General features: G+C 36.3%; 110 protein-coding genes and 1 pseudogene (1 of these 111 cut by a window edge). 85 read left to right on the plus strand and 26 right to left on the minus strand.

Features of this window, described 5'->3' with window-relative positions; translation table 11 throughout:
• The 10 genes from C8269_RS09965 to fni form a co-directional block, all read left to right on the plus strand.
• A protein-coding gene (locus C8269_RS09965; protein ID WP_106461595.1) for a metal ABC transporter solute-binding protein, Zn/Mn family crosses the window boundary here: on the plus strand, nt 1-199 show its 3' end. Its footprint begins 776 nt before the window's first position; the window shows 199 of its 975 coding nt (coding positions 777-975); the start codon falls outside the window, past its left edge; its stop codon occupies nt 197-199.
• On the plus strand, nt 196-903 hold the full coding sequence (locus C8269_RS09970) for a metal ABC transporter ATP-binding protein (protein ID WP_106461596.1): 708 nt from the start codon (nt 196-198) through the stop codon (nt 901-903). The genes C8269_RS09965 and C8269_RS09970 overlap by 4 nt, the downstream gene beginning before the upstream one ends.
• A 1-nt stretch (nt 904) precedes the next feature.
• Nucleotides 905-1,747: a metal ABC transporter permease gene (locus C8269_RS09975; RefSeq protein ID WP_106461598.1), complete on the plus strand. Its 843-nt coding sequence runs from the start codon at nt 905-907 to the stop codon at nt 1,745-1,747.
• The gene (locus tag C8269_RS09980; protein ID WP_106461600.1) at nt 1,747-2,655 is read left to right on the plus strand and encodes a metal ABC transporter permease; all 909 of its coding nucleotides are present in this window, start codon (nt 1,747-1,749) and stop codon (nt 2,653-2,655) included. The genes C8269_RS09975 and C8269_RS09980 overlap by 1 nt, the downstream gene beginning before the upstream one ends.
• On the plus strand, nt 2,588-3,250 hold the full coding sequence (locus tag C8269_RS09985; RefSeq protein ID WP_106461602.1) for a metal-dependent transcriptional regulator: 663 nt from the start codon (nt 2,588-2,590) through the stop codon (nt 3,248-3,250). The genes C8269_RS09980 and C8269_RS09985 overlap by 68 nt, the downstream gene beginning before the upstream one ends.
• Nucleotides 3,237-4,163: a TIGR01212 family radical SAM protein gene (locus C8269_RS09990; RefSeq protein WP_106461604.1), complete on the plus strand. Its 927-nt coding sequence runs from the start codon at nt 3,237-3,239 to the stop codon at nt 4,161-4,163. The genes C8269_RS09985 and C8269_RS09990 overlap by 14 nt, the downstream gene beginning before the upstream one ends.
• Nucleotides 4,148-4,753 carry an isochorismatase family protein gene (locus C8269_RS09995; RefSeq protein ID WP_106461605.1) on the plus strand — a complete coding sequence of 202 codons (606 nt, stop codon included), beginning with the start codon at nt 4,148-4,150 and terminating at the stop codon, nt 4,751-4,753. Before C8269_RS09990 ends, C8269_RS09995 begins: the two co-directional genes overlap by 16 nt.
• A gap of 6 nt (nt 4,754-4,759) precedes the next feature.
• Nucleotides 4,760-5,101, plus strand: coding sequence for a zinc ribbon domain-containing protein YjdM (locus tag C8269_RS10000; protein WP_106461606.1), 342 nt, complete (start codon nt 4,760-4,762; stop codon nt 5,099-5,101).
• Nucleotides 5,102-5,211: 110 nt separating this feature from the next.
• The gene (locus C8269_RS10005) at nt 5,212-6,537 is read left to right on the plus strand and encodes an LCP family protein (protein WP_106461608.1); all 1,326 of its coding nucleotides are present in this window, start codon (nt 5,212-5,214) and stop codon (nt 6,535-6,537) included.
• A gap of 2 nt (nt 6,538-6,539) precedes the next feature.
• Nucleotides 6,540-7,553, plus strand: a complete 1,014-nt coding sequence (fni, locus tag C8269_RS10010) for a type 2 isopentenyl-diphosphate Delta-isomerase (protein ID WP_106461610.1) — start codon at nt 6,540-6,542, stop codon at nt 7,551-7,553.
• Nucleotides 7,554-7,608: 55 nt separating this feature from the next.
• Here the strand turns inward: fni and C8269_RS10015 are convergent, their stop codons facing one another.
• A complete protein-coding gene (locus C8269_RS10015) occupies nt 7,609-9,603 on the minus strand; it encodes a DUF2971 domain-containing protein (protein ID WP_106461611.1) in 1,995 nt (664 codons plus the stop codon).
• A 47-nt stretch (nt 9,604-9,650) separates the two neighbouring features.
• Entirely contained in the window at nt 9,651-10,502 is an 852-nt protein-coding gene (locus tag C8269_RS10020) for a hypothetical protein (RefSeq protein WP_106461613.1), read from the minus strand.
• Between the two features lie 112 nt (nt 10,503-10,614).
• Between C8269_RS10020 and ilvA the strand changes: the two genes are divergently transcribed.
• The 16 genes from ilvA (at nt 10,615) to C8269_RS10100 (ending at nt 28,938) form a co-directional block, all read left to right on the plus strand.
• Complete coding sequence (ilvA, locus tag C8269_RS10025; protein WP_106461615.1) at nt 10,615-11,799, plus strand: threonine ammonia-lyase; 1,185 nt, start codon at nt 10,615-10,617, stop codon at nt 11,797-11,799.
• Complete coding sequence (locus C8269_RS10030; RefSeq protein WP_325034696.1) at nt 11,796-13,226, plus strand: UDP-N-acetylmuramoyl-L-alanyl-D-glutamate--2,6-diaminopimelate ligase; 1,431 nt, start codon at nt 11,796-11,798, stop codon at nt 13,224-13,226. The genes ilvA and C8269_RS10030 overlap by 4 nt, the downstream gene beginning before the upstream one ends.
• Nucleotides 13,223-14,416, plus strand: coding sequence for an aminoacetone oxidase family FAD-binding enzyme (locus tag C8269_RS10035; RefSeq protein WP_106461617.1), 1,194 nt, complete (start codon nt 13,223-13,225; stop codon nt 14,414-14,416). The genes C8269_RS10030 and C8269_RS10035 overlap by 4 nt, the downstream gene beginning before the upstream one ends.
• A gap of 24 nt (nt 14,417-14,440) precedes the next feature.
• Complete coding sequence (locus C8269_RS10040) at nt 14,441-15,733, plus strand: NAD(P)H-dependent oxidoreductase (protein WP_106461619.1); 1,293 nt, start codon at nt 14,441-14,443, stop codon at nt 15,731-15,733.
• Between the two features lie 116 nt (nt 15,734-15,849).
• A complete protein-coding gene (locus C8269_RS10045) occupies nt 15,850-16,788 on the plus strand; it encodes an ABC transporter ATP-binding protein (RefSeq protein ID WP_106461621.1) in 939 nt (312 codons plus the stop codon).
• Between the two features lies 1 nt (nt 16,789).
• Nucleotides 16,790-17,887 carry an ABC transporter permease gene (locus C8269_RS10050; RefSeq protein ID WP_106461622.1) on the plus strand — a complete coding sequence of 366 codons (1,098 nt, stop codon included), beginning with the start codon at nt 16,790-16,792 and terminating at the stop codon, nt 17,885-17,887.
• Nucleotides 17,874-18,992 (plus strand): ABC transporter permease, encoded by a 1,119-nt coding sequence (locus tag C8269_RS10055; RefSeq protein WP_106461624.1) that lies wholly within the window; start codon nt 17,874-17,876, stop codon nt 18,990-18,992. Before C8269_RS10050 ends, C8269_RS10055 begins: the two co-directional genes overlap by 14 nt.
• Before the next feature lie 113 nt (nt 18,993-19,105).
• The gene (gene cdaA / locus C8269_RS10060; RefSeq protein ID WP_106461626.1) at nt 19,106-19,900 is read left to right on the plus strand and encodes a diadenylate cyclase CdaA; all 795 of its coding nucleotides are present in this window, start codon (nt 19,106-19,108) and stop codon (nt 19,898-19,900) included.
• Complete coding sequence (locus C8269_RS10065; protein ID WP_106461628.1) at nt 19,893-20,864, plus strand: CdaR family protein; 972 nt, start codon at nt 19,893-19,895, stop codon at nt 20,862-20,864. Before cdaA ends, C8269_RS10065 begins: the two co-directional genes overlap by 8 nt.
• On the plus strand, nt 20,857-22,164 hold the full coding sequence (locus C8269_RS10070; RefSeq protein WP_106461630.1) for a CCA tRNA nucleotidyltransferase: 1,308 nt from the start codon (nt 20,857-20,859) through the stop codon (nt 22,162-22,164). Before C8269_RS10065 ends, C8269_RS10070 begins: the two co-directional genes overlap by 8 nt.
• Nucleotides 22,165-22,231: 67 nt before the next feature.
• Nucleotides 22,232-23,569 carry a trigger factor gene (tig, locus tag C8269_RS10075; RefSeq protein WP_106461631.1) on the plus strand — a complete coding sequence of 446 codons (1,338 nt, stop codon included), beginning with the start codon at nt 22,232-22,234 and terminating at the stop codon, nt 23,567-23,569.
• A 51-nt stretch (nt 23,570-23,620) separates the two neighbouring features.
• On the plus strand, nt 23,621-24,217 hold the full coding sequence (gene clpP / locus C8269_RS10080) for an ATP-dependent Clp endopeptidase proteolytic subunit ClpP (RefSeq protein ID WP_106461633.1): 597 nt from the start codon (nt 23,621-23,623) through the stop codon (nt 24,215-24,217).
• A gap of 1 nt (nt 24,218) precedes the next feature.
• On the plus strand, nt 24,219-25,433 hold the full coding sequence (gene clpX / locus C8269_RS10085; protein WP_106461635.1) for an ATP-dependent Clp protease ATP-binding subunit ClpX: 1,215 nt from the start codon (nt 24,219-24,221) through the stop codon (nt 25,431-25,433).
• Between the two features lie 53 nt (nt 25,434-25,486).
• The gene (lon, locus tag C8269_RS10090) at nt 25,487-27,817 is read left to right on the plus strand and encodes an endopeptidase La (RefSeq protein ID WP_106461637.1); all 2,331 of its coding nucleotides are present in this window, start codon (nt 25,487-25,489) and stop codon (nt 27,815-27,817) included.
• Nucleotides 27,814-28,401 carry a ribosome biogenesis GTP-binding protein YihA/YsxC gene (gene yihA, locus C8269_RS10095; RefSeq protein ID WP_106461639.1) on the plus strand — a complete coding sequence of 196 codons (588 nt, stop codon included), beginning with the start codon at nt 27,814-27,816 and terminating at the stop codon, nt 28,399-28,401. The genes lon and yihA overlap by 4 nt, the downstream gene beginning before the upstream one ends.
• Nucleotides 28,402-28,563: 162 nt before the next feature.
• Complete coding sequence (locus tag C8269_RS10100) at nt 28,564-28,938, plus strand: hypothetical protein (RefSeq protein ID WP_158698410.1); 375 nt, start codon at nt 28,564-28,566, stop codon at nt 28,936-28,938.
• Between the two features lie 39 nt (nt 28,939-28,977).
• On the opposite strand, the gene C8269_RS10105 is transcribed toward C8269_RS10100, so the two are convergent.
• Together C8269_RS10105 and C8269_RS10110 are read right to left on the minus strand one after the other, a co-directional pair.
• A complete protein-coding gene (locus C8269_RS10105; protein WP_106461642.1) occupies nt 28,978-29,964 on the minus strand; it encodes a hypothetical protein in 987 nt (328 codons plus the stop codon).
• Complete coding sequence (locus tag C8269_RS10110; protein WP_106461644.1) at nt 29,948-30,472, minus strand: sigma-70 family RNA polymerase sigma factor; 525 nt, start codon at nt 30,470-30,472, stop codon at nt 29,948-29,950. The genes C8269_RS10105 and C8269_RS10110 overlap by 17 nt, the downstream gene beginning before the upstream one ends.
• Before the next feature lie 229 nt (nt 30,473-30,701).
• Between C8269_RS10110 and C8269_RS10115 the strand changes: the two genes are divergently transcribed.
• Both C8269_RS10115 and C8269_RS10120 read left to right on the plus strand, forming a co-directional pair.
• Complete coding sequence (locus C8269_RS10115; RefSeq protein WP_106461646.1) at nt 30,702-32,492, plus strand: flavocytochrome c; 1,791 nt, start codon at nt 30,702-30,704, stop codon at nt 32,490-32,492.
• Nucleotides 32,493-32,633: 141 nt separating this feature from the next.
• On the plus strand, nt 32,634-33,665 hold the full coding sequence (locus C8269_RS10120) for an enoyl-CoA hydratase/isomerase family protein (protein WP_106461647.1): 1,032 nt from the start codon (nt 32,634-32,636) through the stop codon (nt 33,663-33,665).
• Between the two features lie 46 nt (nt 33,666-33,711).
• Here the strand turns inward: C8269_RS10120 and C8269_RS10125 are convergent, their stop codons facing one another.
• Nucleotides 33,712-34,065 (minus strand): class II SORL domain-containing protein, encoded by a 354-nt coding sequence (locus C8269_RS10125; RefSeq protein ID WP_106461649.1) that lies wholly within the window; start codon nt 34,063-34,065, stop codon nt 33,712-33,714.
• 197 nt (nt 34,066-34,262) lie between these two features.
• Between C8269_RS10125 and C8269_RS10130 the strand changes: the two genes are divergently transcribed.
• The 12 genes from C8269_RS10130 to C8269_RS10190 all read left to right on the plus strand — a co-directional run bounded on the left by C8269_RS10130 (nt 34,263) and on the right by C8269_RS10190 (nt 43,972).
• A complete protein-coding gene (locus C8269_RS10130) occupies nt 34,263-34,691 on the plus strand; it encodes a hypothetical protein (RefSeq protein WP_106461651.1) in 429 nt (142 codons plus the stop codon).
• Nucleotides 34,692-34,701: 10 nt separating this feature from the next.
• Nucleotides 34,702-35,223 (plus strand): cysteine hydrolase family protein, encoded by a 522-nt coding sequence (locus C8269_RS10135; RefSeq protein WP_106461653.1) that lies wholly within the window; start codon nt 34,702-34,704, stop codon nt 35,221-35,223.
• A gap of 136 nt (nt 35,224-35,359) precedes the next feature.
• The gene (locus tag C8269_RS10140) at nt 35,360-36,784 is read left to right on the plus strand and encodes a 6-phospho-beta-glucosidase (RefSeq protein ID WP_325034697.1); all 1,425 of its coding nucleotides are present in this window, start codon (nt 35,360-35,362) and stop codon (nt 36,782-36,784) included.
• Complete coding sequence (locus tag C8269_RS10145; RefSeq protein ID WP_106461657.1) at nt 36,784-37,668, plus strand: ROK family protein; 885 nt, start codon at nt 36,784-36,786, stop codon at nt 37,666-37,668. The genes C8269_RS10140 and C8269_RS10145 overlap by 1 nt, the downstream gene beginning before the upstream one ends.
• A 368-nt stretch (nt 37,669-38,036) precedes the next feature.
• A complete protein-coding gene (locus C8269_RS11030) occupies nt 38,037-38,183 on the plus strand; it encodes a type I restriction-modification system subunit M N-terminal domain-containing protein (RefSeq protein WP_267895204.1) in 147 nt (48 codons plus the stop codon).
• 757 nt (nt 38,184-38,940) lie between these two features.
• Nucleotides 38,941-39,768, plus strand: coding sequence for a class I SAM-dependent methyltransferase (locus tag C8269_RS10155; RefSeq protein WP_106461658.1), 828 nt, complete (start codon nt 38,941-38,943; stop codon nt 39,766-39,768).
• Nucleotides 39,769-39,819: 51 nt separating this feature from the next.
• Nucleotides 39,820-40,446 (plus strand): L-2-amino-thiazoline-4-carboxylic acid hydrolase, encoded by a 627-nt coding sequence (locus tag C8269_RS10160; protein ID WP_106461660.1) that lies wholly within the window; start codon nt 39,820-39,822, stop codon nt 40,444-40,446.
• A 278-nt stretch (nt 40,447-40,724) separates the two neighbouring features.
• Nucleotides 40,725-41,228, plus strand: a complete 504-nt coding sequence (locus C8269_RS10170) for a hypothetical protein (protein ID WP_106461662.1) — start codon at nt 40,725-40,727, stop codon at nt 41,226-41,228.
• A gap of 35 nt (nt 41,229-41,263) precedes the next feature.
• On the plus strand, nt 41,264-41,704 hold the full coding sequence (locus C8269_RS10175; RefSeq protein ID WP_106461664.1) for a GNAT family N-acetyltransferase: 441 nt from the start codon (nt 41,264-41,266) through the stop codon (nt 41,702-41,704).
• 21 nt (nt 41,705-41,725) lie between these two features.
• A complete protein-coding gene (locus C8269_RS10180) occupies nt 41,726-42,202 on the plus strand; it encodes a hypothetical protein (protein ID WP_106461665.1) in 477 nt (158 codons plus the stop codon).
• An 8-nt stretch (nt 42,203-42,210) separates the two neighbouring features.
• Nucleotides 42,211-42,924 (plus strand): copper homeostasis protein CutC, encoded by a 714-nt coding sequence (locus C8269_RS10185; protein ID WP_106461667.1) that lies wholly within the window; start codon nt 42,211-42,213, stop codon nt 42,922-42,924.
• 103 nt (nt 42,925-43,027) lie between these two features.
• On the plus strand, nt 43,028-43,972 hold the full coding sequence (locus C8269_RS10190; RefSeq protein WP_106461823.1) for an L-lactate dehydrogenase: 945 nt from the start codon (nt 43,028-43,030) through the stop codon (nt 43,970-43,972).
• A 765-nt stretch (nt 43,973-44,737) separates the two neighbouring features.
• Here the strand turns inward: C8269_RS10190 and C8269_RS10195 are convergent.
• A complete protein-coding gene (locus C8269_RS10195; protein ID WP_106460365.1) occupies nt 44,738-45,907 on the minus strand; it encodes an IS110 family transposase in 1,170 nt (389 codons plus the stop codon).
• A 286-nt stretch (nt 45,908-46,193) separates the two neighbouring features.
• On the opposite strand from C8269_RS10195, the gene C8269_RS10200 reads away from it, so the two are divergent.
• Nucleotides 46,194-48,266, plus strand: a complete 2,073-nt coding sequence (locus tag C8269_RS10200; protein WP_106461668.1) for an efflux RND transporter permease subunit — start codon at nt 46,194-46,196, stop codon at nt 48,264-48,266.
• A complete protein-coding gene (locus C8269_RS10205) occupies nt 48,259-50,556 on the plus strand; it encodes a hypothetical protein (protein ID WP_106461670.1) in 2,298 nt (765 codons plus the stop codon). Before C8269_RS10200 ends, C8269_RS10205 begins: the two co-directional genes overlap by 8 nt.
• A gap of 664 nt (nt 50,557-51,220) precedes the next feature.
• Here C8269_RS10205 and C8269_RS10210 read toward each other — a convergent pair.
• A complete protein-coding gene (locus C8269_RS10210) occupies nt 51,221-51,796 on the minus strand; it encodes a xanthine phosphoribosyltransferase (protein ID WP_106461672.1) in 576 nt (191 codons plus the stop codon).
• Between the two features lie 153 nt (nt 51,797-51,949).
• On the opposite strand from C8269_RS10210, the gene C8269_RS10215 reads away from it, so the two are divergent.
• Genes C8269_RS10215 through C8269_RS10225 form a run of 3 tightly spaced genes read left to right on the plus strand, consistent with a single transcriptional unit; the run spans nt 51,950 to nt 55,381 of the window.
• Nucleotides 51,950-52,624 (plus strand): DeoR/GlpR family DNA-binding transcription regulator, encoded by a 675-nt coding sequence (locus C8269_RS10215; RefSeq protein WP_234025881.1) that lies wholly within the window; start codon nt 51,950-51,952, stop codon nt 52,622-52,624.
• Nucleotides 52,621-53,526 (plus strand): 1-phosphofructokinase, encoded by a 906-nt coding sequence (pfkB, locus tag C8269_RS10220; protein ID WP_106461675.1) that lies wholly within the window; start codon nt 52,621-52,623, stop codon nt 53,524-53,526. Before C8269_RS10215 ends, pfkB begins: the two co-directional genes overlap by 4 nt.
• A complete protein-coding gene (locus C8269_RS10225) occupies nt 53,516-55,381 on the plus strand; it encodes a PTS fructose transporter subunit IIABC (RefSeq protein ID WP_106461677.1) in 1,866 nt (621 codons plus the stop codon). The genes pfkB and C8269_RS10225 overlap by 11 nt, the downstream gene beginning before the upstream one ends.
• A 107-nt stretch (nt 55,382-55,488) precedes the next feature.
• Here C8269_RS10225 and C8269_RS10230 read toward each other — a convergent pair whose 3' ends face one another.
• A complete protein-coding gene (locus tag C8269_RS10230) occupies nt 55,489-57,639 on the minus strand; it encodes an ABC transporter substrate-binding protein (RefSeq protein ID WP_106461679.1) in 2,151 nt (716 codons plus the stop codon).
• A gap of 614 nt (nt 57,640-58,253) precedes the next feature.
• Between C8269_RS10230 and C8269_RS10235 the strand changes: the two genes are divergently transcribed.
• A complete protein-coding gene (locus C8269_RS10235) occupies nt 58,254-59,540 on the plus strand; it encodes a dicarboxylate/amino acid:cation symporter (protein WP_106461681.1) in 1,287 nt (428 codons plus the stop codon).
• Between the two features lie 55 nt (nt 59,541-59,595).
• Here the strand turns inward: C8269_RS10235 and C8269_RS10240 are convergent.
• From C8269_RS10240 to C8269_RS10250, 3 genes and pseudogenes are all read right to left on the minus strand, one after another.
• Nucleotides 59,596-60,465 (minus strand): annotated as a pseudogene (locus C8269_RS10240) (IS3 family transposase); the annotation flags it as partial.
• Nucleotides 60,453-60,992 (minus strand): helix-turn-helix domain-containing protein, encoded by a 540-nt coding sequence (locus C8269_RS10245; RefSeq protein WP_106461684.1) that lies wholly within the window; start codon nt 60,990-60,992, stop codon nt 60,453-60,455. The gene C8269_RS10245 and the pseudogene C8269_RS10240, both read right to left, overlap by 13 nt.
• 196 nt (nt 60,993-61,188) lie before the next feature.
• On the minus strand, nt 61,189-61,488 hold the full coding sequence (locus C8269_RS10250) for a transposase (protein WP_234025882.1): 300 nt from the start codon (nt 61,486-61,488) through the stop codon (nt 61,189-61,191).
• Nucleotides 61,489-61,829: 341 nt separating this feature from the next.
• Between C8269_RS10250 and C8269_RS10255 the strand changes: the two genes are divergently transcribed.
• From C8269_RS10255 to C8269_RS10305, 11 genes are all read left to right on the plus strand, one after another.
• The gene (locus tag C8269_RS10255) at nt 61,830-63,749 is read left to right on the plus strand and encodes a BglG family transcription antiterminator (RefSeq protein WP_106461686.1); all 1,920 of its coding nucleotides are present in this window, start codon (nt 61,830-61,832) and stop codon (nt 63,747-63,749) included.
• A complete protein-coding gene (locus tag C8269_RS10260) occupies nt 63,746-64,189 on the plus strand; it encodes a PTS sugar transporter subunit IIA (protein WP_106461688.1) in 444 nt (147 codons plus the stop codon). Before C8269_RS10255 ends, C8269_RS10260 begins: the two co-directional genes overlap by 4 nt.
• On the plus strand, nt 64,186-64,503 hold the full coding sequence (locus C8269_RS10265; RefSeq protein ID WP_106461690.1) for a PTS fructose transporter subunit IIB: 318 nt from the start codon (nt 64,186-64,188) through the stop codon (nt 64,501-64,503). Before C8269_RS10260 ends, C8269_RS10265 begins: the two co-directional genes overlap by 4 nt.
• 10 nt (nt 64,504-64,513) lie before the next feature.
• Nucleotides 64,514-65,551 (plus strand): PTS fructose transporter subunit IIC, encoded by a 1,038-nt coding sequence (locus tag C8269_RS10270; protein ID WP_106461692.1) that lies wholly within the window; start codon nt 64,514-64,516, stop codon nt 65,549-65,551.
• A 43-nt stretch (nt 65,552-65,594) separates the two neighbouring features.
• On the plus strand, nt 65,595-66,866 hold the full coding sequence (locus tag C8269_RS10275) for a class II D-tagatose-bisphosphate aldolase non-catalytic subunit (protein ID WP_106461694.1): 1,272 nt from the start codon (nt 65,595-65,597) through the stop codon (nt 66,864-66,866).
• Nucleotides 66,850-67,518, plus strand: a complete 669-nt coding sequence (locus tag C8269_RS10280) for an HAD family hydrolase (RefSeq protein WP_106461695.1) — start codon at nt 66,850-66,852, stop codon at nt 67,516-67,518. The genes C8269_RS10275 and C8269_RS10280 overlap by 17 nt, the downstream gene beginning before the upstream one ends.
• 2 nt (nt 67,519-67,520) lie before the next feature.
• Nucleotides 67,521-68,174, plus strand: a complete 654-nt coding sequence (gene fsa / locus C8269_RS10285) for a fructose-6-phosphate aldolase (protein ID WP_106461697.1) — start codon at nt 67,521-67,523, stop codon at nt 68,172-68,174.
• Nucleotides 68,175-68,182: 8 nt separating this feature from the next.
• Nucleotides 68,183-70,174, plus strand: a complete 1,992-nt coding sequence (tkt, locus tag C8269_RS10290) for a transketolase (RefSeq protein ID WP_106461699.1) — start codon at nt 68,183-68,185, stop codon at nt 70,172-70,174.
• Between the two features lie 122 nt (nt 70,175-70,296).
• Nucleotides 70,297-71,985 (plus strand): glycoside hydrolase family 13 protein, encoded by a 1,689-nt coding sequence (locus tag C8269_RS10295; RefSeq protein ID WP_106461700.1) that lies wholly within the window; start codon nt 70,297-70,299, stop codon nt 71,983-71,985.
• A 105-nt stretch (nt 71,986-72,090) separates the two neighbouring features.
• Nucleotides 72,091-72,924, plus strand: a complete 834-nt coding sequence (locus C8269_RS10300) for a formate/nitrite transporter family protein (protein ID WP_106461702.1) — start codon at nt 72,091-72,093, stop codon at nt 72,922-72,924.
• Nucleotide 72,925: 1 nt separating this feature from the next.
• Nucleotides 72,926-74,182, plus strand: a complete 1,257-nt coding sequence (locus C8269_RS10305) for an amidohydrolase (RefSeq protein WP_106461704.1) — start codon at nt 72,926-72,928, stop codon at nt 74,180-74,182.
• A 1,031-nt stretch (nt 74,183-75,213) separates the two neighbouring features.
• Here the strand turns inward: C8269_RS10305 and C8269_RS10310 are convergent.
• Nucleotides 75,214-76,398, minus strand: coding sequence for an MFS transporter (locus C8269_RS10310; protein WP_234025883.1), 1,185 nt, complete (start codon nt 76,396-76,398; stop codon nt 75,214-75,216).
• A gap of 75 nt (nt 76,399-76,473) precedes the next feature.
• Here C8269_RS10310 and C8269_RS10315 point away from each other — a divergent pair, with 75 nt between their 5' ends.
• Nucleotides 76,474-77,748, plus strand: a complete 1,275-nt coding sequence (locus C8269_RS10315) for a M18 family aminopeptidase (RefSeq protein WP_442778143.1) — start codon at nt 76,474-76,476, stop codon at nt 77,746-77,748.
• Nucleotides 77,749-78,045, plus strand: a complete 297-nt coding sequence (locus tag C8269_RS10320; protein WP_106461708.1) for an MTH1187 family thiamine-binding protein — start codon at nt 77,749-77,751, stop codon at nt 78,043-78,045.
• A gap of 234 nt (nt 78,046-78,279) precedes the next feature.
• Here the strand turns inward: C8269_RS10320 and C8269_RS10325 are convergent, their stop codons facing one another.
• The 3 genes from C8269_RS10325 to C8269_RS10340 form a co-directional block, all read right to left on the minus strand.
• On the minus strand, nt 78,280-79,539 hold the full coding sequence (locus C8269_RS10325) for an amidohydrolase family protein (RefSeq protein WP_106461710.1): 1,260 nt from the start codon (nt 79,537-79,539) through the stop codon (nt 78,280-78,282).
• A gap of 30 nt (nt 79,540-79,569) precedes the next feature.
• The gene (locus C8269_RS10330) at nt 79,570-80,730 is read right to left on the minus strand and encodes an MFS transporter (protein ID WP_106461711.1); all 1,161 of its coding nucleotides are present in this window, start codon (nt 80,728-80,730) and stop codon (nt 79,570-79,572) included.
• Between the two features lie 572 nt (nt 80,731-81,302).
• Entirely contained in the window at nt 81,303-82,496 is a 1,194-nt protein-coding gene (locus C8269_RS10340) for a M20 metallopeptidase family protein (protein WP_106461713.1), read from the minus strand.
• A gap of 218 nt (nt 82,497-82,714) precedes the next feature.
• Here C8269_RS10340 and C8269_RS10345 point away from each other — a divergent pair, with 218 nt between their 5' ends.
• The 5 genes from C8269_RS10345 to C8269_RS10365 are packed head-to-tail and all read left to right on the plus strand — an operon-like array spanning nt 82,715 to nt 87,743.
• Entirely contained in the window at nt 82,715-84,241 is a 1,527-nt protein-coding gene (locus C8269_RS10345; protein ID WP_106461715.1) for an ABC transporter substrate-binding protein, read from the plus strand.
• Nucleotides 84,241-85,188: an ABC transporter permease gene (locus tag C8269_RS10350; RefSeq protein ID WP_106461717.1), complete on the plus strand. Its 948-nt coding sequence runs from the start codon at nt 84,241-84,243 to the stop codon at nt 85,186-85,188. The genes C8269_RS10345 and C8269_RS10350 overlap by 1 nt, the downstream gene beginning before the upstream one ends.
• The gene (locus tag C8269_RS10355) at nt 85,185-86,003 is read left to right on the plus strand and encodes an ABC transporter permease (RefSeq protein ID WP_106461718.1); all 819 of its coding nucleotides are present in this window, start codon (nt 85,185-85,187) and stop codon (nt 86,001-86,003) included. Before C8269_RS10350 ends, C8269_RS10355 begins: the two co-directional genes overlap by 4 nt.
• Nucleotides 86,000-86,974, plus strand: coding sequence for an ABC transporter ATP-binding protein (locus C8269_RS10360; protein ID WP_106461720.1), 975 nt, complete (start codon nt 86,000-86,002; stop codon nt 86,972-86,974). The genes C8269_RS10355 and C8269_RS10360 overlap by 4 nt, the downstream gene beginning before the upstream one ends.
• Nucleotides 86,967-87,743: an ABC transporter ATP-binding protein gene (locus tag C8269_RS10365; protein WP_106461722.1), complete on the plus strand. Its 777-nt coding sequence runs from the start codon at nt 86,967-86,969 to the stop codon at nt 87,741-87,743. Before C8269_RS10360 ends, C8269_RS10365 begins: the two co-directional genes overlap by 8 nt.
• 60 nt (nt 87,744-87,803) lie before the next feature.
• Here C8269_RS10365 and C8269_RS10370 read toward each other — a convergent pair whose 3' ends face one another.
• Nucleotides 87,804-88,316, minus strand: coding sequence for a tryptophan transporter (locus C8269_RS10370; protein ID WP_106461724.1), 513 nt, complete (start codon nt 88,314-88,316; stop codon nt 87,804-87,806).
• 324 nt (nt 88,317-88,640) lie between these two features.
• Entirely contained in the window at nt 88,641-89,945 is a 1,305-nt protein-coding gene (locus C8269_RS10375) for an NCS2 family permease (protein ID WP_106461726.1), read from the minus strand.
• Nucleotides 89,946-90,098: 153 nt separating this feature from the next.
• On the opposite strand from C8269_RS10375, the gene C8269_RS10380 reads away from it, so the two are divergent.
• The 3 genes from C8269_RS10380 to C8269_RS10390 are packed head-to-tail and all read left to right on the plus strand — an operon-like array spanning nt 90,099 to nt 93,563.
• Nucleotides 90,099-91,346, plus strand: coding sequence for a hemolysin family protein (locus tag C8269_RS10380; RefSeq protein ID WP_106461728.1), 1,248 nt, complete (start codon nt 90,099-90,101; stop codon nt 91,344-91,346).
• 10 nt (nt 91,347-91,356) lie between these two features.
• Nucleotides 91,357-93,003 carry a putative manganese-dependent inorganic diphosphatase gene (locus tag C8269_RS10385; RefSeq protein WP_106461729.1) on the plus strand — a complete coding sequence of 549 codons (1,647 nt, stop codon included), beginning with the start codon at nt 91,357-91,359 and terminating at the stop codon, nt 93,001-93,003.
• A gap of 44 nt (nt 93,004-93,047) precedes the next feature.
• Nucleotides 93,048-93,563: an NUDIX hydrolase gene (locus C8269_RS10390; RefSeq protein ID WP_106461731.1), complete on the plus strand. Its 516-nt coding sequence runs from the start codon at nt 93,048-93,050 to the stop codon at nt 93,561-93,563.
• Nucleotides 93,564-93,590: 27 nt separating this feature from the next.
• Here C8269_RS10390 and C8269_RS10395 read toward each other — a convergent pair whose 3' ends face one another.
• On the minus strand, nt 93,591-93,809 hold the full coding sequence (locus C8269_RS10395) for a DUF1858 domain-containing protein (protein WP_106461732.1): 219 nt from the start codon (nt 93,807-93,809) through the stop codon (nt 93,591-93,593).
• A gap of 80 nt (nt 93,810-93,889) precedes the next feature.
• Between C8269_RS10395 and C8269_RS10400 the strand changes: the two genes are divergently transcribed.
• The 5 genes from C8269_RS10400 (at nt 93,890) to C8269_RS10420 (ending at nt 98,539) form a co-directional block, all read left to right on the plus strand.
• Nucleotides 93,890-94,222, plus strand: a complete 333-nt coding sequence (locus C8269_RS10400; RefSeq protein WP_106461734.1) for a hypothetical protein — start codon at nt 93,890-93,892, stop codon at nt 94,220-94,222.
• Nucleotides 94,209-94,859: a PAQR family membrane homeostasis protein TrhA gene (gene trhA, locus C8269_RS10405; RefSeq protein WP_106461736.1), complete on the plus strand. Its 651-nt coding sequence runs from the start codon at nt 94,209-94,211 to the stop codon at nt 94,857-94,859. The genes C8269_RS10400 and trhA overlap by 14 nt, the downstream gene beginning before the upstream one ends.
• Nucleotides 94,860-94,947: 88 nt before the next feature.
• Nucleotides 94,948-96,795 (plus strand): molecular chaperone HtpG, encoded by a 1,848-nt coding sequence (gene htpG, locus C8269_RS10410; RefSeq protein ID WP_106461738.1) that lies wholly within the window; start codon nt 94,948-94,950, stop codon nt 96,793-96,795.
• Between the two features lie 156 nt (nt 96,796-96,951).
• The gene (locus C8269_RS10415; RefSeq protein WP_106461739.1) at nt 96,952-97,563 is read left to right on the plus strand and encodes a DUF6088 family protein; all 612 of its coding nucleotides are present in this window, start codon (nt 96,952-96,954) and stop codon (nt 97,561-97,563) included.
• Nucleotides 97,556-98,539, plus strand: a complete 984-nt coding sequence (locus C8269_RS10420) for a nucleotidyl transferase AbiEii/AbiGii toxin family protein (RefSeq protein ID WP_106461741.1) — start codon at nt 97,556-97,558, stop codon at nt 98,537-98,539. The genes C8269_RS10415 and C8269_RS10420 overlap by 8 nt, the downstream gene beginning before the upstream one ends.
• A 212-nt stretch (nt 98,540-98,751) precedes the next feature.
• Here C8269_RS10420 and C8269_RS10425 read toward each other — a convergent pair whose 3' ends face one another.
• Both C8269_RS10425 and C8269_RS10430 read right to left on the minus strand, forming a co-directional pair.
• A complete protein-coding gene (locus tag C8269_RS10425) occupies nt 98,752-99,675 on the minus strand; it encodes an IS3 family transposase (protein ID WP_106461742.1) in 924 nt (307 codons plus the stop codon).
• Nucleotides 99,609-100,148, minus strand: a complete 540-nt coding sequence (locus tag C8269_RS10430) for a helix-turn-helix domain-containing protein (RefSeq protein ID WP_106460744.1) — start codon at nt 100,146-100,148, stop codon at nt 99,609-99,611. Before C8269_RS10430 ends, C8269_RS10425 begins: the two co-directional genes overlap by 67 nt.
• A gap of 154 nt (nt 100,149-100,302) precedes the next feature.
• Between C8269_RS10430 and C8269_RS10435 the strand changes: the two genes are divergently transcribed.
• The 7 genes from C8269_RS10435 to C8269_RS10465 all read left to right on the plus strand — a co-directional run bounded on the left by C8269_RS10435 (nt 100,303) and on the right by C8269_RS10465 (nt 106,430).
• Nucleotides 100,303-100,677, plus strand: a complete 375-nt coding sequence (locus C8269_RS10435; RefSeq protein ID WP_106461744.1) for a hypothetical protein — start codon at nt 100,303-100,305, stop codon at nt 100,675-100,677.
• A 69-nt stretch (nt 100,678-100,746) separates the two neighbouring features.
• Entirely contained in the window at nt 100,747-101,289 is a 543-nt protein-coding gene (locus C8269_RS10440; RefSeq protein ID WP_106461745.1) for a hypothetical protein, read from the plus strand.
• Nucleotides 101,290-101,432: 143 nt separating this feature from the next.
• A complete protein-coding gene (locus C8269_RS10445; RefSeq protein ID WP_106461747.1) occupies nt 101,433-102,815 on the plus strand; it encodes an aminopeptidase in 1,383 nt (460 codons plus the stop codon).
• Between the two features lie 147 nt (nt 102,816-102,962).
• Nucleotides 102,963-103,202 carry a Veg family protein gene (locus tag C8269_RS10450; protein ID WP_106461749.1) on the plus strand — a complete coding sequence of 80 codons (240 nt, stop codon included), beginning with the start codon at nt 102,963-102,965 and terminating at the stop codon, nt 103,200-103,202.
• Between the two features lie 64 nt (nt 103,203-103,266).
• A complete protein-coding gene (locus tag C8269_RS10455) occupies nt 103,267-104,106 on the plus strand; it encodes a PHP domain-containing protein (protein ID WP_106461751.1) in 840 nt (279 codons plus the stop codon).
• Nucleotides 104,084-105,046, plus strand: coding sequence for a D-2-hydroxyacid dehydrogenase (locus tag C8269_RS10460; protein WP_106461753.1), 963 nt, complete (start codon nt 104,084-104,086; stop codon nt 105,044-105,046). Before C8269_RS10455 ends, C8269_RS10460 begins: the two co-directional genes overlap by 23 nt.
• 10 nt (nt 105,047-105,056) lie before the next feature.
• Nucleotides 105,057-106,430, plus strand: a complete 1,374-nt coding sequence (locus tag C8269_RS10465; protein WP_106461755.1) for an alanine/glycine:cation symporter family protein — start codon at nt 105,057-105,059, stop codon at nt 106,428-106,430.
• 44 nt (nt 106,431-106,474) lie between these two features.
• Here the strand turns inward: C8269_RS10465 and gloA are convergent, their stop codons facing one another.
• Nucleotides 106,475-106,855, minus strand: coding sequence for a lactoylglutathione lyase (gloA, locus tag C8269_RS10470; protein WP_106461757.1), 381 nt, complete (start codon nt 106,853-106,855; stop codon nt 106,475-106,477).
• 147 nt (nt 106,856-107,002) lie between these two features.
• Between gloA and C8269_RS10475 the strand changes: the two genes are divergently transcribed.
• The 6 genes from C8269_RS10475 to C8269_RS10500 all read left to right on the plus strand — a co-directional run bounded on the left by C8269_RS10475 (nt 107,003) and on the right by C8269_RS10500 (nt 112,908).
• Nucleotides 107,003-107,287 carry a DUF2089 family protein gene (locus C8269_RS10475; RefSeq protein ID WP_234025884.1) on the plus strand — a complete coding sequence of 95 codons (285 nt, stop codon included), beginning with the start codon at nt 107,003-107,005 and terminating at the stop codon, nt 107,285-107,287.
• Nucleotides 107,288-107,292: 5 nt separating this feature from the next.
• The gene (locus C8269_RS10480; RefSeq protein WP_158698411.1) at nt 107,293-107,619 is read left to right on the plus strand and encodes a hypothetical protein; all 327 of its coding nucleotides are present in this window, start codon (nt 107,293-107,295) and stop codon (nt 107,617-107,619) included.
• 150 nt (nt 107,620-107,769) lie between these two features.
• The gene (locus tag C8269_RS10485; RefSeq protein WP_106461763.1) at nt 107,770-109,182 is read left to right on the plus strand and encodes a PTS mannitol transporter subunit IICB; all 1,413 of its coding nucleotides are present in this window, start codon (nt 107,770-107,772) and stop codon (nt 109,180-109,182) included.
• A gap of 22 nt (nt 109,183-109,204) precedes the next feature.
• The gene (locus C8269_RS10490; RefSeq protein WP_106461765.1) at nt 109,205-111,337 is read left to right on the plus strand and encodes a BglG family transcription antiterminator; all 2,133 of its coding nucleotides are present in this window, start codon (nt 109,205-109,207) and stop codon (nt 111,335-111,337) included.
• A 1-nt stretch (nt 111,338) separates the two neighbouring features.
• On the plus strand, nt 111,339-111,761 hold the full coding sequence (locus C8269_RS10495) for a PTS sugar transporter subunit IIA (protein ID WP_106461767.1): 423 nt from the start codon (nt 111,339-111,341) through the stop codon (nt 111,759-111,761).
• Between the two features lies 1 nt (nt 111,762).
• The gene (locus C8269_RS10500) at nt 111,763-112,908 is read left to right on the plus strand and encodes a mannitol-1-phosphate 5-dehydrogenase (protein ID WP_106461769.1); all 1,146 of its coding nucleotides are present in this window, start codon (nt 111,763-111,765) and stop codon (nt 112,906-112,908) included.
• A gap of 80 nt (nt 112,909-112,988) precedes the next feature.
• Here C8269_RS10500 and C8269_RS10505 read toward each other — a convergent pair whose 3' ends face one another.
• From C8269_RS10505 to C8269_RS10525, 5 genes are read right to left on the minus strand one after another with little or no spacing between them, the layout of a single operon-like run.
• Nucleotides 112,989-113,498 carry a GNAT family N-acetyltransferase gene (locus C8269_RS10505; RefSeq protein ID WP_106461771.1) on the minus strand — a complete coding sequence of 170 codons (510 nt, stop codon included), beginning with the start codon at nt 113,496-113,498 and terminating at the stop codon, nt 112,989-112,991.
• Between the two features lie 46 nt (nt 113,499-113,544).
• Nucleotides 113,545-113,859, minus strand: coding sequence for a type II toxin-antitoxin system RelE/ParE family toxin (locus tag C8269_RS10510; protein WP_106461773.1), 315 nt, complete (start codon nt 113,857-113,859; stop codon nt 113,545-113,547).
• A complete protein-coding gene (locus C8269_RS10515; protein ID WP_106461775.1) occupies nt 113,840-114,112 on the minus strand; it encodes a type II toxin-antitoxin system Phd/YefM family antitoxin in 273 nt (90 codons plus the stop codon). The genes C8269_RS10510 and C8269_RS10515 overlap by 20 nt, the downstream gene beginning before the upstream one ends.
• Before the next feature lie 35 nt (nt 114,113-114,147).
• Entirely contained in the window at nt 114,148-114,306 is a 159-nt protein-coding gene (locus C8269_RS11035) for a hypothetical protein (protein ID WP_234025885.1), read from the minus strand.
• Entirely contained in the window at nt 114,303-115,106 is an 804-nt protein-coding gene (locus C8269_RS10525; protein ID WP_234025886.1) for a class I SAM-dependent methyltransferase, read from the minus strand. The genes C8269_RS11035 and C8269_RS10525 overlap by 4 nt, the downstream gene beginning before the upstream one ends.
• Nucleotides 115,107-115,343 lie beyond the last annotated feature (237 nt).

Genomic DNA, 115,343 nt, shown 5'->3' on the forward strand with positions numbered 1-115,343 from the left:
TGCAGAATCAACAACAAATCCAGAAAGAATGGAAAAATTAAGAGATGTTGTAAAATCTAAAGGTTTTGAAACAGAGGTAGTATCAGGCGAGGGTCAAGAGCTATATTCAGACTCCCTATCCAAAGAAGGCGGGGAAGCTGACACCTTTATAAAAATGTACAAACACAATGTAGACTTAATAGTAGGTAAGCTTAAATGAGACCTGCAATTGAAGTAAAGAACCTTTCCGTCTCTTACGAAAAAAACCAGGTACTTTCTAAGATAGACCTCACTATCCCCCTAAATTCAAGAACAGCCATAGTAGGAGCAAATGGAGCAGGCAAGTCCACCCTACTTAAGGCTGTTCTTGGCCTAATTAAAAAAGACTCGGGCGAGGTCAAGATTTTAGGCAAAGACCTTAAGGATGCCAAGCTTGACCTAGCCTATGTTCCCCAAAAAGATTCGGTCAATTGGAACTTCCCTATAAGGGTCTATGATGTTGTAAAGATGGGAAGATTTCCTTATTTGGGTTCCTTTAAGAAATTAAGAGCTATAGATAAGGAGAAAATCGACCATGCCATGGAAGAAATGGGCATAGCTGACTTAAAGGACAGACAAATATCAAAACTTTCGGGTGGTCAAAAGCAGAGGGTCTTTCTAGCAAGGGCCCTTGCCCAAGATGTGGACCTCTACATCCTTGATGAGCCCCTCACAGGAGTTGATATCAAGACAGAAGAGATAATAGCCAAGGAATTTAAAAACCTCCAGGCCAAGGGCAAGACAATTATATCAGTTCACCACAATATCTATAGTCTAAATAGGTATTTTGACCACCTTCTAGTTTTAAATGGAGGAGTCCAATATTCAGGTCCTCTTAATGTGGATGGCATTGATAGTCAGATAGATAAGGGATTTAGGGGCTAATATGGATGTATTATTTTCATACTCATTTAAAATCATAGCCATAGGGACAATTCTCCTTGCAAGTCTTGCAAGCCTTGTGGGAATTATCAATGTCTACAAGGACCAATCCCTAATCGGCGATGCCATGGGCCATTCGACCTATGCAGGCCTAGTTTTAGCCTTTATCCTAACAGGTATGAAGTCTAGTTGGGTCCTATTGATTGGGGCCTGCCTATCTGCGGCTCTTTCCTATTTTTTGATAGAATATTCAAGCAAGAATACAAAGATTGGCCCAGATGCAAATATGGCCATATACTTGTCGGGATTTTTTGGCCTAGGACTTGTTTTAAAGTCTTATATTCAGGGCAATCCAGCCTTTGCATCATCCAGGCAAGCAGGCCTAGATAATTACATCTTCGGCCAAGCTGCCTATCTTTTGGAAGATGACATCTGGCTAATAGGAGGAGTTCTTCTTATTGCCCTGATAATTTTTGCCTTAAATTACAGGCATATCAAGGCCTATCTCTTTGATCCGGAATTTGCTTATATGGTAAATATAAATACAAAAATCCTGGATAGCTTGGTATTATTTATCACAATCCTAACCATAGGTGTGGGCATAAAGGCAGTTGGGGTTATTCTCATTGCATCCTTTATGGTTCTACCGACACTCGCAGCTAGTAAGCTTTCACACTCCTTTGGCAGGGTTTTGGCCATATCTATTGTAATTTCAGCCCTTTCAGCCTTTATAGGTTCTTATATTTCAACAATCTATAGCGGGTTTTCGACAGGGCCTACCATAATAATTATCCAGGCAAGCTTTGCCATCCTTGCCCAAATCATAAAAATTCTAAGGAGGAAGTAATGACAGATGCACTCATAGTTTTAATACTCACATCCATATCATGTTCTCTGCTTGGAATATTTTTGGTTTTAAGAAAGCTATCTATGATGACAGATGCCATAAGCCACTCAGTCCTACTCGGCATAGTTTTGGCCTTTTTCCTAGTTAGGGATTTGGATAGCCCACTTCTAATATTAGGGGCAAGCCTTATGGGCCTAGTGACTGTGTTTTTGATAGAATCTATTGGCAAGCTCAAACTTGCCAAGCTAGATGATGCCACAGCCATAGTCTATCCCCTTCTATTTTCAATAGCGGTCATCCTGATTAGTAAATTTTTTAGAAATGTCCACCTAGATACAGATATTGTCATGATGGGCGAGGTGATTTTCTCATCAATGATAAGGACGGAAATTTTTGGTATAGAGATGTCAAAATCAATCCTTGAAGCGGCCTTAAGCCTAGTATGCGTTATAGCTTTCATCGGCATATTTTATAGGAAATTAAAGATAGGAAGTTTTGATGAAGAATTTGCATCCCTTGTTGGAATTTCAACAGGTCTTATCTTTTATAGTCTGATGACAATTACATCCTTTGTGGCAGTTACATCCTTTAACAATGTCGGGGCAATAATTGTAATTTCATTTTTCATAGGGCCGGCTGCAATTGCTCTTTTATTTGCAAGAAGTCTTAGGGAAGCTTTCTTGTTAGCGACTCTTGCTTCAATTATAAATCCAAGCATAGGTTTTTATCTTGCCATTAATTTTAATGTATCCATAACAGGTATGATTGCAACAATCAATATGGCAAGCTATTTAGCTTTAATCATCATAAAGAAGTATATTTTAGATAGGAGTAGAAATTATGGAAAAAATCAATCCTCAAAGAGAGGACTATCTAACAATAATATACAAATTGATGCAGGAAAATGATAAAATCACCAACAAGGATATTTCCCAAGCTCTTGACATAAGCCCACCATCAGTCACAGAGATGCTTAAGAAACTCAAGGCTGAGGGCCTTATAAAGGATGATAAGACAAATTTTTTGACAGATAAGGGAGTAAGCCTAGCAAGGCTTCTAATATCTAAGCACAGACTTTGGGAATATTTTCTCCAGGAGACCTTGGATTATTCATGGAAAGACGTCCACGAAATAGCAAATAAGCTCCAATCAGCCACACCCGATGACCTTTTAGATAAGCTAAATGACTTTTTAGGCCACCCTAAATATTGCCCCCACGGATCGGTTATCTATATAAATAACGAAGGCACGGGTCGTGACCTAGTGAGGATGAGCGAGTCTAAGTCAGGAGCGACCTACACCATAAGAAGGATAAGGGATGAGCGTAGTCTTTTAAATTATGCAGAGTCCATGGGGATCGATATAGGTGATAGGGTAAAAATTGTAAAATTTGACCCCTTTGATATGACTGCAATCATCGAAAAAGATGGCATAGAAAAGAGGATTTCGCCAAAGGCCTGCGTAGATATATATTTGCTAGAGGAAGATGATGGAGATAAATAAAAAACGCTTCAGGGATTTTGATTCCTATATGAAGCTTAAATTTAATAAAAAGATTATAAAGCTCCCACTTGACGGGGGCTTTACTTGTCCAAATAGGGATGGGAGTCTATCAAATGCTGGCTGTATATTTTGCTCAGAATCTGGGTCAGGAGAGCGGACCTATGGAAAAAAATCCCTACATGATCAAATAGTCTACCAGAAAGCTCGCTTGTCAAAGCCAGGCAGGGATGAGGCTTATCTTGCTTATTTTCAAAATTTTACAAACACCTACGGGCCCATTGACAAATTAAGAAAAATCTACTATGGTGTACTTGAAGAAGAAAATATTATAGGTCTTGCCATTGCAACCAGGGCGGATTGTTTAAATGACGAGGTTCTTGACCTTTTGGAAGAGTTATCCAAGAAGACCTTTCTCATAGTAGAGCTAGGCATGCAAAGTGTAAATGATAGGACCCTTAAGCTTATAAATAGGGGCTATGATCATGGTGATTTTGACTCTGGAATTCGTAAATTACATACCAGGGGAATTAAGACCTTGGTCCATTTGATAATAGGACTTCCTTATGAAAATCTTGATGATTACAAAAAAGCCATCAACTATATAAATGAGATTAGGCCCTGGGGAATCAAAATCCACAACCTCTATATAGAAAAGGATACAAGGCTTGAAAAATTCTATAGGGACAATGACCTTTCTTATGACATGACAGAGGATTTTTATGTAGATACTATAGTAGAAATTCTCACTCATTTGGATAAGGATATAGTAATTAATAGGCTAACAGGAGATGGGCTGAGGGATGCTATAGCCTATCCTTCCCGGGCTAAGAACAAGGGCAAGATTCTAACAAAAATTGACAAGATGCTAAAGGAAAAAGACCTAAGACAGGGGGATTTATGGAAAGAAAATTAGACAGCAAATTTTATACAAATAGCCTAGCTAGTGACGGCCTTTACACAGATAGGAGTAAAACCCTACTTTTGGTGGTAGACATCCAACCAAAGCTAATGACAAGTGTAGAAGAAGGCGAGAGGGTGACAAAAAATACAGTCGGCCTAATAAAGGCCTTTAAGGCCTATGACCTTCCTATCATAGCCACAGAACAATATCCAAAGGGCCTTGGCAGGTCAGATGAGAGAATACTTGCTGAGCTTTGCGATGAGAAAATATTCCCAAAGACAAGCTTTAATGCCCTAATTCCAGAAGTTTTGGACTTCATTAAGGACAATGATATTAAAAATGTTGTAGTAACAGGAGCTGAAGGCCACATCTGCATCTACCAAACTATAAGAAGCCTTCTAGATCTAGGTCTAAATGTTTTTTATGTAGATGATGCCATTGGATCATTTACAAATGAGCTTAAAGATGGTGCTAAGGTTTCCCTAAGAGACATGGGAGCAGTCCTTGTAAATACTGAGCTAATCTTATTTGACCTAGCCATTGACAGCAAGGATTCTAATTTCAAATTAATTTCAAATTTAGTAAAAGAATTAAGAAAGTAGGAAAAAATGACAAATTTACCAAAATGTCCAGCCTGTGGTGAAGATTTCACCTACCAAGATGGCCATATGTATGTTTGCCCGATATGTTTTCACGAGTGGTCAGATGAAGAGCCAGTCGTAGAAGAAGAGAAAAAACTAAGAGATGCTGTAGGAAATATTATAGAAAATGGTGCTAAGGCCACAATTATCAAAGACCTTAAGATGGGCTCTGAAGTTGTAAAACAAGGAAGCAAGGTCACAAATGTAAGGATTTTAGATGAAGAAGTAAATGGCCACGACCTAGATGGCAAGGTAGAAGGCTTTGGAAGTCTTTATCTTAAATCATCTGTAATAAAAATTGTAAAATAAAAGATTCCCCAAGTTGATCTAAAATTAACTTGGGGAATCTTTTTTATAATTTCTGTATCAGGCCTAGAACTTAGGGTATAATGACCTAAGATTACAAGTAAAGGAAAATTATGAAAATAAAAAGATTTTTGGCAATCCTCTTTGTCTTTGCCCTTTCTTTTATAGGCAGCAAATTTGCCCTTGATTTCTTAAACCAAAGGACAGATCCAACCTATGCGGGCAGTGGCTTTGAAGATAATGCCGTAAAGAAAAGTGACAATGAATATTTAATTTTGATGGTCGGTGTAGACCAGGCAGCAGGTGAGGAAAATAACGAAGATTTTACCAGAACAGATACCATAATGCTCCTTAAGGCCAACACCAAGGATGGAACAATTAAGCTTTTATCAGTGCCAAGAGATTCTAGGGTTAAGATTAGAACAAGCTTTGATAAGGTAAATCACGCCCATGCCTTTGGCGGTATAGAGCTAACCATCCAGACTCTAAGGAACTTCTTAGGTCTTGACATAGATTATTATGTTCAAATAAATTATAAGGCCCTAGTAGATATAGTAGATGCTATAGGTGGAGTAGATTACCAAGTGCCAGAAGGCGTTGAAATAGATAAGTGGGGCATTCATGTCAGACCTGGTATGAACCACTTCGATGGAACACAGACCATGTGGTACTTAAGAACCAGACACATCTATCTAACAGGAGATATAGGAAGGGTAGGTGCCCAACAAGACTTTGTAAAGGCCATGGTAGACCAAGCAGTCAAAAAATCTAAACAAATGAATTTGATGACAATAGCCTCAACCTACATCAAATATGTTAAAACCAACCTACCAATGTCAGTAATAGCTGACCTCTTATCAAATATAGAGACCTTCTCATCAGATAAGGTAGAAACATTTACAGTTCCAGGCCATGAAGAGACTATAAATGCCACAAGCTACTATATACCAGATGTAGAAGAAACTTGGGCCATAAGAGATAAGGTCTTTGCTGACTTTAAACTATCAAAATGGAAGGAAGAAGACTCAGGTTTTGTAACAAACGATGAAGAGGAAAGCAGCGAGGAAAGTACTCCAGATACTAAAACCTTCATACCAAACCTAGCCAAACCACAACCAAGCAATGAGGCTCCAGTCTATAATCAAGCTCCTTCTTATAATAATAATTATAACTATAACAACAACACCTATAGGCAAAATAACACCAATAATAATTCAAATAATAACTACAATTATCAGAATTCTCATGAAGAAGAATATGAACAGACACCTAGCCACAATCAAAGCACAGAGCCTGTAGAAGAAGAAAGACCAACCCCTGCCAAACCAGAACCAAATCAAAGTCCGGCCAAGGAAGCTCCTTCAGGCAATGAATCAAATATAATAGAATATGAACCTATGCCAAGCATAGATGGAGAAGGTCAATCAGAAGGTGAGTAGAGATGACAAGTAAAAGAAGACAAAGAAAAGATGAACATATAGAAAATTATCTAAAGACAGAACCTATTAGGGGAACACTTTTAGATGATATTTATATAGAGCATAATTCCCTAGCAGAGCTAAGTCTAGACGAGATAGACACAAGCGTGACCTTCCTAGGCAAAAAGATATCCATGCCTGTCATGATAAATGCCATGACAGGGGGTGGAGAGGTAAGCTCTGATATAAACGAAGACCTATCATCAATCTGTGCCAGCTTAAACATACCAATGGCCCTAGGCAGCCAAGCCATTGGTCTTGAGGAAGAAGATTCGGTAGAATCTTTTAGCCTCATAAAGGATAAGGACCTTGTAAGGATAGGAAATCTAGGAGCTGAAAGAAGCCTAGATGATTTCAAAAACGCAGCAGGCATGATTGATGCCCACGCCATGCAAGTCCACCTAAACCTAGCCCAAGAGCTCTTCATGCCTGAAGGTGATAGGGACTTTAGGGGCTGGAAGGACAATATTAGAAATTTAAATGAAAATCTAGATATCCCAATAATTGTAAAGGAAACAGGCAATGGCCTTTCAAAAGCATCTGTCAAGACCCTCTTAGAGATGGGAATTAAATATGTAGATATAGCCGGCTCTGGCGGCACAAATTTCATCGAAATCGAAGATATGAGAGATTTTGAGGAAGATTATAAGGAGTTTTACTCTTGGGGAGTGCCAACAGCCAAGGCAATAATCGATGCCAGAAGCCTATCAGAAGATCTATTTATCATAGGCTCAGGCGGTATAAAAGATGCCCTAGATATGGCCAAGGCCCTAATAATAGGAGCTGATATGACGGCTATAAGCGGTGAAGCATTGAGATACTTGACCCTCGGAGGCTACGATGCTTGCTATGATTATCTTCTAGAGCTTAGGGAAAGACTTGTAAAAGTCATGGCCCTTTTGGGAGTTAAATCTATAAAAGAACTTAAAAAGATCGATTATAAGGTCACAGGCAGACTTAAAGAATTATTAGATTAAAAAAACTAGATGGCAGGAAAATTCTCCTTGTCATCTAGTTTTTATTTGTCTTATTTCATCTATATCTTATGTTTGAATTTACAGTTTCTATGTCCTTACCCAGGCAATATTTGATGTAAGGGACTAGGTAATCCTTGTCTATGGCCTTTGGTCCAAAGATTAGTCTTTGGTATTTAAGGTCGTAATCTTCTAGGTAGGTGCCTAAAAATGGCAGAGGAAAGGTCCTATTAGTGTATTTGATTTCCTTAAAATAACCTCTGTTTTGGTCCTGGTCTAGGTCTACAAGGATCCTATATTCGCTTTCGTAGGCGTAGTGGTCCTTTTTGAAATAATAGGAAATCTTATCAAGTTTTAAATAAATTTCGTTATTTATAGCCCTTAAAAGCTCGGACTTATTTTTTTCTCCAAGCTTGTAGGTCTCCTTTATCTTTTCTAGATAGAAATTATAATCCATTTTTAATTTATTAAGAAGTCCGTAGATTTCAGTACTTTGTGGGTCTTCCTTGCCATCGCCTATATAAAATACCTTAATAAGCTGGATTTTCTTATCATTTATGACTGACTTTACAAATTCTTTAGAAAATTCTAAAAAGACTCCCTTGGTATCATCAGCATATTGCTTCCACATTGGCAGGCTATCAGCGGCAGATGAGGCTGATAAGAGATAGATTTTATTATTTCCGTTATTATCCCTGGCCAGGTAGTCGCTATCTCCATCGTTTAAAAATTCAAATAGGGCCTTGCCTTCCATCGGGTCATTTAACATCCTAGCATTGGTAAGCCTTAGCCTATTTCTATATTTTTCATCGATTTCTTCTATGCTATCATCGATTAGAAATTGGAGATTGTCTAGGGAAGTGTAATGGCCTATGCGAAAATTTTTACTATCCTTTTTGAGATTTTCATAATCAGAGGGTTTTATGGTTAGTTTTTCTATCAATTGATCTATATCATAGACTATAGCTTCTTCAAAGGCGGCTAATTTATCAGAACTAGACCCTATTTTATTATAAAAGTCGTTGAGCTTTGAAAAAATATTTAGGCTGTCCCTAAATTCGATTTCTAGGCAAGAAAGATATTTCCTATAAAAACTTTGAGGCCTTTTGACCTTGCTTTGGCTTATATCTTTTAGCTGGTCGAGGGCTAGGGATACAAATTCATAGGTGTAGGTGTTTTCCTTATACCTGGCGGTTTTTATTTTTTCGTTTACCTTGGCAAATATATCTATAAGCTTATAAGGCCCGTAAAAATCATTTAAGACATTAGCAATCTTTAGGAAGGATAGGCTAAAACCGTCAAATTCCCTAAGGAGGGAGTCCTTGATTAGGGTGTGGTAGCCCATATTCTTATTATCAAAATAGGAAGTGTCTTTGAGGATTAGGTCATTTAGGCCTTCAAGAACCTTTTTGGTCTTAGCCTTGCCCAGATTTTCTGTCAAGCTTATATAATAAGAAGGGTCTGCAAAGACTGAAATATAGCCGGTAAGATTATTACTTATTTTTATAATTTCCCTATAGTGGCCAAAGTCTTCCCTTAAGAGGTCAAAGGTCCTAGTTTTGATTGGATTTTCCCTGGATGTATCTATAAAGGAATCAGCTTCCCTGTAGATTTTGATTTGACCAAGCTCTCTTATTTCCTTATTCTCATCCTTTGACTTGTATCTTACAAGAAATTTGGTTTGAAATTTAAAATCTATCCGAGATGAGTTTTCTAGATAGATATTATCAAGGAAAGATGTTGGGATCTCGTCGATTTTTATTTCATAATCATAGGGGTAGAAAAAATATCCTATATCATCTATTATCTCTTCTTTGGAGCAGACTAGGTCGTGGTTATTTATAAAATCTACAAATTCATTGAGCTTAAAAATATAGGTCTGATCTATTTTTACAAAAAACTTATCCCTTATAAGCTTATCCGACAAAAGTAGGCGGATTAGGTTCTCATCATAGGCATATATCTTGGCGTAGAGCTTTTCTTTTGAGATTTTACCAGACTTACTGTAGTCATTTTTTAATAAATTTATGAGACTTTTTTCGATTATTTCCATTTGCAGATACTCCTTTCTTCTATTATACTCCAAGAAAAAAGCCTGCCCTAAAGGTCAGACTCTTTGTAGATTTCTATGGATTGGACTATGCCATTTAGGGTCTCTAATTTTATCTTGTAGCCATCACTTGCCCCTAGGTAGTAGGCCTTCATAGTCGCATTTTGATTATTTGGATCTTCTGTAAGTTCATCCTTAAACCTATTTTGAAGGTCATAGATAGAATCTTCTAGCTTGATTCCCCTTACTTCAAAGTCCCTGTTGTTATTAATAACTGAGGCCTTAAGACTTTTAATTTCCTTATTTTCTATAGAATCCAGGTCCATATTAAAGTAGGCCTCCAGGAGGTAAAATTCCTTGTAGACTTCGTTATTTACCCCATCTGTAAACCAGGTAGGGTTTGGATGGTAGTAATCTCCTTCTCGTGAAATTGTGGCTATGATTTTGCCATTTTCATCCTTGGTTGAATAGGTGAAGCCATTTTGGGTGAAATTTTTTAGTTTTAGCGGGAATTGATAGAGCTTACCCTCTATTATGAAGGATGAGTCAGATTTAAACTTTGTAGACTGAGCGATTTCAGGCGATGTGGTCTTGTATGGACTTGCCACAGGGGCTAGGGCCTTTTCTAGGCTTATTAGGATGGGATAGGTAAAAATCAGCACAAGGTTAAGGACGATAAGCCCTAAAATTGGTGACCTAAAGTGCTTATCTACCCCATCTATAAGGCCAATAAGACTTCCTAATATACCAAGGCCTGCACAAATTACACTGGCCAGGGCAAGGGGCCTTTTAAAGCTTAAAATATCTATGTATGAATATCTATAGATAAAACAAATAGTTAAGATTAGGATGCCTAGGATGAATGTTCCTGTATAAATTTTAATATTATCAATCTTCTTCACTGTATTTTCTCCCTACTTTTAAACAAATCTTGACTAGATTTTACACTTAACTTAAAAAATGTCAAAATACATGTTATAATAAAAATATACAATAAATATGAAAGGATATATTATGTTTGATTTTGAAAAAGCAAGAGCAAGAGTTAGTGAAGTAACAAACCCTACACATTTGATTTATTCCGAAGTTTTTTCTGAAGGATGCAATAACAACGTTTACATAAAGCCAGAAAACCTTCAAAAAACAGGATCATTTAAGCTAAGAGGGGCCTATAACAAGCTATCTAAGCTTGATAAGGAGGCGGCAGCTAAGGGAATAATCACAGCATCAGCTGGCAACCACGCCCAGGGTGTAGCATTTTCTGCCAAAAAACTAGGCATGAAGGCTGTAATCTGCATGCCAGAACATACTCCAATGATCAAGGTCGACGGGACTTTAAAATACGGGGCTGAAGTAGTTTTACATGGGGCAAGTTTTGATGAATGTAAGGAACACGCTCTAAAACTAGCTGAGGAAAAGGGTTATACTTTTATTCCACCTTTTGATGACCTCGACGTAATCGAGGGCCAGGGTACAATTGGTCTAGAGATAGTTGATGAACTCAAATACGTAGATTATGTAATAGTGCCAGTAGGTGGGGGCGGGCTCATATCAGGTGTTGCCAAATGCATCAAGCAAATATCACCACTTATAAAAGTAATAGGTGTTGAGCCATATTCAGCCAGGTCCATGAAAGAATCTATAAAAAGAGGCGAAATCGTAACCCTTGAAGGTGTAGATACCATAGCAGACGGTACAGCTGTTGCAAGAGTAGGTGATCTAAACTACGAAATCTGCAAGGATGTGGTAGATGACTGGATTACAGTAACAGATGAGGAAATCCTCATGGCCTTTATAAAGCTAATTGAAAAGCACAAACTAATAGCAGAGCCATCAGGAATCCTCCCATTAGCAGCTCTTGATAAGCTAAACTTTTTTAACAAAAACGTAGTCTGCCTGGTAAGCGGCGGCAATATCGATATGTCCTTTATCAGCCAACTTATAAATAAGGGACTATATGAAATTGGCCAAATTGCAAGGATAGATGTAGAAATCGCTAATATTCCAGGCAAGCTAAATGAGCTACTCACCCTAATTACATCAACTAAGGCCAACATAATATCAATAGAACACGACGGCTTCAAGGAAGCATCTAGATTTAAGAATATAAATGTAGAGCTAACCCTAGAGACCAATGGCAGGGACCATGTCAAAAAAATTAGAGAAGCCATAGAAAGGAAAGGTTATATCCTACATTGATTAAATTAAGCGAGATTTTAAGCAAAATTGAATATAAAAGCCTAAGAATGGGCCACGATACTTTCATAAAGGGAGTTACTAACAATTCTCTAAAGGTAGAAAGAGACTTCATCTTTGTGGCAGTAAAGGGGTCAATCTTTGATGGTCACAAGTATATAGCAGATGCCATGAAAAATGGAGCATGTGCCATTGTCCACTCAGAAGATGTGGAATTTATACCAAATGTCACCTATATAAGAGTGGAAAATCCAAGGGAAATTTTTGCAAAACTTTCAAATATAATATCAGATTACCCATCAAGAAAGATGGACCTTGTGGCAGTAACAGGAACCAATGGCAAGACCACAACTAGCAAACTCGTTGCTTATCTTATTGAAAGGCTCTTTGGTCCTTGTGCAAATATAGGTACAGATGGGGCAAATGTGGCAGGAGAGATAATCCCTACCTCAAATACAACTCCAGATATCACAGAGATAAATAGGATTTTAAATAAATGTTTAGAAAAGGAAATTAAATATCTAACTTTAGAGGCATCAAGTCATGGACTTGACCAGGGCAGACTTTTTGGGATTGACTTTAAGGTCGGTATCTTTAACAATCTCTCCACAGAACATTTAGACTATCACAAGACCATGGAAGCTTATTTTAAGGCAAAGATGATTTTGCTTGAAAACTCGGAAATAAAGATAGTAAATGCCGATGATGAATGGGGACAAAAAGCCCTAAGCATCTTCCCAGATGCCATAAGCTTTGGCAAATCTGATACATCCAATATCAGGGCGGTAGATATAGAAAAATCAGAAAAAACCATGAACTTTAGCATTAACGGGGTAAAATTTAAGCTTAACACAATAGCAGACTTTGAGCTTTACAACAACCTTGCAGCCATAGCAGCCCTAAAGATGATGGGAGCAAGCCTTACAGATATAGCAAAAGTCATAACAGATTTCCCAGGAGTGGGTTCAAGATTTGAATATATAGACAATGACCTTGGTATAAACCTAGTTGTAGATTTTGCCCACACACCAAGGGCCTATGAGGAGATTTTTAAATCCTTGCCAGAAGATGCCAAGAAAATCGCAGTCTTTGGTATCCAGGGCGATAGGAATGAAGAATTTAGAGCCCTAATCGGCAAGACCGTATCAGATTTTGACATCTATGCCATGATTACCACTGACGATCCTAAATTTGATAGCTACGAAAATATTTCAAAAGATATAGTAGCAGGCTTTAGGGAAAATTATGGGGCCTATAGTCTTGTAAAAGACAGAGAAGACGCCATAAGAGCTGCCATAAAAATGGCAAAGCCTGGCGATTATGTCCTTTGCCTTGGTAAGGGCGAGGAAGATTTCATCAAACTTCATGGCAATGAAAAAACTCCTTACAACGAAAAGGAAACCATCAGAAGGGTCTTGGAAGATTTATGAAGACAATCCTAATAGGAGCGGGGGCGGCTGGCCTATTTTTTGCAGGTCTTTATAAAAAAGGCCTCCTAATCCTTGATAAAAATGACCAAGCTGGCAGGAAACTTTTAGCCACAGGCAATGGCAGGTGCAATTTCACCAACCTCAATCTTTCAGATGACTTTTATTTTTCATCCAATGAGGGCTTTTACTCTTATGCCCTAAGGACAAATGATAACAAGGATTTAATCGCCTACCTTAACAGCCTAGGAATCCTAACTACAAATCTTCCATCAGGCAGGTGCTATCCCCAAACCCTTAGCTCAAAAACTGTGAGGGATATCTTATTTATGAGGGCGAATGGCAAATTTATCTTCGAGGCAGATGTCCTTGATATTGACTTTGACAAAAAACTTGTCATCACAAAAGATGCCAAATATGCCTACGATAGGCTTGTAATAGCCAGTGGAGGGAAGAGTCTACCTGGAAGTGGGTCAGATGGCAAGATTTTTAAAATCCTTAAAAAAGTCCACTCCCAAAGAGATTTTTCATATGCTATTACCAATTATAAGTGCCAAAACCCTCTCTCAAAGAGAGCTAAGGGGGTCAGGGTCACAGCCAAGGCGAGCTTATATATTGACGGTAAATTTATAAACTCTTCTACTGATGATGTAATCTTTCAGCCTTACGGCCTAACAGGAACAGCCATCCTTGATTTATCCAACCAAATTTCCTACGGTCTGTTTAAAAATAGTGATATTAGGGTACAATTAGACTTGTTAAGTGCCTATGATTTTAAGGAAGTCTTGGATATTTTATCTGCTCTTGCGGGAAAATATAAGGATATGACCCTTAGAGAGCTTTTGACAGGCTTTATAAACGAAAAGCTTATTTTTGACCTAGTAAAAAGCACAGGTCTTAGAGAAGATATCAAGGCAAAATCCTTAAGTCCTAAGGACCTTAAAAAAATCACCGCAAGCCTTAAAGGTTTGGAATTTAGGATAAAAGAGATAAATGATGTGGAAAATGCCCAAGTTACAATTGGGGGAATTGATACAAAATTTGTAAATCCCAAGACCTTTGAGTCCAAAAATATAAAAGACTTATACTTTATAGGCGAAGTTTTGGATGTGGATGGGGCCTGTGGGGGATATAATATACAGTGGGCATATTCAAGCGCAAAGGCTTGTGCCGACTACCTAAACAAAAACTAGTTTTTGTTTAAAAAGGAGAAATAGATGTTAAAGATAAATAGAAATCTAAGAGAAATGAAAGATAATGGAGAAAGCATCAAACTAGCCATAATCGGTTGTGGCAAGATGGGGGCTTCTCTTATAAGCCAGCTATCAAAGATAGATGCCATGGAAGTAAAGCTAGTTGTAGATAGGAATCCTAGAAAGGCTATAAAAGCCCTAGTTCAGGCTGGTGTTAGCGAGGATAAGATCATCTATACAGATGACTATAACGAGGGTTATGAGGTTCTAGAAAAGGGCTTTGTAGCAGTATCAACTAACCACAGACTAGCCTATAAGCTTTTACAGATAAATGCAGTTGTTGACTGTACTGGCAACCCACCATTTGGGGCAGTAATTGCCAGAAAAACAATCCAATACCACAAACATATGATTAGTTTCAATGTAGAATGTGATGCGACTGTTGGACCTGTCCTACACGATATGGCAAAAAAGGCTGGAGTTGTTTATACTGGCATCCTTGGTGATGAGCCAGGTGCAATAATTGACCTAGTAGACAATGCCTACGGCATGGGCCTTAAAGTCCTAGTAGCTGCAAAAGGCAAGAACAACCCACTTGATAACTATGCAACAGCGGAAATTCTTGAAGAAGAAGCTAAGAAAAAAGGCTTATCTCCTAGAATGTTAACAAGCTTTGTAGATGGTACAAATACAATGATTGAGCTAAATGCTGTCTGCAATGCCCTAGGATTTTTGCCAGATACCTTTGGTTGCCACGGCATTACAACAAGTCCGGAAAGGGCAGTAGAAGACTTTAAACTTAAGGCTGATGGTGGAGTATTAAACTCTTATGGAATAGTTGACTTTTCACCAGGCATGGCTCCAGGAGTCTTTATAATAGTAACAAGCGATCAGGAAGATGTAAGAGATCTTATGAAATTCTTAGGTTTTGGCGATGGTCCAAACTATTTATTATATAGACCTTACCACCTAACAAGTTTAGAAGCTCCAATCACAATTTATGATGCAGTAGTTGAAAATGAGCCATCTATTGCTCCAATCCATGGCCAGGTAGCAGATACTGTAACAGTAGCCAAAAGGGATATCAAAAAAGGCGAAAAGCTTGAAGGAATCGGCTCTGACAGGGTCTTTGGAAAGCTAACTAGCCATGACAGGTGCCTAAATGAAGACCTCCTTCCAATAGGTCTTATAACACCAAATACAGAAGCCATAGTCGATATCAAAAAGGACACAGTAATAGACATGTCCATGGTTAAAATCGACGAAAAGGCTACAATCACCAGACTAAGACGCAGACAAAACTCAATGAAACTTTAAAGAAAGCTGCCAATGGGAATCCATTGGCGGTTTTTTTACATGGTTTTTACATAAATTTTACAAGTATATGTCATTGGAGGTTTAATATAAGTATAAGAATATAGGAGGGCAAAGCAATGGAAAATCTCATAGAAGTAAGGGGGCTTGTCAAAAATTATAAGGAAGTAAAAGCCCTTGACGGCCTTGACTTAGATGTCAAAAAGGGAAGAATCTTGGGACTTTTGGGCCCAAATGGGTCTGGCAAGTCGACAACAATTTCTTGCATCCTTTCTCTTCTTAAAAAAGATGGGGGCAGTGTCAAAATCTATGGCCAGGAAATGAGGTCAGATGCCTATGACATAAAAGAAAAAATCGGCGTAGTCTTCCAGGATGTGGGAGTCTATGACGAGCTAAGCGTCTATGAAAATATAGATTATTTTTGCGGACTTTATATAAGGGATAAGAAGGAGAGAAGAGAACTTGTCCAAAGGGCCATAGACCTAGTTGGCCTAAATGACTTTAAAAAATTTAAGCCAAGAAAACTATCTGGCGGTCTCTTAAGAAGGCTAAATATAGCCTGCGGGATAGCACATAGGCCTGATATCATAATCCTAGATGAACCGACAGTAGCCGTTGATCCTCAGTCAAGAAATAACATCCTTGAGGGAATCAAAAAACTAAACCAAGAGGGCTCAACCATAATCTACACCTCCCACTATATGGATGAGGTAGACTTTCTCTGTGATGATATAGTCATAATCGATAAGGGTAAGGTCCTTGCCAAGGGCATATCCAGAGAGCTTAAGGATATGATTGACCTTACAGAAAAGATAAGTCTTGAGGCAAGTGATATAGGTGAGGAAATCCTTAAAGACCTAAGGGGTCTTGACCACCTAATAAGCCTTGACTACAAGGATAATATCTTAAGGCTAAACTTCTCCAAGGGAGATGAAAATTTAGTAAAACTCATGACCTTCCTAGAAGAAAAAAACATAGAATATAAGTCAATAAGCGTAGAAAAACCAAGCCTAAACGATGTTTTCCTAGAGCTTACTGGCAAGGATTTGAGGGATTAGTATGTTTTTGCATTCATTTAAGTACACACTCAAATATCTTTTAAGAGAAAGGGCCATGGTCTTTTGGGCCTTGATTTTCCCCTTTCTTTTGGCGATTTTATTTAAGCTAGCCTTTGGCAATTTGTCCACTCAGGCCAAATTTGAAAGGATAGATATAGGTGTCAAAGAGAGTCTGCTAGCTGATGAAAATTTCAAAAATTTCCTAGACCAGATGGAAGATGAGGATTATTTTAAGGTCCATAAAGCCACTGACAAAAATATCTTAGATCAAAATGACAAGGTCAAGGTCTATGTAGAAAGCCTTGATAAGGTCTATGCCAATAAATCAGGCATAAGCCAGACCATAGTAGAGACAATCCTTAAGGCCTACTTGCAAAAATCTGAAATGGTAAAAAGGGTCATGGCAGAAAATCCTAAGGCAGATCTTATCAAGGTCTTGGAGGTGGATGACTTTATAAATGATAAGTCCAGAAAAAACATGGACCCGATAAATACCTTTTTCTATACCCTTGTTGGCATGACCACAATCTATGGCTATATGTGGGGACTTTTCGTAATCTATCAATATGAGGCCAATTTATCTGTCAATGCCAAGAGAAATACCATATCTCCACTTAGAAAAAGCCGAGCCCTAAGCGCATCAATCCTAGCAAGCTGGCTAATAAATTTTGCAATCACTCTAATCTTTATAGGATATTTGAAAAAAGTAATCGGGATAGACTTTGGGGATAGGATGGGACTTTTAGTCCTTTTAAGCGGGCTTTCATCCCTTACAGGTATTGTCTTCGGGATTTTTATCGGCGTTTCAAATAAAAAGTCAATCGAGTTTAAGATAAATCTAGGCATAGCCATCTCCATGCTTATGAGCTTTTTGGCAGGCATGATGATGTCTGAGATGAAGATTATAGTTGAAGAAAATATCCCTATACTTAATAAGCTTAATCCCGTAGCTCTTGTAACAGATGCCATCTATGCCCTCTATTATTATGAAGAGACCAGTAGATTTTATCAAAATATGGTCTACCTTGGCCTAGTGACCCTGGCCCTAATCTTAGGATCTATGTATTTTATGCGAGGTAAAGAATATGAGAGTCTTTAAAAATTATTTTAAGCTTGCAGCAGGCCACAAATTTGCTATAATCCTTTACTCATTAATCTTTGGCCTCCTTATGATTTTTTCGACAAGGTCTGTCAAGAGAGATTTTTATGTAAGTGTAAAACCTGATATTTACATAAATGATGAGGCTGAGACTGATTTATCAAGGGCCCTAGTAACCTATCTTGATAAAAACACCATGATAAGGGAAATGGATGAAGACCTAGTTGAAGATAAGCTCTTTTACCAGATGATAAACGCAGCTGTCGTGATTCCTAAAGATTTTGACCAAACTAGGAAGCTAGACTTTAAAAACGCCCCAAATGATATGTATGGGATGGCTGTAAAGGAGAATATCAACCAGTTTTTAAACCAGGTGGCTTCTTATGAGAAGGCAGGTTTTGAGAAAGCTCAAGCAATTGACTTTGCAAGTAAGGATTTGGATAAGAAGATAGAAGTGGATTTAAAGGATAAGAATAAGGTTAAAAACAAGGATGATTCCCTCTTTTATTTTAACTTTTTAAATTATCTTATCTTATCACAAGTAATCCTTATAGTTTCAACTATAGTTAAGATTTATAAGAAATCTACTATTGCCATGAGAAATGAGGTCTCTGCCATGTCAAAGGCTAGGATGAATTTGGAATTAATTCTGGGCCATATAGTGACAGGCATCGGAGTTTGGCTATTTTATGTCATTCTTTTTGCCCTAATCTACAAGTACGATTTTAAGGCAAGTCACACCAACCTCATGATCTTAAACTCTTTGATCTTTACCATTACTGTCGTAGCCATGGCTGTTATGCTTGCAAATCTTATAGTAAGTGAAAATATAATGTCGGCTATCATGCAGGTGGTGGGCTTGGGTTCATCCTTTTTGTGCGGAGCCTTTGTCCCTCAGGAATTTTTGTCAAAGACTGCTTTAAATATAGGAAAAATCTTACCTTCTTATTATTATATAAAAAATAATAATATGCTAATAGAAAATCCCGCCCTAAGTACAATTCTGCCAAATATGGGAATAATGCTTGCCTTTGCCCTAACCTTTGTCCTAATGAGCTTGATTTTTAGGCCAAAAGCTAAAAGAAAGGTTTCTGACCTAGGATAAAATAAATACAGATTTTGACTCTGGCTTATACCAGGGTCTTTTTTGTTAAAGAAAATCAATAAGAAGTGTAATTTATTAGCAAAAAGAAGTAGGATATTATTAGGAGTGAGAATATGAATTTTTTAGATAATTTTATTACATCTCTTATGTTAATAAGAGTCACAGATGTTATTGATATTGCAATTATAGCCTTTGTTGTTTATAAGCTTTTTTCCTTGCTTAGAAACACCCGTGCTGAGCAGGTTTTATATGGACTTATCTTTGTCCTAATTTTCGCCTCTATTGCTGATATGCTCAACCTAAATACGGTTTCCTGGGTTATGAACCAGTTTTTAACTGTATCTTTGGTATTTATTATCGTAGTCTTTCAGCCTGAGCTTAGGACTGGTCTTGAGAGGATTGGTAGGGGTAGGTCTATCTTTGGATCTGAGAAAAATATGAGAAATGAGGATTCTATCAAGGAAATAGTTTCTGCAATGAGCTCCCTTTCTCGTCAAAAAATTGGAGCCCTAGTTGTCCTTGAAAGGGAAGTAGGACTTTCTGATATAATTGAGTCAGGAACCATGCTTGAGGCAGATATTTCTAGTGAACTTCTTATAAATATTTTTATACCAAACACCCCTCTCCACGATGGGGCAGTTATTATTAGAAAAAACACAATCACAGCAGCAGCCTGCTACTTGCCACTTTCCCAATCCAATACCATTGCCAAGGAGCTTGGCACTAGGCACAGGGCGGCTATAGGCATTACAGAAAAGTCTGATGCGGTTGTAATCATAGTTTCAGAGGAGACAGGCAATATATCTGTAGCTGAAAATGGTGTAATCAACAGATATTTTGATGAAGAATCTCTAACAATTAGACTAAGAAATGAAATCAGCGAAAAGGGGCTAAAAAAAGATGAATAGCTTTCTAGAAAAACTCAAAAAATTTGACGATAAAAGCGATAATAAACTGATAATCCTATCAATTATAGTGGCTGTAGTGATGTGGACCTTTGTCACAACTTCAACCAATCCAACAGCAAATAGGACTTTTAGAAACCTTCCGCTTATTATACAAAACCAGGATAAGCTTGAAGATAATGGCTACACCATTGTCAGCAAGGATGAGGCAAACACTGTATCAGTCAGGCTAACAGGCTCAAGAAATAACCTTATAGGCCTTGACCAATCTGATATTCAAGCCTCAATAAATGTTGCAAATGTCAAAGAAGGCATTAACTCCCTCGATGTAAACATTGATACTCCAACAGGAATCTATGTCGATCACATAGACCCAAAGAGTATAAACCTTAATATCCAAAGGATAATCACAAAGTCAATGCCGGTAAATATTGTCATAGATGATAAGTTAAAAGATGGCAAACTTGTCGAGGTAAATGAACAAAGGCCAAAGGAAATACAGATTTCAGGACCAGAATCTATAATAAATAAGGTCGACAGAATCGAAGCCTACATCAATGATGCCGAATATCTGGATGGCAAAATTCATAATGTAAATGTCAATGTCCTTGATAAGGGCGGAAAGACAGTTGAAGGAGTTGACCTAGACCATAAGGATATCAACCTTTCCTTCCTAGTTTATGAAACAAAAAAAGTAAAGGTAGAACTAAAGGTAAGGGGTGAACTTGCCGAAGGATATCAAGCAAGCCTTAAGACCCTAAGGCCTGAACAGATTGTAATAAAGGGCCAAAGCCTTAAAAATATAAGTAAAATCTCAACCTTCCCTGTAAATGTATCAAACATCAAGGCTAGCAAGTCCGGAGAAGTAAAACTAGATTTACCAGATGGTGTAGAAGTTTATGATGGGGAAGATGTTATAAATTACAGGATAGATGTAAATAAGAAAGATAGTTCCGAGGATGAATAAGGAATTTATCTTAAAAAGCCTAGAAGAAGCTGGCTTTAAAGCCTATCTTGTGGGAGGTTGCCTTAGAGATGAAATAATGGGAAAGCCTTCATCAGATGTTGACATAGCAACGACTGCAAGGCCAGATGAGATTAAGGAAGTCTTTAAGGATTTTACCCTAGTTGATATTGGCAAGAAGTTTGGAACAATCAAAGTTCTTGCAGGATTTGATGAGTATGAGATAACAACCTTAAGGTCCGACTCAATCTATTTAGACAAGAGAAGGCCTGTAGCTGTATCCTTTACTGATGATATTTATGAAGATTTGGCCCGCAGGGACTTTGCAATAAATGCTATGGCCAAAAGAAGTGGAGAAATAATCGACCCTTTTGACGGAAGGACTGATATAAAAAACAAGATAATACGAGCTGTTGGCAATCCTAAAGAGAGGATTGAAGAAGATTACCTGAGGGCCCTTAGGGCAGTTAGGTTTGCAACTTGTCTTGATTTTACAATCGAGGATAGTCTAAAAAAGGCCATAATAGAAAAACAAGCGAATATTGAATTTATTTCAAAAGAGCGAATTGCAAGTGAAGTAAATAAAATTTTGCTAGCTGATGATCCAGTTTATGGGATAAGGCTTTTAGAAGAGCTGGGTTTACTAGATAAGATTTTCCCAGAACTATCTAGAACTATCGGCTTTGACCAACATTCGCCCCACCACTACCTAGATGTCTATGAACACAGCCTAGAAGTCTTAAGAAATACAGAAAAAGACCTAATAACAAGGCTTGCTGCCATCTTTCACGATACAGGCAAGGTCGATTGCTTTTTTCTTGATGAAAAGGGCAATGGGAGATTTTTTGGCCACCAAGACCTGTCCGCAGACCTTGCCATTGCAAGGCTTAGAGATTTAAAATATTCCAAAAAGCTTATAGGATCTGTAGAAAATCTTATTAGAAGGCATATGGATGCGGCCAATACCTATACAGAAAAGTCTATCAAAAGGCTTCTAAGAAAACTTGGCAAGGAAGACCTCTTGAGGCTCCTTGACCTGCAAAAGGCTGATAAGCTTGCAACAGTCCACAAGGACCTAGCAAATATAAATAAGGCCCACGAGCTTTTAAAAAATCTAGAAAAAGAAGACCTGGTCCTTAAAAGGTCGGATTTAGCAGTAAATGGCAAGGACTTAATAAAACTCGGATACAAAGAAGGCAGGGTTTTGGGTGATTTGCTTAAGTTAATAGAAGAAAATGTTCTTGAGGAAAATCTTCCTAATAATAAGACCGCAATCCTTAAATTTATAAGAGAAATGGGCTAGTTTCTTGCTAGCTAGATAAAAATGTAGTATATTATTTCAATGAGTATGAACTTTCACGGAGGAGAAAATGACAGAATTAAAATCACACGAAAATAACATAGCTAAATTTGAATTTAATGTAGCTTATGATGACTTTAAAAAAGCAACTGACACAGTATATAAGAGAAATAAGAAAAGATACAGAATAGATGGTTTCAGACCAGGCCATGTTCCAAGAAGAGTTCTTGAAAAAATGTACGGCCCAGAAATCTTCTACGATGATGCTATCCAAATAGTATTCCCAGAACCATATGAAAAGGCAGTAGAAGAATTAGGTCTAGAAGTAATCGACCAACCATCAGTAGACTTAGATGATATTGAAGAAGGCAAAGACATCACCTTCAAGGTAGAAGTAGAAACAAAACCACACCCAGAACTAGGTGATTACAATAATCTTGTAATAGAAGAAGTTTCTGGCGAAGTAACTGAAGAAGATGTAAACCACGAACTATCTCACCAACAAGAAGAAAATGCTAGACTTATCTCAGTAGAAGATAGGGGAGCAAAAGAAGGTGACAAGGTAAATATAGACTTTGATGGCTACCTAGATGATGAAGAATTTGAAGGTGGCAAGGCAGAAGACTATGACCTAGTAATAGGCTCAAACACCTTTATCGAAGGCTTTGAAGACCAAATAATCGGTCACAAGGTAGGAGATAAGTTTGAAATCAACGTAACTTTCCCAGAAGATTACCAAGCAAAAGAATTCCAAGGCAAGGATGCTAAATTTGTTGTTGAAATCAACTCAATTACAGAAAAACAACTTCCAGAACTTGACGATGAATTTGCAAAAGACATCTCAGAATTCGATACACTTGAAGAACTTAAAAATAACCTAAAAGAAAAGCTAGCAGATGATAAGAAATCTTTTGCTGAAAGCCAAATGCAAAACCAAGCAGTAGCAGCCCTAGTAGAAGTAAGTGAAGTTAGTGCTCCAAAATCAATGGTAGACAGAGAAATCGACTTTGACCTTCAAAACCTAGATCAAAGACTTCAACAAATGGGTCTAACACTTTCTCAATATATTGAAATGACAAAGATGGATATCAACGCTATCCGTGACCAATATAGAGAAGGTGCTGAAGCTAGAGTTAAGGCAAATCTTGTAATAGATGAACTAGCTATCAAAGAAGGCATCGAAGTATCTGATGAAGAAAAAGAAGAAGAATTAAAAGAAACAGCTAAAAACTACGGTGTAGATGACTTTGAAAAATTCAAAGAAATCTTTGCTAAAAATGTTTCTGATGAGACTCTAGAAGAAAATATCAAGAGAAGAAAGGCTGTAGAATTACTAGTAAGTAAGGCTAAGGCTCTTCCTCATGAAGAATACCACAAACACGTAGAGGAAAACAAAGAAGCAAAATAATTAACCTAGTTTTAAGCTGAATATAAGGAAAATCCTTATAAAGGAGGCTTTATGTTAGCTAAAAATTATTTAGTACCAACAGTAGTAGAACAAACAAACAGAGGCGAAAGAGCCTATGATATATATTCAAGACTTCTCAAAGATAGGATAATCTTCCTATCTGGAGAGGTCCGTGATGAGGTAAGTGATATAATAATTGCCCAACTTCTCTTTTTAGAAAGTGAAGATCCAAACAAGGACATACATTTTTATATCAACTCTCCAGGCGGTGTTGTAACAAGCGGCCTTGCAATCTATGACACAATGAACTACATCAAGCCAGATGTATCAACAATCTGCATAGGCCAAGCAGCATCAATGGGAGCAGTACTTTTATCATCAGGAGCCAAGGGCAAGAGATTTTCTCTACCTAACTCCAACATCATGATCCACCAACCATCAGGTGGGGCCCAAGGTCAAGCGTCAGATATAGTTATCCAAGCTGAGCAAATCCTAAAAATTAAGGCTAACCTTAATAGGATTCTAGCAGAAAATACTGGCAAAGACCTTGCCCAAATAGAGAAAGATACAGACAGGGACTTTGCCATGAGTGCACAAGAAGCCCTAGAATATGGTCTAATAGATAAAGTTATAGAAAGTAATAAGTAATATGGCAGAAATGGACAAAACGCAAGTGAGATGTTCTTTTTGTGGTAAAGATTCTAGCCAAGTAAAGAGGATAATTGCCGGAGCAAATGGCTATATATGCAATGAATGCGTGGAACTTTGCTCGGAAATTATCGAGGGTGAAGAAAATGCTATGAATGATTTTGCCTTTGATTTTGAATTATCAAAACCAAGGGAGATCAAAGACTACCTTGACCAATATGTAATAGGCCAAGAAGAAGCCAAAAAAACCCTATCAGTAGCAGTTTACAACCACTATAAAAGAATTACATCCAATGTTGAAGATACGGATGTAGAATTACAAAAATCAAATATTTTAATGCTTGGACCAACAGGTTCTGGTAAGACCCTCCTTGCCCAAACCCTAGCCAAAAAGCTAAATGTGCCATTTGCTATAGCAGATGCTACAAGCCTTACCGAAGCAGGTTATGTGGGTGAGGATGTAGAAAATATTATTCTAAAACTAGTCCAAGCAGCTGATTACGACATAGAAGCAGCTGAAATTGGAATAATATATGTAGACGAGATAGATAAGATTACTAGAAAAAGTGAAAATCCATCTATAACCCGTGATGTAAGTGGGGAAGGTGTCCAACAAGCTCTTCTAAAGCTAATAGAAGGCACAGAAGCCAATGTCCCTCCACAAGGAGGCAGGAAGCACCCATCCCAAGAATATATCAGGGTAGATACCACCAATATTCTCTTTATCCTAGGTGGGGCCTTTGAAGGCATAGGGGATATTATAAACCAAAGACAAGTCGATAAGACCATCGGCTTCGGGGCAGATATTTCTAAAAGAGAAAAGACAGACCTAAGCCTAGTCAATACCGAAGACTTGCTCAAATTTGGCCTTATACCAGAATTTATCGGTAGGGTGCCAATAATAGTAAGTCTTGATGCCCTAGATGAAGATTCCCTAGTGAGAATCCTAAAAGAGCCTAAAAACTCAGTCATCAAGCAATATCAAAAGCTGTTTGACCTTGATAATGTCAAGTTAAGCTTTGAAGATGATGCTATTGAGGCTATAGCAAAAAAGGCAATCGAGCAAAAAACAGGAGCTAGGGGCCTTAGGACCATACTTGAAAATCTCCTCCTCGATGTGATGTTTGACATACCATCCAGGAATGAAATAAAAGAAGTTCTAGTAACCAAAGAAGCTATAGATGATCCTAGCAAGCTAGAATATAAAAAGAAATAAGAGTAAAATTGGGGAATGCTAGTCATTTCCCTTTTTAAACGTAAGGAAGATTTATGAAAGAAACATATAAAATAACACAAGAAAACTTAGCATTGGTGCCTTTAAGAGGCTACTGGGTAATGCCTACTACTATGCTTAATTTTGATTGCGCTAGGTCCATCTCAAAAAATGCTGTTGAAAATGCTAAGCTAAATAACGAAGATATATTTTTACTAAACCAAAAGGACATTTTCGATGACAATCCTAAGCAAGATGGCCTTTACGAATATGGAATAGTTGCGACCATTAAGGAAACCTTCACCATGCCAAATGGCGAAATTAGAGTCTTTGTTCAGGCGAGAGGTGTAGGTAAGCTTGAAAAATTAAAGGTTGCAGAAGGCTTTTTAAGAAGCGATGTCGAAGTTTACGAATACCTAGAAGAAAACCAGGAAGACACCGACACCCTACAAGCCCTCAAAAAACTCCTCCTGGAAGATTTTAAGGAATATGTCTTAATTAACGAAGATATCATGGATGAGATATCCTATGGCATGGTAGAAGTTGAAAATTACCACAGACTAGTAGATTTAATTAGCTTTCACCTAGACCTTTCTCCAAAGGAATACTATCAGCTTTTAAGTGAGCTTGATATTACTGAAAGGATGAAATTTCTCCACAGGACAATTGATAAGGAAATCGAGCTTAAAAACCTAGGTCTAGAAATCGAAAAGGAAGTAACTGACAATATAAACAAATCCCAAAAGGAATACTACCTCAGGGAGAAGATGGATGTTTTAAAGAAGGAACTCAACCAAACAACAGGTCAGGCAGAAAATGAAGTGGACGAATTCCGCCAAAAGATTGCAAAGATTAAGTTTGATAAGGAAAGCAAGAAATCCCTAAACAAAGACCTAGATAGGCTTGACTCCATACCAGAGATGAGCCCAGACTATGGGGTGATTATTTCTTACCTAGACTTTGTGGTAGGTCTACCTTGGAATAAAAAATCTAAGGAAAGCCTAGATATAAAAAAGGCAAGCACAATCCTTGATACAGACCACTACGGCCTTGAAGATGTCAAGGAAAGAATCTTAGAATCAATTGCCGTTAGGATTAAAAACAAGTCTGTAAAGGGGTCAATAATCTGTCTTGTAGGCCCTCCAGGAGTGGGTAAGACATCCATTGCTAAGTCTGTAGCCCGTGCCCTAAACCGTGAATTTGTCTCAATGAGGCTGGGCGGTGTGACAGATGAATCAGAAATTAGAGGCCACAGGAGGACCTATGTAGGAGCTATGGCAGGTAGGGTTCTTGCCAATATCAACAGGGTAGGGGTTAAAAATCCAGTCTTCCTCTTAGATGAGATTGATAAGTTAGGATCTGATTTTAGGGGTGATCCATCATCAGCCCTCCTTGAAGTCCTAGACCCTGAGCAAAATGATAAATTTATCGACCGCTACCTAGACATACCTTTTGACCTATCGGATGTATTTTTCCTAACTACAGCCAATGACATCAACCAAATCCCAGATGCCCTCTACGATAGGCTTGAAATCATCGAGCTATCAGGCTACACCATGGGTGAGAAGATGAACATTGCCAAGAAATACCTCATAGCCAAGCAAATGAAAAATACAGGCCTAAGCGATGAAGAGCTTGCCCTATCAGACAATGTTATAGAAAAAATCATTAAAAACTATACCAGAGAAGCAGGTGTTAGGGAGCTAGAAAGGCTAATTGGCAAGATTTGCCGTAGGGCAGTCAAGGAAATCCTAGAAGGTAAGAAGTCTGTCAGAGTTACTATGAATAATTACATCAAATACCTGGGCCGTGAGAAATTTATAGACGATCACATATCTAAGGAAGAAAAGATAGGCGTTGTAAATGGCCTAGCTTGGACATCTGTGGGTGGTACTATGCTTACAGTTGAGGCCAATGTTATGGAAGGTAAAGGACATGTAGAATTTACAGGCTCTCTTGGAGATGTCATGAAAGAATCTGGCCAAGCAGCTATTGTCTACATCAGGTCAAATGCTGACAAGCTTGGTATTAAAGATAAGTTTTATGAAGATAAGGACATCCACGTCCACGTTCCAGAAGGGGCAACACCAAAAGATGGTCCATCAGCAGGTATAACCATGACCACAGCTATCACCTCTGCTCTCACAGGCAAGAAGGTGAGAAATAACCTAGCCATGACAGGGGAGGTCACAATCACAGGTGATGTCCTAGCCATAGGCGGTCTTAAGGAAAAGGCCCTAGCAGCCTATTCTTATGGGGTCACAAATGTGATTATTCCAAAGGATAACGAGAGAGATACAGAAGATATACCAAAGGAAATCAGGGATAAGATTAACTTCATCCCAGTTTCAAATGTCTCAGAAGTCATAGAAAGAGCCCTCATATGAAGATAAAAGACATAGAATTAGAACAAGTTGCAGGTTTTAAGAGCCAGTGGCCAAATGATGATTTGGCAGAAATTGCCTTTGTAGGTAGGTCAAATGTCGGTAAGTCCTCCTTTATCAATTCCTTTTCAAATAGGAGGGCCATTGCCAAGACCAGTTCCAAACCAGGCAAGACCAGAACAATCAATTTTTATAGGGTAAACAATGCCTTTAGGCTGGTAGACTTGCCAGGCTATGGCTATGCCAAGGTCTCCAAAGCCGAAAAGGCCAAGTGGGATAAACTAATAAATGAATACCTCCACGAGAGGGAAAATCTCAAAGAGGTCTTCCTCTTGGTAGATATCCGCCATGAGCCAACAGCCCTGGATAAGCAAATGTATGATTGGATCCTAGAATCAGGCTACATGGGCTTTGTTATCGCAACTAAGTTTGACAAGATCAAAAAGGGCCAGGTCCAAAAACACCTAAAACAAGTCCAAAAAACCCTAGGCATAGAAGATGAGGGCCTAATATTTGCCTACTCATCAGAAACCAAACACAATAAGGACGTCCTAGAAGAGCAAGTTGAAGTAATAATAAATGCCTAGTTAGTAAAACTCATCTCAATTAGTGAATTGATGGGAGAATCCTACAAATGTGGGACAATTTAGAAAAATTATATAAAAAATCAAGAAGGCCACGGCCTTCTTTTTTTTGATTAAGGGGGGAGATTGGGTATAAATATAAAAAGTAAAGAGAAAGGAAATCTTATGGCTAGAAATTTATCTAATAAACAAAAAAATACATATTTAGGACTTATGGTTATCATGTACATCTTGATGGTCGGTGTAGTTTATGAAGTTAGGGTCTATGATACTTGGTACCTATTTGTAGCCACCCTAGTTTGGTCACTTATAGCTTTATTTTATCAAAAAAGCCTAGGAATCAAATTTAATAAGGAAGCAAATTATTATTTAGAAAGCATTGATAAAAAGTATAAGTATCTATTTTATGGGTCATTTGCCCTCATGGGTCTTGCTATCTCATTTTCTGTAAGCTTGAGCATTAAATTTTTAAACTTATTTGCAATAGCTGCGTCTTACCAGCTTTATATGACCAAAAAGATGCTTGATTATGCATATTAAAAAGTAGGTGATTTTAATCTCACCTACTTTTTTTGATGTTTATTTTGCTGAAAGAGTAAATTCTTCCACCTTTTCGTAGTTACCGTCTGTTAGTCTGCCGGAGTTTTCATTTATTTTTGATCTTGATAGGCTAAAGTCTATTTCCCTGCCATCTTTTATCTCATCTAAGCTAAGGTCTGAGAAGTCTTTATTGTAGATAAAGGTAAATACTCCATCAGAAACTGTCCTTAGGTCAAGTTCGATTTTTTTGCCGTCCTTGTCGACTCCTTCAAGTTCGTAAACATAATCTGGATCAAGACCTTCAATTATAGCGGTCATGGTGATTGGGTTTAGCTTCATTAGTCTGATACTTCCCCCATTTTCAAGCTTGTAATCCTTGGCTAGGACTTTATTTTCCTTATTAACTATATTTGAGCTTGCTTTGATTGATACAACCTCGCTAGCTGTTCCGTTTGATATATATAGGTCAATATCAGCCTGGTCTAATTCAGGAAAAACCTTATCAAAATCGGTCATTGATTCTGAAACAAAGGCCTTGCCATCGTCTGACATTCCTTTTGATCCACTTGAACCCCAAGCCTTGTAAGTCTCGCCTTTTATTACAACTTTGTAGATACTTGCTGTTTCATTTGATTCTTCTATGCTTTTTCCTTTTGGATCCATAAGAATAGTTGAGTAAATCTTGTTATCTTCGATTACAAGATTTTCAAGAACGATAGATTGATTACCTATTTCTATTGGCTTGTGAAGTTCTGTTACATATTTATAGGACTCAGGGCTTGCCCCGATTGTTTCCATCATGGTGACCTTTATGTCTGTGAAGGCCTTGGAAACTTGTGCCCTTACAGGAGGAACGGTAAGGCCTGCCGCAAGAAGGAGAGCTGCTGCCACTGCTATATATTTTTTCTTTGAATTTTTCTTATAAGATTTTGCCATTTTATATAAAGACTCCTTTTCTATATCATTTAATTTATACTCTTCGCTTTCAAATTCTAAATTATTAATTTCATCATAAACATTTTTCATTTTGAATCTCCTTCCTTATTTTTTTCTTACCTCTTGAAACTCTGTTGTAGAGATTTGCCTTTGATATGTCGTAGATTTTAGCCACTTCGTCGTAGGAGAAGCCCTCTATAAATAATTTCCTAAAAATTTCTCTATCCCTTTCATCAAGGACCTTAAGAATTTCATCTGTATTATCTAGGTAAATCTCATCATCATCTTCTAGATAATTTGAGATTTCATCTAAATTTACGCTTTTATGCCTTATTTCCTTTCTTAGGGCATCGATGGCCTTGTATCTAGCCACACCTGCGCACCAATTCTTAAAGGATGACTTTTCTGGGTCAAAGGATCCTATATTATCCCAGACTGCTAGGACTGCTTCATTTAAGACTTCCATCCTCAGATTATCATTAAAGGTCAAGACCTTGTAGATAGATGCTTTCATTACCGGGCCGTAGGTGTCGATGAAGATTCTAAGGTACTTTTCGTTTTTATTTTTAATTCCCTTTATTATTTTTAAATCATCCATCATTGCCTCCTTCACCTATATATTCGTACTAACCTTGCCTTTTCTATCATGATTTGTAAAAAAACAATTGTTTATTTATTCTACCTGCCTTATAAATTTATGCATTTAAGCATAAATTTAGGGTTTTATTAAATATTTATAAAAAATGCTTTAACTAATTATTTCAAAGCCTTGCACAAAAAGTAAATCTTTACTATAATATTAGCATAATACATATAAAGGAGACAATATGAATAAAAGTAAAACGTTAGCATTATTGTTATCACTATCTATGCTTTTTTCTGCTTGTGGATCTAACACAGCTGATAAGAAGGCAGGAGATAATCAAGATACTAAGGTAGAAGAGAGTGCAGGTAAGGAAACTGGAGAAGGAACTGCAGCAGGTATGAATGGAGACCTAAAGGCTGTTGTTACATTCGATGGAGATAAGATTGCAAAAATCGACCTTACTCACGAAGAGACAGAAGGTCTTGGAGATAAGGCAGCTGACAAGCTTGTTGAAGAAATCATAGCTAATAACTCTATCAATGTAGATACAGTTTCAGGTGCTACAGTTACATCTACTGCCCTTATAGAAGCTGTTAAGGCTGCTATAGAAGCAAGCGGTAGGGATGTTAAAAACTACGAAGGCCAAGTTGAAAAGGCCAAGGGCGAAACTACAGAAAAAGATGTAGACGTAGTAGTAGTCGGTGGTGGTGGTGCAGGTTTTGCAGCAGCAGTATCTGCCAAGGAAGCAGGAGCAAATGTAGTCCTACTTGAAAAACTATCAGCAGTTGGTGGTAATACCCTAATTTCTGGTGGTGAATACGCAGCCCCAGCCAATGAACTTCAAGAAAAAGAAGGCATCGAAGATAGTAAGGAAAAATTTGCAGAAGACGTAGAAAAAGCTGGTGGTAACCCAGAATTAATCAAGGTCCTAGCAGATAAGGCTACAGAAGATGCTTACTGGTTAAGAGATGACATAGGAGTTAAGTGGTTAGATTCACTAATGTTCTTTGGTGGTCATTCAGTAAAAAGATCTCTAATACCAGCAGCCCACACAGGTAATGAGCTAATCAAAAATTATACAAAAAAATGCCAAGAGCTTGGCATAGAAGTAATTACAGAAGCAGACGTAAAAGAAATCTTATCTAAAGACGGCAAGGTTTGCGGAGTTAAGGCTGAGACAAAAGATGGCGAACTTCTTGTAAATGCTAAGTCAGTAGTCCTAGCAAGTGGTGGTTTTGGTGCAAATGCTGAAATGTGCTACGAAAATGACAAGGAAGTTGATGAACACGTTCTATCAACAAACTCACCAGGAGCAACAGGCGATGGAATCGTCATGGCAGAAAAACTTGGTGCAGACACAGTAGATATGGATAAGATTCAACTTTACCCAGTATGTGACGTAGAAACAGGAAAACTTCTATACTGCGGAGACACAAGACTTGTAGGTGGAGCCCTTTTAGTAAATAAAGAAGGTAAGAGATTTGTAGAAGAGCTAGGCACAAGAAGAGAAATCTCAATGGCAATCAAGGCTCAAACAGACTATGTAGGCTATGTTCTTTGGGATGAAACATCAAACGAAAAGACAGGCACCATGGCATCAAACCCAGAAGAAGCAAAATCACTCTTTGACCGAGGCCTAATGGTAAAAGCTGACACTCTAGAAGAATTAGCAGAGCATTTTGGCATAGACAAGGATGCCCTACTAGAAACAGTAAAAACCTTCAACGAAAACTCAGCCAAAGAAGAAGACCCAGACTTCAACCTAAGAATGTTAGGCTGGCAAGTAAAGGATGCGCCATTCTACATGATGAAGGCAGCTCCAGCAGTTCACCACACAATGGGTGGTCTAAAAATCAACACAGAAGCAAAAGTCCTAAACAAAGACGGAGAATGGATAGAAGGCCTATACGCTGCAGGCGAAGTAACAGGCGGTATCCACGGCGAAAACAGACTAGGATCTGTAGCAATGGCAGACATCACAGTATTTGGTAAAATAGCAGGCGAAAACGCAGCAGCAAATGCCAAAAATTAAGAAATATCAAGAGAAGTCCCTCGGGGCTTCTTTTTTTGTTAAATCAATTAAGATAAGCCTGTAAAGATTGCAAAAAATTGTTTAACTAATTAGCCTTATAGGTATATATAAGATAGGATTAAGAATAAAGTTGGAGGAATTATGATAAATACAGAAGTTAGAAATAAAGTCGGACTGATATACCTAGATAGGCCAGAGACCCTCAATGCCATAAATGGTCAAATGGTCGATGAAATATATGAAGCTCTTAAGAAATTTGAAGAAGATAAGGATATAAGGGCAATCCTTTTTGATTCTCATGCAGAAAAGGGCCTATCAGCAGGTGGAGACCTAAAAGAAATTTACTATAATTATCTTACAAATGATGACACACCTAAGAAGGAAGAATTTTTCAAAAAGGAATTTGACCTTAATAAATACATCATGGATTATCCAAAGCCAATCGTAAGCCACTGGTTCGGCATCACAATGGGCGGGGGAATTGGTCTTACCATCCATTCTGACCTAATCATAGCAGATGAAACAACAAACTGGGCCATGCCAGAAACAAGCTTAGGCTTTGTGCCAGATGTATCTGTAGGCTACTATATATCAAGGCTTGACAGGGCCCTTGGCCAATATGTCGGCCTAATAGGATCAAGGCTATATCCAATAGATTTGGTAAAAAACGACCTTGCCCACATCCTAATAAATCATAAAGATTATCAAGAGATTTTAGAAATAATAGTAAGATTATCAGAAACAAGCGAAGATTTAATAGGGGACATAAAGAATGAAATTTCAGGCTTTGCCATAAAAGAAGGCGCCAGCCCAAATATAGAAAATGCGGCCAAGATAAAGGCCCACTTCGCTAAGGATTCTGTAGAAGAAATTGTAAAAAGCCTAAAAGAAGCTGATGATGATTTTGCACGAGAAAGCTTAGAAGCCCTAGAATCAAGAGACCCCTTCATGGTTAAGGTCCAATTTGAAAAATATTTCCTAGGAAAAAAATTAACCCGCAAGCAAACAATCGACCTAGACCTAGATATAATCAGATACGGCCTAAAGACAGGCGCTATCAAAGAAGGCATCAGGGCCAAGCTTATAGATAAGGACAATAAGGCAGCTTGGCCTGTATCAAGCTTTGCTGATGTGGATGAAAGAGAAGTAAAGGCCCTTCTAAAAATTAAGTAGATAAGAAAAAGCGAGGAATTAAATCCTCGCTTTTAATGTTATATAATTAAGCTTCTATAGAGTTTTCCCATAGGCCGTGGATATTGCAGTAGCTTAGGGCGTAAACTTCGCCAGATTTTTCTGTTTGGATGCTTACTTCTACTTCTGGAATTGAGAAGACTTCATCTTCACCATGAGCCTTAAATTCATAAGAACCAACTTCAATTGGGAATTTAGCTCCTTCAGCCTTGAAGAATACCTTAATCCATGCGATATGGTGTTCAAGTGTATTTGGATGGGCAATTTCTTCGCCTACAAATGCCTTGATGTGAAGTAGGTTGCCTTCTCTTTTAGCTTCTAGAAAAGGAACGTGTTTTTCAGCTTTCCAATCTGCAGTTTGAACTGTTTCAGTTAATTTCATATTATCCTCCATAAATTTACGTAATATCGTGTATTAAATATATACCCTTGCAGATAATTTGTAAACATAAAATTTGCATAAAAATATAATTAAACACCACATAGATTTTTGTGCTATAATATAGGTAAGTCGTAAATAAAATTATGAAGGATTTAAAATTATTAATAGACTATAGCTAATCAACAAAGGAGGCAAGCGTGGATAGGTTAAAAGAATTAAAGGAAGCAAAGGTGGCCGCAGAGGCTGTGATTGACAAAATTGACCAAGCTATAAAGCAATTAAATTCTGCCTCAAATTGGGGTATCCTTGACCTTTTGGGAGGAGATTTTATTCCAAGCCTCGTAAAAAGAAATAAGATAGGCAAGGCAAATGATATTTTAAAGGACCTGCCAAAAAATTTAGAATCTTTAAATAAAGAGCTTAGCGATGTAGGTATAAGCTTGCCAAAAGGCGTGCCAGATAGGCTATCAGATGAGCTTTTTGACACAATCTTTGACAATATCTTCACCGATATCAGAGTCCAAGGGGAGATAAAAGAAAATTTACTGGCTCTCAAAGAACTTAGGCATACTGTAGGAAAAATATCCGATAAATTAGATGAGCAAATCGCTGATTTAGAAAGTTAGGAGATAAAAAATGAAAGTACTAATAGTAGTGGATTTACAAAATGATTTTATAGATGGGGCCCTAGGCAATGCTGGCAATGACGCGATAGTTGATCCGATTGATAAGCTAGTAGAAAATTTTGATGGGGAAGTTATCTTTACAAGAGATACCCACGATGATGATTACCTAGCTAGCCTTGAAGGCAAGCACCTTCCTGTAACCCACTGCATAAGGGGGACTAGCGGCTGGCAAGTAAGAATTGACACCAGGGGCAAAAAAATCATAGATAAGCCATCCTTCGGCTCTTATGAGCTTGTGGAATATCTAGAAGACTTAAACAAAAAAGAAAAAATTGACCAGATTTATATGGTTGGAATATGCACAGATATTTGCGTGATTTCCAATGCCCTAATGATTAAAAACGCCCTTCTTGACACAGAAGTCACTGTAATAGAAGACCTCTGCAAGGCTACAAGCAAAGCGGCCCACCAAACAGCCATAGCTGCTATGAAGTCTTGTCAGGTCAATATAATAAAATCCAAAGAACTTTAAAAATAATATTATAAAAGCTTAAGCGAAAAAATCCTGCTAAAGCTTTTAATTATATGATTTTTAGATCCTTTAATTGGGTATTTTTATAATAAGATAGTTTTTGCATAAAATTTTTATGAAAAATAAGGAGAGTAAAGTGACATTTAGAGATGATTTTTTGTGGGGAGGAGCAACAGCTGCTAACCAATGCGAAGGAGCCTATGATGTAGATAGCAGGGGCCTTGCCAATGTTGACCTTTGCCCTGTGGGAAAAGACAGGGTCGCTGTAATTACAGGCAGAAAAAAGATGTTTGAATTTGATGATGACCACTTTTATCCAGCCAAGGAATCCATAGACATGTATCACAGATACAAGGAAGATATAGCCCTTTTTGCTGAAATGGGCTTTGGAGTTTATAGGTTTTCTATAGGATGGACAAGAATTTTCCCAAAGGGCGATGAAGAAAAGCCAAATGAAGCTGGTCTAAAATTTTATGAAGACCTCATAGATGAATGCTTAAAATATAATATAGAACCTCTAATTACCATAACCCATTTCGATTTTCCAATGCATCTAATCCACGAATATGGTGGTTGGAGAAATAGAAAGGTTGTCGATTTTTATCAAAATCTCGTAAGGACAATTTTTACAAGATTTAAGGGCAAGGTCAAATACTACCTAACCTTTAATGAAATAAATGTAATCCTTGCAGCACCATTTATGGGAGCGGGCTTATGCTTTGAAGAGGGTGAAGACATTGAAAAGACCATGTATCAAGCTATCCACCACGAGTTTTTGGCAAGTGCTTATGCTACAAAAATTGCCCACGAAATCGATCCAGAGATAAAAGTAGGTTGTATGCTTAACTCAGGAACAATTTATCCTGCCACATCCAATCCAAAAGATATCTTCCAAGCCCAAAAGACAGCCAGGGACAATTACTTCTTTACAGATGTGCAGGTAAGGGGTTATTATCCAACTTATAAGCTAAGAGAGCTTGAAAGAAAGGGAATTTTACCAGAAATTACAGAAGAAGATAAGAAAATTTTAAGAGAAAATCCAGTAGATTTCGTATCAATATCTTATTACACAACAAAGACAGTAAGTGCTGATAAGGACATCAAACTTTCAGAATCCAACCTACAAATCACAGTAGATAACCCATACCTAGAAAAAACCGAATGGGGCTGGCAAGTAGATCCACTAGGCTTTAGGACAACCATAAACGAAATCTATGACAGGTATCAAAAGCCAATATTTGTAGTAGAAAACGGCCTAGGAGCTGTCGATAGGGCTGATGAAAATGGCTATGTGAATGATGATTATAGGATAGACTTTTTAAGAGACCATATCAAGGTCATGAAAGATGCGGTAGAACTTGATGGAGCAGATGTCATAGGATACACAACTTGGGGACCAATAGATTTAGTATCAGCATCCACTGGTGAAATGAGTAAGAGATACGGCTTTATCTATGTAGACCGTGATGATTACGGCAAGGGCAGTCTCAAGAGAACTAAGAAAAAATCATTTGATTGGTACAAAAAAGTCATAGGATCAAACGGCGAGGACCTTGACTAATGTATTTAGTTTTTGATGTAGGCGGCACCCACAGCAAATATGCCCTGATGGATGACAAAGCCGAAATTAAAGAAAGGGGAAAATTTGACACAGTAAGGACAAATAGAGAAGACTTTGTCGAATCCCTAGAAAATATTGTAGACAAATACAAGGACCAAATAAGTGGTATAGGCCTATCCATGCCAGGCTTTATAGATTCAGAAAAAGGTTTTATTGTAAATGGAGGCAGCCTTTCTTATATCAAAAATTGGCCAATAGTTGATGAATTAAGCAAGAGATTTGGCAAAGTTGTGACAGTAGAAAATGATGCTAGGTGCGCGGCCCTAGCTGAATATTGGCAAGGAAATCTCAAAGCCTATAAGAACTCTGTGACCCTAGTCTTAGGAACAGGAATAGGCGGGGCAATCATGATAGATGGAAAGATCTACAGGGGAAGTGACCTAATAGCAGGAGAATTATCCTTTATCCTTACAAATATTATGGCAGAAAGAAAAATGGAAAATTCTATGTGTGCCATAGCAAGTGTGCCTCAAATGGTGGGAAAAGTGGTAGAAAGGCTAAATTTAGCAAAAGAAAATGCAAATGGGGAATATGTATTCTCTCTTGCAGAAAATGGCGATGAAGTAGCCCTAGAAGAAATAAGGGCCTACCTATCAATCATAGCCTTTTTGATCTATAACCTAAACCTAGTCCTAAACCCAGAAATCTTTGCCATAGGCGGAGGCATAAGCAGGCAAGAATTGACCCATACAATCCTAAAAGAAGAGCTAGAAAAAATCTACGACTCAATGGGACTTGACCTAAAGGTACCAAAGCTAACAAATTGCAAATTTTTCAACGACGCCAACCTCATAGGCGCTCTTTATAAACATATACAAAAATAAGCATAAAAACGGAGTTAGGCTCAAGCTTAACTCTATTTTTATGGCATAAAATTTCCTTACATATTAAAACAAAATTAAAAGGGGGTATTGAAATAAAGTTAAGGGAGGGTATCAAAGCAGACTTTAAGGATAATATACAAGATATAATAATACAAGAGTGAATAAGACTACTCTTCAAATGCACTTCAATACCTATTAAATTAAATCGGGACATTTTAAGATAATTTGATATATATATAAGCAGGGAGAATATTATATAATAAAGCTAAGAAATCGTAAACAGAGGAGAAATCATGACTGAAAACTTAACAGCTACTGGCAATATCGACCCAGATTAGTCAATAGACATAAGCCAGGAAGCTAATTTTATATGGGCCATAGCCAATAAATTAAGGGGCGTCTATATGCCTGACAAATACGGGAATGTCATCATCCAAATGACAATAATTAGGAGATTTGAATTCGTTCTTGAGCCGACTAAGGATGAAATTTTTAAAGACTACAAGGAAGAGTAGCAATAAAAATGCAATTTGTAGGAAAGGAGTATGGGCAACGGTTTATGTCAAAAATAGAATCTAAAATACAAGAAAAAGTCATGTCTTTAGTGTATTGTGTATTTTTTTTCTTTACTTTTAGCCCTTCATAGCCTTGTGACTTGTATGCATTTACCCATCTTTTTACTATTTATTGATGAGAAAGTTTATATTTTTCTGATTAAGATTTATATGAGATATTTGTTTCAAAATATTCCTTTACTACTTTTATTTTAAATTCTGTGCTATATTTTGCAATTAAAAAATTTACCTCCTTTGGTTATTTTTTTGGTCTAACTTTTCGGGGTCAGTACATTTTCGGGCTAGCTTTTTTTTTCTTAGTTTAAGGCAGTAGATTATATATTTGAAAGGAACCAGTCTTATATGCTATAATGAAAGTGATAATTGATATCATGCGATAAAAGAAGGCCTTTAACTGTTACTTTATAAAGGCTATATTGATAGGTCATTTGGGCTTCTTCTTGATGTTTTTGGGAGATATGACCTTATATTATAATCCTAATGATTATGATGGCAAGCCTTATTTACACCCATATTTCTTTTGATTCTCACTCCCCTTGTTGATAGATTTCCAAAGGGTTTGCATATGATTATTTGCTGTGGCTGGTTCAATTTAATATATTTTGTTTACTACCTAACCTTATTGATAAACTATACAAATATGAATTTATAAGCTTATAAGTCAGGGATTAAATTTATTATTTATAGGAGAAAATTTATGGGAAAATTAAATTTTATTGACAACAAGAAAACAAAAGCTGACTACAAAAACTGGGTTCCTGAAAGCTTGTTAAGGAATTTAATACTTGCAAGCCTCGTGGCTTTTATCCTATTTATAGCCCTTGGTGTCAGTGACTTTGTATTTAGCGGAAGAACTCGTCTTATATTTGCCATTATTCTTGGATATGCAACGCTGAAACTTACTTTCTTTGTAATTTGGATGAGAGTACTACATAGGGCTTTTGATTACAATGGAAAAAGAAAGCTTGCCAAAATAATTATAGAAAAGACTGCAGCTTATGTAAAAATTCCTGATGGTGGACTTGGACTTGACGTAGGATGTGGTAGTGGAGCTCTTACTATAGCTTGTGCAAAGAATAATCCAAAGGCGACCATTGTGGGCTGTGACATATGGAAAGGTTCATATAAAACTGAATTTTCTAAAGAACTCTGTAAAAATAATGCAAAATTAGAGGGAGTAGAGAATGTGAGATTTGAAGAAGGAAATGCAGTGGATCTTCCTTTTGAAGATGAAAGTTTTGATGCAGTAACAAGCAACTACGTTTATCACAATATAAGTGGGAAAAACAAACAAAAACTTTTACTGGAGACATTGCGTGTGCTAAAAAAAGGTGGAGTTTTTGTCATCCATGATCTGATGAGCAAGTCAAGATACGGAGATATGAATAAATTTATCGAAAAGCTTAAAAAAGATGGCTACGAAGATGTGCAATTAATTGATACAACAAAGGGGCTTTTTATGGGACACAAAGAAGCCTTATTCTTAGGACTTTACGGCTCAACTCTTCTTATTGGGAGAAAATAAAATTGTATATAAATTATTAGACAAATTTAGAAAGTTGATAGGGTGTGCAAGATGAAATACAAAGCTTTTTATTTCTTATTATTTAAGGGTCCAATGAAGAAAGTTCTTACAGAAAAGTATGATAAAGTATATGGTTCAGAAATTATTAAGAAGAGTAAAAAAATTTATCGAAAATTAATAGAAGAGGCAGATGATATCGGCGATGACAATCCAATGGCATACAATGAGATGTTCGCCCTTGTCTTTGTTGCTCCATATATAGCAAGTGAGAAAAAAATTCCACCAGAAATCATTCAAGAGATGATGCGAAGAACTCTTTATTCTTTTAAATGGTATTTTTCTTTAATCAACCTCAATACTAAGATTGGAAAACAGGCCAATAAGAAAAATATTCTTAAGTATTACAAGTGGTATACAGATGAAAAAGAAAAGCTCTATCCTACATCCTTTAAGGTTGATTTTGTGGGAGAACCCTATGAGGGTGCTTGTTATTATAGAATTACACGCTGTCCCATTTGTGCTTACACAAAGAAGCTGGGTGTCGATGAATTAATGCCCCTATTTTGTGAGCTTGATGAGCTTATGATAAGTCTTGAACATGGAGTACTTCACAGAAATGATACTATAGCAAATGGAGCGGATTGTTGTGATTATTTTATCACGGGCGATAGGGAATGAAGTTAAGTTACAAGAATAAGTATTGGTAAAAACTTATAAATGATTATTAATGAAGGTGTGAAATGAGTTTTACTTATAAAATTGAATCGACAATAGTAAGACTTTTTGGGGTCAAAAAAATGTTTTAAAGAACAAGGATCAGATGCTTGAGTATGCAAAGGTAGAAAATGCAAAGGCAGTATTTGAAGGAATGAGCCACGGATAATTTCTCCATGGACATCCTAAAGATTAGGCTAAGAAACTAAAAATATTTTTAGAAAATAAATAAGGAGAATATTATGGATATAACAAGAGCAATATTAGATGGAATTGCAATGGCTGCTATCTTTAACGGTTCAGTGGCAGCTTTTGTACTGATTAACCCAAGATTTTTCTTCGATTCTTATCCAAAGGCAATTCAAAATTCGGCTCCAGTAAAGATGACAAAGGAAGAAAAAAGAATAAATTTAATACTTACATATGTAATTTCAATAATATGTTTGATATATGGAGTGGCTTCTCTTTTACATACGGGAACAAGAGGACTTAGAGATCTTTTCTGGATGAGCTATATTCAGTGGATAATATTAAACTTTGGAGATTTCCTTTTGTTGGATATTCTTTTATTCCAAGGAAAGTACAAGGATAGGATAGTCATACCAGGCACAGAAGGGCATGAGGACTACAAATTTGGAAATTGGATGAAACATTTGGCCATTAAGGAACATTTTATCTTGATGCCATTACTAATTCCAATAGTATCCATAATCCAAGCTTGGCTAGTGGTGTTACTGGGATTATAAAATAAATTTGATTAAGAAATCTCGAGGAGAAAAATTTGGAAATTAGAAAAATATCAAAATCAGATTTAGAAGAATTAGCAAAGTTAATGGTAGATGTCTATAATGGTCCACCTTGGAATGATAAATGGACAGCAGAAACAGCCCTGGAATCCTTAACCGATGTTTCAGATTTTCCTAAATTTTTTGGCAATCTAATTGTCGATGGAAATAAAATAATTGGTGCAATAATTGGTCATATAAGAAGATATGCGACTGAATCAACTTTTTATATTGATGAGTTTTTCATTTCTGAAAAATATAGGGGGACAGGTCTGGCAAAAAAACTTTACCAAACAAGTATAAAAGAATTGCAGGAAAGAGGTATAAGCGGTGCATTTTTTACTACTTTAAAAAATTCTCGAGCCTATAATTTTTATGTAAAACAAGGCGCTTGGGATTTGAAAGATTCTGCATGCTTCTACCATAAATTTTTCTAAAGGTAATTTTAAAAATACAAGATGTTTGGATGCAAGGATAGGCAGGGCCGAGAGCTGGCCTTTCACCTATATTCCATGAAGCAAGCCATCGAGGAGGGCTTTATCATCGATGTCCTCCAGTCATATGCGACCTATGAAACCATGAATATGGGAGGGGGAAGCCTAGGGGCTGATAATAAGAAAAAGCTTTCTGAAATAATTGATGATATCAATGCTAGGACCGGGTTGAATCTGGATGTGGATGAGGCATCAAGGGCTATCATGCAGATTAGGGACCTGATGATGAGGTCTGATGACCTTAGAAAGTCAGCGAGAAATAACAGCGAAGATGACTTTAGATTTTCCTTTTATTCTAATGTAGAAGATGCCTTGATTGCTGGCTTTGACCAAAATAAGGATTTTTATAGCTTGCTTTTGGATAATAAGGATATACAAAAAGAGGTCTTGGGACTTTTTATACCAGGCATTTATAAGAATTTGAGGCAGGATAATATTTAGGAGGGCTTATGAAATTAGAAGTGTGTATTGATTCTTATGATTCGATGATTTCAGCTGTAGTGGCTGGGGCTGATAGGGTTGAGATTTGTTCAGCTCTTGACCTGGATGGCCTTACTCCATCGGTGGGTCTTGTGAGGCTTTGTGAAGAATTTGATATTGAAAAATATGTGATGATTAGGCCTCGTCCTGGGCATTTTACCTATGATGGGCTAGAAATTGCCCAGATGAAAGAGGAGATTATGGCCTTTAAGGATATGAAAATCCACGGCTTTGTCTTTGGTGTCCTTGATGCTGATGGCAAAATTGACATAGAAACTATGAAAGAACTTGTTTATCTGACCTATCCAAAGTCTGTGGCCTTTCACAGGGCCTTTGATTATTCAATTGGTGGGGAAGATCAGGTTGAGGACTTAATTAAGATGGGAGTTGAGCGAATTCTTACATCTGGCAAGAAGCCTAAGGCTATAGATGGCTTAGATTTAATAAGAGATTTGCAAGAAAAATACGGTGACAAAATCGAAATTATGGCTGGTTCTGGAATAAATTCTTCAAATATCAAGGAGATTTACGAGAAAACTGGGATTGAGTCTTTCCATATGTCAGCTAGAGATTATTACCAAACAGAGACCTCCTATAATAATTTTGGAGGGGCTTTTTCTGATTATTCTTATGCGGTCGGCATAGAAATTGAGATGGCGAGGGAAGTTCTCGATTCTCTTTAAAATATTTTTTTCTTTTTGTGACCTAGGTCATAGTAAGTTTTTATATTTTTGATAAAATTATTATAGAAACGTTGAGTAGAATAGATTGAAAGGAAAAATAATGATTAAAGATAGTAAGATTATATTAATTGGTGATGGAGCTGTTGGTTCATCTTTTGCCTATGCTGCTACCCTTTGGGGTATCGGCAGAGAGCTTGGAATTATAGATATCAATGAGGATAAGGCTGAGGGAGATGCCATGGACTTATCTGATGTTTTAAGTTTTGCGAGACCTAAGAAGATTTATAAGGCTGACTATAGCGATTGTGCTGATGCTGAGCTTGTTGTAATTACCGCAGGTGCACCACAAAAACCAGGCGAAACCCGTCTAGACCTTGTAGATAAGAATTTGAAGATTTTTAAGGATATGATTGGCAAGATTAAGGATTCAGGTTTTGAAGGGATCTACCTAGTAGCTGCTAATCCTGTTGATATCCTAACTTACGCTACCTGGAAATATTCAGGTGCAGACTGCAACAAGGTTATAGGATCTGGTACAAGCCTTGATACATCTAGGTTTAAGAAGGAAATAGCCAAGCTTGTTGGTATCGATCCAAGAAGTGTGGATACCTATATCCTAGGTGAGCACGGAGATACAGAATTCCCTGTTTGGAGCCATACAAATATAGGTGGCCTTCCACTATACGAATGGGTGTCTAAGCATTCGCAAGTCGATGAGATGGAGCTATTAGCTACTTTCGATAAGGTTAAAAATGCAGCCTATGAGATCATTAATAAGAAGGGGGCAACCTTCTACGGAATAGGAGCAGCCCTAGCCCGCCTAGCACAAGCTATAATTAATGATGAAAAGGCAGTTTACTCAACATCATCCTATCTTGATGGTGAATATGGCCAAAAGGATATCTATATAGGAGTGCCAACAGTAATCGGCAAGGATGGTGCAAAATGGGTAATCGACGTGCCTTTAACAGATACAGAGCAAGAAAGAATGGACAAGTCTGCAGCTACCCTAAGAAAGGTAATGGAGGATGCAGGCCTATACGATTAATAGGCTCATTAGTCTATGAAAATAGCCATAGCCAAGCTATGACTGGCAAATCCCACAAATACATTTAACTAAATATTAACTACTATTACACTATTAACCCTAGCTTGGCTAGGGTTTTCTTTATATTCTTTTTTATAAAATCTAATTTTTTAAAAATATTTTTCTTCTTGGACTTTTGGCTTAAATTAGGACTTTTTTCAATAATAGATAAATATTTTTATTTTATTAATTATAAATCATATTATTTCAAAACTTGAATATTATGTTGGTAGGTGTATTATATAGCCAGGACATGAAAAATATATTTTAAGATATATAAGTTAAGACCTATTATTTATTAAAAGATGACTTCAAAACATTTACAATATTAAGTTTCTTAATAAAGAGCAAATAATATATTATGAATCATAACTTATTAAATGCCTTTTACTAATAGGAATATTTCATAAAAGCCAATCTTAAGAAATTTCTTTTAGGTCTTAGCTTGTGGCTAAATTATTTAGTCCGAATTTAGAAAGACTAACTATTAAAAGTCAAGAGGTGAAATAAAAAAATATAGGGATTGATATAGATAAAAAATGAATAAAAATAGGCACAACAAAAAGACCTAATATTTAATAGATTTTAAATATTGGGTTCATAAGTTTTTTGCTCATGAAATTGTAATTTTTTTCAAAAAAACCTGTAAAAGGTAAAGGCTACACCCTAGCTTCGCTCGCCATTTACAGAAGCTTTATCAAAAATTTGTAAACAGTTAAGCAAAAACTAACTCTGCACTTGATAAGGTTCATTCTTAGTAAGAACAGCAAAAATAGTATGACAAAGCTTTCTAGCAACAGCATTAGTAGCAACTAAATGATGTTTTCCTTCACTAATCTTTTTTTGATAATAATCTGAGAAAACAGGATCACAAAATTCAGCTCTAAGAGCAGATTGAAACAAAGCACGTCTAAGGTATGGAGAACCTCTTTTACTCATATGATTGTAAGTAGATTCATATTCTCCAGACTGAGAAATGCTAGCATCCAAACCAGCATAAGCGACAAGTTTAGAAGGATTAGAAAATCTTTTAATATCACCAATTTCACCTAATATAGTAGCTGCATTAACAGAACCGATACCTGGAATAGTAGTAATTGGAGAATTAAGTTTTTCAAGTAAAACCTCAATTTCATTCTCAACATTAGAAACCTGAGTTTGAATAAAAGAAATTTGCTCAATAAGCATTTTGATTTGAAGACTAAAAGAATCCAGGCAGAAATTAATACCAAAAGAAGAAGAAGCCTTTTTAGAAAGCTCATCAATCTTCTTAGAAGCATAGTTTTTCTTAGAAACAGATTCAAGAAAAGTATTCAAATCATCAGAATTAATATCCTCAAAATCAGAAGGAGTAGAGAAATTTGAAAGAATTTCCTTAGAAGTCTTCCCAAAAATATTACTAAAAGAAGAGGCGTATTCAGGAAAAACTTGATCTAAAAGTGCAATAGTTTTTCTTTTAAGATCGCCAATTGAAGAAATGAGGTAGGACCTAAATCTGGAAAGATTCCTCAAAGACAAATAATCTTCATTAGAAAGTGAAGTCTCAACGAAATCTCCATATCTAAGAAGATCAGCTATTAAAAGAGAATCAATAATATCAGTTTTTCTCTTTCTGATTTCTACACCTTGTCGCCAACCGTCAGTTTGGATTGGATTGATAACACGAACAGTAAAGTTTTTTTGGGCAAGATATGAGTATAGAGATAACCAATAATGACCTGTAGCTTCCATACCAACTTCAAGTTCATTTTTGAAAGCTTCTAGTTTAAGGACTAAACTCTCAGCGCCATTAATGGAATTTGAAAAAGAAAAAGCCTTAAAAATAACCTTTTTCTTGTCATCAACTAATGAAGCAACATGAGTATTTTTACCAATATCGATACCTAAATAGAACATTTGAAACCTCATAAAAAAGTATTTTAGATAGACACCTCAAAATCTAATAACGTTACTGCCTTATGGTATATACGAAGTACCCTGAAAGGGTCAACATCTAACTTATTCGTAAACAGTTAAAAGATTAGAGGACTCACTCTTTCAAGTACGAGATTAAATCTCAAGGAAGTGACGAGTACACTCTATCTAATAACAATATTATACAGTAAATCTGAATAATACTTAGTCGAAAAAGGCTTATAGGTTACCTTTAACAACCTAAATACATTATATAAGGAAGTTAGAAATGAAAAAAATATCTAAATTTATTTCCTATCATCCAAGATTAGTTTTACTTATTATGACCTTATTGCTCATTCCTTCTTGGATAGGATATAAGTCTACTGGTGTCAATTATGATATCTTGTCATATTTACCAGCTGATCTAGAGTCTACTCAGGGCCAGGAAATCTTGGATAAGGATTTTAAAAATGCTGCTACGGGCATGCTAATCCTTAAGGGGACTGACCATGATGCGGATGTGCTCAAGGATGAAATCCTTAAAATTGATGGGGTGGAGGATGTAATTTCCAAGTCTTCTATACTTGGCGATACGGTTCCAAATGAATTTTTGCCAGATGAAATCAGGGATGCCTTTTATGCGGAGGATTCTACCCTGCTTATGGTTAAATTTTCTGAATCATCTTCATCTATAAGGACTATGGAGGCTATTGATGCCATAAAGAGCCTTGAGTCTAAGGAAAAATACCTAAGCGGGATTTCTTCTTTGGTTAAGGATACTAAGGATTTGATTGATAAGGAAACTCCAATCTATGTGGCTCTTGCTGTTGCACTTGCCCTTGTGGTCTTATCATTTGCCAACGAATCAACTATTATCCCATTTTTGTTTATGCTAAATATTGGCTATGCGATTTTGTATAACTTTGGGACCAACTTATTCCTTGGGGAAATTTCCTATATTACCAAGGCTATCGCAGCTGTTTTGCAGCTAGCTGTTACTACAGACTATTCGATTTTCCTCTATCACAGGTATGTAGAAAAGAAGAGGAAAAATGAAAGCAAAAACGAGGCTATGGCCAAGGCCGTTGATTCAACCCTTGCGTCTATCTTTGCCTCATCCCTTACTACTTTTGCAGGATTTTTGGTCCTCTTACTTATGCAATTAGGCCTTGGTAAAGATATTGGCCTTGTAATGAGTAAGGGCGTACTTTTGGGTTTGATTTCAACAGTGGTTGTCTTACCACCAATGATTTTGATGGCAGAAAAACTTGTAAATAGGTTTAACCACAAGGTCTACCTACCTAGTTTTGAAAGAACAGCCAATTTTACAATTAAACATAGGAAGAAACTCTTCATAGTATTTTTGCTCTTGTTCATACCAGCTATCTACGGGTCAAGGAATACCGACCTTTACTACAACTTAGATAGGTCTCTCCCTCAAGATTTGGATTCAATAGTTGCGCTAAATAAGATGAAAAAGGACTACAAGATGGCTTCAAGCCACTTTATAGTAGTAAAAGATGACCTATCAAAGACATCTGTTAATTCCATGATTGAAGAAATTGAAAATGTGGATGGGGTTAACAATGTACTTAGTATAAATTCTATGACAGGCCTAACCCTACCTAGCGAATATTTACCAGATAAGCTTAAGAAGAATTTTGAGCAAGGTGGCTATCAGATGATAATGGTAAATTCCAAATATCAGACAGCCTCAGATGAGGTAAATAAGCAAATTTCAGCTATAGATAAGATTGTAAAGGCCCATGACCCAGAGGGCAAGCTCACTGGTGAAGCAGTTCTTACAAAGGATTTGACAATATTATCAGACAGGGACTTTAAGATGGTAAATATCGTATCAATCGCAGTGGTATTTTTAATCATTGCCCTAGTCTTTAAGTCACTTGCAATTCCAATAGTTTTGATTGCTGCAATTGAGTTAGCTATTTTTATAAATATGGGAATCCCATTTTATTTTGGCCACACCATCCCATTTATTACATCGATAATTATAGGGGTAGTTCAATTAGGATCAACCATTGACTATTCAATCTTGATGATGGATAGGTTCCTCTTTGAATATAAAAAGCACAGAAATCTCGAAAAGGCCCTCGACCTTTCAGTCAGGGAAACTTCAAAATCAATTGTTACATCAGCCTTAGCCTTTTTTGCGGCGACAATTGGTGTTGGTATCTATTCAAAAATGGAGATTGTTTCGACTATTTGTATTTTCTTGGCAAGGGGTGCGATAATTTCAATGCTTGTAATTATTATCTTCCTACCAGCAATAATTGGAATCACCCTTCCATTTATAGAAAAAACTACTAAAGGATTAAAGAAAGGAAACGAAAATGAATAAAAAATTTACAAAGGCCCTTGCAGTTTTAAGCGTAAGCGCAATCCTTGGAGGTAATATAGCTTACGCTGCTGAGCCTAAGGCTAGCAAAAATGAAACAGTTTATGTAAGCAAGGAAGCAGGGGAGATTAAAGATAAGACTGTTTCTGTTTGGATAAATAAGGATGAGAAGTCCAAGATTAAGGATAAATCAGACCTTAAGGATATCAAAAATCTAGAGACCGATGAGAAAATCGAGGCCAAGGATGGCCAGATTGACATAGATAGTGATGTCAAAGACTTTTATTACCAAGGTAAGACTGACAAGGACTTGCCAGTGGATGTGGAAATAAAATACCAACTTGACGGTAAGGATATAACTTATAAGGACCTAGATGGCAAATCAGGTAAGCTAAAAATCACCATAAGTGCCCATAATAAAGTAAAATCTAGCCTTAAGTCAGGAAAAATTATCTATTCACCTTACCTAGTTGCAAGTGAGATGACCTTTGCTGATGACCAGGTTAAAAATATTAAGGCTGATTCTGCAAAAATTATCAAAGATGGTAAAAACCAGATTGTTACTGGCATCCTAACACCTGGAATGAGGGATAATTTCGATGGAATCCTTGATGGAGACAAGCTCGATAAGTTTAAAGATGAGATTGAAATTGAGATGGATGTTGAAAATTTCAAACCAAGCGAGGCCTATCTTGTAATTACCAATGAAATTTTCCAAGATGGCAAGACTTTGGATTCCCTTGATGACCTTGATCAAGGGATAGGGGAATTAACAGCAAATGCAGGCAAACTAGTCGATGCATCAGCTAAGCTTAAGGATGGATCAGCTAGCCTAAATCAAGGCCTAGGAGACCTTGCAGGTGGAGCTGATAAGCTAGCAAATGGTTCCCAAAGATTAAAGGACGGCTTTGATCAGATGAGTGGTGCCTTTGCAGGTCTTCCAGAAAAGATTGGCCCAATGCAAGAAGCCATAAGTGCCCTAAATAATGGAGGGGCAAGGCTAAATGCAGGCCTTGGCCAATATACAGGAGGAGTTGCTGAGATAAATTCAAATATGACCGCCCTCTTAGAAGGGGCTGATGGCCTAAATCAAGGGGCCAATGACCTAGATGCTGGAATTAACGAGCTTAGCCAGGGCCTTGTAAGTATGAAAGAAAAAATATCTGAGGGATCTGATGGAAATGATTTGGCAGAATTTGCTAAGGGCATCAAGACCCTAAAGGCAGGAATCGATGATTTTAGCCAAAAAATAGATCCTATGGCTGAGTCCTTAAATAAGTTAAGTGCTGGCTTAGAAGAGGCAAGCAAGTCTCAAGTGAGTCTTGCAGGAGGTCTTGAAAAACTAAATGAGGCAAGCCAAAATGCCCCATCTAGTCAAGCAACTCTATCAAGTATAAATGAAAAGGCGTCTGCTCTTGAAAATCAAATAGCAAGCCTTGAATCGAAAAACCTTGACGGATCATTGACAGGAGAGATAGAAAGCCTAAGAGCCATCCAAAGTGGACTTTATAAAGATGCTTCAAATCTTGCTGCAAGTGCCAAGGCAAATGCCAGTATCTCAGCTGGCTTAAACCAATTAAGTCAATCATCAAATGACCTTTCATCAGGTCTGGGTAAATTAAATCAAGGCTTAGCAGAAATGGCTAGTCAAGTAAATGCTTCTAAGCAAGAGCTAAACCAGGCATCAGATGCCCTAGGAGCAGGACTTGCCAAGCTTGACCAAGGCTTAGAAAAAAGTGACTTGATGAAATTAGCTGAGGCCTTCGACCAATTAGACCAGGGACTTTCTAAATTAAAGGCGGGTTCCGAGAAATTAGCAGCAGGTACCAGTAGGAATAAGGAAGGTGTAGAAAAACTTGCCCAAGCCTTAAATCTTCTTGATTCAAAATCAGAAGAATTAAAGACAGGCTCAGAACAATTGGCAGGTGGTCTAAGTGAATTTAATGAAAGATCTAAGGCCCTAAAAGACCTAACATCTATAAATGACAAGGCCTTAAATCCAATGGCCCAAGGCCTAAACGACCTAAATAAAGGAATCCTGGACCTAAGAGCAGGAGCTTTAAAATTAAAAGAAGGATCTGACACCTATAAGGCAAAATATGACGAATTTGACTCAGGCCTTAGAAGATATAAGGCAGAAGGCATAGATAAATTAGAAGAAAAAACTGGCGATTTAGACAAGGCCAAAGAAGTCCTAGACCAAATGTCAAACCTTGCTAGGAAAAATAATTCAATCTCAGGCACAAGTGGTGAATTTGAAACCAGGTCAAGGATTATAGAAAAGATTAGATAAGAAAATTAATATTGAAAAACAAGGGATTTGTTATATAATAATATCAAGAGAAGCCACCTCTTACAAAGCAAAGTATAAGAGTAGTGATATAACTCACTAAAAAATACCCCAGCTGCAATCTGGGGTATTTTTTGTTATTATTTGTTCATAGAATCCCAATACTTGCTTACAAAAAGCAGGATTAGTCCCACGAACAATGGAAAATAGAAATTTTCCCAAAGTATAAGAGTTAGCATTATAACTCACCTCCCTCCACCTAAATAAAATAGAGTGTTAGGCAAATGTATTATATCATAATTTGCTAGGTGGGGACAAATAGATAAGCTTGAAAAATGTGGGATTTGTTATATAATAAAGATAAGAGAAGCCACCTCTTACAAAGCAAATGATGGTAGTCGTGATTAGACTCACGAAAAAAGACACTAGGCCTAAACTAGTGTCTTTTTGATTTAATTGTCCATAGAATCTAGAATCTTGCTTGCTAGAAGCAGGATTAGACCTACAAACAACGGAAAATAAAAATTTTCCCAAATGATGGTTGTCATTATAGACTCACCTCCCTCCACCTAAATAATATAGGATGTTAGGCAAGTTTATTATATCATATTTATATATTTAAACACAAAAAAGCTGGTTAAGATTTGTCTCTTACCAGCTTATATTTTTATTCTTCTACAAAGGTGATTTTACCTTCTTCTAGTTTTGCAATTCTTGCTAGGGAATAGATATCAACGCCCATTTCTTCTACAAGGGCTCTGCCATCTGAGAATGACTTTTCTACAACTATACCTAGTCCTACAGGGTTGGCGCCTGCTTGTCTGCAAAGAGCTACCATGCCTTTGGCTGCTTGGCCATTAGCTAGGAAGTCATCGATCATGAGGATGTTTTCTCCTTCTTTTAAGAAGTTTTTATCTACTATTAGCTCATTTGTGACTTGTTTGGTAAATGAATATACGCTTGAGTGGTAGACATCTTCACTTGTTGTGAGAGATTGTTTTTTTCTTGCAAAAACACAGTTTACTTCTAGTTCTAGGGCTGTAGCAAGGGCTGGAGCAATACCAGATGATTCAACAGTTAGGACCTTATCGATGTTTTTGTCTTTAAAGTAGGCAGCAAACTCTTCTCCCATTTTATGTATAAGTTTGGCATCTATCTGTTGGTTTAAAAATGAATCTACCTTTAGTATGTTTGGACCAATAACAATTCCGTCTTTGAGAATTCTTTCTTCTAGTTCTTTCATCATATCTCCTTATCATATCAAATCAATATTTGTAAGCTTTTTATAATTATAATTCTTTTCTAAAATTAGTCAATTTTTGAGAAGTTATGATTGTTTTTGATTGACTTTGAATGAATTTGATGTTATAATATTAACATGATATTAGAAAAAAGATTGGATCTTATAATTTCAACCCTCGAAAAAGAGGAAAAGGTATCAAATAAGGTCCTAACTGAAAAGCTTAAGGTAAGCGAGTCTACTCTTAGGCGTGATTTGGATTATTTACAAAAGCAAGGCAAGATAAGAAGAGTGCATGGAGGTGCAGTTCTTAATATCAATCCTAGCGAGCTAAATTATCTTGACAATGAAAGGGTCCACACCAAAGAGAAGGCAGCAATTGCCAAAAAGGCGGGAGGCCTTATAGGAGATGCCAAATTTATTTATTTAGATGCTGGTTCTACCTGCCATCAAATCCTTGACTATCTGGATATGACAATGGATATAAAGATAGTAACAAATGGTCTTATGCATGTAGAAAAGCTGATTTCTAAAAATATCCCAACCCTCATTCTAGAAGGGGAGATAAAGCCATCAACTATGGTGATAACAGGGATTAAGACCTTAGAATCCATAAGCTCTTACAATTTTGACCTAGCCTTTATTGGGGCCAATGGTTATGATGAGGAGGGCTTTTATACAGCAGATACTAATGAGGCTGTAGTTAAGGCAAAGGCAATAGAAAATGCGACTAGGGCCTATGTCTTGGCAGATTCTTCTAAGGAAAATATCAAGTACTTTGCAAGGATAGCAAAAAGGGAAGATGTAGAACTAATAAGGGAGGAAGGATGATTTACACAATTACGACAAATCCATCAATTGACTATATCATGAGATTTGATAAGTTTAGCGATGGGGCCACAATCAGGGCTTATGAAGATGAAAAATATCCTGGTGGCAAGGGGATTATGGCAAGTAAAATCCTCAAAAACCTCGGAGAAGACCCTATAAATCTGGGTTTTGTGGGTGGTTTTATTGGAGAATATATAGCAAGTGGTGTAAGAGACTTGGGTCTTAAGGAAAAATTTGTAAGGATTGCAGACAATTCAAGGATCAATGTCAAATTAAAATATGACCACGAAACAGAAATAAATGCCAAGGGCCCAAACATTTCCAAGGAAGAAGTAGAAGAATTTTTTGCAAGTCTTAAGGAAATTAGTGGAGATGACATTATAGTTATCTCGGGTTCCCTTCCTTATAGCCTTGATGAAGACTTTTATAAAAAGGTCATAGAGGCGACAGGGGCGAGATTTACCATAGATATAGCTGACAAGAGGGTTTTAGACTACCTAAAATACAAGCCACTTCTAATTAAGCCTAACAAGGAAGAACTTGGTAAGATTTTTGAAACAGAAATCACCGATGAAAATATGGTTAAATACGCCAAAAAGCTCAACCAGCTTGGTGCTCAAAATGTAATAGTTTCTCTAGGAGCGGAAGGGTCTATCTTTGTAGATGATAATATCGCCCTAAGGGCTAAACCTATCAAAGGAAAGCTTGTAAATTCAGTAGGTTCTGGAGATAGTATGGTGGGAGGCTTCGTCTACGGACTTGTAAATGCTTACGATAAGACAGATGCCTATAAGCTTGCAGTAGCCTGTGGCAGCGCAACAGCATTTAGTCCTGATATAGCTGAAAGGACAATGATTAACAATATTTTAAGGGAAGTAGAGGTAGAAGAAATTGGAAATTAGAGATTTACTCAAAAAGGATCTGATGATCCTAGACTTAAAAGCAGACAGTAAAGAAGCGGCAATCGATGAAATCGCAGCAAAGTTTTTTGAAAAAGGCTATGTAAAAAGTGCAGAAGACTTTGCAGCTGGCCTTAGAGAAAGAGAAGCCCAAGGCTCAACAGCTCTTGGAGAATCAGTAGCCATCCCTCACAGCAAAAACGCAACAGTAATAGAACCAGCAGTTCTCTTTGCTAGAAAAATCGGAGGACTTGATTACGATGCCCTTGATGGGGAGGCGACAGAAATATTTTTTGCAATAGCAGCTCCAGATGGGGAAAATAACCTCCATGTTGCAACACTTGCAGAATTATCAAAGATGATAATGAAAAATGGCTTCATCGCCGACCTTAAGAATGTAAATAGTCCTGAAGATGTATATGGAGTGATTGATAAATATTCAGAAGCTAAAAAAGAAGAAGTAGTTGAAGCTTCTCCAGCTGATAAAAAAGCTTGCAATATCCTAGCTGTAACAGCTTGTCCAAATGGTATTGCCCACACCTACATGGCCCAAGAAGCCCTAGAAAAGGCAGCTAAGGCTAAGGGAGCAAATATCAAGGTAGAAACAAATGGATCTGATGGAATCAAAAATAGACTCACCCAAGCAGAAATAGATGCGGCTGATGTTATAATAATTGCAGCAGATAAAAAGGTAGAAACAGCCAGATTTAACGGCAAAAAGCTAATCCAAAGACCAGTATCAGATGGGATTAGAAAGGCAGATGAGTTAATTGACCAGGCCCTAGCAGGCAAGGCCAATATTTATCATGAAGAAGGCGGAGCCAGCCAAGAATACGCCGAAGAGAGCCAATCTCTTGGACAAAAAATCTACGGAGACCTCATGAATGGTATTAGCCATATGCTACCATTTGTAATCGGTGGTGGAATCCTAATGGCTATCTCCTTCCTAATAGAAAGATTTGCAGGCAATGAATCAGTGGCCTTCACCTTCCTAAATGGACTTGGTGGAGATGCTTTCAATTTCCTAATTCCAATCCTTGCAGGCTATATAGCCTACTCAATAGCTGATAGACCAGGCCTAATGCCAGGTATGGTTGCAGGACTTATGGCAAGCCGAGGAGCAGGCTTTATTGGCGGACTAATCGGAGGTTTTATAGCTGGTTATGTAGTAAACTTCCTTAAGAAAGCTTGTAAAAACCTACCAAAGACCGTAGAAGGTCTAAAACCAATGCTTATCTACCCAGTTCTTGGCCTATTTATAGTTGGGGCAATCATGTTCTTTGTAATAGATCCAATTTTTACAGGAATAAACACAGCTATCAATAACTGGCTAACAGGACTTGGCGGAGCAAACATGGTAATCCTTGGTGCCCTCCTTGCAGCAATGATGGCAGCAGACATGGGTGGTCCAATCAACAAGGCAGCCTATGCCTTTGCAATAGGTGCCTTCACAGATACAGGAATAGGAACCTTTATGGCAGCAGTAATGGTAGGCGGCATGGTCCCACCAATTGCCATAGCTTTTGCTACAACTTTCTTCAAAAACAAATTCAATGAAGAACAAAAGAAGACAACAATTACTAACTACATCCTAGGTGCATCCTTCATCACTGAAGGGGCAATCCCATTTGCAGCAGCTGAGCCACAAACAGTCCTTCCATCATGTATAGCAGGATCAGCCCTTGCTGGTGCTATAGTAGGATATTTCGGAGTAAGCGCTCCAGCCCCACACGGAGGAATCTTCATCCTTCCAGCAATGTCAAGCCTAAACCAAGCCCTACTCTTTGTAGGTGCAGTAGTAATAGGCGCTGTAGTTGGCGGCCTAATCCTTGGAGCAATCAAGAAAAAACCAGAATAATAAGCTAGCTAAGCTTTTAAATCATTAATAATATTGACGGATTTTTAAAAGGTCTAAATAGAAGAAAGACGAGGAATGAAAATGTCCTCGTCTTTTTATAATAAATTTTATTTTTCGATTGTCATTGCGTTGATTTGGTCACATGCTTGCCATACTGGTGTGATGACATCAAAGCCCTTAATCCTGTTTGAATATCCTGTGTGGAATACATTTGAATATAGTGGGATTTCTGGTAGGTAGTCGTTATACCATTTTTGGAATTCTTCCCACTTATCTAGGTAGCCTTCTTTGTCAGATGGATCTGTTTTTCTTAAACTTGCAGTTACTTCATCAGCTTTTGGATCGTTAACCTTGCTTCTGTTAAATGGTCCTTCTGATGAGTAGTAGAACCATGGGTCAAATGGTGTAGCAAAGTCTGAAGCCATTGAAAAAGCTGTATATTGTGCATCTTCTTTTGGGAAACTCAAATAATCCATTAGGGTTGAGAATGAGCCTGCTGTCACATTATATTCCATACCAGCTTGCTTAGCATTTGGAGGAAGTTGGTTTGATATTAGGGTTGTAATTAGTGATTGTTCTGCTCCATATTGGTTAACAACGAGCTTGTTTCCATTCTCGTCATACCTATAATAGTCGAAGCCGTCTTGGTTTTTGTTAAATTCATCTAGTGCTTTTGCCTTATCCCATGGACTCTTGCCGTCTTTTTCGAACTTGTAAGGAGTTTGATCTAATAATTCATTTGCCTTATCAATATTTAAAACCCAGTTTGTAAGTTTTTCTTGTAAATCTGCTCCTCTTTCCTTATACATCCATTGGCTTTGGCCATACATACCATTTGTTACTACACCATAACCACCTAGGAAGGCTTGAACAAATTCGTTCCTGTCCATTAAGCTTGCTATAGCTTGTCTTACTTCTTTGTATTTAGTTGCTCCTCTGTCTGTTAAAAAGATTATATTTCCATAACCATTTCTTTCATAAGAAGATAAGCCTATTTTTCCAGCCTCTTGCGCTTTTTTGAGTTGGGCAATTTTCCCGCCATCAGTTTCAGCTTCCCAAATGTCGATGTCGCCATTTTCTAGTAGGTCTGGGCCTATATTTCTATTAACCAATTGAACTATGATGTGAGGTATGCTAGCTTTTTGGCCTTTGAAATTGCCTTGGTAATTCTCATTAAGGTCAAGTTTAACCATGTTATTTTCAAATTTATTGAACTTGTAAGGACCGCAAGTTACTGCAGGATTAAACCTGTAATCGCTTGTTTCTTTTATCATGGCTTCTTCAATTAGAAGTCTTGTTGGGTCAACATCTCCGCTTTTACGAGCTTCGAGGTCTTTTTCTTTTTGGTCTAATTCTTCTTTAGCTTTTTTGTAATCTTCGCTTTCCTTATCCTCTCCTTCATTGTCTTTGTCAAAGTTTTCTTTTAGGAGGGCAATTTGATTATCTATAGATTTTTTGTAATTTTCTTTGTCTTTGTCAGTCACTTGGTAACCTTCTTTAACAACAAGTTTCTTGCCATCTTTTGATACAGCCAAGTTTTGACCAATATAGTGAAGAGGTGTTGGGCCTGCATTAGATAAGGCTTGAGCTTCAAAATATGGTAATTGTGAAGCATCAACTGTGATAGAGAAAGTATAATCATCAATCTTTTCTAGACCTTCAAATGAATCTGTATCACCCTTTTTGAAAGCCTCGAATCCCTTAATAGAATCACCACCAACATTTAAAGAGCCTGTAAGAGTGTTAAAGTCCTTATCAGATTCTAGTAGGATTCCAAAAAGATAATCATCAGCTGTAATAGGCTCGCCATCTGACCATTTCAAATCTTTTTTGATTGTGTATTTGGTGGTCATAGACCCATCTTCATTCTTGATGAGCTCAGGTTCTTTTTCTAGGGCAGCGGTATTTGTTTGGAACTGGCCATATTCATCTATAACATAGCAATTATAGCCATTGTTTCCTTCAATACCCATAAACTTTCTAACATTTACGTCATTTGCGTCATTATTGTAGCCTTGGATGAAGTCTCCATTAATAGTGCCAACACCCAAAACTATGGTATCATCAGCTGTCTGCTTTTCAAAATCATCAAGATTTTCTTTTTGACTATCCTCTAAAGGTTGGGCATCCTTGTTTTCCTCTTGTCCACTTGCCCCATTTCCCGCATCGTTTGTAGAATTTGAATTGGATCCACAAGCCGAAAGACTTAGGACTAAAGCCAAAGCCAATAGGGATGAATAAAGTTTTTTGTTTTTCATACTAACCTTCCTTTTATCTATGTATATTTTATAAATATTTAAAACTCTACTCTCATTATTCATTCGAGTCAAAGATTATTGTATATATATTAATTTCCTTTTTTAAATTTAGTAGATTTCTAGGTTGGGCAATATCAGGATAAAGGACTTTGTAGCCTTGGTTTTTTCTTTTCCTAAAGTGTTTATATTCATCTTTTATTCGTATCCTTATCTTGGTATTTATGTAGATTTTTTAATTTTTAAGTAAAAGTTAATCTTGATTAATTTACTAGGTCTTGTATAATCTAAATATAATAAATTGACATGAAAAAGAAGAGAATATATAAGCGAGTATTACAGAGAAAGTTAGGTAGCTGAGATAACTATATGAGCAATATATTTATGCATCTTTGAGTCGGGTAGGCGAAAATAGTAGCTTATCACAGGTTCGCCTGTTATAGCGAGCGGAGTTATTTGACTCCCATGAGGTTTTCTAATTATATATAGAAGATGAACGAAGGTGGAAACACGATTGCACTCGTCCTTTATTTGGGGACGGGATTTTTTTTACTCAATTTATGATGGTTTGTTGCAATAATCCTCCATTGAGAGGTGAATTTATAGAAAGGTGATATATGAAATATCTAGCAGTAGTAGTAGTCTTGGCTTTGTTTTTTGGCCTAAGTCTACTTAAAAAACGTGGATCAAAATTTTCCACGAGGGTAATTTTAGGTTCAATCCTAGGTCTAGGAGTAGGATTTATCTTTAAGGGAGAAACTGAGCTTGTAGGAATCTTTGGAGAAGTTTATGCCAACCTCCTCTTTGCCCTTGTAATTCCATTACTTTTGACATCTGTTATAAAGGTGGTGGTATCAAGCGAAAACCTAGCCAAGCTTAAGAGCTTGGGTCTAAAGACAGTTGGAATCTTAAGTCTTCACAATATATTAGGTTCCTTAATTGGTCTAATTTTAGCTCTTAGTTTTTCAATCGGAAGTGGGGCAAATATTCCTTTGCCAGAAGCGGCAGAAGCCAAGGAAGTACCAAGCTTTGCCGAAGCAGTGGTAGGATTTTTCCCAAAAAACATTATAGATGATGCAGGAAATGGTAGGGTAATTCCAATAATTGTCTTTGCTGTTCTAATCGGTCTTGCTGTTTTACAATTAATCGAACACGGCAAGGAAGAGGAAACCAAGCCTTTTGTAGCTTTTATTGAATCATTTTCAGCAGTGATTAATAGGCTAATCGGCTTTGTCACAGACTTTACCCCATATGCAGTCCTTTCCTTAATAGCAAGGGCTGTAGCAAAGATAGACTACACAGCTATCAAGCCTTTAGTATTTATCCTAATATTAACTTATCTGGCAAGTGGGATTCATTCCTTTGTAACAACCGGTGCCCTTTTAAGCATCTTTGCTAAGATAAACCCAGTCCACTTTTTCAAAAAGCACTTCCCAGTCCAAACCATAGCCTTCACCACCCAGTCATCAGTAGGAACAATTCCTGCCAATGTCGCAAACCTTGAAGAAGAACAAGGTGTAGCAGAAGAAATAGCATCCTTTGTAGCCCCAATTGGAGCAACCATGGGCATGCCAGGTTGTGCGGGCTTTTGGCCAGTAATGACAGCAGTCCTTACAGCAAATGTATTAGACCTAGGTTGGGGAATATCAAATTACGCTAGCCTTATAATAGTAGCCCTTCTTGTGTCCCTAGGCACAGTAGGAGTTCCTGGCACAGCCACAATCTCTACAACAGCAGTCTTTGCAGCTATGGGTCTACCGATAGAAATGGTAGTAATTCTTTCTCCAATTTCATCCCTAGCAGATATGGGAAGGACTGCTACAAACGTCACAGCAGCAGCCTCATCAGCAGTGATCGTTGCAGCTAGTGAAGGCAAGCTTGATAGGGAAAAATATAACGAATAAGAAAAGATATCAGAAGTGACCTGAACCCGTAAACACGGAATAATTTAATAATATTTTAAGCGGAATGTAATCTGTACATAACAGGGGACATTCCGTTTAATTTTGTTTTAATCCTATCTTCATTGTACCATTTAATATATTTTTCAATCTCATTTATCAAATTGTCATAACTTTTAAAATCCTCACCATAAAACATTTCTTGTTTTAGTATTCCAAAGAAGTTCTCCATAGGAGAATTATCTAAGCAATTCCCCTTTCTTGACATACTTTGCCTTATATTCATCTTTTCTAGTTTTTTAGTCCAAGTACTATGTTGGTAATGAAATCCTTGGTCTGAGTGTATAATTAAATCTTTAATGTCTTTATTTTCTTTTAACGCTCTTTCTAGCATAGTATTAGTTAATTCTATTGTTGGGTGATTGCTTAGGGTATAGCTGATTATTTCACTGTTGTATAGGTCTAATATTGGTGATAGGTATAGCTTATTTTCTTGTCCTTTAATTCTAAATTCTGTTACATCTGTTAGCCATAATTGATTTGGTTTAGTAGCTTTAAACTGTCTTTTTACAACATTATCTGCTACTTTACCTATTTGTCCCTTGTATGATGAGTATTTTCTTGATCTAGTTTTAAATTTAGAGCATAGCAAGGATTCTTCTCTCATTATTCTTAAGACTTTTTTATGATTAATATTAAAGCCTTTATTTTTTAATACCATAGTTACTCTTCTATAGCCATATCTACCTTTTGATGCTTCTACTATGGTTGTTATTTCTTTTCTAATTTCTTTGTCTTTATCTACTGGACTTTCTAATTTTATCTTCCATTCATAGTATGATGATTTTGGTAATTTAGCTATTTCTAGCCATTTACTTACTTTACTTTGTGGATATATTTTTAGAAGTTTGAGGATTATCTGTGTCTTTTCCTTGCTTCTGCTTCCTCTTCCAGTAGCAAGGCTTGTAGCTTTTTTTCGTAGATTATCTTCATTTTTAGAAGTCTATTTTCTTCTCTTAATCTTATTAACTCTTCTCTTTCACTTTCATTTATTGGAGTATTAAGTTTAGACTTTTTATTTGATTTGGTCATATTTTTTCTAGGCCTTCCTCTGTTATCCTCTAGTCCAGATAAACCACGCTGTCTATATGCTCTCTCCCGATTACATATTATTGATTTATTGCTTATATTAAAGTGCTCTGCGGTTTGTCTGAATGAGATATTATTGATTTGCCTATATTGTATTACAGATAGCTTAAATTCACTAGTGAATTTATCTTGATTTTGCTTTTTTGATAAGTTATCAAATCCACCTGATTGATATTTGATTATCCAGTTTTGTAATGTACCTTCGGGTATATCATATTTTTTAGCAACCATCGGACTGCCTCCAGATTCCCCTGATAAATATTCCGTTACTAGTTTGATTTTAAATTCTTTTGTGTATTTTGGCATACTAAAACCCCTCCATCCGTATTCCGGATTTTGGGGTTCAGGTCAAAGCTAAGTCTTCTGGTATTTTTTTTATTAAAAAATGAAATATATAAACACTAGCATATAATTATATAAATGAAAGCGAGGGAAGATGAATAAAGCTGCGATTTTGCATATTAGTGAAAGTTTTATGGACTATGCCATAAGTGAAGATGTTTTATTCTGAGATCTCATATTTACATGATTTTTCTATTTCTCTTGATGAGAATATTCCTTCAGAGTAGCAGAATATTATTATTTGAAGCATTGTTATTGGGTTCACAGTAGGTTTTCTTCCAAATGATGAGTAAACTTTTCTTAGTTCCGTTAGGTCTATCCTTTCAATTATATTTTTTACAAGCCTTAGTTTTATATCATCTTGAATGTATACTTCCGTGTTAAAATTTAATTTTAATTGAATTGTATCATCAGCTAGTGTAAAATTAGTTAATGATAATGTATTTTTAATTGTTTTCATAAATACATTGTATCAGAAAAAGACGAGGATGTTTAGTTTCCTCGTCTTTTTTCTATACTGGGACTTTTGCAACAGCCCCTTTTTATGAGATAAAATTAAAAAAGATTAGGTTAATATTATAATAATGTTTTCATCGTACAGTGAAAAAAACATATTAGATAAAATAATATTATTTTGTTAGTATATAAGTAAGGAGATGATTATATGAACTCAAGACAAGAGAAATTATTAATTTTGCTAAAAAATAGGTTCATATTATAATAATGTTTTCATCGTACAGTGAAAAAAACATATTAGATAAAATAATAGTATTTTGTTAGTATATAAGTAAGGATGATTATATGAACTCAAGGCAAGAAAAATTATTAAATTTGTTAAAAAAATCTAATAAGAAACTATCGGTAAATGAAATATCAAAAACGTTTGCTGTATCTAGAAGAACTGTCTTTAATGACTTGAATTATTTGGACCATTTACTTGAAACATCGGGCTACAGTTTGATGAGATTAGATGATGGCGTGATGTTGGAAAAAGATGATTCTAGTAAAAGGCAAGAAATTGATATTGAAGATTTTTATTCTTCGAATAGAAGATATGATTTGTTTAAAAATATTCTATTCGCAAATGAATTAAATATAGATGATTTGTCAGAAAAACTTTTTGTTAGTGAATCAACAATTTTAAATGACATAAATTATATAAACGAAAAATATATTAAGGATTTGTCAGCAAGTTTATTAATAAGCAATAATGAATTATATATAGATGGTGATGAATTAAGTATCCAAAATTTATATGTAAGATTTAATGAGTTGATTTTTAAAAAATTAAGATTAATGCTAATTGAATCTAAAGATTTATATAGAAATTATTATTTGTTTTTATCAGATGTTTATGGCGAGCGGCTTGTAAAAAAAGTTAAAAGTGTGCTCTACTCATATTTGACAAATAACTCCCAAGTTTTAGCAGAGTATTATTTTGATAATATTATTAATTACTTAATTGTTTTAGTATATAGAAAGACAGATCTAAATGAAGTTAATAATATTGTAAATATTGATTCGATAATAACGAATCAAAATTCAGATGATATTTTAAAGATGGTTGAATGCAATTTCGGAATTATATTTTCAGAGTCTGAAATTAATTATTTTTACGATATTTTAAGAGCAAATAATATAAAAGTTAAAAACTCATACGATAAAAATGCTGTTGAAGACTTAGTTGAAATATTTTTAAAATCATCTGGTGAACTCTTAAAGTTAGATTTATCGAAGGATCCTATACTAGTTGAACAACTTAATAAACACTTTCCTTCTATGATTGAAAGATCGAAAAATAATATAAGAATTGACAATCCATTTATAGATGAGATAAAAAATGAATACACTACTTTGTTTAATACTATCTGGATGATTGTGATAATGAATCGAGGGATTTTTGACTTTGATTTAAATGATGACGAAATTGGACTCCTGACTATTTATTTACAATCATCCTTAGATAGAAATAAAATAGTCCAAAAAGTAATTCTCCATATAGTAAGTAGATATTATGACACTGGTTTTATTATTAATAGAATAAAAAAAGTGCTACCAACTGTCGATATAGAAGTGCTTGAAGGTGACTTTGATTTATCTAAAATCAAATGTGACATGATAATAACAACCAGTGACAATATAACTTTTGGAAATATTCCTTTTGTAAAAATAACCCCTGTTGTAACAGAAAGAGATTTAAAAAACATAAGCAATAAGTACAATTCAACTATTTTTAAAAACACAAAGTATAAACAGTTAAACGGTAAGCACAAAATATTTGATATTATTAACAATTATTTCAGACCAGAATTTATTCATTTTAATAAAAATTTCAGTAATCGAGATGAAATGATGAATTTTGCACTGAATGATATGTTGGAGAAAGATATTGTTGATATAAATTATATTGAAAGTATTTTTGCAAGAGAAAAAATGGGAAGTACTGCACTTAATTATATGATATCGACACCTCACGGAAACCCTAAATTTGTTAAAAGCAGTTGTATATATACAGTTATTAATAAAAAACAAGTAGGTTGGGAGAATGATAAAGTAAGCATTATGTTTATGATGAATATAAGTCAAGGTGATATAGAGAACTTGAGAACATTATTCAATTTTATTTACGAAATATCTCAAGATAAAAATTTGATTGATGAATTAATAAAGACTCAAAGCTATCAAGAATTTATAGAACTACTAAGGAGGACAATACTATGATAGAAAAGAAACTGATATTTGTTGACAAAGATTTAAAGAGCAAGGATGAGGTTTTTAAATTTGTTTCAAACGAGGCATATAAGTTAGGACTTATAGAATCAAAAACTGATTTTATAGATAAATTATACTATAGGGAAGAACTCATGAGTACATCATTAGATTTTAATTTAGCAATTCCACATGCAAAATCTAGCACTATAGTGCATGACTTCATTTCATACATTAAATTATCTAATGATATTATGTGGAATGAAACTGATGAAGATTTTACCAATCAAGTGTTCTTAATAGCGGTAAGTGAAGGGGGGAGTAATAGGCATTTAAAGTATATAGCAGAAATTAGTAAGAAAATAATTGATGATGATTTTAGAATGAAGTTAAAAAATTCTAAAAGTGTAGAAGAAATTTATGAATTATTAAAAAATCAGGAGGAAAAATGAAAATAGTAGCAGTAACTGCATGTATTACAGGAATCGCACACACCTATATGGCACAAGCGGCCTTAGAAAAAGAGAGTAAAAAAAGAGGATATGAAATACTAGTAGAAACACAAGGTGGTATGGGTGTTGAAAATGAGATAAGCCAAGAAGAAGTGGATGAAGCGGATGTTGCAATTTTAGCTATCGCTGTTGGCATCGAGGGTGAAGAAAGATTTGATGAAAAGAGAGAATCTGGAAAAATATTAGAGGTTGATCCGTCAGATGTAATAAAAAATCCTGGAGCTATATTTGACGAGTTAGAAAAACTATTATAAGGAGAATACTATGAATAAAAAGAGAAATATATGGGATGAAATAAAAAAGGCGTTTAGTACCGGAATATCTTATATGTTACCTGTTGTAGTTGTTGGAGGTTTATTCTTAGCTATAGCCTTAGCAAGTGGTACTCCAACAGATGAAGGAATGAAAGTTACAAATACATTCATGAAAAACTTAGAAATTATAGGATCATCAGGATTCGCACTAATGGTACCAATATTGGCTGGCTATATATCATACTCTATAGCTGGAAAGCCTGGATTAATACCGGGAATGGTAACAGGATACATCGCAGCTAATCCTATAGGTGAACCTGCAGTATCGACTGGATTTTTAGGCGGTATGATTGTTGGTATTTTATCAGGCTACATTTCAGATTGGATAAAAAAATGGAAAGTTTCTGCTTCAATTAAGCCTATAATGCCTATACTAGTGATTCCGCTCTTATCTACATTCTTAGTATCAATGGTTTATATATATGTACTTGCTAAACCATTGTCTCTACTTGTAGTTGGTCTTACAAACCTATTAGGAAGCCTACAAGGTAGTAGTGCATTGTTAGTTGGATTCATAATAGGAGCTTTTACAGCTATAGATATGGGAGGCCCAATCAACAAGACAGTTTCTGCCTTTACCCTTGCTTTAATGGCTGAAGGTGTATATACATTAAATGGTGCCCACAGAATAGCCGTAGCTATACCACCACTAGGAGTTGCTTTATCAGTATTTTTATCAAGAAAAAAATATAGTGAGGATGATAAGGCAATGGCTATAAGTTCAGGAATAATGGGATTATTTGGTATTACTGAGGGTGCAATACCATACGCAGTAAAAGACTTGAAAAGGGTAATTCCAGCTATAGTTATAGGATCGGGAGTCGGAGGAGCAATAGGGATGCTAAATAATGTAGAAACTCTTGTTCCGCATGGTGGCTTTATTGTACTAGGTGCAGTTAATGGAAAATTATGGTTCTCACTAGCAATAATAATAGGGTCACTAGTTACAGCACTGATACTTCATATTTTAAAACCGGATATTGAATAAGACAAATGAAGATAGAATTTTAATAATAGGAAAGGAATTAATAATGAACATAAAAATTAACGATTTTATTAAAGCAAATTTAAATTTATTAAAGAAGAATGAAGGAGCAACTCTATTGGGAATAGGACCGATGTCAGAAACTATGATAAGGGCATCTCTAGAACTTGCTAATGAAAAAGATTTTCCACTAATGTTTATAGCCAGTAGAAATCAGGTAGATAGCGATGAGTTTGGTTCTGGCTATGTTAATGGTTGGAACCAAGAAAGATTTGTAAATGATATAAAGAAAATTGCTGACGATATAGATTTTAACGGACTATATTATTTTTGTAGGGACCATGGCGGACCATGGCAGAGAGATGAGGAGAGAAATGCACATCTTGAAGAAGATGTTGCTATGGAGCTAGGAAAAAAATCCTATTATGAAGATATTAAAAATGGATTTGATTTGTTGATGATAGACCCAACAAAGGATCCTTTTCAAATTGGAAAGGTTATACCTCTAGATGTTGTATTATCTAGGACTGTTGAATTAATAGAATATTGCGAAAAAACTAGAAAAGAACTAGGTGTTGGTGAAATTAGCTATGAAGTAGGCACTGAGGAAACTAACGGAGGTTTAACAACAACAGAGACATACGAAAAGTTTATTAATCAACTCAATGAAGAGCTTGATAAAAGGGACCTACCTCATCCAATATTTATTGTAGGTCAAACAGGAACTCTAACTAGAAAAGCTGAACAAGTTGGACATTTTGATTATAATAATGCAAAAGATTTAGCTAATATGGCTTTTAAGTATAATGTTGGGGTTAAAGAACACAATGGCGACTATATGACCTACGAAGACCTTATCAAGCATTTACCATCACACGTAACAGCAACTAATGTTGCTCCAGAGTTTGGAACTGTTGAAACTGGTGCTATTAAAAAGTTAGCAGAATTAGAAAAGTTTGCACATGAAAAAGGCTTAATTGACAGTGTAAGTGATATTGAAAAAGTAATAACCACTAATGCTGTAAAATCAAGAAGATGGGAGAAATGGGTTTCTGATGAATTTAAATCGATGGAAACTGAAGAAATCTTAAATAATGTAGACCTATCAAATGAGATTTTCACATTGGGCGGCCACTATACTTTTAACGACGAAGATGTTAAAAACGAAAGAGAAAAATTAATTAAAAATATAAATTCTATAGGATTAGATGGTGAAAAGTTTATAAAAGAAATAATCAAAGAATCTATTAATAGATATGCTGTTGGATTCAACATGATTGGAATTACAAGCAAAGTAAGAAATGAACTTAAAAAATAAAATAAAATTAATCATATTTGATATGGATGGCTTAATGTTGGACACTGAAATAATACATTTTAAAACCTGGCTTATGTATGCTGAGAAATACGGATTCAAATATGATATAACTAAAAGACACCGTTATGCTGGAATGACAGATAAGCAGGTTTTGACGGCTCTAAGTGATGATATGGGGGATGCTGAAAAAGCATCCCAGATGAGATATGAAATATTAGAAGAAAGAAAGAGAATATTCTCAGATCCTAAAATATCTCTAAAAAAGGATGGTCTAATTGAATTGTTAGATTACCTAGATTCAAACGATATTTTATATGCAATAGCTTCGTCTAGTGGAAGAGATAGAATAAATAATTTGCTAGAAAAAGAAGGGATTCTTGAAAGATTCAATGTGATAGTATCAGGTGAAGATGTTAAAAAATCAAAACCTGCCCCTGATATATTCTTAAGAGCGTTGGAAATTGTAGGAATTTCAAAAGAAGAGGCCCTAATATTAGAGGATTCAGAGAATGGTTACATTGCGGCCAAGGATTCTGGAATAAATTATATGATAATTCCAGATAGCTCATTTGAGTATAACGACCTAAGCGTAGAAAGAACATATAAAAATTTATTTTCTGTAATAGATGTACTAGAGAACATTAAGGAGTAAAAATGAAATTTTTCTTAGACACAGCAAACGTAGATGAAATAAAAAGAATAAATGACCTAGGTCTTTGTGATGGGGTAACAACCAATCCATCTCTAATCAAGAAAGAAGGCAGAGACTTTAAAGAGGTAGTAACAGAAATAGCTTCCTTTGTAGATGGACCAATCTCAGCAGAAGTAACAAGCTACGACTATGAAAACATGGTCAAAGAAGCTCGTGACATAGCAAAATGGGCAGAGAACATCGTAGTAAAAATCCCAATGACAGAAGACGGCCTCAAAGCAGTAAATACCTTATCCAAAGAAGGCATCAAAACCAACTGCACCCTAATCTTCTCAGTAAGCCAAGGTCTCATGGCAGCTAAGGCAGGAGCCACCTACATCTCACCATTTGTAGGAAGAATCGATGATATGGGAGAAGATGGAATTAGACTAATATCAGAACTTAGAGAAGTTTTAGACATCTACGGCCTAGAAAGTGAAATAATAGCAGCATCCATCAGAACCAACAAACACCTAGAAGGATCAGCCCTAGCAGGCGCTCACATAGCAACAATCCCAGGCTCAATCTTTGAAAAACTATGGTCCCACCCACTCACAGATGCTGGTATAGCAAGCTTTAAAAAAGACTGGGAAGCATTTGAAAATAGAGGAAAATAGGTGGGGAAATGACAGGAAATAAAGATATACAAGCGATAGCAGCCATAAGAAGCCTATCCCTAGCTCAGATAGAAAAGGCAAACAGTGGCCACCCAGGCATCTGCATGGGAGCAGCTCCAATGATTTATTCTCTATGGAATAAATATCTGAATGTAAATCCAAAAAATCCATCATACTTCAATAGAGATAGGTTTGTCCTATCAGCAGGCCACGGGTCTGCCCTACTTTACTCAATGATCCACCTAGCAGGTTACAATCTACCAATAGAAGACCTTAAAAACTTTAGGCAAATAGGATCAAAGGCCCCAGGCCATCCAGAAAGACTTGACACAGAAGGGGTAGAAGTAACAACAGGACCACTTGGTCAAGGTATAGCAAACGCAGTAGGCATGGCCCTAGCAGAAAAGCACATGGCAGCAGTCTATAACAAAGAAGATTATCCAGTAATAGACCACAAAACCTACTGCTTATGTGGGGACGGAGACCTAATGGAAGGCGTATCCTACGAGGCGATGAGCCTGGCAGGTCACTTAAAATTGTCAAAATTAGTAGTACTCTATGACTCAAATGACATCTGCCTAGATGGAAAACTAAATACATCCTTCTCAGAAAATGTAGAAGCAAGAGTCAAGGCCCAAGGCTGGAACTATATAAAAGTAGAAGATGGCGAAGATTTAGAAGCAATAGGCAAGGCCATAGAAAAAGCCAACAGCCAAGATGAAAAACCAAGCCTAATAGAAATAAAAACAATCATAGGTTATGGTTCAGCAAATCAAGGTACAAACAAGGTTCATGGGGCACCATTAGGCAGCGACGACTTTGCCAAGGCCAAAGAATTTTATAAATGGGAAAACAAGGACTTTGAAATCCCAGAAGAAATTTATGAGACCTTCAAAGAAGACCTAGGCAAGAGAGGCCAAGAAGCAAATAAGGCCTGGGATGATTTAATGGAAGCCTATAAAAAAGCCTATCCAGAAGCTTATCAATCTCTAATAAATGGTATAGAAAGAAAATTAGACGATAATTTCTTTGACAAGATAAGAAAATACTCAGCAGAAGATAAGGCCCTAGCATCAAGAGCATCAGGTGGAGAAATCCTCCAAGACCTAGCCAAAAATAACCAAAATATCTGGGGAGGATCAGCAGACCTCTTTTCATCAAATAAGACAGATATAGTAGGCTCACCATCCTTTAAGGATGACCCAGCAGGAAGAAATGTTTGGTATGGAGTAAGAGAATTTGCCATGGCAGCTATAGGCAACGGAATCATGGCCCATGGGGGAAGCTTCCACCATGTATCAACTTTCTTCGTATTTGTAGACTATGTAAAGGCAGCACTAAGGCTATCAGCCCTATCCAAACTACCTCTAACCTACGTCTTCACCCACGACTCAGTAGCAGTAGGAGAAGATGGACCAACCCATGAACCTATAGAACAACTGGCCATGATAAGGGCAATACCAAATGTAATCGATCTAAGACCAGCAGATGCCAACGAAGTAAGACTAGCTTGGAAAATAGCCCTAGAAAGTAAGGAAAGCCCAACAGTCATAGCACTATCAAGACAAAATCTAGAAAATCTAAAGGCGACAGAAAATTTAGAATCAATAGATAAGGGAGCCTACATCATAAAAGAAGCAAGCAAGGAAATACCAGATGGAATCTTTATAGGAACAGGTTCAGAAGTATCCCTAGCCATCAAGGCTGCAGAGGTTCTCGAAAAAGAAGGTCAAGCCATAAGGGTAATATCAATGCCATCAATGACCCTCTTTAGAAAACAAGATGCAGCTTACAAAGAAGCCCTTCTTCCAAAAGAAGTGAAAAATAGGGTATCTATTGAAATGGCTTCATCCTTTGGTTGGGCAGAATGGATCGGAGATAAGGGACTAAATATTGCCATAGATGACTTTGGAATCTCAGGCCCTGGTGACTTAGTAGCAGAAAAACTAGGATTTAGCGTAGAAAATATTGTCGAAAAATATAAGGAAAAATATTTATAGGTAAATCACTCCTTTCAAAATGACCTCAACCCCAAAATCCGCAAGGCGGATGGAGGGGTTTTTCCTTTATAATGAAAAAATCTCATCCTAGCATATAATTATATAAATGAAAGAGAGGATTTATGAATAAAAGTGCAATTTTACATTTAAGTGAAAGCTTTATGGCCTATGCCATAGGTGAAGACGAACTAAATATAAGGTTGAGGGCTGGTAGGGAAGATGAAGTCGATGTAAGCCTGCTTTACACATACAAATTTGACTACCCGCACAGCTGGCAGGAAGCTAATATGGAGAAGACCTTTGTCGATGAGCTTTTTGCTTTCTATGAGATAAATATAAAAATAAAAGATAAGAGATTTGCCTATATTTTCAAAATAGAAGAAGCTAATAAGACTTATTACCTAAGTGAATATGGACTCGAAGAGACTTATGATCTTGATAATTTTTACTTCACATCATTTCATATGCCATATATCAACGAGGCAGATATTTTTAAGCCAGTCGAATGGATGAGGGATGCTGTATTTTATCAGATTTTTGTCGAGAGATTTAATAGGGGGAATTTTGACAAAGATGATACCTATATCAATCAAAAATGGCTAGACTTGCCATCTCCAAAGTCTTTTGCAGGTGGCGACCTTAGGGGAATTACTGAAAAACTAGACTATATTAAAGAATTGGGTATCAACTGCCTTTATCTGACTCCGATTTTTAAGTCACCGACCAACCACAAGTACGATATAATTGATTATTTTGAAATTGATCCGCATTTTGGTGATAAAAAAGACTTTAAAAAGCTTGTCAATAAGGCCCATGACTTGGGTATAAGGATTGTCCTAGATGCAGTTTTTAACCACATGTCCCACCTAAATCCTATCTTTGAAGATGTGAGGGAAAAGGGAGAAAAATCTAAATATAACAATTGGTTTTATATTGATGGAGATAAGGCTGATATAGAAAAGATAAATTACCAGACCTTTGCCCATGTTTATAATATGCCCAAGCTTAGGACTTCAAATAAGGAGGTCCAAGATTATTTAATAAAGGTAGGCAAGTATTGGATTGAGGAGTTTGATATAGATGGCTGGAGACTTGATGTGTCAGATGAGGTTAGTCATGATTTTTGGAAGAGATTTCGTAAGGAAATCAAAAGTGCCAAGGCTGACGCTGTAATAATTGGTGAAAATTGGCATAACGCTGAGACTTTCCTAAGAGGTGATGAATTTGATTCTATAATGAATTATGCCTTTAGTAAAATAAGCCTTGATTATTTTACTAAAAAGATTGATGCAAAGAAAGCAAGTGATTGTTTTAATATGGTTCAGATGAGAAATAGAAATCAGGCAAACATGATGATGCTAAATCTACTTGATACCCATGATACACCTAGATTTATTACAGAAATAAATGGGTCTAGGGATAAACATTTGGCAGCGATAGCTTTAAGCGTTGTGTATATGGGAGCTAACTTAGTCTATTATGGAACAGAAATTGGCCTAGAAGGCAAGGGAGACCCAGATTGCAGGAGATCTTTCCCTTGGATTAGTCTAGAAAAAAACATATCCTATCTGGAAAAAATCAAGGAAATTTTAAGTATAAAGGGTCAAAAAGTTATAAGAGATGGCAAGATTAAAATTTCAAGCAAGGATGATATTTTATTAGTCGAAAGGTTTGATTGCGAAAGCAAGCTAAGCCTTGCTATAAATTTGGGCAATGATCTAGATTTTGACCTAGGTGATTCAAATATCCTAGCAGCTAATAAGTATGAGGATAAAAAGTTAGGGGAAAATTCCTTTGTAATTTGGGACTAAGGAAAAATTATTTAATATTTTAAAAGATAGGCGAAGGTCTGTCTTTTTTCTTTGCCTAGAAAAGGTAAGATTAATAATTAATAAGATAAAAAATAAGGAGTATTTATGGAAAATGATCTAAGCCCTGATAAAATTTTACCAAGGGCGATTGATACTTATTGGAAAAAATCTCAATTGCCAATCAAGAAAACAATGATTTTAGCTTTTTTTGCAGGCATCTTTATAAGCCTAGCGGCAGTGGCTTCTAGCCTTGCCTCAGCCCACTTGCTTGCAAGTCCTGAGACCTTGCCTATGGGTAAACTTATCCAAGGCCTTGTTTTCACACCAGGTCTAATCTTTGTCATGGTCGCAGGCGGTGAGCTTTTTACTGGCAATTGCCTGATGGTCTTTGCTCTCTTGGACAAAAAAACCACCCTTAAGACCATGCTAAAATCATGGCTTTTAGTCTATTTGGGAAATTTTATAGGGGCTCTTTTTATAGTAATTCTGATCTCTCAATCAGGCCAGTGGATTATGGGAGATGGGCTTGTTGGAGCAAGGACAATTTTAATAGCCAAGGCAAAAATAGACTTATCCTTTAGCCAGGCCCTTATCCTGGGGATTTTGGCCAATTTTTTGGTGTGCTTGGGTGTTTGGATGGGAATTGGTGCCAAGTCTTATGGGTCAAAGCTAATAGCTGGATTTTTCCCGGTGCTAATATTTGTTCTTTCAGGTTTTGAACATAGCATCGCCAATATGTATTATATACCAGCAGGAATTATGGCTAAAAATATAGGAGGTCTTGCGGCAAAATCTGGACTAGGTCAAGAGGCTCTAGCTAGTCTTAATATTTCTAATATGGTTTTTAAAAACCTCCTGCCAGTTACACTTGGCAATATCATAGGCGGGGCCATCCTTGTTGGGATTTTGTACTTTTTAGCCTATAGGAAAGAGGCTTGATATGGAAAAAGATATAAAATCAACTAGGAGATTCTACCATACAATAGCAGAACCAGGATTTTTGGAATTTAGGACAACAATTAACATCATAAAAAACCTAAAAGAAATCGGGGTCGATGAGATAAGATTTGGAAAAGAAATCCATAGCCCTGCCTACATGTACGGCAGACCAAGCCCTAAACAAACAAAGGCCTACGCAGCCACAATAGATGAAGATGTCGATTTCGATATTTCAGAAATCCTAGAAGGTTACACGGGAGCAGTGGCAAAAATTTATACAAATAAGCCAGGCCCAAATATTGGTTTTCGTTTCGACATAGATGCCCTAACAATTAGAGAATCTAAAGAAGAATCCCACAGGCCAGCAAAAGAAGGCTTTAGGTCAAGAAATGATAAGACCTGCCATGCCTGCGGCCACGATGGCCACTTAACAATTGGCTTATTTTTAGGAAAATGGCTTGTAGATAATAAGGAAAACCTAAAGGGCACCTACACCCTAATCTTCCAACCAGCCGAAGAGGGCCTAAGGGGAGCAAGGTCTATGACAGAGGCAGGAGTAGCTGATGATTTAGACTATTTATTTGCAGGTCATTTGGGCATGGGTGTAGAAGATGGGAAAATCTGCGTTGGGACAGGAGGATTTCTATCATCCACCAAACTAGATATAATATTTAAGGGCCATGCCTCTCACGCAGGTGCCCTCCCAGAAGAAGGAAAAAATGCCAACCTAGCTGCAGCTACAGCCACCCTAAATCTCCACACCCTAACCCAATTTTCAACCGGCATGGCCAGGATAAATGTAGGAGTAATAAGGGGAGGTTCAACCAGAAATTCAGTATCAGATAGGGCAGTCCTAGAAATGGAAACCAGGGGAGAGCCAGAAGCCATCAACCTGACCCTGGTAAAAAGAACCTACGACATAGTAGAAGGAGCGGCCAAAGCCTTCGATCTAGCCTATGAAATAAAAACAGTAGGATCGGCCCCAGCTCTTTTAAAGATAGAAAGTGAATTTTATAAAGAAATAAACGATATGCTAGGAAAACGAGGCTACAAGACCTTCCTAAATGGCAAATTTAAAGCCTCAGAAGATGTAGTCTACTTCATAAACAAAGTAGAAGAAAATGGAGGCAAGGCAGTCCACTTCATATTCGGAAGCAAACTAGCAGCAGGACACCATAAGGATAGCTTTGATTTTAATGAGGATACTTTGGAAGAGGCCTTGGGAGTTTTTAAAGAAGTTATAAGATATTTAAACTGATATTTATCCAAGATAAAGGGATTTTAGGGGAGTTTCCCCTAAGACCCCTTTTTTTATTATCCAAGATAATATTATTATTTACTTTAATTCTTCGTAATGTAATCTCATAATTAATTATATTTATATACTATTGAATCTTCGTAGTAAGGGGAGGCCCAAGGACCCTTTCGCATGGGTCCTCATCGGCCTCCCCTTAAACCCCTCCCCGTTACACCCCACAAGCGACTCCTTAGCGGAGTGCGGATAGTGAAGCTTGCCTTCGGCAAGCCACTCTTTTTAGACAGAACTCTTCGTAATACCTATTCTAATTCTAACTGATTTTGACATTCCGATGCCTAAAAATCTCAATCTAGTCCACATTTATGTTTTGTATATACTCTACATCTCAGTAGTTACAGAATTTTAATTTTAACTCGTGCGTCAGGAGATTTTCTTAACGGCATCTACATTTACAAAATCTCCCGGCCTTGGGAGATTTGTTCTGTATTCTGAGAGGATATTAACGTCATAGTAGTTATTAGGCTCGTTTGCTTTCGCAAACATTGCGATAAATGGGTCTAAAATACTAATCTATTGGGAGATTTAAAATAAAAAGTCACCGTAAAGAAAATCACACTGACAGCCATACTTAAATAATAATTTTGTTAATACTAAGATGACAAGTAATTACAAAAATACAATTTGGACTAGATTGTGATTTTTAGGGGACTTTTGATTTTAAATCAGTATGAATAAAGCTAGATGAATACGAAGTAATCCACCATAATAAAGAAGATTTTTGAAAAAAATCTTCCTGTTTCGCACTCCGCTAAGGAGCCGCTTGGAGGGTGTAGCGAAGAGGGGGGGGTAAGGGGGAGAGCGGTGAGGGAACATGCGGAACGTTCCCTTGGCTCTCCCCCTTTGGCGAAGTCATCAGCTTGATGACAATCATTTATTATGTGATAAAATAACGAAGAAAAATACTAAATAATAATAATTCATTAAAAAATGAGAAAAAAAGGGGATTTTAAAAGGGGCTTAGGCCCCTTTTCCTATAAATCTTTTGGTTCTTTTATTATAAAGGATCCAATGATGAAGGTTGCTGATAAGATTGCTGTTGCCATTAGGGCAGTTTTTTCTCCCGCTGAATGCTCTATCATTACTATTATCTGATAGGCTATGGTTTCTAGGATATAAACTAGGGACCAATAGACGCTCATGATTTGGGTTAGTTTTTCTGAATACATACCTGGGATCTCTTGTGGGATTAAGACGAAGTTTGTTAGTGGTACATACATTATTGTTCCCAAAGCAAGGGCTAGGATTGTTGAAAGTGTCGCATTTGTTGAATTTATTAGGGCTATGGCTATTATTGTTGTAAGGATGCCTGATATTTTTAGGGTTGGGACTCTTTTAATTGATTTTTTTGCTACTATTATTGATAAGAGAGTACCGATTAAAGCTCCTGTTGTAAATAGGGTTGAAATTTTACTGGCAGGTATTGGCGAAAAGTTGGTGTTTGGGAAAATATTTAGCATGACCATATATAGGGTCAAGTGGCCAAAATACATGGTTGGCATGATTATGGCGATTTTTTCCTTAAAGGCATCTTTTAGGTTAAAGTCTAGCCCATCACTTGTTTTTGTTGATGAAATTTCAAAGTTTTCACCAAATATTAGCCAGAGGGCGAAGATTATAAAAGATACGATAGCAAAAGCTACTAAGGCCCACCTACCAAGTCCTAATAATTTTATGATTGGTCCTATTAGAAGGAGAGCTAGGATTGATCCTACATTGTAGGATACGTTATTTAGGGCATTTACCACTGGTCTTTGATCTGGGTGGAAGTAATTTACTACTACAGGTGAGAAGTAGACTACAAAAAGTGCTCCTCCAAATCCCATTATAAATCTTCCTATTAGAAAAACAGGAAAGGACTGGGATAAGGCTGCAAGCATGGCCCCTGCTGGTATTAAGAGGGATGCTAGGCCTATAGATTTTTTGGGAAATAGCTTGGCAAAGATTGTAGCAGCTATCAGGTTGCCCAAGATTTTTGCTACAGTTACCACATTATTTATAAGGCTAACTGCGTGAGGGCCTTCCACATTAAAGAAATTTAGGATATTGGGTGTAAGTTTTGAACCTGCTATCCAGTTGACTGCGAAAAATGCGTAGGCTAAGAACATAAGTCCTTCAATAATTACTGGTTTAATTTTTAAATTTTTTTGCTCATTCATTTTTAACTCCTTATTAAGATAATTATACCCATTTTCAAATGAATTTTATCGGTCTTGACGTATGATAATTTTATGATGAAAATATACAAAGAATTTAATGAAGATTTAATAAAATTTATTGATGCATCGCCTCTAAACTATTTCGCAGTTAAAAATGCTAGCGAAATTCTAGAGGAGGCTGGCTTTAAGAGGCTTTCTGAAAAAGAAAATTGGGAATTAGGAAGGGGAAAATACTATGTAATTCGTGATGATTCCGCTCTTATAGCCTTTGAAATAGGAAAAGACCCAAGGGAGGGCTTTGAGATAATAGGATCTCACACCGATAGCCCAACCTTTAAAGTCAAGTCTAATCCAGAAATAGGGACAAATGGCTATTTAAAGCTAAATATAGAACCTTATGGGGGCATGATTCATTCAACCTGGCTTGATAGGACCCTATCTCTAGCAGGAAAGGTTGCCTACAAGGAAGGCGATGAGATTAAATATTCTCTTGTAAATATTGACAAGAACCTTTTGACTATTCCAAATGCAGCCATCCACATGAATAGGGAAATCAACAAGGGCTATGGTTATAATCCTCAAGATAAACTTTATCCTCTTGTAAAAACTATCAGCGATGCGCTTGAAGCGGATGGATTTATTCTTAAACTTCTTGCTGAGGACCTGAAAATAGATGAGGATGCCATCCTTGACTTTGACCTAGGCCTTTATGATAGGCAAGCTGGGGCGATAATAAATGATATGGTTCAAGTAGGAAGGATTGACAATCTCGGTTCTGTCCACGCTTCTCTTAGGGCTCTTGTGGATTCTAAAGAAGGGGCCAATAAGATGATTATCTTAAATGACAATGAGGAAATCGGATCAAGGACTAGGGGAGGAGCGGCTTCTAATTTCTTAAAGGCTGTGCTTAAGAGAATTGCCCTCAAATCAGGCCTTGATGAGGAAGGCTACCAAATTATGGTGGAAAATTCTATGCTAATTTCAGCCGACCAAGCCCACGCCATTCACCCATCTTATCCAGAATATTCTGACCCAACTAATATTGTAAAGATGAATGAGGGACTAGTAGTAAAAATCGCTGCAAATGGAGCCTATGCATCTTTTGTTGAAACTAAGGCAAGACTTTTTGACCTAGCAAATAAATTGGGTCTTAAGCTACAGACCTTCCACAACAGAAATGACAAGACAGGTGGGTCAACCATTGGGCCAATCACAACTACAGTTCTTGGACTAAAGACCATAGATGTGGGCATACCAATGCTTGCCATGCATTCTATTAGAGAGCTTTGCGGCATGAAAGACCATTACGAGGCTTACGAAATATATAAGGGATTTTTTGAGGAGATTTAAATGGCAATAGTAGAAGTAGCACTTGTGCCACTTGGCACCAAGGAAACATCAGTTAGTAAATATGTAGCAGAAGCAGAAAAAATCCTAAAGGATGAGGGCTTAAAATATAAGCTAAATCCTATGGGAACAGTAATTGAGGCGGATTGTGACAAGGCCTTTGCAGCCATTAGAAAGATGCAAGAGTCAGTATTTTCTAAGGGAGCAGACAGGGTTTACACAGTTATAAAAATTGATGACAGACGTGATAAGAAAGCCTCTATGGAACAAAAAATAAAATCAGTTGAAGATAAGCTATAAAATTTAATTAATAGAAATTTTCCTTTAAATAGGCCTACTTACTTAAGCTAGTTAGGATTAATATTTTTTCTAAAGAGAGTGTCTATTTTTAATTCAATTTTATTATTAACTGATGATGTATTTGTAATAGTTTTTAAAAACAAATTGTATTAGAAAAAGCGTCAATAAACCCGATTAATTAACGGATTTATCGACGCTTTGGGGCCTATAGAGCCCCTATTTTTTTGTTGATTTTTATTTTAATTTAAGAGCAACTTCAAATTCTCTTTTTGCTTTTTTAAATAAGAATTCTCCATTACGTACTGATGAAAGACATTCAGCCCTATTTCTTATTGCCTCAAATTCATTTGGTGCATCAAGAACTATGAAGTTAGCTGGTTTTCCTTCATCAAATCCATATTCGTCTTGAAGGTACATTGCTTTTGCTCCATTATAAGTTACAAGGTCAAAGTCCTTATCAAAGTCCTTTTCGCCCATTAGTTGTGCAAGATGGATTCCATTATCAAGGATATTCATTAGGTTTCCATTGCCTGCTGGGTACCAAAGGTCGACTATAGAGTCTTGAGCAAAGCATACATTAATACCATTATCTACAAATTCACGAACTCTTGTGATACCACGACGTTTTGGGTATGAATCTTGGCGGCCTTGTAAGAAGGCATTTTCTGTTGGAAGGGAGACGAAATTTAATTTAGATTTTCTAAATAGTCCCATCATTCTAAAGGCATATGAATCATCAGCTGATCCAAAGGAACAAGTATGACTTGCTGTTGTTTTTTCAGCAATACCCTTCATCATTGCTTCTGCATTTAATACTTCTACAAATCTTGCCATAACATCATCAGTTTCATCACAGTGAACGTCAATAAGTTTGTCATGTTTTACTGCAAGCTCAACAATTTCTTTTAGTGACTTTTCTCCAAGTTCACGGCTCCATTCGTTGTGTGGAATTCCACCAACAACTTCGCAGCCAAGTTCAAGAGCTTCTTCAACTAAATCTCTTCCTGTTTTGCCATCTTCTTTATATGAATACATACCATTTTGTGGGAAGGCAACAACTTGAATTGTACACTTATCTTTTAATTCATCACGCACTTCAAGAGCAGCCTTTATTCCTGTTAGGTTAGGATCAGTACAGTCAGTTTGAGCTCTTATATATTGAGTACCATAGGAAAGACAATCTTCTACTGCTTGGTAAATTCTATTTTTCATATCTTCTTTTGTTACTCCCTTTTTGAAGTCATTCCAAAGGTCGATTGCTTCAAAAAGTGTTCCTGATTCATTTTTAACTTCATCAGTCTTACCAATCATGTAGTAGTCTAGGTGAAGATGGGCATCCACATATGGTGGAATAACAAGTTTTCCATCTAAATCAATAACTTCATCTGCATCTTCCAGATTGTTTCCAAATTTTGAAAACTTTCCATCTTCAACTAAGATTTCAGATGAATCTCCATGACCATAAACTTTTGCATTAATAAATTTTTTCTTCATAATATATTCCTCCTAAGAAATTTTAAATAATTAAGCCATTGTCTTCTTTGATAAAATCGTTACAATCAAACCTACTCCTAAGATTGTAGTCATTAGGATAAGTAGATTATTAATATTTCCATTTGCAAGTATTGCTCCACCTAGTGAACTTGCAACCATTATTGAAAAATTAAAACTTGCAGATTGTAATGACGTAGCAACTGCTGATGCGTTTGGTGGCACTTGTCTTGCAACTGCTGTTTGATATAAGGTAACTAAGGCTCCAAAGCCAATTCCCCATAGGATAAATCCTAAGTGAACCATAAGACTAATTGATGAAAAGACACTAAAAAATATAAAGGCTAGGCAAGATGACGCTAACATTAAAAGGCAAAGTATCTTTATATGCTTATCAATAATTTTTCCTGCAATAAAAACAGATAAGATTGAACCAATTCCAAAAAGAACTTGGGCAAATCCAATTCCTCCACTGTAATTCATTGAATCAACCAAATTTGTGATATATGTGTAAACTCCGTAGTTAGTTACTACTGATATAAAGGTAAGTAAGATAATAATAAGCACGCCTTTATTTTTGATAAGAGTAAGAGGTGAGTTTGCCGCAACTCTTTTTTCTCCAGAAACTTCTGGCAACATGAAATTACTGCCTAGGGCAATAAAAATAATAAGAATTGCAATTGCTAAAAATTCAACTCTCCATCCAATATTTGTACCAATAAATGTTACAAGCGGAAGACCTAAGCTCATACCAAATGTCGTACCACTCATAATAACAGCGACTGCCAAGCCCTTATGTTCATCATCAACAAGCTTCATTCCGTAAGCCGCAATCATTGGCCACAAAACTCCAGCACATATTCCACCAATAACTCTTCCGACAATGGCAATACCATAACTAGGTGCAATACCTACTAAGATATTACTTAGAGCAAAGCCTATTAGTAAACCAAGCAAAAGCTTCTTCCTGTTAAATTCAACAGTTGCAGATATTAATGGAATTGCAAAAATCGCACTGGCTATTGCATAAAAACCAACTAAAGTACCAGCTTGTGCTTCTGATATACCAAGACCAGTCATAAGCTCTGGCAAGATTCCAGACGGCACTAATTCAGACAAGATTGCCATAAATGTTACACTTGCCATAAGTATAAAAGTTGGCCAATGAAAATTTTTCTTTTCTACCAAATACATAACCTTCTTTCTATAATTTTGTTCATAATTATTATATAACTATGAACGTAATAATTATACAGTAATACAAATAAAAAAGCAAGGCCTGCACTCATAAATATCGCATATTTACACGTGACAAAGGTTTGCTATAATTACTATAATTATTCTCTAATTACAAAGTTTGATGAAAATTTATAAAATATCAATTTAGTTTTGTTAGAAAATCAAATTCGCTAAATTTATAGAAAGCTTATCGAAAGTTAATTTTAATAAAAGAAGCCTTGCGATATTTGCAAGGCTCTTTTAGACTTTAAATTAGATTTGACCAATCATTTTTAAGATAATTTGGGCAATAATAGATGAACCTATGTAGGTACCCAAGATTACGAAGATAGAAAGTATGATGATTTTTGGTCCGGTTTTCTTTAGCTTGTCTAGTTTTTAACCTGTGTAGATACCTGCGTAGGCAAGGATTGGTGTACAAAGGGTTGTGAAATCTACATTTTCTGTATGGTAGCTGATAAAGCCTGATATGGGAAAGGCTGGGATTATGACTATTCCTAGGGCTATGATGTGCAGTTTAAATTTTTTTATTTTTTTCCTTCTTTCAAATACCTATAAGCAACTTCTGCAAGGATGCCAGTTCCTATATAAAATGTGCTTTCTTCTACGTCGAATTTTGAATTGTGGTGTGGGTAGATTTTGCCATCTTTGTTTTCTTTAAGATTGTTAAGGGATAGGAAGGTACCTTTGGCTTCCTTTAGGAAAAAGGAAAAGTCTTCACCACCCATAGATGGATTTGCTATCTCTCTAACTTTATCTTTACCAAGTAAATCAGTGGCAATATCTTTAACATAGCCTGTAAAGTCATCGTCATTTATAAGGCTTGGGTAAAATCTCTTGTATTCGAGGATTCCCTCGCACCTAAAGGCCTTGGCTGTATTTTCTACAATTTCTGCCATTCTTTTTTCCATAAAGTCTCTGGTTTCTTCGTTGAGATTTCTAACTGTACCCTCCTCCCAAACCTCATCTGGGATGATGTTTTGGCAGGTGCCGCCATGGATTTGGCAGATAGAAATGAGTGAAGACTGGGTTGGGTCAAGCTCTCTTGAGATAATCTTTTGCAGACCCAAATTAATTTCACTAATGGTTGCAATCGGGTCAATAAAAGAATCCGGTCTTGCCCCGTGGCCACCGTGGCCCTTCACCCTGATGATAAAGGCATCCATAGAGGCCATCATCGGGCCCTTTTTGTAGGCTATAGTGCCTTGGGGTAGATTACCAAAAATTCCGCCTTCATGAAGGCCAATTACTCTGTCTACCTTAGGATTTTCCATACATCCTTCATCAATCATTGGCTTGGCACCGCCAGGGATTTCTTCACCTGGTTGGAAAAATATCTTGACTAGGCCATCTAGCTTATCTTCATTTTCCTTTAAAATCCTGGCAGCCCCAAGAACCATGGCTGTGTGGCCATCGTGACCGCAGGCGTGCATACAGCCTTGGTGGGTCGATTTAAAATCAAGGCCAGTTTCTTCTGTGATTGGTAGAGCGTCCATATCAGCCCTGATGGCAATACATTTGCCCTTGTAAGTACCAATCTCAGCCACTATGGCATTGCCATTTACCAATTTTTTGTAGGGGATACCTAGAGATTTTAGTTCTTCTTCTACATAGGCCACTGTCTTTGGTAAGTTTAGTTCAAGTTCTGGAATCTTATGGAGATTCCTTCTATCCTTGATGATAGTTTCTTCAATTTCTTTGGCTAGGTCTAAAAAATTCATACAAGCTCCTTATAATTAATTAGTATACAATCATTTTATACTGATTCAATAAAGTGATATCTTATTATTGTAAATCTAAAATTGAATAACTAAAATTAGCATTAAAATTTTATTTAAGTATACTGTCCATAGGACATAGGAAATTTTTTTTAGAAAACATTGTTAAAAAAATATCCATGTGTTATAATAGTAATAAATAATTTTCCTAAGGAGGAGAAATGAAAAAATCAAAAACACTTTTGACTCTACTTTTAGCAGGTCTAATGATGACCTCTTGCGGTGGTGCTAAAGAGGCAGAGCAAAAGACAGAAGGAAAGAATGAAACACAAGCAGAAGAAAGACCACTTACAGTAGCCATGGCTACAGAGATTGACTCTCTTGATCCATTCAATGCTACAGCAGGGGATACCAAGACTGTGATGGATCAAATCTTTGATGGCCTACTCGATGTGGATGAAGATGGTAATCTTGTGCCAGATTTGGCAGAATCTTACGAGATTTCAGAAGATGGCCTAACCTACACTTTTAAACTCAAAAAAGGTGTTAAATTCCACGATGGTTCAGATTTTACAGCAGATGATGTTTACTACACTTATGATAAGCTTTCTGGCCTATCATCTGGCGAGCCTATGTCATCTAAATTTGCAGCTATCAAAGAAATGAAAGTAGTATCACCTACAGAAATTACCATGACCCTTGATAAGGTAAATAATTCCTTCATCTACCTACAAAACCAACCAATAGTCAAAAAAGACTATGAAGATAACCAAACTAAGCCAATTGGTACAGGTCCTTACAAGTTTGTTTCCTACACACCAGGCGAGGGCATGGTTATGGAAAGATTTGATGACTACCATAGAGCTGATCACACAGCAAAGATTAAGCAAGTAAATGTTGTAAGGGTTGCTGATAACCAAGCCCTAGTTATGGCCTTAAATAACAAGGAAGTGGACCTTGCTTCAAAGCTTACAGCAGATGAGCTTGAGCAAGTAAAGGATAATACAGATTCATATTCTCACCCACAAAACCTAGTCCAACTTCTCGGTCTAAATAATGGTATCAAGCCATTTGATGATATTAGAGTAAGACAAGCTATAGCCTATGCTATCGATAAGGATGAGTTAATAGAAACTGTTGCAGGGGGCAAGGCAACAAAGATTTACTCTTCATTCTCACCAGCCCTTAAGGACTATTTCAATGACCTTGGCGAGCTCTACCCAACAGATGTAGAAAAGGCTAAGGAATTATTAAAAGAAGCAGGTTATCCAGATGGAATTTCCTTTAAGATGACAGTGCCAAGTGACTACAAATTCCACATGGACACAGCAGAATTAATCCAAGCCCAACTTAAAAAGGCAAATATAAACGCAACTATAGACCCAATCGAGTTTTCAACTTGGCTAGATAAGGTCTACAAAAATAAAGATTATGAAACAACAATAGCAGGATTCATAGGCTACACAGACCCAATTAGAGTCCTTGATAGGTATGTTTCAACATCTGATAAGGACTACCTAAACTATGTTTCAGAAGATTTTGATAAGGCAATCTCAAATGCCATGGCAACTTTAGATAGGGATGAGCTTATCAAAAATGTAAAAGACGCCCAAGAAATAATAGCCAAAGATTGTGCGGCAGTATTTTTACAAGACCCTAACGACAACATAGTCCTAAATAATGCCTACACAGGTCTTAAGACCTATCCAGTCCAAAAACTAAATCTAGAAGATATAAGCTTAAAATAATGACAAAATCAATAATAAAAAAGATAGTTTCGCTTATCATGACCTTGTTTTTTGTCTCACTTCTCATATTTTTTGTATTTCAGATAATAGGGGGCAATCCCGCTGAAATAATCTTAGGAACTGAGGCAGATCCACATCAACTCCTAGCTCTTGAAAAAGAGCTAGGTCTTGATAAGCCTATCTTTGAAAGATACATAAATTGGATTTTAGGGCTTTTTAGACTTGATATGGGCATGAGCATCAAATACCAAATCCCTGTTAGGGAGCTTTTTTTTAAGAAGCTACCTGTAACCATGTGGCTTACCTTTTATTCATTGATCTTATCAATAATAATAGCCATCCCCCTATCAATACAAATTACAATGAAGGCTGATAAGTGGTATGCATCGATAATTACTGCGGTGACCCAACTTGGGATTTCAATTCCATCCTTTTGGCTAGCATTTTTGCTAATCCACTTATTTGCAGTAAGACTCGGCCTATTTTCAACCCTGTCTTTTAATATAATGGGCGGAAGCTTTTTGGATAAGCTAAAGAATTTCTTCCTCCCATCCCTTGCCATTGCAATACCAAATGTGGCAACCATAATTAGGTACATGCAGGCGGCCCTTCTTGATGAAATCAACAAGGACTATGTAAGGACAGCCAGGATGAAGGGGATGGAACTTAAGGAAATCTTATACAAGCATGTCTTAAGAAATGCCTTAATTCCGGTAATCACAGTTATTGGAATGTGCCTAACATCAGCAGTTGGCGGATCGCTTATAGTAGAAAACGTATTTTCCCTACCAGGAGTAGGTTCTCTAATTGTAGCCTCAATTAGCTCCAGAGACTTCCCACTTATCCAGTCGGTAGTACTTGCGGTGGCATTTTTGGTAATCTTTATAAATCTTATAATTGATATAATTTACGGCCTAGTTGACCCAAGGATTCGAGGTGGCAGATGATTAAAGAAAATAAAAATTCGATAAGGATTGGCAAGGCAATCATTGGCCTTTATTTTATAATCCTTATTATTTCAATATTTTGGACACCTTATGACCCAAATAAGGTAGATACATCTATGAAGCTCTTATCACCAAGCCTAGCCCATCCTTTTGGGACAGACAATATGGGAAGGGATATCCTATCTCGCCTAATGGAAGGGTCAAAATACGCCCTCATCCTTTCCTTTGGAACAGTATCCCTAGCCCTTTTCCTAGGTTCAATCATAGGGGCAAGTGCTGGATATTTTGGAGGAGCTGTTGATGAAGTTTTGATGAGATTTATAGACTCACTCATGGCCTTTCCAGGCATTTTATTTGCCATGATGCTTGTAACAGTATTTGGAGCTGGGGTTATGAATACCATCCTTGCCATTGGAATTATGTCAGTTCCTTATTTTGCAAGGGTTGTAAGGAGTGGATTTTTGCAGGTTAAAAACGCTCAGTTTGTAAAATCTGCAGTTGTTAAGGGGGCCAGTCCTCTTTATATAGCCATCAACCACATCCTTCCAAATATCAAAAACCAACTCATGGTAGCTATTGTCTTATCAGTATCTCAGGCAATTCTTGCCGAAGCAGGACTTTCCTACTTAGGCCTTGGAGTTAGGCCACCAAACCCATCTTGGGGCAGGATGCTAAAAGAAAGTCAAGCCTATTTTAACCAGGCACCTCACTATTTCATCTTCACAGGTATTTGCCTAAGCCTAGTAGTATTGGGCTTTACCCTTTATGGAGAGAAATTCAGGTCAGAAAGATTGAAAGAGAAGGCAGCAAGATGAAAAAAATCCTAGAAGTAAAGGACCTAACAGTAGCCTTTAATACTGTTAATGGAGATAAAAATGCAGTCAACCACATATCCTTTGACCTTTTTGAAAATGACTTTGTAGGCTTAGTTGGAGAAAGCGGCTGCGGCAAGACTGTAGCAACCCAGACAATTCTTGGAATCCAGTCAAAAGATGCTATAATAAAGTCAGGTTCTTGCAAGCTTCGTGATATAGAAGTCCTTGGCCTATCTGATAAGGATTGGAAAAAATACAGGTCTAGAAATATAGCCACAGTCTTCCAAGAACCAGGCTCAGCCCTAAATCCCTTAATGAAAGTGGGGGCCCAAATCGAAGAAGTCCTAAAAATCCACTACGATTTTGATAAGAAAAAACGCCAAGACCTTGTATATAAAACTATGGAAAATGTAGGTCTTAGGGATGTAGAAGACTTATATAATAAATATCCCCACGAGCTATCAGGCGGCATGCAGCAAAGGATAGTAATCTGCATGGCCCTAATTGCAAATCCAAATGTCCTCATAGCAGATGAGCCAACCACAGCTCTAGATGCCAAGGTCCAGGCCCAAATAATTGACCTCTTTAAAGACCTAGGCCACATCTACAAGGGAGCAATCTTATTTATAAGCCACGACTTAAACCTAATCGACAGGATTTGTAAAAAAGTCATGATCATGTATGCAGGAAGATTGGTTGAAAAGGGAGACACAAGAGATGTAATAGATAAGCCCTTCCATCCTTATACCAAGGCCCTCCTAAAGGCAGTGCCAAATTATAAGAAAAGGGGAGAGGCCCTTTACAATATCAAAGGCCATGTACCAGATTTAAAAAATAGGTCAAATGAAGGATGTCCATTTGCAGATAGGTGTGACCACACCATGGAAATCTGTAAGAAAGCTTACCCAGCAGCCTACATCAAAGATGGGCGTGAAGTTCATTGCCACTTATACGGAGATCAAAATGACTAGTATCTTAAAAATAGAAAATATAAGCAAGGTATATAAGGATTCTGCTATCCTATTTAGAAAAAAGGACAACCTAGCTCTAGATAAGGTTAGCTTTGACATAAAAAGAGGAGAAATCTTTGGCCTAGTCGGTGAATCTGGCTCAGGCAAGACCACCCTATCAAACATCATCCTAAGGCTAATAAAGGAAACAAGCGGCAAGGTATATTTTGAAGATAAGGACATAACAAGCCTAAGCAAGGAAGAACTTTTAGCCTACAGGAAAAAGCTCCAGGTAGTCTTTCAAAATCCCTACCAGGCTCTAAATCCCAAAAAAACCATAGGCTTTTCCATCAGGGAAATCCTTAAAATCCACAAGGTTTATACAGAAGAAGAAGGGGAAAAAAAGATCAGGGACATCCTAGAAGAAATAGAGATGGAAAGCGATGTGCTAGATTATTATCCAGGCAACCTATCAGGCGGCCAAAAGCAAAGAATAGCCATAGCCTGTGCCCTAATAATAGAGCCAGAGTTTTTAATCATTGACGAAGGGGTCTCTGCCCTAGATGTATCAATCCAGGCTCAAATCCTAAACCTAATTAAGAAACTTCAAAAAACCCACAACTTCACCTGCCTCTTCATCTCCCACGACTTAAACGTAATAGCCTATCTATGCGACAGGATAGGAGTCCTCTATAAGGGAAGGTTAGTAGACCTATTCGAAACCAAAGATCTAGCAAGCCAAGATAGGGATGACTACACAAAAGAACTTTTTAAGTCGATAAAAATATAAAAACTAAGCCTCCAATTTTTGGAGGCTTTAAAAAAACCCAGCTAAAGGGCTGGGATATTTTTATTTCAACAAATTCATCCTTCTAGCTGCCTGGTATAAAAATATGCCGAGGATTGCGTTTATTGGCATGGCTACTAGGACTACTGGGTAGGATGGGATGAAGAGATTTAGTTGTTTAGTCATGCTTAGGGCAAGGGTTAGAAACATTGTTCCTGAAACCATTGTTCCTAGGGCAAAGATTAGGATTATCTTTGGGATTGAGAAGTTTTTATTCATTGCCTTTATTAGGTAGAAGACTACTAGGCTTGTGATTATTTTTTCGATGAAGTTTGGGATTTGACCGCCTGGAAAACCTGTTGTTAGGGCACTCATGATTCCTCCGGCGACTCCTAATAGTAGGGCTTCTTTGACATCTTCTACTATCATAAGGGAGATGAACATCATTGATAGGAGAAAGTCTGGCTTGACTCCAAAAAATATTCCTGGCACCATGAAATGAAGGACTAGTCCTAGGGCCATGAAAACTGCTGATATGGTTAGATTTCTTGTTTTGATTGTATTTTGTTTTTGCATTATTTTACCTTTCTTTTCTTTTAATTAGGGGAATAAAAAAAGCTCACTCCTAATATATAGGAGCGAGCCTTAGCCCACGGTGCCATCCCTCTTGTCTAAAATTAGACATCTTTAGATACATACATATCCTATCCCTGTAAGGTGAGAAGCACCCGCTGGCTACTATTTTGATTCACCATTGATCTGTTAGATCCATTCACAAAAAATCTTACCTTGCAATTCTCATCTACCATTTACTTTCTGTTGGTTTAATTATTTGCTACTATTTCTAACTACGATTTATATTGATACTATAATACACTAAATTTATAATCTTGTCAAGCCTTAGATCATATATCTGATTAAGAATATGATTGCTAGGACATACATTACCCAGCTTACTTCCTTGTATTTGCCTGTTAGGACCTTGATTAATACGAAGGAAATCATTCCGAATGCTATACCTTCTGCTATTGAATAAGCTAGTGGCATCATGAGGATGGTCATGAAGGCTGGGAATGATTCGGTGATATCTCCAAAGTTTATTTCTACTACTGTTGATAGCATGAATAGTCCGACTACTACTAGGGCTGCTGATGTGGCTTGGCTTGGTATTAGTGAAAATACTGGGAAGAAGAAGGCTGCGATTGCAAAGCATCCTGCACAAGCTAGGGCTGTAAGGCCTGTTCTTCCGCCTTCTGCAACACCTGCAGAGCTTTCTACGAAGGTTGTTACTGTTGATGTTCCTAATAGGGCTCCACATGTTGTTCCTACAGCGTCTGCTAGTAGGGCCTTTGATGCGTTTTCTAGGTTGCCATTTTCATCTAGCATTCTTGCCTTGGTTGCTACACCTGTGAGTGTGCCAAGGGTGTCAAATAAGTCCACAAATAAGAATGAAAATAGGACTGAGAACATTTCTAAGCTAAAGACATTTGAGAAGTCTAGCTTAAAGGCTATTGGTGAGATTGATGGAGGGAGTGATACGAGTGATCCTTCTGGAAGACCTGTTACTCCAAGTATTAGGGATAGGATTGTTGATACCAAGATTCCCCATAAGAGGGCTCCCTTTACCTTTCTTGTTGTTAAGACTACCATCACGATTAGGGCAAAGAAAAATACTATAGATTCTTTGCTTGAAATATTTCCTAAGGATAGGGCTGGTTCTGCCTTTTCTATAATGCCTGCATTTAATAAACCAATTTCTGCGATAAATAGACCAATACCGACTGATACAGCCTTTTTGAGTGTAGATGGGATTGAGTTAAATATTGCCTCTCTGACACCAAATAGGGATAAAATCATGAACAAAATACCTTCAAAAAATACAGCTGTCAGAGCAAATTGCCAAGGGTGGCCCATTTTCATAACGACTGTATAGGTGAAGAAAGCATTAAGCCCCATACCAGCTGATAGACCGAATGGAAGATTGGCATAAAAGCCCATCAATAACATTGCGATAATGGATGCTAGGATTGTAGCTGAGAATACTGCACCGTAGTCCATACCAGATTCTGATAGGATTTGTGGGTTAACAGCTAGGATATAGGACATTGTCATAAATGTGGTTATACCTGCCATTATCTCGGTCTTGATATTAGTATCATGTTTTTTAAGTTTAAAAGTTTTCTCGAAAAACGAAACTTTTTCCATAATTGCCTCCTTTTATTAATGATACGAGTCCATTATATTATAAATTTAGTTTTTGTCACCACATTTATATAATTTTTAACCTTTATTTTTAGCTTGATAAATATTATAATAGAAGTAAGAAACTATCAATAGTTTATTAGATAAGGAAGGTATATGACAAGTAAAAATATCATACAATTAATAGTAATAATTATAGGAGTGATGATGAGTGCTTTTTTCTCATCAAGTGAGACGGCCCTGACATCTCTCAATGTATTTAAAATCAGACAATTAGAAGAAAATGGGGTGAAAAATTCTTCCCTGGTTAGAAAGCTTTCAGAGAATATTGGCAAGGTCCTAACAACTATTCTTATCGGCAATAATATCGTAAATATAGGGACAACCACCATTGCCACCCTATTTTTTACAGATATCTTGGGTCCATCAGGGGCTTTGGTTTCAACAGTTGTCCTTACAATTGCAATCCTAATTTTTGGCGAGGTTTCTCCTAAAAATATAGCCGCAGCTAATAGCGAAAAGGTAGCCCTAAAGGTTGCAAAGCCAATAAGCTTTTTAAATATTATCCTAAAGCCACTTTCTTTTATCTTGCAGGCTATAACTGGGGTCATTACTAAGTCCTTTATTGATGATAATCAGCAAAGTGGAGATCAGGTGACAGAAGAAGACCTTAAGACAATTGTGGATGTATCTGAAGAGCAAGGGGTAATCAACCTTGAGGAAAGTGAGATTATCAATAATGTCTTTGCTTTTGGAGATAGCGATGTAGAAGATATAATGACAGCCAGGACTAATATGGAGGCCATTTGTGTCGATATAGAACAAGATGAACTTAAGGAATTTTTAAGAAATTCTATCCATTCTAGGATTCCTGTTTATGGCAAGTCTATCGATAACATCCTAGGAATTCTCCATATGAAGGACATAGTTGCCTTTATTGCAGAAGATAAGGAACTTGATATAGAAAAGATGATAAGGCCTGCCTTTTATGTTTATGATAATATGCACACCTTTGACCTCTTTAAGGCTATGCGTGGAGAAAATGTTTCTCTTGCCATTGTCACAGACGAATATGGGGGCACAAGTGGTATTGTCACAATCGAAGACATTGTAGAAGAGCTTGTAGGCGAGATTGAAGATGAGTATGACACATCCCACGATAAAATTTATAAGATAAGTGACAAGGAATATTTGGTCAATCCATCAATTCACATAAATGACTTCAATGATTATTTTGATACAGACCTAATTCAGATTAAAAACGACTCTATAGGCGGTTTTGTAATTGACACCCTAGAAAAAATTCCAAAAGAGGGCGATGAAATCGAAATTGAGGGTATAAAGATAACAGTAATCAAAGTAGATAGATACAAGATAGAAATGCTAAAGGTAGAGTTTTCTTAAGGAGGAGACAGTGAGAGAAACAGTTTATATCACAGGCCACAAGAAGCCAGATACAGACTCAATTATGTCAGCCATAGCCTATGCTGACCTTAAAAATAGGCTAGGAGAATATGATGCAATTCCTATAAGACTTGGCAAACTAAGCCAAGAAAGCCGTTTTGTACTTGAATATTTTGGGGTAAGGCCACCAGAAATCAAGGAAACAATGAAGCTTACTGTAGGAGACCTAAACATAGATAAGGGCAATATAATCGACCCATCTATTCCAATTAGAAAAGCTTGGGATACCTTCCAACATGGAGCTACCAATTCCCTAACAGTTGTAGACTCTAAGGGAGAAATCGTGGGTATAGCATCCCTATCAAATATTACAAAATCTTACATGGATATATGGGATGATAAGATCCTCGGCAGGTCAAGTACTCCAATTGATAATATCATAGATGTCTTAGCTGGTAATATCATAAACCTACCAAAAGAGCCTAGGGAGCTTTCAGGAAAGATGGCAGTGTTTGCCATGAGTGGGGATGAAAAGGACCTAGAGGGTGTAGTCCTTGAAAATGACATAATCATATCAGGAAATAGGTATGCCTATTACAAATATCTTCTAAATCAAAAGATATCACTTTTAATCCTAACCAACGGGGCAAGGCTTGATGATGAGGCCCTAGAAGTGGCAAAAGAAAACAAGGTTACAGTTATATCTACAGAATATAACTCCTTCATGGCTTCAAGACTGCTTCCACTTACAATTCCTGTAAGCCATGTAATGACCACAGACAATCTAATTTATTTTAAAACCGACGATACCCTAGATACAGTTAGGGAAGTCATGGCCAAGTCTAGATTTAGGTCATATCCGGTAGTAGACCCAACTAATCAAGTAGTAGGCTCAATTTCTAGGTATCATTTGATTTCTTCGGATAAGAAAAAGCTAATCCTAGTAGACCACAACGAACGCAACCAATCAATAGATGATATAGACGAAGCAGAAATTATAGAAATAATCGACCACCACAGGGTAGCAAACATCCTTACAACAGGCCCAGTCTTCTTTAGGGCAGAGCCAGTTGGATCAACTGCTACAATCATTTCAGAAATGTATTTAGAAAGTGGTATCAGACCATCTAAGCAAATTGCAGGTATACTTTGCGCTGCTATAATCTCAGATACCCTTCTTTTCAGGTCACCAACTACAACAGATATTGACAGGAGAATCCTAGATAGGATGAGCAAGATTGCAGACATCAACCCAGAAGAATTTGCAGATAGGATGTTTAGGGCAGGCACATCTTTGAAGGGTAAATCAGCCAAAGACCTAATCGAAGGAGATATCAAGACCTTTACAATCGGCTCTTCAACAATAAGAGTAGGCCAAGTAATGACCATGAATCCAGAAGAGCTAGTACCAATTATGGATGAGCTAAAAGAGCTAATGGCAGCTAAAATTAAGCAAAGGGGAGAAGATACCTTCGTCCTAGTCCTAACAGATATCTTTAACCAAAGAAGTGAGCTTTTAGTAGTAGGTGAATTCTATGATGCTATCCAAGAAGAATTTGGAGAAGTCACCAAAAATGGCACAATAAACGCAGAGGGAGTTCTCTCACGTAAGAAACAAGTAATACCAAAACTAACAGCAGCAATAGTCAAGAAATAACAAAAGTCTCTAGCCTAGCTAGAGATTTTTACTTAGGAGATAGGATGGAAATATTAGATTTATACGATAGGTACAGGAAAAAAACAGGCAAGACCTACATAAGGGGTGATGTCATGCCCCTTAATACATACAGGCTCATTGTCCATGTCCTAATCTTTGATAGGGACGGGAGATTGCTCATCCAACAAAGAAAGGCAGAAAAGTCCATGGGAGGCCTGTGGGATATAACTTGCGGTGGGGCTTGTCAAAGTGGTGAAAACACTGATCAGGCAGCAAGCCGTGAGCTTTACGAAGAGCTAGGCATAGCTTTCAATTTTAGGGGCTCAAGACCAATCCTTACAGCCAATTTTAAGTATGGCTTTGATGATTTTTACATGATTCACAAAAATATAAGACTAGAAGATTTAAGGCTGCAAGAAGAAGAGGTAAGTGATGCAAGGTGGGCATCCTATGATGAGGTAACCCGCCTGATGAAGAGAGGGAAATTTGTAAAATACAAGAAATCCTTCATAGATTTGCTCTTTGACCTAGAAAAGGATAAGAGATTTATGGAAATATAAAAAGGCCCGGAAAAAAGGGCCTTGTATCTATAGGGAATTAAGTTGATCAAGCATGTAGTCAGGGTCCATACCATGAACCATGCAAGCTTCTTCAAGAGATTCATATAAAGATGTTGGACATGCTATGCAGCCCATACCGCTCATCATAAGAACGTTGATAGCTTCTGGCTTTGCTTGAATTATATCACCTATAATCATATCACGAGTGATAGTTACTTTGTTTGTTTCTTTTGTATTTTCGGTCATAAATATTCCCCCTTTTATAGGAATATTTTACTACTTAAAATATAATAATCAAAGTAAATCACTAGGATATAGGAGAAAATATGGAAAAGTATGAATTATTAGAAAAAAAGAAAGAAGAATTAAGAATATTACAAGAAAAAATCAATGAGGGCCCACAAAATAGCTTTCTAAAGACCTTCCTAGGACCCTTGGGCCTAGCCTTTCTTGGCCTTAGTCTTGCGATTTTTTTTAAAATGACAGATGTGCAAAAAATTGGCATATTTATAATAATATTTATAATTAGCCTTAGTATTTATACCTTAAGGACTCAGAAGAAAAATGAAAGGGAAAAGAAAAGGCAAATAGCAGAAAGACTTGCCCTCCAAAAGGAGATAGTAAGCTTAAGTAGGGAGATAAAAAATGAGAATAATTAAATATAGTAAGTCTGAAGAAGCCCTAAATATAGCTACCCATGCTCTCGGTTTCATCCTTAGTCTGATATTTTTTATACCAGTAGTTGTAGGAGCCTACCATGGCAAGGACTTGCTAGGATTTTTGGCCTGGCTAATTTATTTTATAGCCATAGCCATCATGTTTTTGGCATCGAGCCTCTACCATTCCATGACCAATCCCACAGCCAGGACCATCTTTAGGGCCATAGATCACGGGGTAATATACCTGACAATAGCAGGGTCTTATACGCCGATAATCTTAATTGGCCTCAGGTCAAGCCTATCCATAGTCATCTTTGTCCTTATATGGATCTTGGCTATTTCAGGCATAACCATGAACATCATAGCCTTTGCTACAGGCAAGGAAGATAGGATAGGAAAGGCCTCGATGATAATCTACATGGCCATGGGCTGGATATCCCTCCTACTTATCTATCAAATTTATAAATACATCGGCATGTCCTATATCATGTTTTTGCTAGTCGGCGGTCTATTTTACACCCTAGGAGCCATTTTCTATTCCATAAAGAAAATCCCCTACAACCACGCTATCTGGCATATTTTTATCCTTGTAGCAGCCTTTGTCATGTTTTATGGCAACTATAAATTTTTGGGATAATTGCAAGAAAATAGAAAGTAAGTATAATATTAGCAGTCGAGTAAGAAGACTGCTAATTTTATTTGGAAAATGATTAGGAGGATTAGCAATGAGACAAGAATTTAAGGCAGAAGCCAAAAAAGTCATGGATTTAATGATCCATTCAATTTATACAAACAAGGAAATATTTTTAAGAGAGCTAATATCAAATGGGTCAGATGCCCTAGATAAGCTTTATTTTGAAGACCTAAAGTCTGATTCAACCACAGAAAAAGATGACTACTATATAGAAATCATCCCAAATAAGGAAAAGAGAACCCTTACAATCAGGGACACAGGTATTGGCATGAATGAAGAGGACCTAACAAATAACCTAGGAACAATTGCCAAATCAGGTACAGAAGCCTTCAGAAATTCTGTAGAAAATTCAGACGCCAAAGACCTTATAGGACAATTTGGTGTAGGTTTTTATTCAGCCTTCATGGTTGCAGAAAAAATCGAAGTCCTATCCAAAAAACACGGCCAAGATAAGGCCTACCTTTGGACAAGTGAAAATGCCGATGGTTTTGAAATAAAAGAAGCAAAGAAAGATGAGCCAGGCACAGACATCACACTCTTCTTAAGAGAAAATACCGAAGATGAAAACTACGACATCTACCTAGACCAAAATACAATTAGGGGACTCGTTCGTAAATATTCAAACTACATCAGATATCCAATCAAGATGCTAGTAACCAAGACCAAAATCAAGGAAGGATCTCCAGAAGATAAGCCAGAATATGAAGATTATAAGGCCTATGACATCCTAAATTCAGATAAACCAATCTGGAAAAAGTATAAAAAAGACCTAAGTGATGATGATTACATCAATTTTTACCAGGAAAGTCACTACGGCTTTGATAAGCCACTAAGCTGGCTTCACTTCTCAGTTGAAGGTCTAGTAGAATTTAGGGCCCTACTCTATATACCAGAAAAGGCTCCATTCGATTATTATTCCAAAGATAGGAAAACAGGACTAGAGCTTTACTCTCACGGTGTAAAAATCATGGATTCTTGCGATGAAATCCTAGATGATGCCTATTCCTTTGTAAAGGGAGTTGTAGAGTCAGATGATTTGACCTTAAATATTTCAAGAGAAACCCTCCAACAAAATAGGCAGCTAAGGGTAATTTCTAAGCAAATCAATAAGAAAATTAATGCTCATCTCAAGGAAATGATGGAGAAAAATAGGGAGGACTACGAGAAATTCTACAAGGAATTTGGCAACTCAATCAAGGTTGCAATCTACGAATCCTTTGGGGCAAATAAGGAAGAACTCCAAGACCTCTTACTCTTTTACTCTAGAAAAGAAGATAAGCTAATAAGTCTAAGAGAATATAAGGAAAAAGCTGCTTCAACTGCAGAATTTATCTACTATGGAACAGGAGAGTCAATTGATAAAATCAAAGCTTCCCCAGCTTTAAAACTAGTAGATGAAGATGTTGATGTCCTCCTATTAGATGATAGACTAGATGAATTTTTAATCAAAATGCTAGAAGAATACGATGGTCTTAAATTTAAGTCCATATCAGCAGAAGATGAAAAAAATGAAGAAGACAAGGAAGATAGCGAGCTAATAAACTTCATCAAGGAAGCCATGCCTGAAGATGTGGTAGATGTAAATATCTCAGATAAGCTAGAAGATATACCAGCCATCATCAAGCAAAGAGGAGAAGTCTCAATAGAGATGGAAAAGGCCCTCAAAGACCAACCAAACGCCTTTGGCATCAAGGCAGAAAAAGTCCTAGAAATCTCAAACAAAACCAAGGCCTACGACCTCTTAGAAAAAGCCTACAAGGATGATAAAGACCAGGCAAAAATGATAGCAAGGCTCCTCTTAGACCAAGCAAGACTCATAGAAGGTCTAGAAATCGAAGACCCAGTGGCATATGCTAAAAACATTTGGAAACTAATTTAATAAAAAATTACAAAGGAAAGTGCGGAAAATCTGTGCTTTCCTTTTATATTTATACAAGAAATAAAAAAATATATAAGATTTTGATCTAGCAAAGTTTATTGTGATTGAATTTTTGTCACGAATATGATACAATATCCGTGACAAAGGAGAATTGTAATGAGTTCATATATGGAAATAATATCAGATAAAATAAATAGCTTCGACTCACATAAAGTATTTTTTGCAAATGACTTTTTAGATATTGCATCTAATGCTACGGTTAGACAGATATTAAAAAGATTAGCAGACGAAGATAAAATTAAGCGTGTAATTGATGGCTTTTATTACAATCCAAGATACAGTGAATTAATTGGAGAGTACGAAGCAGTATCAATACATGAGTTAGCACTTGCTATATCAAGAAAATACAATTGGAATATTGCACCATATAATAGCACAGCCTTAAACTTATTAGGACTTTCAACACAAGTTCCGACTCACTATAAATATATATCTAGTGGAAGATATAAGGAATATAAAATTGGGAATACGGTTTTAGAATTTAAAAAAGTAAATCCAGGAGAAATTGCCAATATGTCCCTAAAGACGGCAACAGTTATTCAAGCAATTAAGTCTTTGGGCAAAGAAAATATAACTAGCGAAGTTATACAAAAGATAAGAGAAAACTTAAGTGAAAAAGAAAGAATAAACTTAATGAACGAATCAAAATCAGTTCCATCATGGATATATGAAGTGATAAGGGAAATTTGTGAGGGTCAAAATGAATAAGTTTTATATAGAAAACAAAGAAGATCTAAGGGTCTTAATAGTCAATACTGCAAGAAAGAAAAATATATCTGAAGCAGTCATTGAAAAGGACTATTGGGTTACTTTTATCTTAGACTATCTATTTAAAGAAAATAAATGGAAAGAATATTTTACCTTTAAAGGTGGCACATCACTTTCAAAATGCTTTGGACTTATAGAAAGATTTTCTGAAGATATAGATCTAATCTTAGATTGGAGAGTATTAGGATATGAAGAAAAAGAACCATGGTTAGAAAGGTCAAATACCAAGCAAGATAAATTCAACAAAGCGGTTAATGAAAAGACAGAAGAATTTTTAAGAGATGAATTTTTAAAAGTTTTAGAACAAGATTTAAACGATTTTAACTTTAAATTTTCCATAGATACAATAGACCCACAAACAATTCTATGTAAATATCCTAAAATTTTTAAATCTAATTATTTAAGTCAAAATATAAGGCTTGAAATAGGAAGCCTTGCAGCATGGACACCAGCAATTGATGTTGAAGTTTTACCTATAATTGGTGAAGCCTATCCAAATGTATTTAAAGAAAAAACTAATATTAGAACAGTATCAGCAGAAAGAACCTTTTGGGAAAAGGCTACTATACTTCATCATGAAGCAAATAGACCAGAAGATTCTCCTATGCCCCATAGGTATGCAAGACACTTTTATGACCTATATAAGATAGCAGATTCAGATTTTAAAAATAAAGCCTTAAAGGACAAAGATTTATTAAAAAAAGTGATTGAATTTAAAATGAAATTCTACCCCAGAAAGTGGGCTAGGTATGAAGATGCATTAAATGGTAGATTAAAGTTAGTTCCAGGAGAGTTTCGATTTTCTGAAATAGAAAAAGATTATAAAGCTATGGCTGAAATGATTTATGGAGATTATCCAAACTTTGAAGAGATTATAAAAGCTCTTAAAGAACTAGAAAAAGAAATTAATGATTAAAACTCCTGAAATATTTTGAAAAGGAGGAATAAACATAGGCAAAATTGATAGCAGGACTACTCCTAGACCAAGCAAGACTAATAGAAGGCCTAGAAATCGAAGACCTAGTGGCATATGCTAAGAATATTTGGAAACTAATTTAATAAAAAATACAAAGGAAAGTACGGAAAATCTGACCTGAACCCGTAAACACGGAATAATTTAATAATATTTTAAGCGGAATGTAATCTGTACATAACAGGGGACATTCCGTTTAATTTTGTTTTAATCCTATCCTCATTGTACCATTTTATATATTTTTCAGTCTCATTTCTTAAATGATCATAACTTTTAAAATCTTCTCCATAATACATTTCCTGTTTCAATATTCCAAAGAAGTTCTCCATTGGAGAATTGTCTAGACAATTCCCTTTTCTTGACATACTTTGCCTTATATTCATCTTTTCTAGTTTTTTAGTCCAAGTACTATGTTGGTAATGAAATCCTTGGTCTGAGTGTATAGTTAAATCTTTAATGTCCTTATTTTCTTTTAACGCTCTTTCTAGCATAGTATTAGTTAATTCTATTGTTGGGTGATTGCTTAGGGTATAGCTGATTATTTCACTGTTGTATAGGTCTAATATTGGTGATAAGTATAGTTTCTTTTCTTGTCCTTTAATTCTAAATTCTGTTACATCTGTTAGCCATAATTGGTTCGGTTTATCAGCTTTAAATTCTCTATTTACAACATTATCTGCTACTTTACCTATTTGTCCCTTGTATGATGAGTATTTTCTTGATCTAGTTTTAAATTTAGAGCATAGCAAGGATTCTTCTCTCATTATTCTTAAGACTTTTTTATGATTAATATTAAAGCCTTTATTTTTTAATACCATAGTTACTCTTCTATAGCCATATCTACCTTTTGATGCTTCTACTATGGTTGTTATTTCTTTTCTAATTTCTTTATCTTTATCTATTGGTTTAGCTAATTTCATCTTCCATTCATAGTATGATGATTTTGGCAATTCAGCTATTTCTAACCATTCACTTATCTTGCTTTTAGGATATTCTTTTTGTAACTTGAGGATTATTTTTGTTTTTTCCTTGCTTCTGCTTCCTCTTCCAGGAGCAAGGCTTGTAGCTTTTTTTCGTATATTATCTTCATTTTGAGAAGTCTATTTTCTTCTCTTAATCTTATTAATTCTTCTCTTTCAGTTTCATTTATTGGAGTATTAAGTTTAGACTTTTTATTTAATTTGGTCATATTTTTTCTAGGCCTTCCTCTGTTATCCTCTAGTCCAGATAAACCACGCTGTCTATATGCTCTCTCCCGATTACATATTATTGATTTATTGCTTATATTAAAGTGCTCTGCGGTTTGTCTGAATGAGATATTATTGATTTGCCTATATTGTATTACAGATAGCTTAAATTCACTAGTGAATTTATCTTTATTTTGCTTTTTTGATAAGTTATCAAATCCACCTGATTGATATTTGATTATCCAGTTTTGTAATGTACCTTCGGGTATATCATATTTTTTAGCAACCATCGGACTGCCTCCAGATTCCCCTGATAAATATTCCGTTACTAGTTTGATTTTAAATTCTTTTGTATATTTTGGCATACAAAAACCCCTCCATCCGTATTCCGGATTTTGGGGTTCAGGTCAATCTGTACTTTCCTTTTTCCTTGCATAAAATTATCTTTATGAGGTATTTGATGTTTTTTATTTGGGTATAAAAAAATAAAGGATATTTAACAAGTTAGAAGGAATTTATATGGATAATTTTAAGCGATTTCAAGTGGAAAATTATAGGGAAGATTTCATACATATAGATCAAATAAAATGGGACGGTGAGGGTCTAAAAAATAACTTAGAAGCTGAAAAGAATCATATCAAAATCAACTTGATATTTGCTGACATAGTCTACCTCTATTCAAACACTTTGGAATTATACAAGCCAAGCTGGTGGATAGGTAAAGAAGGAGATTACTACCCATTCTATTATGCTGAAGATTCAGAATATATTAGCAAGTTAAAGAAAGAAGTAGATCATATTAAGGATAATAAAATAATACACTTTGTAATAATTGGTGTAGATAATGTTGTAGATGTCTTAACATCAGATTTTCCCAAAACTAATATTAGATAAGATCTTCTAAATATAGTTGATAATTGCTTGTTAAGACTGTTGCTTAAAAAATTAAGGAAGGTGGATTTTATGAATTATTCTAAGTCTTGGAGTTTTAAGAAGCTTTTAGGAATTTTCCTTTGGGCATTTTTGCTTGCTGGCATGTTTTTACTAGTAAGCTGTGGTAAAGAATCTGTATCAGAAAAGAAAGAGGATATAGAATTTCCTGTCGATGATAAGGGATACCCGCAAAACAATCTGGTAATGATCAATGGCAAATCTTATCCTATAGATTTTGTAGGTCAATCACAAATGGAATCTGAAATTGAAGTTAAAATGGATGGGGATAGGGACTTTGTTGAGATTACTCTTCCCCAAGGACCTCTTATTAACTATTGGAGTCTTGATGAAAAAGAATACATGAATTTGACTTCATATAGTAGGATTGATTTTCCAATTAAAAACGAAAATATGGTCGAAGGACCATCTGCAGCTGTACAAAAATTTGTGCTTAATGTTGTAAGAGGAGAAACTTCAGAAATTTTACTAAAGTGGGCAAATGTAGATGATATGGATAAGTTATTTAAGGATAAGAAAGAGGATTATATCTTAAAAATTTTAGTAACTTATTAGAAAATTTTGTTACAAAGGGGCTGGATTTTAGCCCCTATTAGTTTGTAAGAATTTGAAAAAATAGGTAAATTTTCTCATGAACTAGTATAATAATATAAAAAGAAAGTCGGGAGACCAAGGTCTCCTTTTTATTGGGAGGAAATATGGAATATAAAAGAACTAATGCTTGGCTTGCCATGGATGATGATGACCTTGATAAGTTAGAAGCTATGTCTAAAGATTATCTAGAATTTATGGATAAGTCTAAGACTGAGAGAATGGCTGTTAAGGAGATTGTTAAAAGAGCTGAGGCAGCTGGTTTTAGAAATCTTGATGATTTAATCGCAAGTGGTGACCTTAAGGCTGGGTCCAAGGCTTATGTTATCAATAGAAATAAGGCTGTGGCTATGTTTGTGATTGGTAGGGAGGATTTAGAAAAGGGTATGACTATTGTCGGTGCCCACCTAGATAGCCCAAGGCTTGACCTTAAGCCAGTTCCACTTTTTGAAAAAAGCCATGCAGCTTACCTTAAGACCCACTATTATGGGGGTATTAAGAAATATCACTGGACAAATATTCCCCTTAGCCTTGTGGGTGTAGCCTTTACTAAGGATGGAAAAAAAGTTGATATTTCAATAGGAGAAAGGGACGATGAGCCAGTATTTTTCATCTCTGAGCTTTTAATCCACCTTTCAGCTGACCTTAACCAAAAAAAGGCCAGCGAAGTTATAACAGGTGAGCAACTTAATATCATGGTTGGCTCAATTCCACTTAAGGATGAGAAGGAAAATCCTATTAAGAAGAATGTCCTTAAGATTTTAAATGAAAAATATGGAATAGAAGAGGAAGATTTCCTTACAGCTGAGCTAAATGTAATACCTGCTACAAAGGCTCGTGAAGTAGGCCTTGATAGGTCAATGATTATGGCCTATGGCCACGATGATAAGGTATGCTCTTATGCAGCCCTTAAGGCAATTCTAGAAGTAGAAAATCCAGAAAAGACCCTAGTTGGACTATTTGTAGATAAGGAAGAAATAGGATCTGTTGGTGCAACAGGCATGACCAGCCAATTTTTCGAAGACATGACCCTTGAAATCCTAAATGCCTTTGGCAAGGGAAATGTTGTTAGCTTAAAGCGTGCACTTAGAAATTCTAAGGTGCTTTCAGCAGATGTGACCCTAGCAGAAGATGCAAATTTCTTAGAGGCTACAGAAGAGATGAATACAGCCAAGCTTGGCCATGGGGTTTGCCTAACTAAATATACAGGCAGCCGTGGCAAGGGTGGCTCAAATGATGCTGACAGCGAATATCTAGCTGAAGTAAGGACTGCCTTTGGAAAAGATGCTGCTATTTGGCAAACAGGTGAGCTTGGTAAAATCGACCAAGGTGGTGGTGGAACAATCGCCTATATCCTTGCAGAATACGGCATGAGTGTAGTCGATTGCGGTACACCAGTGGTATCTATGCATGCTCCTTTAGAAGTTATCTCAAAGGCAGATTTATATCAGACTTTTAAAGCATATCTTGCCTTCTATAAACATATCTAAAATACTGATATCTACCCATTTGATCAGCTATAAAAACTTTGCGAAAAATATTTGACAATACTTTTAGCAGATGTATAATATATATTTTTTGACAAATACGTCCCTCTAGGGTATAATGATATAAGTATCAAACGGAAGGATGATTAAATGGCACAAAGATCAGTTCACGATATTAGAAAAGAAGTTGAAAGTTCGGTAGGTAAGGAAGTAATTCTCAAGGCCGATATGGGCAGGAAGAGAGTTAAAACTAAGACAGGTGTCATAGTAGATGCATTTCCAAGTGTATTTACAGTAAAGGTCAACAACGACTTTGATGTGGAAAGAACAGTGTCATACACTTATTCTGACATTCTCACATCTACAGTAAAATTGACTCCAAATAAATAAAAATAGGGGCTGGCAAAACGGCTCCTTTTTTTATTAAAAAATTCTTCCAAAAAGAAAGGGAACTATGAAATACGCAGACTTACATATGCACACATCTTATTCAGATGGGGATTATGATATAGAAGAAGTAATAAAAATGATGGCTGAGGCAGGCCTTAAAAAAATTGCCATAACAGACCACGACAGGTGCGACCACTATGACAAAATCAAGACTCTTGGCAAGGCTTATGATCTTGAAACTATAAAGGGGATAGAAATATCAGCCTATGACTATGAAGTGGGTAAAAAAGTTCATATAGTTGGTCTTTTCTTGCCAGATTCCACGCCTAACATTAAAAAACTTAATGACCACACAAATAAGCTCAGAGAAGCCTGTCACATCGAGCTTTTACCTGAACTTGCGAAAAAGGGATTTGACCTTGACTATGATTTTGTCAAAAAATTTGCCCCAAATTCTATAATCTATAAGTCAGATATATTTTGGGCCCTAAAGGCCAAGTATCCAGAAAAGATGGAGGGTCTTGGCTTTAAGGATATTTTTAAGGAAAAAACTACGGATGACCTGGCTAGGAAAATGGGCTACATACCAGTAAAGGATGCCATTTCTGCCATAAATGAAGATTCTGGCCTATCAATTCTTGCCCATCCACAAGAATATGACAATTGGGATGAGATTGAAAAGTACGCAGGCTTTGGCCTAAGAGGAATTGAAATCAATCACTCCAGGATGAAGGGCGATGATTTTGAAAGAGCAAGGGAAATTGCTAAAAAATTTGATTTTATCATGTCAGGAGGGTCTGATTTTCATAGATTGGGAAGATTTGAACTAGGAGATTATGGTCTAAGTCATGATGAATTTGATAAGTTAAGAGAGGATTTTAATGACAAATATTGTAATTCTTGATTCTAAACCCCTAAATCCAGGCGATATGAGCTTTGGTAGCCTAAAGAAGCTTGGAAATGTGACAGTTTATAAGGAATGCCCAAACGACATAGAAGAAATAATTAAAAGGGCCAAGGATGCTGAAATTCTCCTTATTTGCTATACAAAAATTACAAGAGATATTATAGAAAAACTTCCAAAGCTTAAATATATCGGTGTCCTATCGACAGGCTACGATTCTATTGACCTAGAGGCTGCAAGAAATAATGGGATTGTCGTTACAAATGTGCCAGCTTATGGAACTGATGCTGTGGCCCAGTTTGGCCTTGCTCTCCTTCTTGAGCTAACAACAAGGGTTGGTCACCACGATGGGGAAGTTAGAAAGGGTCGCTGGAAAAAGGAAGGCTTCTGGTATTTTGGAGATTTTCCACTAATAGAACTAGTTGGCAAAACCATTGGCATTATGGGACTTGGTAAGATTGGACTTGCAGCTGCCAAAATATATAAGGCCATGGGAATGGAAGTTATTGCCTACAATAGGAGCGAGAATGAAGAGGCAAAGGCTTTCGTAAAATATGTGACTAAGGATGAAATATTTGAGAAATCCGATATAATAGACCTTCACCTGCCTTTAAATGATCAGACAAAAGATATTATCAACGAAGATTCAATTTCTAAGATGAAAGATGGGGTTATTATCATAAATACAGCAAGGGGCGGCCTAATTGATGAGGATGCCCTAATGGCAGGCTTAGATTCAGGCAAGATTTATGGGGCAGCCCTTGATGTCAATAAAACAGAGCCTATAAATGACGATAACCCAATGCTTGCTTATGATAATATAATCATAACCCCACACATGGCCTGGGGACCGGTTGAAACTCGTCAGAGGCTTCTAGAAATTGCCATAGATAATATCAGGGCCTTTGAAGCAGGTAAAGCGAAAAATGTAGTAAATTGAGAGGAGAATTATGAATATATTTATTGATATTGCAAACTTTATGTGGGCCAATGTAATTGGCTATGTCCTTTTGGGGGTGGGCCTTTATTATTCAATAAGGCTTGGCTTTCCCCAATTTCGCTATGCAAAGGATATCTTCCATGTCATTAAGAAAAATCTGAAATCAGATTCAAATGTATCTGGTTTTGCAGCCCTTGCAACAGCTGTAGGTGGTCAGGTTGGGACAGGATCCCTTGTAGGAGTTGCAACAGCCCTTGTAGCTGGAGGTCCTGGGGCTATATTTTGGATGTGGATTACAGCTCTACTTGGTATGATTATAACCTTTGCTGAAACAGTACTAGGACAAATTTATAGGGTAAAATTAGAAGATGGAACCTACAGGGGCGGTCCTGCCTACTATGTGAGATTTGGTCTAAAATCTAGAATAATGTCAGTCATAACTGCTATTTTTTACATAATTGGTGTAGGCCTTTGCATAGCCTTCATGCAGACAAACTCCATAGCTCAAGCCCTTACAGGCGTATCTAATATTAATCCAATTTACATAGGGGTAGTGATTACGATAATTGCTGCCATAGTTACAATCGGTGGGGTTAAAAGGCTTACAGATATTTCAAGCAAGATAGTTCCAGTTATGGCGGGTTTATACATACTTGCAGTTTTATTTATCCTGCTTACAAATATTACTAAGGTCCCAGCCATGTTTTCAGATATCTTTAAAGGGGCCTTTGGCCTTAAACAAGCCTTCGCTGGCCTTGGTGGTTATACAGTAATGACCACCTTTAGGTATGGGGTTGCAAGAGGCTTATTTTCAAACGATGCTGGTAATGGTATAGCAGGTATCATGCATGCTTCAGCAGATGTTAAACATCCGGCAGAGCAAGGATTTTTGGGCATGTTTGGGACCTTTGTTACAACAATCATAATATGTACCCTTACAGCCTTTGCCATCATGCTTACAGGAGTATTAGGAAATGGTAACGATGGTATAGTCCTAGTCCAAGATGCTTTCCAATCACAACTTGGCAACCTTGGTCGTTGGATGATATTCTTTGCTATGCTAATGTTTGGTTTTACAACCCTAATAGCAGACTTATTCTATGGTGAAACCAATGTCCTTCTAATATTTAAAGAAAAAGCAAAAATCCCACTTTGGATTTATAGGTTAACAGCCTTTGCCATGTTTATAATTTCAACCAAACTAGACCTTCATGTGGTCTGGGGAATAATAGATGTCTTTGTTGGGATAATCGTATTTATCAATGTAATCAGCTTATTCCTGCTCTTTAAGAAGGTAAAAGAAGTAATGGATGATTATGAAAGACAAAAAAGCCAAGGCATAGAAGACCCTCTTTGGAAAAGAGAAGAAGAATATAAATTATAGAATTTAAAAATCCGGATGAGATCAAAAGATCAAATCCGGATTTTTTATCTTTCTTGGATAATCTCTATCCTGTAACCATCTGGGTCTTCTACGAAGAAATATTTATTAGAATCTGGCCTAAGGCCTTTAATTTCTGTCACTTCATAGCCTTTAGCCACAAAATCTTCCCTTAGAGAGATAATGTCTGGGTGGGAAATAGCTATGTGACCATAGCCAGTACCTAGGTCGTAAGGCTCTTCCTGGTCGTAATTGTAGGTTAATTCTAATTCAAATTCTGGTGAATCAGGGAGAATTAGATAAACTAAATCAAATTTCTTTTCAGGAAATTCCTTTCTTCTTGATTCTCTAAATCCTAATTCTTCAGTATAAAACTTAAAGGACTTATCAAGGTCCTTGACTCTAATCATTGTGTGTAAAAATTTCATAAATCCTCCTTATTTTATATATAACCTAAAAGGGGAATCTTACACATTAAAATAATATTAAAGTAAGTTTTTCGATTATATTTAATAAAATTAAATTTGACTTTAATATTATTTAGGTTTATAATGGTAGTAACAAAGGAGGATGCCATGGGAAATGATAAGAGAGAATGGATAGAAAATCTCGATGATAGCGAAATCGACTTTATCAAGAGATTTATCCTAGAATCGGGATCCTTAAAGGAAATGGCAAAAATCTACGGCGTATCCTATCCGACAGTCAGGCTTAGGCTTGATAGGCTGATTGAAAAAATAAAACTATTAGACAAGGAAGATAAGTCCTATGTAAGCCTAATTAAATCAATGGCCATAGACGGAAAAATCACCCTAGATGCTGCCAAGATTTTGATTGAAGAATACAAAAGGGAAGGATGAGAGAAATGAAAAAATTATTAGGATTATTTTTAGGCTTAGGGATATATACTTTTTTAATTCCACTTATAATTCAAATCATAATTTGTAAAAATACCAAGGGAAGATGGGGGTTAATAATACCAATCTTATCTTTTCTAAGTACACTTGCCTGGTATATAGGACAAGTAACTTTTGATGCCTATGGGGAAAATCAGGTCACCATACCAGGCTTCATTATAGGTCTTATTATAGCAAATATACCAACGATGATTCAGTATTTGGTTTATATTTACTACAAAAATAAGAAAAAACAAAAAGATGAACTAGACAAGATGGAGATAATGGATATGTGACAGCCAGGGATAATCCCTGGTTTTTTAATTTTACATTTTGTCACCAACGATGGTGACAAAACTACGCTTAGTAACGCTTGCACAGGCCTATAGAAAAGAGCTATAATAAGATTAAGAAGTTTATTTGTCTAAATGAAAAAGGAGGAAATTATGGACAGAAATACTAACATTAAAAATAGTGTGCAGCGTTTTGGAAGGTTCCTAAGCGCAATGGTAATGCCAAATATTGGTATGTTTATTGCATGGGGATTTATCACAGCTCTTTTCATACCTAAAGGTTACTTACCAAATGAAAAGCTTGCCGCAATGGTAGATGTTTTATTAAAATATCTCTTACCAACCCTAATAGCTTATTCAGGTGGTAAATTAGTTGGCGGTGAAAGAGGGGCAGTAATAGGAGCTATCGCTACAGCCGGTGTTATAGCAGGAGCTGAAATACCAATGCTAATGGGTGCTATGGTCATGGGACCTTTTGCAGGATGGGTTATCAAGAAGTTTGATAAGGGTGTTGAAGGAAAAATCCCAGCAGGATTTGAAATGCTGGTCAATAACTTTTCTATAGGTATCATCGGAATGCTTCTAGCAATCCTTGGTTACTACGGAATTGGACCACTTTTAGCAGGCTTAACAGCTGTTTTAGAAGGTGGAGTTGATTTTTTAATTAGCAAAAAACTTCTTCCATTAGTATCAATCTTTGTTGAACCGGCTAAGATTTTATTCTTAAACAATGCCATCAATCACGGAATATTTACTCCAATTGGTGCTAACCAAGTATCAGAAATGGGTAAATCTATAATGTACCTAATAGAAGCTAACCCAGGACCAGGTCTAGGTATACTTTTAGCCTATTTCTTCTTTGGTAAGGGTGACTCAAAGAATTCATCAGCAAGTGCTATGATAATCCACTTCCTAGGTGGTATCCACGAAATATATTTCCCATATGTACTAATGAATCCATACCTATTACTAGCTGTAATAGCGGGTGGTTTTTCAGGAGTTTTAACAAATCTTCTTTTAAATACTGGTCTAAGATCAGCAGCCTCCCCTGGATCAATCATAGCAATAATGTCTTTGGCAGCGCCTGGAGACCATATTAAGATTATGATTTCTGTTATAATAGCGGCAGTAGTATCATTTTTAATAGCCTCTATTTTTGTAAAGAGAGCCTTTGCTAAGGGAGGCACAGTTGATTTTGAAAAGGCAAAATCAGATCTTGCAAGTTCTAAGGCAGAATCAAAGGGCGAAGTTAAGAAAGAAGCATCAACTACAAATACAGTAAAGGCAGCCAAAGATGTTCATAAGGTAGTTTTTGCCTGTGATGCGGGAATGGGCTCATCAGCTATGGGTGCATCAAGATTTAGAAATGCAATCAAAGATTCACCATATGATGTTGAAGTAACTCACGCACCAGTTTCAGAAATACCAGAAGGGGCTGATATAATAGTTACAAATGAAAACTTAGTTGAAAGAGTAGACAAGACTAAGGGATATGAAATAATTCCAATCAAAAACTTCTTAGCAGATCCAGGTATCAATCAATTAATCGAAAGATTTACAAAATAATAAATAGAAGGGAGGGAGGTCATTGAAGGCATATAATTTATCTCAAAGACAAAAAAATATCATCCATATAATTGGAGATAATAAGGATGACTATATAACAGTAAATGATATAGCTAAGAAAATTGGTGTATCTACAAGGACTGTCCAAAGGGATTTGCCTCTTATTGAAGATTTTTTATATGAAAATGACTTCTCTCTAACCAAAAAACCAGGTCAAGGTCTTATATTAAATGAATCTAGGGAATCAATTGCTTATCTTTATGAGCTTTTAGAAATGGTGGATTCATCCAAGCAGTATGAGAGGGTTGAAAGGGTAAATTTTATTCTCTCAAGACTCTTAACTAGCAAGCAAGCAATAAAGTATTTTGTTTTTACCCTATATTTAAAAATATCTGAAAAAACCTTGGTAGAGGACTTAGACATAATTGAAAAATGGTTGTCAGTTTACGACATAAAGCTTATCAGAAAGCGAGGAGTGGGAGTAAGTATTGAAGGCAGGGAAAAGGCCATCAGGAAGGCCCAGGCCAAGCTTATCAATGATATGCTAGATGATGATAAGAAAATAGAAATATTGAGGGATATTTATGATGATGTCAAGGTAACTCTCATAAGGGAAAATGATATCTTATCAATGATAGATCTAGATATCATAAATAGGACCAAAAAATCACTGGATAAGACCTTTGCTAGGCTAAAAATTAGCATTTCGGACAACTCTTATTTTAGCCTTTTAGTTCATATCTCTTTATCTATTGAGAGACTTAGGCAGGATAAAAAAATAGATTTCAACGAAGATTTGGTTGAAAATCTTAAGTCAAGCCAGGATTATGAACTTGCCAAAGAAATCATAGGGGACTTGGAAGAAGAATTTAATATAGAAATTCCTGATATCGAAATATATTTTGTGGCCATGCATATTAAGGGCACAAAAATAACCGATGACAAAAACGAAAATTTTGATATAAATGAAGCTAGCCAGTCCCTTAATATTACAAAAAAACTCATTGAAAAGATGGATAAGCTTTACAGGCTCAACCTTAAAGATGACCTGAGGCTTGAAAGTGATCTTAGGGCACATATAATGCCAGCCTTAACTAGGCTAAAATACAGGCTTGCTATTAAAAATCCTATTCTGGATGAAATAAGAGATAAGTATGGACAAATCTATGAAAGTCTTAAGGAAATTGGTCCGGACATCATCAGAGATGAGGGAAAATTACCTAGCCATACGCAAATACCTGATGATGAAATTGGTTATATAGCTATTCACTTTATAACAGCTATAGAATCAAAGATAAGCCAAAATGTAGGGGTTAATATCCTTACAGTTTGCCCTACTGGTTATGGTACATCAAGGTTACTTGCGACTAAAATTAAAAACCGATTCTCGAATGCCAATATAGTAAATAATGCTTCTATAATGAATCTGAATAGAGAATTTTTAGAGGAAAATGATGTAGATTTAATAGTATCAACCGTTAAAATTAATAGCCTTATGGAAGAAGGTGATATTAGCGATTTTGCCTATATAGAAATGCCTGCCTTAGCAGATGAAGATGATTATTTGAAACTTACCACCAAGTTAAGGGAGATTTCAAGAAAAAAATACTATAATGGTGGAAGTGTGAAAAAGTCATTTAGTGAAATTTCTTCGAAAGAGATAGGAGAATCCAAAATAGATTTGGGGCAAAAAATTTTCGAAATTTCAACTAATCTCAACAATCTTTACGAAAATACCAAGTATTTTTATCTTGAAAAGAAAGATGACCCTTATAAAAAAGCTTCAAAATTAGTTTCGGATGATAGGCTAGAAGGAGAGACGATTTTTGAAGCCATAGTTGAAAGAAATAAGTTAAATCCGACCTATTATGAGGAATTTAATCTTTATTTGATCCATGCAAAATGTGAGATAAATAGACCAAAGCTAGGTTTTGGAAAGATTGAAGATAGTCATGATATTGTAATTGTAATGATATCAAGCCTTGACGAAAAAGATGAGATAATAAAATTTTTCTCAGAAATCAGTGAAAAAATTGTAAGTGATGATGCTTTTTTAAGGGCTCTTAGGACTCTAAATCAAAATAAAATTGACCGTAACCTAAGAGAAATAATATATAATATAATTAGGGAAAATATAGAAAAAGAAGGAGAATAAGATGAATATCAAATTAGAAGAAAAAAATATATTTTTAAATTTAGACAGCGTTAGCAAGGAAGAAGCCATCATAAGAGCAGGTGAAGAACTAGTACAACTTGGTTGTGTAGATAAGGAATATATAGACTATATGCTTGAAAGAGAAAAGCTAGCAACAACCTACATGGGCCTTGGTATAGCCATTCCTCACGGTATAAACGAAGCTAAAAAAACCATCCACAAGTCTGGCCTAGTTTTCCTTCAATATCCTAATGGAGTAGATTTTGATGGAGAAAAAGCTTATCTTGTAATAGGTATAGCTGGAAAAGGTGATGAGCACCTAGAAGTATTATCAAGTGTAGCAATTAAAATCAGCGAAGAGCTAACAGAAAAACTTAAAAATACAACAAATAAACAAGACTTTTTAGATGAATTTGGAGAGTAAAATGACAAAAGCAATACAATTTGGAGCAGGAAATATAGGTAGGGGCTTTATCGGCTACCTCCTAAAAAATGCAGGTTACGACCTAGTTTTCGCAGACGTATTTGATAATGTAATAGACCTAATAAACAAAGAAAAGGCCTACACAATCCATGTAAAAGATGTAGAAAATGAAGATATAAAAGTAGAAGGTATATCAGCTGTAAACTCAACAAGAGATGAAATTGTAGATGAAATAGCCGATGCAGCTATAATTACAACTGCAGTTGGACCTCTAAACCTAGTTAAAATTGCAGGAAAAATCGCAAGTGGAATAGAAAAAAGATTTGAAGCAGATTCTGATAAGTATTTAAATATCATAGCTTGTGAAAATGCCATAAAGGCAAGTGAATCCCTAAAGGGCTATGTTTATGAAAAGCTTGATGATGAGGCCAAAGCCTACGCTGACAAGTATGTAGGCTTTCCAAACTGTTCAGTAGACAGGATAGTACCACCATCTAAAAATGAAAATCCACTAGATGTAACAGTTGAAAATTACTATGAATGGAATGTAGAAGAAGCTGGCTTTAAGGGAGAAATTCCTCAAATTGAAGGAATGAACCTCGTAGGAAATCTTGAAGCCTATATCGAAAGAAAACTCTTCACCCTAAACACAGGCCATGCCTCTACAGCTTATTTAGGAAGCCTAAAAGCTTATGGAACAATCGACGAATCTATAAATGATCCTGAAATAGAAGACCAAGTAAGAAAAATCATGCAAGAATCAGGCGAGGCCCTAATAGCAAAATTTGGCTTCAATAAGGAAGACCATTTTGCCTATATAGAAAAAATCATCAAGAGATTTAAAAATCCTTACCTAAAGGACGATGTAAAAAGAGTAGGCAGGGAGCCAATAAGAAAGCTATCAGTTAATGAAAGATTTGTAAAACCAATCAATACTGCTCTAGAATACAAGCTTCCAGTAGATAATCTTTTAGTAGGCCTAGCTGCAGCCCTAAACTTTAGAAATAATGAAGATGGCCAAGCAGTAGAGCTTGAAAAAGACATAGAGAATCTTGGCCTAGAAAAAACAGTAGAAAAAATAACTGAAATAAAAGATGAGAAAATAATAGAAAAAATTAAAGAAATCTATGAGAAACTAAATAAATAGTTTTTTCAAAATCTAATAACAAAGAAAACCAGCTTGAAGAGCTTTTTGAAGCTTATCAAGCTGGTTTTTCTTTGGAAATTTTATTTTTCTAAAATAAGCTTAAGTACATTTTCCTTATCGTCTATAATTTTAAACCCCAAATCCTGGTGGATTTTCAAGGCAATAGCACGTTCTTTTTCAAAATTATTGGCAAGAGCCCTTATAGAATCAAAGGAAAAAGCTTTTTTGATTAGAAGCCTAAGACCAATTTTTCCGTAGCCCTGGCCCCTAAATTCGTCCTCAATCACAATTCCTATATCCCTTGTATAAGGGTTAAGTTTTGAAGGATGAAAATTCACATCACCTACAAAGACCTTTAAATCTTGGTCATAAATATAGGCGTAAAAATATTCGCCAGGATTAGTAAAATAAAGGTCATACCATTTTTCCCAATAAGCCTGGTCATGAGTAATAGTGCCAGTTTCCTTATCATAGCCAGGAAAATCCAAATTATAGCCCTTGTTGTAGGCCATGGTTTTAGAATCTTTTAGGAGATTTTTCGCAAAGTCTAATTCCTTTTCTTTTGGTTGATATAATTTAATATTTTTCATTATTTATAATTTACCAGCTTATTAAGATTATATATTATAAAATGAATTATAGTATACTCTCAAAATCACGTTTCGAGTAAAGAATCCTCCTGACTTCCATAATGTCTCCTATAACTACATAGAAAATAGTATAATTCTTAACATAAATCCTGTAATAAGGATAAACTCTATGTTTTTTGGAATTGAAGGGAGCGAAAATCAATGGGGTTTCTAGCCTTTTATCGATAGCATTTTCAATTTCATCAACCAGTCTATAAGTAGAAGCTGGATTTTGTAAGTTTGAAGAAATATAGCTAGTGATTGCTAATAGATCTTCTTGGAAAAGTGGCAAGAAGCTTAGTTTATAAGTTTTCTTCTGCATTTATACTTTCTCGGACTTTAGAAAAAACTTCATCTTTATTTAGGCGCTTGCTAGAAATAGCGGCTTGCTTGTCAGCCTCGTCAAGTTTAACTTCAATCTCATTTGTAAGAGCAGAATATTGGTCTATACTCATTAGAACCATTGTTCCATAACCATTTTTTGTTAAAAAAACTGGTGAATTTGAATTTATAACAGTCTCTTCTATCTCAGGAAATTTATTCCTCAAATCTGTTACTGGTCGAATGTTTATCATAAAAAAGCCTCCTTTATATCATTATTATATCATTATTATATCATTATTATATCTCTATTCAATGAAAATTTTATTGAAAAATAAATGAAGTGAGCTACACCAATCTTGTAGGCTATGGTGGCAGGATCTTTTAGGAGATTTTTGGCAAAGTCTAATTCCCTTTCTTTTGGGATGTATAAGTTGATATTTTTCATTTTTTATTTTCGCATACAAAAAGTAGGTGGTTAGTAGCACCGAGACTTTCTGGGTCCTTGCAGTGGCTTAGGTGCCAATCTAGGTAATTTTTAAAGGATTCTTCAGTCATTTCCTCAAGCTTATTACTCAAAACTTCTGCATAACCATCGCTTGCTATTATTTCTTTTATTTTTATATCCGCTTCTTCAATCATTTTTTTAGCTTCATTGACCTTAAAAAATACAAAGGGCCTATCAATTAACCTTTGTTTTTCACTATCATAGCTAGGTCCTGAAAAAATATCTGTATTGAAGTTTATAGTTTCACTAATTAAAACCATATCGTGGTTTATAAAGGAAATTAAGATATGACCAGTATCCTTGCAGATTCTTTTGGCTTCTTTTAGGACATCCTTCCTGTCTTTTTCATTAGAGAGATGGTACATAGGACCAAAGATTAGGACTAGGTCAAAATAATTATCTTCCAAGTCTTTAAGGTCAAAAGATGACTTATTATAGGCCCTTATATTTGAGAAATCCTTAGCCTTCGCCTCTAAGGCCTTAAAATTTGAGCTAGCTGGCTCAAAGGCAATGACTTCTTTAACCTTATGGGCAAGGGGGATTGTATAAACACCTGTACCAGCCCCGATATCAAGGACTTTGGAATCTATATTAATTAATTTATTAATCTCCCTTTGGGTAATAATTTTCTCAACCAGGCCAGTTCTCGACTTAAGTCGAGCTTCTTCGTCAAAAAGTTTATAAAGCTCTTCGTTTCTTTCTAAATCATCATCGATTTTTAAAATTTTTTCCATATCCATGAAATCCTCCATTTATATGACTATACTCCGAAATTGAATATGAAGTGGTTGAACTTGAAAAAATGGCGGAATTATTATATAATAATTTTAAGAGAAGCTACCTCTTATCCATCAAAAAAGCCGCAAAGCTTTCAAACTTTGTGAAACAAAGTTAAATATTTTGTTCCCATGAGGGCATCGAAAAAAGAGGAGCGGCAACTCCTCTTTTTTCATTCCTTATTTCTTTTTTCTTTCCAA

The organism is Anaerococcus sp. Marseille-P3915, assembly GCF_900258475.1.
In the GTDB taxonomy this organism is placed as follows: Bacteria; Bacillota; Clostridia; order Tissierellales; family Peptoniphilaceae; genus Anaerococcus; species Anaerococcus kampingae.

Coding starts and splice junctions, on each gene's coding strand:
- C8269_RS10375 (WP_106461726.1), bottom strand. CDS start 89,945: ATGGAAAAAGTTTCGTTTTTCGAGAAAACTTTTAAACTTAAAAAACAT.
- C8269_RS10450 (WP_106461749.1), top strand. CDS start 102,963: ATGGCACAAAGATCAGTTCACGATATTAGAAAAGAAGTTGAAAGTTCG.
- C8269_RS10390 (WP_106461731.1), top strand. CDS start 93,048: ATGGAAATATTAGATTTATACGATAGGTACAGGAAAAAAACAGGCAAG.
- C8269_RS10210 (WP_106461672.1), bottom strand. CDS start 51,796: ATGAAAGAACTAGAAGAAAGAATTCTCAAAGACGGAATTGTTATTGGT.
- C8269_RS10005 (WP_106461608.1), top strand. CDS start 5,212: ATGAAAATAAAAAGATTTTTGGCAATCCTCTTTGTCTTTGCCCTTTCT.
- C8269_RS09995 (WP_106461605.1), top strand. CDS start 4,148: ATGGAAAGAAAATTAGACAGCAAATTTTATACAAATAGCCTAGCTAGT.
- C8269_RS10325 (WP_106461710.1), bottom strand. CDS start 79,539: ATGAAGAAAAAATTTATTAATGCAAAAGTTTATGGTCATGGAGATTCA.
- C8269_RS10270 (WP_106461692.1), top strand. CDS start 64,514: ATGAATAAAAAGAGAAATATATGGGATGAAATAAAAAAGGCGTTTAGT.
- C8269_RS10245 (WP_106461684.1), bottom strand. CDS start 60,992: ATGCCAAAATACACAAAAGAATTTAAAATCAAACTAGTAACGGAATAT.
- C8269_RS10505 (WP_106461771.1), bottom strand. CDS start 113,498: ATGAAAAATATTAAATTATATCAACCAAAAGAAAAGGAATTAGACTTT.
- C8269_RS10170 (WP_106461662.1), top strand. CDS start 40,725: ATGGATATAACAAGAGCAATATTAGATGGAATTGCAATGGCTGCTATC.
- C8269_RS10160 (WP_106461660.1), top strand. CDS start 39,820: ATGAAATACAAAGCTTTTTATTTCTTATTATTTAAGGGTCCAATGAAG.
- C8269_RS10445 (WP_106461747.1), top strand. CDS start 101,433: ATGGAATATAAAAGAACTAATGCTTGGCTTGCCATGGATGATGATGAC.
- C8269_RS09990 (WP_106461604.1), top strand. CDS start 3,237: ATGGAGATAAATAAAAAACGCTTCAGGGATTTTGATTCCTATATGAAG.
- C8269_RS10360 (WP_106461720.1), top strand. CDS start 86,000: ATGAAAAAAATCCTAGAAGTAAAGGACCTAACAGTAGCCTTTAATACT.
- C8269_RS10235 (WP_106461681.1), top strand. CDS start 58,254: ATGAAATATCTAGCAGTAGTAGTAGTCTTGGCTTTGTTTTTTGGCCTA.
- C8269_RS10320 (WP_106461708.1), top strand. CDS start 77,749: ATGGCAATAGTAGAAGTAGCACTTGTGCCACTTGGCACCAAGGAAACA.
- C8269_RS10395 (WP_106461732.1), bottom strand. CDS start 93,809: ATGACCGAAAATACAAAAGAAACAAACAAAGTAACTATCACTCGTGAT.
- tig (WP_106461631.1), top strand. CDS start 22,232: ATGACAGAATTAAAATCACACGAAAATAACATAGCTAAATTTGAATTT.
- C8269_RS10350 (WP_106461717.1), top strand. CDS start 84,241: ATGACAAAATCAATAATAAAAAAGATAGTTTCGCTTATCATGACCTTG.
- C8269_RS10070 (WP_106461630.1), top strand. CDS start 20,857: ATGAATAAGGAATTTATCTTAAAAAGCCTAGAAGAAGCTGGCTTTAAA.
- C8269_RS10370 (WP_106461724.1), bottom strand. CDS start 88,316: ATGCAAAAACAAAATACAATCAAAACAAGAAATCTAACCATATCAGCA.
- C8269_RS10510 (WP_106461773.1), bottom strand. CDS start 113,859: ATGCAGAAGAAAACTTATAAACTAAGCTTCTTGCCACTTTTCCAAGAA.
- C8269_RS10475 (WP_234025884.1), top strand. CDS start 107,003: ATGGGAAATGATAAGAGAGAATGGATAGAAAATCTCGATGATAGCGAA.
- C8269_RS10525 (WP_234025886.1), bottom strand. CDS start 115,106: ATGGATATGGAAAAAATTTTAAAAATCGATGATGATTTAGAAAGAAAC.
- trhA (WP_106461736.1), top strand. CDS start 94,209: ATGAGAATAATTAAATATAGTAAGTCTGAAGAAGCCCTAAATATAGCT.
- C8269_RS10040 (WP_106461619.1), top strand. CDS start 14,441: ATGTTAAAGATAAATAGAAATCTAAGAGAAATGAAAGATAATGGAGAA.
- C8269_RS09980 (WP_106461600.1), top strand. CDS start 1,747: ATGACAGATGCACTCATAGTTTTAATACTCACATCCATATCATGTTCT.
- C8269_RS10015 (WP_106461611.1), bottom strand. CDS start 9,603: ATGGAAATAATCGAAAAAAGTCTCATAAATTTATTAAAAAATGACTAC.
- C8269_RS10115 (WP_106461646.1), top strand. CDS start 30,702: ATGAATAAAAGTAAAACGTTAGCATTATTGTTATCACTATCTATGCTT.
- C8269_RS10155 (WP_106461658.1), top strand. CDS start 38,941: ATGGGAAAATTAAATTTTATTGACAACAAGAAAACAAAAGCTGACTAC.
- C8269_RS10380 (WP_106461728.1), top strand. CDS start 90,099: ATGACAAGTAAAAATATCATACAATTAATAGTAATAATTATAGGAGTG.
- C8269_RS10145 (WP_106461657.1), top strand. CDS start 36,784: ATGTATTTAGTTTTTGATGTAGGCGGCACCCACAGCAAATATGCCCTG.
- C8269_RS10280 (WP_106461695.1), top strand. CDS start 66,850: ATGAACTTAAAAAATAAAATAAAATTAATCATATTTGATATGGATGGC.
- pfkB (WP_106461675.1), top strand. CDS start 52,621: ATGATTTACACAATTACGACAAATCCATCAATTGACTATATCATGAGA.
- C8269_RS10180 (WP_106461665.1), top strand. CDS start 41,726: ATGTTTGGATGCAAGGATAGGCAGGGCCGAGAGCTGGCCTTTCACCTA.
- C8269_RS10300 (WP_106461702.1), top strand. CDS start 72,091: ATGGAAAATGATCTAAGCCCTGATAAAATTTTACCAAGGGCGATTGAT.
- C8269_RS10460 (WP_106461753.1), top strand. CDS start 104,084: ATGACAAATATTGTAATTCTTGATTCTAAACCCCTAAATCCAGGCGAT.
- C8269_RS10355 (WP_106461718.1), top strand. CDS start 85,185: ATGATTAAAGAAAATAAAAATTCGATAAGGATTGGCAAGGCAATCATT.
- C8269_RS10135 (WP_106461653.1), top strand. CDS start 34,702: ATGAAAGTACTAATAGTAGTGGATTTACAAAATGATTTTATAGATGGG.
- C8269_RS10480 (WP_158698411.1), top strand. CDS start 107,293: ATGAAAAAATTATTAGGATTATTTTTAGGCTTAGGGATATATACTTTT.
- C8269_RS10065 (WP_106461628.1), top strand. CDS start 19,893: ATGAATAGCTTTCTAGAAAAACTCAAAAAATTTGACGATAAAAGCGAT.
- C8269_RS10035 (WP_106461617.1), top strand. CDS start 13,223: ATGAAGACAATCCTAATAGGAGCGGGGGCGGCTGGCCTATTTTTTGCA.
- C8269_RS10265 (WP_106461690.1), top strand. CDS start 64,186: ATGAAAATAGTAGCAGTAACTGCATGTATTACAGGAATCGCACACACC.
- C8269_RS09985 (WP_106461602.1), top strand. CDS start 2,588: ATGGAAAAAATCAATCCTCAAAGAGAGGACTATCTAACAATAATATAC.
- yihA (WP_106461639.1), top strand. CDS start 27,814: ATGAAGATAAAAGACATAGAATTAGAACAAGTTGCAGGTTTTAAGAGC.
- C8269_RS10485 (WP_106461763.1), top strand. CDS start 107,770: ATGGACAGAAATACTAACATTAAAAATAGTGTGCAGCGTTTTGGAAGG.
- fsa (WP_106461697.1), top strand. CDS start 67,521: ATGAAATTTTTCTTAGACACAGCAAACGTAGATGAAATAAAAAGAATA.
- clpX (WP_106461635.1), top strand. CDS start 24,219: ATGGCAGAAATGGACAAAACGCAAGTGAGATGTTCTTTTTGTGGTAAA.
- C8269_RS10310 (WP_234025883.1), bottom strand. CDS start 76,398: ATGAATGAGCAAAAAAATTTAAAAATTAAACCAGTAATTATTGAAGGA.
- C8269_RS10120 (WP_106461647.1), top strand. CDS start 32,634: ATGATAAATACAGAAGTTAGAAATAAAGTCGGACTGATATACCTAGAT.
- C8269_RS10455 (WP_106461751.1), top strand. CDS start 103,267: ATGAAATACGCAGACTTACATATGCACACATCTTATTCAGATGGGGAT.
- C8269_RS10315 (WP_442778143.1), top strand. CDS start 76,474: ATGAAAATATACAAAGAATTTAATGAAGATTTAATAAAATTTATTGAT.
- C8269_RS10055 (WP_106461624.1), top strand. CDS start 17,874: ATGAGAGTCTTTAAAAATTATTTTAAGCTTGCAGCAGGCCACAAATTT.
- C8269_RS10050 (WP_106461622.1), top strand. CDS start 16,790: ATGTTTTTGCATTCATTTAAGTACACACTCAAATATCTTTTAAGAGAA.
- C8269_RS09970 (WP_106461596.1), top strand. CDS start 196: ATGAGACCTGCAATTGAAGTAAAGAACCTTTCCGTCTCTTACGAAAAA.
- fni (WP_106461610.1), top strand. CDS start 6,540: ATGACAAGTAAAAGAAGACAAAGAAAAGATGAACATATAGAAAATTAT.
- clpP (WP_106461633.1), top strand. CDS start 23,621: ATGTTAGCTAAAAATTATTTAGTACCAACAGTAGTAGAACAAACAAAC.
- tkt (WP_106461699.1), top strand. CDS start 68,183: ATGACAGGAAATAAAGATATACAAGCGATAGCAGCCATAAGAAGCCTA.
- C8269_RS10045 (WP_106461621.1), top strand. CDS start 15,850: ATGGAAAATCTCATAGAAGTAAGGGGGCTTGTCAAAAATTATAAGGAA.
- C8269_RS10345 (WP_106461715.1), top strand. CDS start 82,715: ATGAAAAAATCAAAAACACTTTTGACTCTACTTTTAGCAGGTCTAATG.
- C8269_RS10205 (WP_106461670.1), top strand. CDS start 48,259: ATGAATAAAAAATTTACAAAGGCCCTTGCAGTTTTAAGCGTAAGCGCA.
- C8269_RS09975 (WP_106461598.1), top strand. CDS start 905: ATGGATGTATTATTTTCATACTCATTTAAAATCATAGCCATAGGGACA.
- C8269_RS10125 (WP_106461649.1), bottom strand. CDS start 34,065: ATGAAATTAACTGAAACAGTTCAAACTGCAGATTGGAAAGCTGAAAAA.
- cdaA (WP_106461626.1), top strand. CDS start 19,106: ATGAATTTTTTAGATAATTTTATTACATCTCTTATGTTAATAAGAGTC.
- C8269_RS10495 (WP_106461767.1), top strand. CDS start 111,339: ATGAATATCAAATTAGAAGAAAAAAATATATTTTTAAATTTAGACAGC.
- C8269_RS10230 (WP_106461679.1), bottom strand. CDS start 57,639: ATGAAAAACAAAAAACTTTATTCATCCCTATTGGCTTTGGCTTTAGTC.
- C8269_RS10430 (WP_106460744.1), bottom strand. CDS start 100,148: ATGCCAAAATATACAAAAGAATTTAAAATCAAACTAGTAACGGAATAT.
- C8269_RS10340 (WP_106461713.1), bottom strand. CDS start 82,496: ATGAATTTTTTAGACCTAGCCAAAGAAATTGAAGAAACTATCATCAAG.
- C8269_RS10200 (WP_106461668.1), top strand. CDS start 46,194: ATGAAAAAAATATCTAAATTTATTTCCTATCATCCAAGATTAGTTTTA.
- C8269_RS10105 (WP_106461642.1), bottom strand. CDS start 29,964: ATGAAAAATGTTTATGATGAAATTAATAATTTAGAATTTGAAAGCGAA.
- C8269_RS10110 (WP_106461644.1), bottom strand. CDS start 30,472: ATGGATGATTTAAAAATAATAAAGGGAATTAAAAATAAAAACGAAAAG.
- C8269_RS10185 (WP_106461667.1), top strand. CDS start 42,211: ATGAAATTAGAAGTGTGTATTGATTCTTATGATTCGATGATTTCAGCT.
- C8269_RS10100 (WP_158698410.1), top strand. CDS start 28,564: ATGGCTAGAAATTTATCTAATAAACAAAAAAATACATATTTAGGACTT.
- lon (WP_106461637.1), top strand. CDS start 25,487: ATGAAAGAAACATATAAAATAACACAAGAAAACTTAGCATTGGTGCCT.
- htpG (WP_106461738.1), top strand. CDS start 94,948: ATGAGACAAGAATTTAAGGCAGAAGCCAAAAAAGTCATGGATTTAATG.
- C8269_RS10250 (WP_234025882.1), bottom strand. CDS start 61,488: ATGAAAACAATTAAAAATACATTATCATTAACTAATTTTACACTAGCT.
- C8269_RS10260 (WP_106461688.1), top strand. CDS start 63,746: ATGATAGAAAAGAAACTGATATTTGTTGACAAAGATTTAAAGAGCAAG.
- C8269_RS10365 (WP_106461722.1), top strand. CDS start 86,967: ATGACTAGTATCTTAAAAATAGAAAATATAAGCAAGGTATATAAGGAT.
- C8269_RS10330 (WP_106461711.1), bottom strand. CDS start 80,730: ATGTATTTGGTAGAAAAGAAAAATTTTCATTGGCCAACTTTTATACTT.
- C8269_RS10440 (WP_106461745.1), top strand. CDS start 100,747: ATGAATTATTCTAAGTCTTGGAGTTTTAAGAAGCTTTTAGGAATTTTC.
- C8269_RS10420 (WP_106461741.1), top strand. CDS start 97,556: ATGAATAAGTTTTATATAGAAAACAAAGAAGATCTAAGGGTCTTAATA.
- C8269_RS10305 (WP_106461704.1), top strand. CDS start 72,926: ATGGAAAAAGATATAAAATCAACTAGGAGATTCTACCATACAATAGCA.
- C8269_RS10295 (WP_106461700.1), top strand. CDS start 70,297: ATGAATAAAAGTGCAATTTTACATTTAAGTGAAAGCTTTATGGCCTAT.
- gloA (WP_106461757.1), bottom strand. CDS start 106,855: ATGAAATTTTTACACACAATGATTAGAGTCAAGGACCTTGATAAGTCC.
- C8269_RS10400 (WP_106461734.1), top strand. CDS start 93,890: ATGGAAAAGTATGAATTATTAGAAAAAAAGAAAGAAGAATTAAGAATA.
- C8269_RS10500 (WP_106461769.1), top strand. CDS start 111,763: ATGACAAAAGCAATACAATTTGGAGCAGGAAATATAGGTAGGGGCTTT.
- C8269_RS10435 (WP_106461744.1), top strand. CDS start 100,303: ATGGATAATTTTAAGCGATTTCAAGTGGAAAATTATAGGGAAGATTTC.
- C8269_RS10275 (WP_106461694.1), top strand. CDS start 65,595: ATGAACATAAAAATTAACGATTTTATTAAAGCAAATTTAAATTTATTA.
- C8269_RS10255 (WP_106461686.1), top strand. CDS start 61,830: ATGAACTCAAGGCAAGAAAAATTATTAAATTTGTTAAAAAAATCTAAT.
- ilvA (WP_106461615.1), top strand. CDS start 10,615: ATGTTTGATTTTGAAAAAGCAAGAGCAAGAGTTAGTGAAGTAACAAAC.
- C8269_RS10195 (WP_106460365.1), bottom strand. CDS start 45,907: ATGTTCTATTTAGGTATCGATATTGGTAAAAATACTCATGTTGCTTCA.
- C8269_RS10465 (WP_106461755.1), top strand. CDS start 105,057: ATGAATATATTTATTGATATTGCAAACTTTATGTGGGCCAATGTAATT.
- C8269_RS10000 (WP_106461606.1), top strand. CDS start 4,760: ATGACAAATTTACCAAAATGTCCAGCCTGTGGTGAAGATTTCACCTAC.
- C8269_RS10515 (WP_106461775.1), bottom strand. CDS start 114,112: ATGATAAACATTCGACCAGTAACAGATTTGAGGAATAAATTTCCTGAG.
- C8269_RS10415 (WP_106461739.1), top strand. CDS start 96,952: ATGAGTTCATATATGGAAATAATATCAGATAAAATAAATAGCTTCGAC.
- C8269_RS11035 (WP_234025885.1), bottom strand. CDS start 114,306: ATGAAAAATATCAACTTATACATCCCAAAAGAAAGGGAATTAGACTTT.